The sequence below is a fragment of the Achromobacter deleyi genome (genome assembly GCF_902859705.1).
Lineage (GTDB): Bacteria > Pseudomonadota > Gammaproteobacteria > Burkholderiales > Burkholderiaceae_B > Achromobacter > Achromobacter deleyi.
This window is the reverse complement of record NZ_CADIJO010000010.1, coordinates 112,701-227,086: the sequence shown is the minus strand read 5'-3', so window position 1 is coordinate 227,086 and position 114,386 is coordinate 112,701. Positions and strand designations below refer to the sequence as shown.

The window sequence follows — 114,386 nt, the reverse complement described above, 5'->3', positions numbered from 1 at the left end:
CGCGCGGCACGTTGCGCCGCAACTCGGCGTAGCCCCAGTAGTCGTCCGGCGGCAAGGCTTCTTCAATCCATTTCAGGCCGAAGTCGCGATAGGCGGCGGTGGCCAGGCGCGTGGCGTATTCCACGTCCAGGCTCATCCAGCAGTCGTACATCAACCAGAAGTCGTCGCCGACCCGCCCGCGCATGTCGGCCAGCAGGTCCAGGTTCTTGCGCAGGCCCTCGTCGCGCTCGGCCGGGCCGTGGTGCAGCGGCAGCTTGCCGCCGATGAAGCCCATGTCCTTGGCCAGGTCGGGCCGCGCGCCGGTGGCGTAAAACACCAGTTCGTCGCGCACCGGGCCGCCCAGCAATGCATGCACGGGTTCCTGGCGCACCTTGGCAAGCAGGTCCCATAGCGCCAGGTCGACGCCGGAAATGGTGTTCAGCACCAGTCCCTTGCGGCCATAGAAGAGCGTGGCGTTGTACATCTGGTCCCAGATCTTCTCGATATCCGTGACGCGAGCGCCTTCGATGAAGCGGGCCAGGTGCTTTTCGACGATCCAGCAGGCCGGTTCGCCGCCGGTAGTGACGGCAAAACCGATGGTGCCGTCGCTGGCTTCGATTTCCACCACCAGGGTGCCCAATACGTTCAGGCCGAAGCGCTTGCGGCTTTGCCGGTATTCCGGGTATTTCGCCATGGGGGTGCTGATGTGGTCGTCGATCCAGTGGCCTTCGCCCTGGTCGTGGTAATCGGCACCGCCGCCGCGTACGGTGTAGGCGCGGACGTGTTTGATGGTCGGCATCGGCATGGGAAAGGTTTGCTCCAGTCAGGTCAGGGATCAGGGTGCGCTGACGGACGGCTTGGTCCGTGGCGTGGGGCCGCGCTTGCGCAGCGCGTGGAACAGCAGGGCGCCGACGACGGTGGTGCCGGCCAGCAGATTCAGGCCGGCGCTGGGCGAGGCGAATGCGCGTTCGGCCCAGGTCTTCAGGTTGGGCGCCACAAAGCCGCCCAGGGAACCGAGCGAATTGATCAACGCAATGCCGCTGGCGGCGGCCGCGCCGCTCAGGTAACCGGTGGGAAATGACCAGAACAGGGGCTGCACGGCAATGAAGCCGGCCGCGGCCAGGCACAGCGCCACCATCGCCAGCAGCGGCGATGCGGTATTGACCGACACCGCGATGCCCAGCGCGCAGACCAGCATCGTGATGAGCGCAAGGCCCGCATGGTTGCCGTGACGTTCGGCGTGGCGCGGCAGATAGTAGGTGGCCGCCAAGGCGCACAGCCACGGAATGGCGGTAACCAGCCCGACCTGCAAGCCCACGCTCTTGCCAAGCAACGCCGCGACCTGGGTCGGCAGATAGAACACGACGCCGTAGACGCTGACCTGGATCAGGAAGTAGATCAGCGACAGGAACAGCACCCGGCCGTTGGCCAGCGCACGCAGCGCCGTGCCGGGGCCATGCGCGGCCTTGTGCGCGTCTTCCCGTTCGATGGCCTCGGTCAGCAATCGGCGTTCTTCCGCTGTCAGCCATTTGGCGTCGCGCGGCGTATTGTCCAGGTACCACCAGGCCCAGATGCCCACGGCCGAGGCCATCAGGCCTTCGACCAGGAACAGCCATTCCCAGCCACGCAGCCCGAAGGCGCCGTGCATGTCCAGCAGCAGGCCGGACAAGGGGCTGCCGAAGATGAACGCCAGCGGCGCCCCGAAATAGAACATGCCCAGCACCCGGGTGCGGGCACCGGACGGAAACCACTTGGTCAGGTAGTAGATGACGCCGGGGAAGAACCCTGCTTCGGCCACGCCCAGCAGGAAGCGCAGCGTGTAGAAGGCGGTCTCGGTGGTGGCGAACATCATGCCCGCCGATACCAGGCCCCAGGTCACCATGATGCGGCACATCCAGGCGCGGGCGCCCACCCGATGCATGATCATGTTGCTGGGCACTTCGAACAGCGCGTAGCCGATGAAGAACACGCCTGCGCCGAACGCGAACATGGCGTCCGACAGCCCGGTGTCCAGCTGGAAGGCCTTCTTGGCAAAGCCGATGTTGGCGCGGTCCAGGAAGGCCAGCACATACATCAGCAACAGGAATGGGACCAGCCGGCGGATGGCGCGGGCCGTAGCGCGCGCCAGCGCGGCGTCCTGGGTGGGGATCATGGTGTCGTCTCCTCGTTATGTTTTATGCCGAGGCCCTGTCAGGCAGGGCCTCGGAGACTGCTCGGACGCGCTCAATACGTGGCGCGCCCGCCCGACAGGTCGAACACCGCGCCGGTGCTGAACGCGCAGTCCTCGGAGCTGAGCCAGCCGATCATCGCGGCGGCTTCGTCCACCTGCAGGAAGCGGCCCATCGGAATTTTGGACAGCATGAAATCGATGTGCTCGGGTTTCATCGAATCGAAGATAGGCGTCTTGGCCGCCGCCGGCGTCACCGCGTTGACCAGCACGCCGGTCTGCGCCAGTTCCTTGCCCAGCGATTTGGTCAGCCCGATCAACCCGGCCTTGGAAGCGCTGTAGTGCGAAGCGTTGGGGTTGCCGTCCTTGCCCGCGATGGATGCGATGTTGACGATACGGCCATAGCCGCGCGCAATCATGTGGGGCACGACGGCGCGGCAAGCCAGGTACGATCCCATCAGGTTCACCTCGATGACGCGGCGCCACATGTCCACCGGCAATTCCCACAGCGTGCCATTGCCGCCGGTGATGCCGGCGCTGTTGACCAGGATGTCGATCTGGCCGTGCGTTCGAAGGGTGGCCGCGGTCGCAGCGTCGACGTAGGCGCCGGCCGTCAGTTCGACGTCGACGATGCCGACGTTGCCCAACGGGGCCAGCGCCTCGCGGGCAGTCCCCAGGGCGGCTGCATTGACGTCCCACAGCGCCACCTGGGCGCCGGATCGCAGCATGCGTTCGGCGACGGCGTAGCCGATGCCTTGCGCGCCTCCAGTGATTACCGCGACGCGTCCGTTGAGGTCCAGCTGGTTCATGCGGCGGCTCCGAGGCAGGGGGTGGCGGGCGCTTGGCCGGGGATGAATGGCGTCATGTTGTCTCCGTGTTCCAGGGGTTCGTGTCCGTTGAACTGTAGGAGGGCCGGCTATATCATTCCAATCAATTATTCAGACCAAGACATTCCGTTTTGGAATTGCTCGGAGCAACCTATGGCCCTGGCCCCGCGGCTGGTGAATCGACTCAGGCTCAAGCATTGGGCACTGCTCAGCGCGCTGGACGAAGCGGGCACCCTGAATCAGGCGGCGGCGCAGATCAGCGTCACGCAGCCATCCGCCACCAAGATGCTGGCGGATATCGAACAAGCGTTCGGCTTTGCCTTGTTTGAGCGGCATGCGCGCGGCATGACAGTCACCCCATTGGGTCAGGAGGTGGTGACCTATGCGCGCCAGACACAGGCTGGCCTGGAACGCTTCCTGGAAGACCTGGACGCCAAGCGCCGCGGCGGCCACGGCCACCTGGTGTTCGGCGCCATCATGGGGGCCGCGCCCGACCTGGTGGCGCGCGCGGTGGCCGACATCAAGCGCGAGCGGCCGCGGCTGAACATCCGCATCCTGGGCGAAACCAGCGACCAGATCGGCCTGCTGCTCGACCGTCACGAAATCGAGCTGGCGGTCGGACGCTATACGGGCCCGCTCGACCACAATCGCTTCGATTTCCAGCCGCTGGCCGACGAGCCTTTGCGGGTATTCGTGCGCAATGGCCATCCGCTGGCGCGCAAGCGTCGGCTCACCTGGGACGAGCTGGTGCGCTGGCCCTGGGTGCTGCAAATGCTGTCCAGCCCCGCACGGGTACTGCTGGAAGGCGAATTCGCGCGGGCGGGCGTGGCGGGCCCTGGCGACGCCATCGAGTGCTCATCCATCTTCGCCACATTGCAGCTGGTGCAGTCCAGCGACGCCATCGCGATGCTGCCCGAATCGGTGCTGCGCGACCACGTGGGCGCTGGCCTGTTGACTGCGTTGAACCTATCGGTGGGCAAGGACCTGAAGGCTTTCGGCGTGCTGACGCGCAAAGGCGAGACCTTGTCAGACACCGCGGTGGCATTTGTCAGTCATTTGCGGCGCAACGCGGGGGCCGCGTGAACGCGGATGCACGACGCAGGTCGCGTTGTCTGTACATGTCTAGTGCCCCCCTATAATCCGCTTTCGACCAACGGCACGACACAGGATATTTCCGTGGCTTCTTCCCCGCCCCGCCTGCCCGCCCAGGCCACCGCCCCGCCGGCCCCGCTCTATGCGCATCTCAAGCAGATGATCGCCCAGCAGATCCGCAGCGGCGCCTGGCCCGCGCATTACCGTGTACCGTCCGAAAGCGAACTGGTGCAGGAACTGGGCTACTCGCGCATGACCGTCAACCGTGCGCTGCGCGAACTGACGGCGGAAGGCCTGCTGGTGCGCATGCAAGGCGTGGGCACGTTCGTGGCGCAGCCCAAGACGCGTTCGGCGCTGTTCGCCGTCAACAATATTGCGGATGAAATCACGGCCCGCGGCCACCGGCACCATAGCCGCGTGGTGCGGCTGGTCGAAGAACCCGCGGGCGGCGAGCAGGCCTCGGCGCTGGATATCCGCGAAGGCCAGCCGGTGTTCCATTCCATCATCGTGCACTTCGAGGACGACGTGCCGATCCAGCTGGAAGACCGCTACGTCAATGTGCGGCTGGCGCCAGACTACCTGCAGCAGGATTTCACGCAGCACACGCCCTACGAATACCTGACCCGCGTCGCGCCGCTGACCGAAGGCGAGCACGTGGTCGAGGCCATCGTCGCCAAACCGCGCGAATGTCAGCTGCTGCAGATCGACCGCACCGAACCCTGTCTGCTGATCCGCCGCCGCACCTGGTCGGGCGAGCGCGTGGTGACGCTGGCCCGCCTGATCCACCCCGGATCGCGTCACCGTCTTGAAGGAAAGTTTTCCCAATGAAGCATCCCGATGCGCGCCTGTACCGGGCGCAGGACTATCCCCGCATGCCGTGGCGCAATGGCGGCGGCATCACGCAGGAAGTGGCGTGCAACCCGGGTGGCAGCAGCGCGGCATTCGACTGGCGGCTGTCGATTGCCGAGGTGGCGCAGGACGGCGGCTTTTCATCATTCAGCGGCTTGCAGCGCATCATCACCGTGCTGGAAGGCGCCGGCATAGCACTGACGGTGGACGGCCAGGCGCAGGCGCCGCTGGGGCCGCGCCAGGCCTACGCGTTCTCGGGTGACGCGGCGGTGGACTGCCGGCTGGTGAACGGCCCCATCCGCGATTTCAACCTGATCTATTCGCCGGCCCGCTATCACGCGCGCTTGCAGTGGGTGACTGGCGTCGGAGACTGGGCTTTCCACAGCTCTGCCCGCAGCGTGTTGGTGCTGAATGCGGCCCCGCTTCCGATGTCCGTCAATGTGGGCGACGCATGGCACGACATTCCCTCGTGCTACGACTGCCTGCAGATCGATGCGCGGCCCGGTCTGCACGCCTATCGTTTGCGCACAGAGGGGGCGCTTGACGCCTGCCTGATCGAGCTGACACCGTGCAATCGCTGACCGTGTCAGAAAATTTCCCTGGGGAAATCCCTAGGGAATTTTTTTAAAACCCGTACTTGTATATACAACCATAGACGTCTTATCATTCTTCCACGCTGCTGCGCGTTCTATCCAATGCGTGGAGTGAATGGAAATGGAGATCGAGTCATGCAGAATTCGAACAAATACCGCAACGTGGAAATCCGCGCGCCGCACGGCACCAAGTTGACGGCCAAGAGCTGGCTGACCGAAGCGCCGCTGCGCATGTTGATGAACAATCTGGATCCCGACGTCGCTGAAAACCCCAAAGAACTGGTGGTCTACGGCGGAATTGGCCGGGCCGCTCGGGACTGGGATTGCTATGACAAGATCGTGGAATCGCTGACCCAGCTGAACGATGACGAGACCTTGCTGGTTCAGTCGGGCAAGCCAGTCGGCGTATTCAAGACCCATGCCAACGCACCACGCGTGCTGATCGCCAACTCGAACCTGGTTCCGCATTGGTCGACGTTGGAACACTTCAATGAACTGGACGCCAAGGGCCTGGCCATGTACGGCCAGATGACCGCCGGCAGCTGGATATACATTGGCAGTCAAGGCATTGTGCAAGGCACCTATGAAACCTTTGTCGAGGCTGGGCGCCAGCATTACGGCGGCAGCCTGACCGGCCGTTGGGTGTTGACCTCGGGTCTGGGTGGTATGGGCGGTGCGCAGCCGCTGGCGGCCACCCTGGCGGGCGCTTGCTCGCTGAACATCGAATGCCAGCAGACCAGCATCGACTTTCGCTTGCGCACCCGCTACGTGGACGAGCAGGCTTCCGATCTTGACGACGCACTGGCTCGTATCGCGAAGTACACCAAGGAAGGCCACGCCATCTCGGTGGCGCTGTGCGGCAACGCCGCCGAGATCCTGCCTGAACTGGTGCGGCGTGGCGTGCGGCCGGACCTGGTCACGGACCAGACCAGCGCCCACGATCCGCTCAATGGTTACCTGCCCACTGGCTGGACCTGGGCGGAGTATCGTGAACGCGCCAAGCGAGAGCCCGCCGTGGTCATCAAGGCTGCAAAGCAATCGATGGCGACGCATGTTACGGCCATGCTGGCATTCCAGAAGATGGGTGTTCCCACGTTCGATTACGGCAACAACATCCGGCAAATGGCCAAGGATGAAGGCGTGGCCAACGCGTTCGACTTCCCGGGGTTTGTTCCGGCCTATATCCGGCCCCTGTTCTGCCGTGGTGTGGGTCCGTTCCGCTGGGCCGCGTTGTCCGGCGATCCGCAAGACATCTACAAGACCGACGCCAAGGTCAAGGAACTGATTCCCGATGACGCGCATCTGCACCATTGGTTGAACATGGCGCGTGAGCGGATCAATTTCCAGGGCTTGCCCGCGCGCATCTGCTGGGTGGGTCTGGGTCAGCGCGCCAAACTCGGCCTGGCGTTCAACGAGATGGTGCGTAGCGGAGAACTGTCCGCGCCCGTCGTCATCGGCCGCGACCACCTGGACTCCGGCTCAGTGGCCAGTCCTCACCGTGAAACCGAATCGATGCGCGATGGCTCCGACGCCGTGTCCGACTGGCCGCTGCTCAATGCGCTGTTGAACACCGCTGGTGGCGCAACGTGGGTGTCGCTGCACCACGGCGGCGGCGTCGGGCTGGGTTATTCGCAACACTCGGGCATGGTGATCGTGTGCGATGGAACCGACGCCGCGGCCGAACGCATCGCTCGCGTGTTGACCAACGACCCGGCTACTGGCGTGATGCGCCATGCCGATGCCGGCTACGAAATCGCCATTGATTGCGCCCGCGAGAACGGCCTGAATCTGCCCATGGTCGACGCGCTGCGTTAATCCCGGCCGGTTATCAGGTTCAATAAGAACAAGGGCACCGGGGGCCGGTGCCCGCAAGGAGATTCATGATGGAGCAGGAAGGGCCGGCTTCGAAAGGAGCCCTGTTGGAGCAGAGGTCGATCGACTTCATTCCGGAAACCGAACGGCACGGCAAACTCTACAGTCAGTTCACGCTGTGGATGGGCGCCAACTTGCAGATCACCGCGATCGTCACCGGGGCATTGGCCGTGGTGCTGGGCGGGGATGTCTTTTGGTCGTTGATCGGCCTGCTCATCGGTCAGGTATTCGGTGGTGCGGTCATGGCGCTGCACGCGGCGCAAGGCCCTAAGCTAGGCTTGCCGCAAATGATCTCCAGCCGCGTGCAGTTCGGTGTGTATGGCGCAGCAATCCCGATTGCGTTGGTGTGCCTGATGTACCTGGGCTTCACGGCCACCGGCACGGTGTTGTCGGGACAGGCCATCGGTCGGTTGCTTGGCATGAGCGACAGCGCGGGCATCCTGCTTTTTGCCGCCGTCATCATGGCGGTGACGGTGTTCGGCTACCGCATGATCCACCTTATCGGCCGCGTCGCCAGCGTGCTGGGACTGATCGCGTTCGTGTACCTGTTCAGCCGGGTGATCGCGCTGGGCGACGTCGGGCAGCTGCTGCAGATCCGGCATTTCAGCTGGACTTCGTTCTTGCTGGCCGTGTCGCTGGCGGCATCGTGGCAGATCGCCTATGGGCCGTATGTGGCGGACTACTCACGCTATCTGCCCAGCCGCACGTCGTCGTTCAAGACCTTCCTGGCGGTGGGCCTGGGCTCGGTGCTGGGCGCGCAGATCGCCATGGTGCTGGGCGTGCTGGCAGCCGCGATGGCCGCGGGCCAGTTCGCCGGCCGCGAGGTGGCTTACATCGTCGGCCTGGGCGGCACCGGCACGATGGCGGCGCTGCTGTATTTCAGCATCGCCTTCGGCAAGGTGACGATCTCGACGCTCAATTCCTACGGCAGCTTCATGTGCATCGCCACCATCATCAGCGGCTTTCGCGGCCATGTCGACATCACGCGGCGCCAGCGCCTGTGCTTCGTGCTGGTGATCGTGGGCGCGGCCACCTGTGTGGCGCTGGTCGGACAGCATTCGTTCCTGAATGCGTTCAAGTCGTTCATCCTGTTCCTGCTGGCGTTCTTCACGCCCTGGAGCGCCGTCAACCTGGTGGACTATTACTTCATCAACCACGGGCGCTACGACGTTGCCGCGTTGTCGGACCCTGACGGCCGCTATGGCCGCTGGAACTGGCCCGGTATTCTGGTGTATGTGTTCGGCGTGCTGGTGCAGATGCCCTTCATCTCGACCAAGCTCTACACCGGCCCATTGGTTGCACACCTGGGCGGCGTCGATATTTCCTGGATCATCGGGCTGATCGTGCCCGGCATCCTGTATTACCTGTTTGCCCGTCGTGATCCGCTGCCCGCGCCCATGGTGTTGGCTGCCGGAGGCCGGCACGATATTGCATGACACGGCCCCATCGTCCTGGAGAAAAACAATGGATCTGCACCTGAACCCCGGCCATCTCTCCCTGGCGCAATTGCGCCAGGTGTACCAGCAGCCGGGCCGCGTGACGCTGGACCCGGCGGCCTACGGTCCCATAGACGCCAGCGTCGCCTGCGTCGAACGCATCATCGCCGAAGGCCGCACGGCCTACGGCATCAATACCGGCTTCGGCTTGCTGGCGTCCACCAAGATCGCGCGCGAAGACCTGCAGGCGCTGCAAAGCTCGCTGGTGCTGTCGCATGCGGCCGGCGTGGGCGAGCCGCTGGACGATGCGATGGTGCGGCTCATCATGGTGCTCAAGATCAACAGCCTGGCGCGGGGCCGTTCGGGTATTCGACGCCATGTCATCGACAGCCTGATTGCGCTGGTCAATGCCGGCGTCTATCCGCACATTCCGCTCAAGGGGTCCGTGGGCGCCTCGGGCGACCTGGCGCCGCTGGCCCATATGTCGCTGTTGCTGCTGGGTGAGAGCCGGGCACGCCATCGCGGAGAATGGCTGCCGGCCAGAGAGGCCCTGGCCCGCGCCGGGCTCGAACCCCTGACGCTTGCCGCCAAGGAAGGGCTGGCGCTCTTGAACGGCACCCAGGTATCCACCGCCTACGCGCTGCGCGGCCTGTTCGAGGCCGAAGACCTGCTGGCCGCCGGCCTGGTCTGCGGCAGCCTCAGCGTGGAAGCCATGCTGGGCTCGCGCGTGCCGTTCGATGCCCGCATCCACGAGGCGCGCGGCCAGATCGGCCAGATCGACGTGGCCGCGGTGTTCCGCGACCTGCTGACCGACGATAGCGAGGTCGGCCATTCGCACGTGGATTGCGACAAGGTCCAGGACCCCTATTCGCTGCGCTGCCAGCCGCAAGTCATGGGCGCCTGCCTGACGCAGATCCGCCATGTGGCCGAGGTGCTGCAGATCGAGGCCAACGCGGTGTCCGACAATCCGCTGGTGTTCGCCGAGCAAGGCGACGTGCTGTCGGGCGGCAATTTCCACGCCGAACCGGTGGCGCTGGTGGCCGACAATCTGGCGCTGGCGCTGGCCGAGATCGGCGCCCTGTCCGAACGCCGTATTTCGCTGATGATGGACAAGCACATGTCGCAGCTGCCCCCCTTCCTGGTCAGCAATGGCGGCGTGAATTCGGGCTTCATGATCGCCCAGGTGACTGCGGCGGCGCTGGCCAGCGACAACAAGGCGCTGGCCCATCCCGCCAGCGTCGACAGCCTGCCCACGTCGGCCAACCAGGAAGACCACGTATCGATGGCGCCGAATGCCGGCAAGCGGCTGTGGCCCATGGCCGAGAACGTGCGCGACATCCTGGCGATCGAATGGCTGGGCGCCTGCCAGGGGCTGGATTTTCGCGCCGGCCTGAAGACGTCGCCCAAGCTGGAGCGGGCCCGCGGCCTGCTGCGCGAAAAAGTGGCGCACTACGAGAAAGACCGCTTCTTCGCGCCCGACATCGAGGCGGCCAGCCAATTGATCGGCGCTCGCCACTTGAATGCTTTGGTGCCCCCGGGCCTGTTGCCCAGTCTTTGACGGAGCGCGCGATGAAACAGGTATGGCGCAACTGCCACGCCGCCACGATGGCCGATGGCCGCTATTCGATGATCGAACGCGCGGCGTTGGTGACCGACGGCGCGCGCATCGCCTGGATCGGCCCCGAAGACGCGCTGCCGCACATCGCCACCGAGCACGAGCATGACCTGGGCGGCGCCTGGGTCACGCCCGGCCTGATCGATTGCCACACCCACCTGGTGTTCGGCGGCAACCGCAGCCAGGAATTCGAACAGCGGCTGCAAGGCGTGGATTACGCGGTGATCGCGGCGCAGGGCGGCGGCATTGCCAGCACGGTGCGTGCCACCCGCGAGGCCACCGAGGCGCAGCTGTATGCCAGCGCCCGCCAGCGCGCCCTGCATCTGTTGCGAGACGGCGTGACCACGCTGGAGATCAAGTCGGGCTACGGGCTGGACCTGCCCAACGAACGCAAGATGCTGCGCGTGGCGCGGCGCCTGGGCCAGACGCTGCCGCTTACGGTGCGCGCCACCTGCCTGGCCGCGCACGCGCTGCCCCCGGAATTTGCCGGCCGCGCCGACGACTATATCGATGAAGTGGCGCGCCGCATGCTGCCGGTGCTGGCGGCCGAAGGGCTGGTCGATGCGGTGGATGCCTTCTGCGAGCACCTGGCGTTTTCACCGGCGCAGGTCGAACGCGTCTTCCAGGCTGCCGCGCACCTTGGCCTGCCGGTCAAGCTGCACGCCGAGCAGTTGTCGTCGCTGCACGGCGCCAGCCTGGCCGCGCGCTACGGCGCGCTGTCGGCCGACCACCTGGAATACCTGACCGAATCCGACGTGTTGGCGATGGCCGCGGCGGGCACGGTGGCGGTGCTGCTGCCGGGCGCGTTCTACGCGCTACGCGAAACGCAACTGCCGCCCATTGACCTGCTGCGGCGCCATGGCGTACCCATCGCAATTTCCAGCGATCTGAACCCGGGCACGTCGCCTGCCCTGTCGCTGCGCTTGATGCTGAGCATGGCGTGCACGCTGTTCCGGCTGACACCCGAAGAGGCGCTGGCCGGGGCCACCGTGCACGCGGCTCGTGCGCTGGGCTTGCAGGCCACGCATGGCGTGTTGGCGGCGGACATGACGGCCGACTTTGTCGCTTGGGATATTTCACATCCCGCCGAACTGGCTTACTGGATCGGCGGCGAGCTGCCCAAGCGGGTAGTGCGCCACGGCGAGCCCGTGTGCGCCACCGCGCTGGAATAAGGCGCGGCTTGTCTTGCCGACAGGCGGGCCGTGGCGACGGCCCGCCTGTCGGATTACGCCGATAGCGCCAGGCGTTCCCGTACCGGCAGGACCAAGGTCTCGTGGCCGGCATCCGGGCCAGGCAGCCGGAAGGCGCTGACCGAGCTTTGCAGACGCTGGGCCTGCGATTCCAGCGAGGCGGCTGCGGCGGCAGCCTGTTCGACCAGGGCCGCGTTTTGCTGCGTCACCTGGTCCATCTGCGTGACCGCCGTGTTGACCTGGTCGATGCCCGTGACCTGTTCCCGCGAGGCGGCGGCAATATCGCCCACCAGCAGCGTCAGGCGTTCGATCACCGCCTGGATTTCCTGCATGGTGCGCCCGGCGGTCTCGACCTGCACGGACCCGGCCTGCACCGTGGCGCCGGATGTGCTGAGCAATTGCTTGATTTCCTTGGCGGCGCTGGCGCTGCGCTGCGCCAGCGAACGCACTTCGCCCGCCACCACCGCGAAGCCCTTGCCTTGCTCGCCGGCACGGGCGGCTTCCACCGCCGCGTTCAGGGCCAGGATGTTGGTCTGGAACGCAATGCCGTCGATCACGCCGACAATGTCTTCGATGCGGCCCGAGTCCTGCGTGATTTCACGCATGGTGGCCACGGCGCTTTGCACGGCCTCGCCGCCGCGGCGCGCCACCTGAGATGCCTCGGCCGCCATGGCGTTGGCCTGGCGGGCGTTGTCGGCGTTGCTGGTCACGGTGGACAGCAGCTCTTCCATGCTGGCGGCGGTTTCCTCCAGCGACGCGGCCTGCTGCTCGGTACGGCTGGACAGGTCCTGGTTGCCTGCGGCGATTTCGCTGGACCCGGTGTTGATCTCGGCCACACCGTCGCGCACGGCATGCACCGTGCGGGCCAGGCTGGCCTGCATTTCCTGCAGATAGGGAATCAGCTGCCCGGCGCAGTTGCCGCCGAACGTGGCGATGGGCACGGTGAGGTCGCCGCGGCTGATGTGCTGGAAATGCTGCTTGATGTCGTCCAGCGGGCGCCGCACGAAGGCCACGACGTAGCGGTCACCCAGGAACAGCAGCAAAAGGCTCACGCCCAGCACGATGCCGATGCCCAGGTAGGCGTTGCGGCGTTCGTCGACGGCGCGCTTGCCCAGCGCCTCCTGGCGTTCCTTGGCATAGGCCTCATAGTTTTCGATGCTTTTGCCGTAGGCCCGGCTGGCGGTGATGACCGGGCCGGCGGCGTGGGCGCGGGCCTTTTCAACATCGTCCTGGGCCAGAAAGCCCCGCTGGACGGCGATGCCGCCATTGACCAGCGCATCGAAGTCGCTGCGCAGCGGTTCCAGGATCGCGGCGGGGGTGTCGCGCTGCGCCGATTCCAGGAACAGCGCCTGGTTCTTGCGGGCTTCTTCCACGGCCACGTCGATGGCGCGGCCTTCCTCCGCGGCAGGGGCGGCCAGGCCGTCGCGGGCGTATTCCAGTTGGCGGGACAGACGCAGGCGGGCCCGCATGATCTGATCGTTGATGCGGGCAAGCGAAGAGACTTCGTTCAGGAGTTCGTTGCTGTCGGCGAGCGCTTCGCCGGAGTGGTGCAACCCGTTGATGCTGATGGCCGATTGGCCGGCTAGCAGGACACTGATCATGAGCAGTGTGCACAGGATCATGCGGCGGATGGTGATGTCTTTCAGGAACTGTGTCATACGCGTCTTTCTAGGGTGTAGAGAGGGACTACACCCGGACAACGGCCCCGCCTGAACGATATTTAGCAGGTGTTGCACATCTTACGTATATGTCTGGCCTGTCCTGGAATATATCGAAATTAACCGCAATAAATCGGGGTTTCAGCGGGTTGCCGCCGCTTGCGCGGGCTCCACGGCGCCGAAGCGCAGCCGTGCAAAACTGGCCAGGCTGGCCAGCGCTGCGCACAGGCCGCCCAGCCACAGCGACATCACCGCGCCATGCGTGGTCGACACGTTGAAGCATGCAGCCACCAGGGCGGCGCCGGTGGCCTGGCCCAGCAGGCGCACCGTGCCGATCATGCCGCTGGCGCCGCCCGCGCGCGACGGCGGGGCCGACGTCATGATGGCGCGCAGGTTGGGCGACTGGAAGAAACCGAAGCCGGCGCCGCACAGCGCCATGCGCCAGGAAATGTCCCAGGCCGACGGCGCGGCCGGCAACAGGGCCAGCGAGGCCATGCCCAAGGCCAGCAAGGCCAGGCCCACGCCACCCAGCATGCCTGCCGGATAACGGTCCGACAGGCGCCCGGCGATGGGCGCCATGATGGCTACTACGACCGGCCACGGTGTGATCAGGAAACCGGTGTGCACCTGGGTGTAGCCCAGCACGGTCTGGAACAGGAAAGGCAGCGACACGAAGGCCAGCGCCTGCGCCGCGAAGGCGCAGACGGCCGTGGCGGCCGACAGGGCAAACAGCGGCCGGCGCAGCAGGTCCACCGCCAGGATCGGGGCCGGATGGCCGGCTTGCCGGCGCATCAGCAGCCACAGGCTGGCCGCGGCCAGGCCCCATTCCAGCGTGACGCGCGGCCACGGCGCGCTGTGCGCCAGTTCGTTCGAGCCCAGCACGAACAGGCCCAGCGTCGTTGCGCACAGCGCCGCGGCCACGCCGTCAAAGCCGTGCGTGGACCGCGTGGTTTCGGGCAGGCCGCGCAGGCCCAGCCCCATGGCCAGCAAGCCGATGGGCACGTTGATCAGGAACAGCCAGTGCCACGACCCCAGCAGCAGGATGGTGGACGCCGCGGTGGGGCCGGCGGCAAATGACAGGCCCACCACCATCGCATTGAGCCCCATGCCGCGTCCCAGCACGGGGGCGGGGTAGATGAAGCGCAGCAAGGCGGCGTTGACGCTCATGACGCCGGCCGCGCCCAGCCCTTGCAGGATGCGTGCGGCCACCAGTACCGGCAGCGACGGCGCCAGCCCGCACGCCAGCGACGACAGGGTGAACACCACGATGCCCACCATGTACACCCGCCGATGCCCCAGGATCTCGCCCAGCGCGGCCGCCGGCAGCAGGCCCGCCACCATGGCCAGCTGGTAGCCGCTGATGACCCAGATGGAACCGGCATCGCTGGCTTGCAGGTCGCGCGCGATGGTGGGCAGCGCGGTGTTGGCGATGGCGGTGTCCAGGCTGGCCATGCAGACGGCCAGCATGACGGCCAGCAGCGCGCCCAGGCGTTCGGACGCCGGCAGGCCCTGGCCCGCGGGATAGATGGTATTGCGTGAGAACGAGAACATGAGGAGCCGCGCGGCAAGCCGTCGGGGCCAAGGGGGCGCCGACCGGAAGTGAGGGGTTGGTGCGTTGATTCTAGTGCGACATGGCGATTCAACGCTTCGTCAGCCAGGGGCGGCCGGCGCAGCGCGTGGGAGGGGCCGGGGGCGCTGCGCCAGATAATGCGACCGGGTGGTCACGCTTTGTCGTCGGCCCAATAATCCGCCCGAATAATCGTGCAGTGCCGCAAAGGTCTTGAATTCCGTGGTTTTTGTTACTAATGGAAATTATCTAATTTGCTGATTTACAACAATTTATCCCATACTGCCCGAAGCATGTTTTCATAGAGAAACCGCGTCCGCTCGCCGTGGTTTTTTAATCGAATCGGTTAGAAAGGGTAAATAACCCAATTTGAAAATTAACCGAATCGCGCTTCGCCGCTATATCCGACGTACCATGTTTCGTATGCAAGTCTGATAGTGCAACAGTATTTCGTGGGGGTGATTTCATGAAACGCTTGTCTTTGTGCGCGACGACTCTGGCCTTGGCGACCGCCGGTGCAATGCCGCTGGCGGCCCAGGCACAAACCACCGCCAACATGGTGGTGACGCTGACCATCACGGCAAACTGCACGATCGCCGCGAATAATCTCAATTTCGGCAGTCACGGGGTTCTGAACACCGCGTTCAGCAATACCACCACCGTGAATGTCACCTGCACCAACACTACCCCCTATACGGTCGGCCTGAGCGCCGGCACTGGCACCGGGTCCACCCTGACCAACCGGCTCATGAACGGCACGGCCACGGGCAACACGACGTCCACCGTGGCCTATCAGCTGTATCAGCCCGCGCCGAACCAGACCGTGGTGTGGGGCGACACCGGCGCGTCGGATCGCGTCGGCGGCACCGGCAGCGGGGCATCGCAGGCGTTGACGGTCACCGGTACGGTGCCCGCGCAGGCGACCCCGGCGCCCGATACGTATTCGTCCACCGTCACCGCGACGGTGTATTTCTAGTGGGTCGCCCGATCGGAAATCATTCGGGCGGGAGCGGCGTGATCCGATGGCTGGCAGGCGCGCTGCTGGCCGCCTGCATCGGCGTGGCCAGCCTGCCTGCGCAAGCGGCGACATTGCAGATATCGCCGGTGCTGGTGGACCTGGCGCCGCAGCAGGCCGCCACCGGCATCATGCTGCGCAATCCCGGAACCACGCCCATCTACGGCCAGGTGCGCGTATATGCCTGGGACCAGGCGCAGGGTGACGACGTGCTGACGCCCACGACCGAGATCCAGGCCAGCCCGCCCATCATCCAGGTGCCGGCCAAGGGCGAGCAACTGGTGCGGCTGGTGCGGGCGGGCAATGACCTGGCGCCGCTGCAGAAAAGCTACCGCCTGGTGATCGACGAGATTCCGGACCCCGCCACCCCGCTGGTCAACGGCGTCGTGTTGCGCATGCGTTATTCGGTGCCGGTGTTCGTGGCGGGCGCCACGCCCGAGCCGACGCCCGAACTGGACTGGCGGGTGACGCGCGCGGACAAGGAATGGGTCCTGCGGCTGGCCAACACCGGCACGCGCTATGCCCAGGTGGCGTCGCTGCAGATCGTGACTGGCGCGGATGCGCAGGTGGCGAAAGTGGATGGTTTGCTGGGCTACGCGTTGGCCCAGCGGCAGCGCGAGTGGCGGATACCCGTCAAACACGGCGCGGCCGGCCCGCTGAAAATCAAGGCTCTGGTGAACGGCAGCGCCGTCACCGTGACTCCGCGAGTTGACTGACTGATTGCGCTGCGCGCCAGCCTTGCCGGCGGCCGCGGGGTAAGAGAAGGCAGCCCATGGCAGTACGCGCTATCCGTGCTTGCGGGCGCTGCGCATGCCGTCTCGCGCTCTTCTTGATCGGGGCGTCGGCGGCTGCGGCGGACGCGCCCATCCAACTGGTGTCGTTCGGCGATATCGCCGAGCGCGACGTCTATTTGGAGGTGAGTATCAACGGTGTGAACACCAGCCAGTTGCTGCGCTTTCGAGATGCGCAGGGTCGGCTGTCGGCCAGCCCCGGCGCCCTGGGGTCGGTGGGAGTGGACATCAGCAAGCTGGGTGCATCGCCGGACAGCGAGGTCCGGCTCGATGACGTGGCCGGCCTGCGCTACACGTACAACGCGGCGATGCAGTCGGTGAACCTGGTGGTGCCGGACGCGCTGCGCCAGCCCTACCAGGTGGACACGCGCGGCCTGCCCAAGACGCCGCCGGCCACCTCGGGCCGCGGCCTGATCCTGAATTACGAGGCCTATGCGCAGACCGACGCCTACAACAAGGTGTCGATGTATACCGAGCAGCGTTATTTCGATCCGCACGGCACGTTCAACAATACCGGCACCGCCTACCTGGGCGGACGCGCCGACCGCTATGTGCGCTACGACACCTACTGGACCCAGTCGAACCAGGAAACGCTGCGCACGCTGCGAGTGGGCGACACGATCACGTCGTCGTTGAACTGGTCGCGCTCGGTGCGCGTGGCGGGCATTCAGTGGGGCCGCAACTTTGCGCTGCGGCCCGACCTGGTGACCTTTCCGGTGTCGTCCTTGAGCGCCTCGTCGGTGGTGCCGTCGTCGGTGTCGCTGTACGTGAACGGGGTGCAGCAGTATTCGGGCAACGTGCCGGCCGGGCCGTTCGTGGTGAACCAGATTCCCGGCATCACCGGGTCGGGCCAGGCCACGCTGGTGACGCGCGACGCGCTGGGGCGCAGTGTCAGCACGTCGGTGCCGCTGTATATCGACACCCGCATGCTGGCGGCGGGGCTGTCCAGCTATTCCATCGAAGCGGGCTTTGCGCGGCGCCTGTTCAGCGTGCGGTCGTTCGATTACGACAAGCGGCCCGCATTCACGGCGTCCGGCCGCTATGGGCTGGACGACGCGTTGACGCTGGAAGGCCATAGCGAGATGAGCGCAGGCGTCTACAACGTGGGGGCGGGCGCGTTGGTAAGGCTGGGGCAGGCCGGCGTGATCAACGGGGCGTTGTCGGGCAGCGCCGGCAACCATGCGGGCGGGCAGGTCAGCCTGGGCTATCAGTATGTGCAGCCCGCCTTCAGCGTGGAACTGCAGACCGTGCGTGCGCTGGGCGATTACGGCGACCTGGGTTCACGCGAAGACGTGCCGGTGCCGCGCCAGACCGACCGGGTGACGTTTTCGCTGCCGCTCACGACCTCGCAGAGCATGGCGTTCAGCTACATCGGCTTTCGCATGCCGCAGTCGCCGGCCGCCCGGATCGGGTCGGCGTCCTATACGGCCAATCTGCACAGCCGCGTGTCGATGAACGTAAGCGCGTACAACGATTTCGCCCAGACCGGTTCGCACGGCGTCTACCTGGCCTTTTCGATCCTGCTGGGCGACAACACCCAGATCAACGCGTCGGCCGGCAAGCAGGGCGAGCAGAATATCTACAGCGTGGGCGCACAGCGCAACGTGGATTACGACGGCGGCTGGGGCTGGGGCGTGGAGAACGGCCGCAGCGGCGGCGGCCAGTACAACCAGGGCAAGGTGCAGTTCCTGGGCCGCTACGGCCAGCTGACCGCATTGGGCCAGGACTACGCGGGCAAGAGCCAGGCGGCGGTGCAGGCCTCTGGCGCGGTGGTGCTGATGGATGGGTCCCTGACGCCGTCGCGCCGCATCAACGACGGCTTCGCGCTGGTCAGCACCGATGGCACGCCGGATGTGGCGGTGCTGCATGAAAACCGCAAGCTGGGCCGCACCAACAGCGCCGGGCACCTGCTGGTGCCGGACCTGAATTCCTATCAGATCAACCGCCTGTCCATCGACCCCGATGAGCTGCCGGTGGACATGAAGCTGGAATCCACCAAGGTCGTGGTGGTGCCGCAGGCCGGTTCCGGCGTGCTGGCCAAGTTCCAGCTGCAGCGCTACGCCGCGGCGTCGGTGGTGTTGCAACTGCCGGACGGCAGCGCGGTGCCGGTGGGCGTGCAGGTGGCGCATGTGGAAAGCGGCAAGCAGTCGGTGGTGGGGTACGACGGCATCGCCTTCGTCAAAGACCTGAAGCCGGAGAACCACCTGCGCATCAAGGGCGGCGGCGTGTCCTGCGTGGTGGAGTTTCCGTATCAGCATGACCCCGCGCGGCCATTGCCGACATTGGGGCCGTTCGTGTGCCAACCGTTGAAGGAGCCGGGTCAATGAAGTGCGCGTTGTTCTTGGTGGGAGCCTTGCTGGGCTTGGGGTGGTCGGCGAATGCGCAGGCGACGACTTGCTCGTTGGCGGCCGGCACCGTCAGCTCGGTCAACTTCGGCAACGTCAATCCGTTGCTGCCTGCCGATACGTTTGCCGATAGCAACACGGTCACGGTGACCTGCAATTTCACGGCCTTGGCACTGGGCGCGCGCCTGTGCTTTTCGGCGGGCGTGGGCAACACCAGTCCGTCGGTGGCCGCGCGGGCGCTGGGGGCCGGCGCTTTGCGCATGAACTACAACCTGTACACGGACAGCGGCCATACCCAGGTGTGGGGGGCGGCGACGACCAGCGCGCCGACCTCGGTGCTGCTGGCGGGTCCGGCGCTTGGCGGCAATGCGTCGGCCTCGTTTTCGTTCTATGGCAAGCTGCCGGGCGGGCAATCAAGCGTATCCACCATCGGCAATGCCAATACGCTTTACAGCGAGACCTATACCACGACGGCCCGCGTCGACATTTCCGTCGGCTTGCTGTCCACCCTGCTGATCAATTGCCCGATTGCCGCGCCAACCCAGACGCTGAGCATCCCGCTGAACGTGCAGGCGACGGTGCAGAAGAATTGCACCATCAATGCGACGAACCTGGCGTTTCCCTCGCAGGGCTTGCTGAACCACGTGGTGACGGCCAATGGCACGATCACGGTGCGCTGCACCAACAACAACGCCTTCTCGGTGGCCCTCAATGGCGGCTCGGTCGCCAACAACGTGGCGGCGCGCAAGATGAAGCACCAGACCGCAGCAGATACGGTCAGCTACCAGCTGTACCAGGACAGCAACTACGCGACGATCTGGGGCGATAGCGTCACGGGTGGTACGCCGCTGACCAATACGGGCACGGGGGCTAACCAGCAGTTCACGGTGTATGGCCGCGTGCCGGTGCAGACGACGCCGCGGCCGGGAAACTACAGCGATACGGTCACGGCCACCATTACGTTCTGATGCGGTGGGGCGCCTTCACGCCGCCGCGGCGGCGCGGGCCCGCAGCAGGCTGGCCAGTTCGGTATAGCAGCGCTGCACGGCGGCACGCGCCTGTTGTTCGGGGGCGCGTGCCATCAGGCTGATGCGGCGCGTCAGCCGTGGATGCTGCAGCGGCACGATCGCCAGGCCGTCGGGGCGCTGTCCCTGCGTGTACAGGCGCGAGATCAGGCCGACCCGCAGGCCGGCGCGCACCAGGCTGTAGAGCGTATCGGTGTAGTTCAGCGTGTCGGTGGCGGCCAGGTCGGCGCCCTGCTGGCGCAGCGCCGACACGATCATTTCGTAGGTGCTGCCGCGCGACAGCACAGCCAGGGGTTCGCGCTTCAGGTCCTGCCAGGTGATCTGGCGGCGACGCGACAGGCGGTGGCTGTCGGACAGCACGGCGACCAGGTCGTCTTCGGCCACGAAGGCTGCCGCCAGGCCCGGCGCCAGCCCGAAATCCAGGCCCAGGCCGATGTCGAGTTCGCCATTGGCCAGCGCGGCCATCAGTTCGTCGTTCAGGTGGTCGGACAGGATCAGCACGATCTCGGGGTGGCGCAGCCGCCACTGGGCCACGGCGGGCGCCAGCAGGTGCATGGTGGACGGAATGCAGCCGATGCGCACCGTGGCGGCCTGGGTGTCCAGCAGGCGCCGCAGGTCGTCGGTGCCCTGGGTGTAGCTGTTGAGCAGCCATTCGATCTGCGCGCGCGCGGCCTGGCCGGCCGGCGTCAGGCGCACGTGATGGGTGCCGCGGTCGAACAGGGTTACGCCCATCAGGGTTTCGAGCTCGCGGATGGCGGACGACAGGGCGGGCTGGCTCAGGGCCAGGGCCTCGGCCGCGCGGCTGAAGCTGGCGTGGCGGGCCACTTCCTTGAAGCCGCGCAATTGGCGCAGCGTGGGCTGGCGGGCAGGGCTGGCGGACGCCGGGGCCGGGCCCCGGTCTGGCGGCTTGGTCATAGATTTACCTGATGAATCTATAAAAATAACCCATTTCAGTTATGACGCGATGCTGCGTACGATGGCGCCCTCGCCCTCTGCGCGCGCCGGTCGGCCGACGCGCCTTGCCCGTTGCGGATCCACGTCATCATGTTCAAACGCCTGTTCCTGTCCGTCGCCACGCTGGCGGCCGCGCTGTGTGTCGCCCCGGCCGCCTGTGCCGCCGACGCCTGGCCCGCGGCCAAGCCGCTGACCCTGATCGTGCCCGTCAGCCCGGGCGGCAACGTGGACACCACCGCCCGCCTGGTGGCCCAGAAGCTGTCCGAGCGCCTGAAGCAGTCCATCATCGTGGACAACGTGGCGGGCGCGGGCGGCGTGCTGGGCGTGGCCAAAGCGACCCACGCGGCGCCCGACGGCTACACGCTGGTGATGGGCTTTGATGGCCCGGTCAGCGTAGCGCGGCTGATCAACCCGGCCGTGAAATACGACGCCGAGACGGCGTTGGCGCCCGTGGCGCTGGTGACCACCGCGCCGGTGGTGCTGCTGGCCCGTCCGGGCCTGCCGGCCAACAACATGCAGGAACTGATCGCCTTGGCGCGCAGCAAGCCGGATACGCTGACCTACGCCTCATCGGGCGTGGGCACCGTGCTGCACCTGGCGATGGAAGTGATGCAGGAGCAGGCCAAGGTCAAGCTGGTGCACGTGCCCTACCGCGGCGGCGCGCAGATCACCAACGATGTCATGGGCGGCCAGGTGGACCTGGGCCTGTTGGTCACCACCAGCGCCACGCCGCTGGTGCAGCAGAACAAGCTGCGCGCCCTGGGGCTGACGTCGGCCACGCGCATCGCCACGCTGCCGGACGTGCAGGCGTTTGCCGAAACGCCCGAACTCAAGGGCTTTGAATTGAATACCTGGACCGGCGTATTCGTGCCGGCGGGCACGCCGCCCGAGGTGGTGCAACGCCTGAACCAGGAACTGAACGCGGTGCTGCAGATGAGCGACGTGCAAAAGCGCCTGGCCGAGGGCGGCGCCATCGCCGGCCAGGGCTCGCCCGAGGCCTTCGCCGCGTTCCTGAAGAAAGAGAAAGACGTATACGCGCACATCGTCAAAAGCGCCAACATCCAGCAGGAGTAGACGCCATGAGCTTTGCCGTCACCGGCCCCGTGCTGCCCGAGATTCGCGCGATCCAGGACGACATGGTGGCGTTGCGCCACCGCATCCACGCCAACCCTGAACTGGCCTATGAAGAGGTCGCCACCGGCGACCTGGTGGCCGAGCGCCTGGCGGCCTGGGGTTTCGAGGTGCACCGCGGCCTGGGCGTGACCGGCGTGGTGGGCACCTTGCGGCGCGGCACCGGCACGCGCCGCCTGGGGCTGCGCGCCGATATGGACGCCCTGCCCATCCACGAGACCACCGGCCTGCCCTATGCCAGCGCCCACCCGGGCAAGATGCACGCATGCGGCCACGACGGCCACACGGCCACGCTGCTGGCCGCGGCCCAGGCGCTGGCGCAGCGCGGCCAGTTCGATGGCACGCTGCACCTGATCTTCCAGCCGGCCGAGGAAGGCCACGGCGGCGCACAGAAGATGATCGCCGACGGCCTGTTCGAGCGCTTTCCGTGCGACGCGGTGTACAGCTTTCACAACGAGCCGGGCTATCCGGCCGGGCATTTCGGCTTTCGCGCCGGGGCCATGTACAGCTCGTCGGACACGGTGGTGCTGACGGTCAGCGGCGTTGGCGGCCACGGCGCCATGCCGCACGTGGCGGTGGACCCGGTGGTGGCTGCGGCCCATATCGTGCTGGCCTTGCAGACCATCGTGTCGCGCGAGATCGATCCCAACGACATGGCCGTGGTGACCATCGGCGCCATTCACGGCGGCGATGCGCCGAACGTGATTCCCAAGACCGTCGAGCTGCGCCTGACCGTCAGGGCCCGCAAGCCCACGACGCGCGCCCTGCTGCGCGAGCGCATCACGGCGATCGCGACGGCCCAGGCCGCGGTGCACCGGGCCAGCGTGACGGTGGATTACCGCTGGCGCTATCCGCCCGTGGTGAACGATGCCGGCGCCACCGAATTCGCGGCCGCTGTGGCGCGCGACTGGCTGGGCGAGTCGCTCGTGATTCCCGACCTGGAACCGCTGCAGGCCAGCGACGACTTCGCCTTCATGCTGGAAGCGGTGCCGGGCAGCTATTTCATCGTGGGCAACGGCGAGGGCGAAGGCGGCTGCATGGTGCACAACCCCGACTACGACTTCAACGACGCCATTCTTCCGGTCACCGCCAGCTACTGGGTCAAGCTGGCCGAGGCCTTTCTGGCCGACGGCGCGCGCTGAGCGCTGCCGGCCGCCCTGCTCCTGAACCGCATGACTGCTACTGATGTCCAGGGCGAGCACGCCCCTGAGCCTGACTTCCTACCGTTCGACGCCACCACCGGCTACTGGCAGGAGATCGTCGCCGCCGACGCGCTGACGATTCCTGCCGAGCCGCCCTACTCGGGCGGCTATCCGGCGCGCCTGCCCGACGGCCGTTACCTGGTGCTGCCGCTGCGCGGCGTGCCGGCCGATCCGCGGCGCTGCGTGGCGTCGCTGATCGCCAACCACGCCAGCCTGGACGTGGTGGAGACTTTGGCCGGCTTCATGGCCGAACGGGCGCGCGCCTTCGGCGCCGAGATCGTGGTGGGCCTGCCCACGCTGGGGCTGGCATTCGCGCCGCTGGTGGCGCGCGGGCTGGGCTTTTCGCGTTACGTGCCGTTCGGCTATTCGCGCAAGTACTGGTATGACGAAAGCCTGGCCGTGCCGGTGCGCTCGTTGACCACGCCGGATGCCGGCAAGCTGCTGTACGTGGACCCGAACCTGGCGGATATGCTGCGCGGGCGGCGCGTGCTGGTGGTGGACGATGCGGTCAGCACCGGCCAGACCATGGCATCGGCCCTGACGTTGCTGCAGCGCTGCCAGGCGCAAGTGGCCGGTATCGTGGTAGCCATGTGCCAGGGCGAGCGCTGGCGCACGCGGCTGGTGGATGCCGAGGGCGCGCCGATTCCGCTGGCCTGTGCGTTCGAATCGCCGCGGATGCAGCGCGTGGCGGGCGGTTGGGCGCCGGAAGCGGGCGTGTAGCGCCGCCAGCTGCGGGTTCGCCCTTCGATGCGCGCGGCGCCGCCTGGCGTGCCCGCGCGGCCCCGGTCAGGCTTGCGGCGCCGCCGGCCGCGGCTTGACCGGCCAGAACAGCGTGGCGGGGCGCTGCCAGATGCGTCGGCGCACGCCCAGGGCCAGCGCCTGGCGATCGCCGCGGCGCAGGTTGCGTGAGCGCAGCGCCACGTTGAAGGCCAATGCGAAGCTCACCCCCACGTTCAGGATGCCGGTCAAGGCGGTGCCCGCCACCGCCATCCAGAACGCGTGCGTGTGCACGACTTCCCAGCCCAGCGCGCCGATGGCCGATCCGATCTGGCCGGCGGAAAGCGTCACGTGTCGCACTTCGACGTGCGGCCCGAAGAAGCTGACGATGGCCGGCCCCAGGCCCAGCATCAGCCCCAACGAGACATTGCCGGCGATGCCGGAGATATTGCGTTGCCAGAATCCCGCCCAGCGGGCCGCGCCGCGCGTGCCGAACAGGTGGCGCACGCGCCGGTCGTAGGCCATCACGTCGTGCACGCGGTGCAGGGCGAACCAGTTGTCGGCCCACCCGGCGACCAGGCTGGACAGCCACAGCAGCACGCCGGTGGCGGCGGCGTAGATGGGCGTGGGGCCCCAGGCCGAGAACGAGTCGAGCGTGGTCTGCGCTTTCTGCGCGTCGATCAGGGGCCGGTCCAGCGCGTTCTGCGCTATCCACTGCACCGCCCAGGCCAGCGGAAACACCACCGCCAGGTTGCCCAGGATGGCGGCCGCGTTCGAGCGGATCATGGACAGGGTGTCGTCCAGGAAGGCCTCGCGGCCCTCGGGGGTATTGGCCTCGTCCAGCCGGTGAGCCAGCGCCGGGCCGGTCATGGCGGGCTGCTTGGTGGCCAGCGTGAAGTGGGCGAAGTGGATGGCGAGAAAGCCGCCCGCGTAGTTCAGCGAGGCCAGCAGGCCTTCGATGAACTTGTCCAGGTGCAGCGAGACGATGAAGAACTTCAGGTACACCGTCAGCACCATCACCAGGCCGCCGCCGGCCGAGGCCTTGAGCATCGTCAGGTATTCGGCGGGGTCGCGCGCGATGTAGTGTTCGCCGGTTTCGGCGGTGCGTTCCATGACGCGGCGGGCCAGTTGCGCGAACGACGAGGCGGCCAGGTGACGGATGCTGCTGCGAGCCTGGGTCGAGCGGATCAGTTCGGCAGCCAGGTGCACGTATTTATGGCGCTGAGTGGGGTCAACCCATACGCTGAGCAGCAGTTCGATGCGCGCCAGGCGCAACTTCATGCGTTCGATCTGGAAGACGACTTCGACCGATACGCCGTTCTGTTCCAGTTCGGCATAGACCTGCTGCGAGGCCGCGCGGCAACTGTCGAGCAGCGCGCGGAACACGTTCAGGCGCCGGCCGAAGACCTCGCGCGGGGTGTCGGGCGCGCTGTCGCACAGTTCGGCGGCGGCCGTTGCCAGCGGAAAGAAGGGATTTTCCCGCACGCGGCCGGGCAGGCGCGAGCGGATGTCCTGACTCAGGCCGGTGGCGCGCACCTGGCTGGCCAGCACCTGGATGCTGCTGGTGAGCGCTTCCTCGAGGAAACGGGGCGGCGGTTCGGGGGCGGCGGGATCGGCGCGCGTCACGCCGTCGCCGTGGCGTAGTAGCAGGCGCATGCGCGTCAGCGTGTCGTCGTCCAGCGCTTCGATCCACGAGGCATCGTGGGCCTTGCGGAAGATCAGCGAAAACAGGCCGAACATGTCGCTGCGGTTGGGCGGCGGCGGTAACAGCCGGGCCTGCGCGCGTTCCCAGAATTCCCCCCAGAAACCGGGGTGCGAGGCCACGCCGGTGTCGCACAGCAGCGAGGTGGGGTCGTTGTCGGCGATCAGCGAGCGCAGCGTGGCGGCGACGGGCGTGGCCAGCGCCGGGTTGTGCTCCAGCACCTGCAGTACGTAGCGCAGGCGTGCATGCTGCGGGTGGCGGCCGTCGTCGGCCGGCGCACGGCCTGGCCGGTCGATCCAGCGGCACAGGTCCACCATCCACAGATTGCGCTGTGCCAGCGGCGCATCGGGATCGGCGCCGGCCAGGATCACGTCCAGGGCAGGCCCGCCATGGCCCGACGCACGCCATTTACGCCAGAGAGAGGTCAGCATGGTCGGGCCTTGTGGGTCAGAGGGATTCGGGTTCGCGGCGCAGCGAGAAGCCCTGGGCTTCGTTCATGGCCAGGTAGCTGACGTTGCGCGACACCACCGGCGGTTTGTCGCCCGTGTGCAGCGCCCGCAGCTGGTCCAGCACGATCTTGTCGGCCAGCGTCAGGCGGTCGAGCATGCGCAGGTACTGCATCCAGCTTTCCACCAGGAAGACCTCGCGCCAGACGCCTTCGCGTTCCAGGTCGCGAAACAGCTGCCATTGCTGCGCGCCGTTGCGCAGCCGCAGCTGGCGCAGCGGTCCGGCGGCACGAATGAGTTCGGACAGCTTTTCCTTGGGAATCAGGTATTCCACCGCCACCAGCACCGCGCCGTGCTGAGTGTTGAAGCCCGCGGCCGACAGGGCCGGTTCGGTGCTGTCGGCGCGTGCCAGCGATTGGGTGTCGACCTGTTCGGGCAGGCGCGAGCGGTACAGCAGGGCCACGGTGATGCCCAGCATGATGCCGGCTGCCGACAGGGCGCCGGACACGCCCATGGTGCCGGCGAAGTGGCCCCACATGAACGAGCCGGCCGCCAGCCCGCCGAAGATGGCGGTCTGGTACAGCGCCAGCGAGCGCGCCTTGACCCAGTCGGGCACCAGCATCTGCACCGTGGTGTTGTAGGTGGCCAGTACGCCGATCCAGCAGCCGCCGGACAGCAGCAGCGCGGGAAAGGCCACCCACAAGGTGGTGGTCGTGCCCAGCGCCACCAGGCAGGCGGCGAGCAGCCCCGCGGCGGCGCTGACCAGCCCGCCGGCACCCCAGGCCGCCTGCAGCCGGCGGACCACGGCGCTGCCCAGGATGGCGCCCACGCCCAGCGCGCCCAGCATGTAGCCGTACAGCAGCGCGTTGCCGTCTTCGTGGCCATAGGCCAGCAGCGGCAGCAGCGCCCACAGGGCGCTGGCCGACAGGCCAAAGGCAAAGGCCCGCAGCATCACCAGCCGCGTCACGGTGGAATGCTGGGTGTAGCGCAGCGCGGCGATCACGCCTTCGAAGAGCCGTTCGGGCGGCAGGCGCCGCTCGGGAATGTCGCGGCGCCAGCGCCAGATGGCCCAGATCAGCCCGGCGTAGCAGACGCAGTTCAGCAGGAACACGGTGGGCGCGCCCGTGGCGCCGAGCAGCAGGCCGCCGATGGCCGGGCCGACGGCGCGCGCCACGTTGAAGTTCACGCTGTTCAGCAGCACCGCGCTGCCGACGTGGGCGCGCGGCACCTGTTCGCCCACCGCGGCCTGCCAGGCGGGCGTGACGACCGCGCTGCCGATGGCGATGCAGAACACCGAGATGATCAGGGTGACCGGGTGCAAGAGGCCGGCGAAGGCCAGGATGGTGATGAAGATGCCGCCGGCCAGTTCCAGCAGCATGCCGGTGAGCATGACCTTGCGGCGGTCGTAGTTGTCGGCCAGCACGCCGGTCAGGATGGACAGCGCCACCAGCGGGAAGGCCGCCGCCACCTGAATCATTGCGACCATCAGCGGGCTGCTCTGTTCGGTGGTGATGACCCAGGCGGCGGCGACGGATTGCGCCCAGGTGCCCAGGTTGGCGAACAGGTTGGCGATCCAGATGATGCGGAACGCGGGAAAGGCAAAGGGGGAAAGCGTGCTGACCCGCAGGACGGGTTGGGGGGCGGCTGCGGCCACCTCGGGCGGGGCGGCGGCCAGATCGGTGTTGGCCGAGACGGGCTGGAGCATGTAGGCCTCTGGGAACCCCGGGGAACGGCGGGCGGGGGCCGTCCAATGGTACGCCTAATAGGGGTCCCGGTTAAGTCGAGGCAATGGCCGCAATGTGAGGGATTGCGACGCCGCCCGCAAGGGGCGGCGCGGCGTCGGGGGCAGGCTCAGGGCTTGGCGGACGCCGCCGGGGGCGGCGGGTAGGCCTGGTTCAGGTATTGCACGATCAGCGGCACCTGGTCGGCCGGGATGGGGGCGCCGTAGGTGCCGACCATCTTCTTGACCTCGGCGTCCCAGAAGCCGATCGGCATGGGCGGTTGCGACGACAGGTAGTCGACCGAGTGGCACATCAGGCACAGGGCGGCGCTTTGGGCGCCGGGGCCGGTGCCGGGATGCAGGGTGGCGGTCTCGGTGGGCAGCTGGATGTCCAGGGCAACGGCAGGCGCGGCGGCACAGGCGGCGGCCAGCGTCAGGAGCAGGCCAGCCAGGCGGATGGGGCAAGCGGGGGTGGGGGATCGGGTCATGGCGGGCTCCTTACGCGGCGTCGACGCGCACGGTTTCGACCACGTTGCGCATGTAGCCGGACGGGTTCCAGAGCGGGTCCAGCGGCTGGGTTTCTCCAGCCATGTTGGTGGCGCGCACTTTCAGGGCATAGGCGCCGGCCTTGTCGGGCGTGAACTCGGCGTGCCACTCGCGGAAGGAATAGCGCCCCAGGTCCTGGCCCAGTCTGGCGGCGCGCCAGGTCTTGCCGTCGTCGGCCGAGAACTGCACCTCGCGGATGCCATGGCCGCCGTCAAAGGCAATGCCGCGCACCGATACCGGCCGCCCGCGCGCCACGCGGGCGCCGTCGGCCAGGCTGGTGATGAAGCTGCGCACGTTGTAGCGGCCGATGGGGCGGGTTTTCTCCGGCGCCTTGCCCACGGGAGTACAGGCGCAGTCGTTGTCGGGGATGCGGTAGGCCTTCTGCATCCAGAAGCCGTCGAACTCGGTGTCCAGCACCTTGATGTCGGCCAGATGCTTGACCCAGTAGGTGCCGTAGTGGCCCGGCACCACCAGCCGCACGGGATAGCCGTTGAGCATGGGCAGGTCGGCGCCGTTCATGGCGTAGGCCAGCATGACCTCGCCATCCAGCGCGTGGGCCGCGTCCAGCGCCTTGACGAATTCGGGCGTGCCGGGCAAGACGGGGCGGTCTAGCCCTTCGAAAGTGACCTGGCGGGCGCCGGCCTGGATACCGGCCTTTTCCAGGATGCGCTTGAGCGGAATGCCCAGCCAGCGGGCGTTGCCCATGGCGCCGTTGGCCAATTGTCCGCCGCCTACGCGGGGCTCGAAAAAGCCGCGGCTGTTGCCGGAGCATTGGGTGACGGCCACCAGTTCGACCGGGGCGCCGAACTGCTGCTTCAGGTCGGCCAGCGACAGTTCCAGCGGCGTGCCGACCTTGCCGCTGACGCGCAGCCGGTAGGTGGCCGGGTCGATGGCAGTGGGGATGTTGCCCAGGTGGTAGCGCACGAAGAACGCGTCGTTGGGCGTGATGACGCCGTCGTTGAACACCGCGAATGGGGTTTCCAGTTGCGGCGGCCGCGAGGTCTGGCGGATCAGGGGGCGCTTCTGGGGGTAGGCGATCAGGTCGCGCTCGCCGTTGGCGAACGGCAACGTGACGGTGGCCGGGGCGGCCAGGCTGGTCAGGGCGTGGCCGGCCAGCGTGCCGGCGGCGCCCACGGTACAGGCTTGACGCAGGAAGCGCCGGCGCCCATCCGGATCGAATGTGCTCATGCTTGTCTCCTCGTTGTTTTCTAGTACCCTGCCCCTCGCGGCGCGGTCGGATCAGGCTACGCCTGACGGGCTGACAACGGGGTGAACAGCACCTGAATTGTCACGTTCGCCGTTCCAATAACCGAATTTTTCGCACGATATGCCCCTGCGGGCGCCGGCAAGCCCGCCGCCCGCGCAGGCACCGCCCGTGGCCACATGATGAGACTACTGACCTTCAACCGATCCGCCTTTGTCGCCCTGCTGGCCGTGACCCTGCTGGAGGTGCTGATCGCCACCCTGGGCAGGCCCTACCCGCTGTTGCGCGGTTTCGTGGGGGATGTGGTGGCCGTGGGGTGGGCCTATCTGGTGTATCGCAGCTTCATCCGCGCGGGCGTGCTGCCTCTGGCGGTGGCGGCGCTGCTGACCGGCTATGCGGTGGAATTCGGCCAGTACCTGGCCCGCTACCTGGGCTGGCGGATCGAGCAGCCGGTGCTGCGCATCGTTCTGGGCAGCGTGCCCGACTGGTGGGACATGCTGGCCTACACGCTGGGATTTTTCCTGGTGCTGCTGTTGGCCGGGATCAAGCGGCGCTGGCAGCGGCAAGCGGCATAGCACGCCTGAGAGGGGGGCCGCCTGGCCTGCCTGCTTCGTGCAGGGCGGGCCAACTGTCGCGCTTCATCCCAGGCGCTTTGCGCCAAGCGTTTCACCACACGCATCAGGCGGTTCAGCCCGCCTGCGCCACCGGCGCGTCATTGCGCCCTTTGTTTTTCTGGCCCGTGGACGCGGCCAGGGGCTGCAGCCGTTCGTTGCGCAGCGGCGCGAAGCATTCCGACCAGGACTTGGGCAGCAGGGGCGTGGCGTGGCGCACGGCGTCGCGGCGGGCGTAGTGGGCCAGCAGCTGCTGGCCGATCGGGGCGTCTCCGAGGGGATGGCGGTTCGTCATGGTATTTCCGTATTGCATTGAAAGTGTATTCATTGTACCGCTCTGCGCACGCTTTGATCAACCCGGTAAGAAGGCCGCAAGTCCTTGATAACAGAGGGTCGGTCCCCTTAATCGATTAAGGCGGACGGGAATACCCTAGGCGACTAAAACGGTAGACGGTATACAATGTTCATCATCGGCCAAGAGCAGCAACCGGCCGGCCCCCCTCCCCCATAGGACCTGGAGCGCGTCATGGCAGAACTGATGAACCGAGATGAATTTCGTAGCGCGTTGGAAAACGCGATCAAGGGCAAAAGCGCCAACGCTTCGCCCTTTTCCATTGCCTGGGCCGAAGGCAAGCTCAGCCGCCAGCATCTGCAACGCTGGGCCGAAAACCACTACCACTACGTCGGCCCCTTCGCCGACTACCTGGGCTACCTGTACGCCCGCACGCCGGACACCTACACGGAAGCCAAGGATTTCCTCCTGGCGAACATGTACGAAGAGGAAATCGGCGGTGACCGCCACACCGACCTGCTGATCCGCTTTGCCGAAGCCTGCGGCACCACGCGCGAACGCGTGACCAACCCCGACAACATGTCGCCCACCACGCGGGCGCTGCAAAGCTGGTGCTACGCCGTGGCCATGCGCGAAGACCCCATCGTGGCCGTGGCCGGCCTGGTGGTGGGCCTGGAATCGCAGGTGCCGTCCATCTATCGCAAGCAGACGCCGACCCTGCGCGAGAAGTACGGCTTTACCGACGAAGAGGTCGAGTTCTTCGACCTGCACATCGTGTCCGACGAGATCCACGGCGAACGCGGCTACCAGATCGTGCTGGAGCACGCCAACACGGTAGACCTGCAACAGCGCTGCCTGAAGATCTGCGAAATCGGCGCGCAGATGCGGTTGCTGTACACCACGGCGCTCTACACCGATTACGTGCAGCAGGAAGTGGCGCTGCCCGAGCTGGGCCTGGCCGCCTGATTCCCTGGCCATGGCGGCGCCTGCGCAGCCCGCGCGGGCGCTGCTGCGGCCACTGACACGGAACCCCCGATCCATGCCCACCGTTGTATTCCACAAAGGCGGCCAGACCTACACCGGCGTGGTGCAGGACAACACCAATCTGGTCGTGCGCGCCGGCATCCGGCAGTTTCCCTTTCCGCACCTGCGCTACGAGTGCGGCATGGGCAAGTGCGCCAAATGCGCCTGCCGCGTCCTGTCCGGGGCCGAGCACCTGCCACCTGTGAACTGGAAAGAAAAAAAGCAGCTGGGCGATCGTGTCGACGACGGCTACCGGCTGGTCTGCCAGCTGTGGATCGGCCACGACGTCGAACTGGCGCAGGACACGGAAGGCTAGGGCCTTTTGCCGTGGCCCCAGACCCGACCGACCCCCACCAGGAAGCCCGCATGAATCCAGGCGATGCGCCCTATGTGATCCTGACGACCAAGCCCGGCGTGTTCCGCACCGAAGCGGGCGAGGGCGCCGAGATCATCGAAACCTACGACTACACCTGCGGCGGCCGAACGCGCGCGGTGTTCAGCATTGCGCGGCTGGCCGGACCGACCCGGCTGGTCGTCACCGAAGAGACGCCGCCGTATGTCGTGAACCGCGTGCCGTCCAAATTCCTGGATCACTTCGCCTCGATCGAGGCCGCGCGCCGCGAGCTGGATCACCTGACGCGATTCGGCAGCAGCGACACCACTTTGACGCGACGCGCCCATCCCGTCGCCGCGGAGCATTGAGCAGCATGGTCAATATCACTTTTCTTTCGAACGGCGGCAAGGTCGTCACCGCACCCGAAAACAGCAATCTGCTGCGCGTGTCGCTCAAGGAGCGCGGCGGCATTCCGTTCAAGTGCGGCGGGGGGCTGTGCGGCACCTGCAAATGCCGCATCGAACAGGGGCTGGAAAATACCGACGCCATCAAGCCCAAGGAACGCAAGCATCTGCGGCCCGAGGATTTCGAGGCCGGCTACCGCATGGCGTGCCAGACCTTCGTGCTGGGCGACGTGGCCGTGTCGTGGGTGGTGCAGAACGGCAAGGGCGTGGTGCAGGCCGTGGCCAGTGCGCCTGCTGCCGCAGAGCCCGCCGCGCAGGCGGACTCGTGATCGCGGAATGACGCGCCGGCCGCTCAGGCGGCCGACGAGTGCGCCTGGCGCGTTTCGGTGTAGGCCTTGGCGGCGTTGTGCACGTGCTGGCTGGCCAGCAGGGCGGCCAGGTCGCCGTTGCCGGCGATGACGGCGTTCAGGATCTGCGAGTGTTCGTCCCAGTTCTGCTTGGCGCGGTGCATGTTGCTGGGCGCGAACAGCAGCGCGGTGCGGTCGCGCAAGGATCGCATCAGGTCGGTCAGCACCACGTTGCCGCCGATGGTGGCCAGCATTTCGTGGAACTGCGAATTCAGCGCCAGGAACTTGTCCAGCTGTTCGCTGCGCGCGGCCTCGGTGCCTTCGCGCAGGAAGGCCTGCAGGCGTTCTACGGTCTTGTCGTCGCGGCGCTGCGCCGCCAGCTTGGCGTTCAGGCCTTCGAGCGTGGCACGCACTTCGACCATGTCGTAGGCCACCGCGTCGGACAGCACCGACACGGACGCCCCGCGGCGCGGCTCGATGGTGACCAGCCCTTCGGCGGCCAGCGCCCGCAAAGCTTCGCGCACCGGGATGCGCGACACCCCCATTTCTTCGGACAGGCGGCCTTCGACCAGGCGATCGCCCGGCGTGAATTCGCCGCTGAGAATGCGCTCGCGCAGCTTGTCGCGAATGACCGCGAACAACTGCGGATGCTGCTCGCCGATCTTCAGCGGGGCGGAAGGCTGCGTGTCTACGGCTTGCGGGCTGACGGGCATGGTGGTCATGGCGAGCGGGGTGGGTGGAATGGATACAGTCTTCATTGTATTACCGGGTTGTATCAGCGGGCGGTGTGGCGGTGATGAGGGCCGGCGGCGTCAACCCATCCACAGGGCCTTGGCGATGACGCCGACAGCGCCCAGGGCGCAGGCGCCCAGCAGCACGCCGCGCACGGCGCGCGGGGGCAGAAGTTGGCGCAAGCGGCTGGAAACGGCAAAGCCGGCCAGCAGGAAGGGCGCCAGGCTGAGCGCCAGCCCGGCGTGGTAACCGGTGTAGCGATTGGCCAGCGCCAGCATGGCCAGCGAGAAGATGGACCCTAGAAATAAGACCATGCCCAGCGTGGCGCGCAGCCGCGCGGGCTCGGCATGCTGCAGCACGATGGCGATGGGCGGGGCGCCTACCGAGGTCATGGTGCCCATGATGCCCGAGGCCACGCCGGCGCCCGAGACGCGGCCCGGCGTGGCGGCAAAGCGCAGGCCGGCCAGGCTGAGCGCGACGGCAGCCAGGATCATCACGGCAAAAAGCAGGCCCAGCGCCTGGGCCGAAAAGCGGGCCATGGCGTAGATGGCGATCAACGTGCCGGCGGCGCGGCCCGTCAGGGCATAGCCCACCGCGCGCCAGTCGATGGCGGCGCGTTCGCGCAGGGCGGTCAGAAGGGAAATGAAGCCGCCCAATGTCAGCAATGGGCCGGGCGCCAGCTGAGGAAAGCACAGCGCCGCGACCGGCGCGGCGAACATGGCGAAGCCGATGCCGCCTACCCCCTGGGCCAGCGCGGCCCCGAACACCACGACCGCCATGGCCGCGTAGTGCCAGAAATCCGGGACGAAGGATGCCATGCCTGAGGGCCTATTTATGTATACGGTAGTCTAAGCGTTTTTTCATGATGCACCATAACTGGGCGCGATGCACCAGTTAGTACCCTGATTTTCCTGGGATATTCAAGAAGTTTTCAGAATTATCGGTTTCCCTAGGCCCTGCATATTTCGATGGGTATGGCTTCAAACTAAATATAGTATACCGACGTGGCGACTTAACAGCCACGTCGACAAGGGGAATCACGCATGCAATCGGACGTCGTGCTCAACGCCGCTCACTGGGTGTACCTGGCCAGTGTGGCCGCCATCATCCTGACGATGATCCTGCGGGCCAATGTGGTGGTGCCGTCGGTGATCGGTACTTTTCTGGTGGTGCTGGCCATCACGGGCAACCCGATCAGCGGGCTGATCGGCATTTTTTCGGCCAGCTTCGTGGCGGCCAAAGAGCTATTCAACATCTTTCTGGTCATCACCTTCATGACCGCGCTGCTCAATGCGCTCAAGACGCTGCAGGCGGATGTGCGCATGGTGCAGCCGTTCCGGCGGGTGATGCGGGGCGGGCACTCGTCGTTCATCATCCTGGCGCTCTGTACCTATGTGATCTCGCTGTTCTTCTGGCCCACGCCGGCGGTACCGCTGGTGTCGGCCATCCTGCTGCCCGCGGCCATCGCGGCGGGCCTGCCGCCCCTGGCGGGCGCGATGGCGATCGCCATTGCCGGGCAGGGCATGGCGCTGTCGTCGGACTACGTCATCGGCGTAGCGCCGGGCATCAGCGCCAAGGCGGCGGGCGCGGCGGTCAGCGCGGCGGTCGTGGCAGACCGCGCGCTGGTGCTGTCCTTGATCACCGGCGCGGTGGCGCTGACCGCTGCCTATCTGCTGATCCGCAAGCACATCGTGGCGGCCGACCCGGCGCTGCTGCCGGCCTGGCAGGCCCGCGCGCAGGACGGCAGCCTGGCCGAGATCGAGCACTCCGGCTCGTTCGACAAGGCGGAACTGGCCCGCGGCACCATGGGCGCCAACCCCACGCTGCCGCGTGGCCCGGGGCTGGACGAGGCCGAACGGCGGCGTGTGCGCTGGTCGCGCGTGTTCGCGGTGGTGACGCCGCTGGCGTTCCTGGGCGTGATTGCCGTGATGGTCGTGCCGCGGCTGGTTCCCGGCCTGCCGGCCCTGCGCGGCGGCGACGCGGCGGCGCTGGTGGGCGGCGTGGCCTTCGTGGTGATGATGTTCGTGACGCTGGCCGCCGAAGGCCCGCGCAAGATGCTGGACGTATGCCCCGAGCACGTCACCGACGGCTTCGTGTTCGCTTTCAAAGCCATGGGCTCGGTGCTGCCGATCGCGGGCTTTTTCTTCGTGGGCGCCAATGAGACTGCGGCCCAGATCCTGGGCATGCCCCAGGCGCAGGCGCCGGGCCTGCTGTTCGAGGTGATCTCGGCGGCCCAGCACCTGATTCCCGAAAACCACTTCCTGGTCGCCTTCGGCGTGCTGCTGGTGGGCATGATCACCGGCATCGACGGCTCGGGTTTCGCCGGTCTGCCCCTGACGGGCACCTTGTCCGGCGCGCTGGGCCCGGTGGTGGGGGTGGACCCGGCCACGCTGGCCGCAGTGGGCCAGATGGGCGCGGTCTGGACCGGGGGCGGCACGCTGATCGCCTGGTCGTCGCTGATCGCCGTGGCGGGGTTTGCTCGGGTGCACGTGCTGTCGCTGGTGCGGGCGCTGCTCGTGCCGGTGCTGCTGGCGCTGTTCGTGTCCACCATCTGCGCCGTCCTGATCTGGCAGTGAACGAGGGTGAGCGGCCGTCCGGGTATGGCCACCCGGGGCGGCCGCCTTCGGGTTTACGTGGATCGAACGATTTAGATTAAAGTATACAATGTTCAGAAATTACCTCAGACGGCCGATTTCCGGGCACTCCGGCCAGCCCGGCAAAGGAAGGACACCCGTGGACGATCTTTCGCAGCAGGAATTCCAGAACCATATTGGCGGTGAATGGGTGCCTTGCGCCTCGGGCGCCACGGCCCCCAACTTCAATCCCGCCGACACGACGGACGTGGTGGGGCGGTTTCCGCTGTCGGACGCGACCGACGGCGCCCGGGCGGTGGCCGCCGCGCAGGCGGCGTTTGCCGCGTGGCGCGACACGCCGATCTCCAAGCGCGCGGCCATTCTGTTTCGCGCCGCCCAATACCTGGAAGACCACGCCGACAGCGTGGCGCGGGAACTGACCCGCGAAGAAGGCAAGGGCCTGGCGCTGGCGCGCGACGAAGTGCTGCGGTCGGCCCAGACCATCCGCTTCTACGCGGTGGAAGGGCAGTCGTTCACCGGTGAGACCTTCGTCAACGACGATCCGGACATGGTGGTCTACAGCCAGCGCGAGCCGCTGGGCGTGGTGACGGTCATTTCGCCGTGGAACTTCCCGATCTCGATTCCGGCGCGCAAGATCGCCCCGGCGCTGATCAGCGGCAATACGGTGGTCTTCAAGCCGTCGTCGGACGCGCCGCTGTCGGGTTACCGGCTGGCCGAAGCCTTCGTGCAGGCCGGGCTGCCTGCGGGCGTGCTGAATCTGGTCATCGGGCCGGCGTCCAAAGTGGGGGCATCCATCACCACCGCGCCGGCCGTGCGCGCGATTTCGTTCACCGGGTCGACCGCCGCGGGCGAGCAGATCCACCGCGGCGCGGGCCTGACCACGCGCACGCAGATGGAGCTGGGCGGCAAGAACCCATTGATCGTGCTGGCCGATGCCGACCTGGACCGCGCAGTGGATCTGGCCGTGAAAGGCGGCTTTTCGCTGTCGGGCCAGGCGTGCACCGGCACCAGTCGCCTGCTGGTCGATCGCAAAGTGCTGCCGGCCTTTACCGACAAGCTGCTGGCAAGGATGAAGGCGCTGACCATCGGCAATGGCCTGGACGGCAATTTCGACCTGGGTCCGCTGGCCACGCAGAAGCAGCTGGACACGGTGCTGAGCTACGTGGCGGTGGGCAAGCAGGAAGCCACCCATCTGCTGGGCGGCGATCGCCTGACCGGCGAGGGCTTTGACCGCGGCTACTACGTCACGCCGGCCCTGTTTACCGACGTGACGCAGCAGATGCGGATCGCCCGCGAGGAAATCTTCGGCCCGGTGCTGGCCCTGATTGCGGTGGACGGCTACGACGAGGCTATCGCCTGCGCCAACGACACGGAATACGGCCTGTCGGCCGCCATCGCCACGACCGATGCGCGTTATGCGCATCGCTTCGCCCGCGACATCCAGGCCGGCACGGTGAAGATCAACCGCACCACCACCGGCAATCTCATCAACGCGCCGTTCGGCGGCCTGAAAAGTTCCAGTACGTCGACGTTCCGCGAGTCGGGCCGCGTCGGGCTGGAGTTCTATACGCAGATCAAGACCGTCTACCGCGCCGGCTGACGGCCAACCTGGGAATCACTGACATGAAGCAGATCTATCGCCTGGAACTGGAAGAAGCGCGCGCCATGGTGCGTGCGGCCATCGCTCGATCGGAACAGATCGGCGTGCTGGAATCGGTGTGCATCGTCGACGACGGCGGCTACCCGATAGCGCTGGAGCGCATGAACGGCGCCCGCATCACCGGCCCGCAGATCGCCTGGAACAAGGCCTTTACCGCCGCGGGCCACAAACGCTCGACCCATTTGTTCACCACGCCGCCCAACGGCCCCGCGTTGCCGGGCAACGAGGCCTTCGGCATCCAATGGAGCTTCGAGGGCAAGTTCGCCGCGTTTGTCGGCGGTTTTCCCATCGTGGTCAACGACGAGGTGATAGGCGGAGTGGGCCTGAGCGGCGGCAACGGCGAGCAGGACACCCAGGCCGGCCTGGCGGCGTTGACCGCGCTGGCCGAACTGCTGGAGCCGCACGGCCTGAAAGTGCTGGTGCAGGCCGACATCAAGAAATAATCGACAGCCGGCTGGTGACGTCATGGCATACCGCGTGCATATCCTGGAAACCGAGCAGACCTTTCTGGTGGAAGAAGGCGAATCCGTGCTGGACGCCGCCACCCGCGCCGCGGTGAAGCTGCCGCACGAATGCACCTTCGGCGGCTGCGGCACCTGCCGCGTGAAGCTGGAGGCGGGAACGGTGACCTACGACGAGTTCCCCATGGCGTTGACGCCGGAAGAGGCGGCCCAGGGCTACGCGCTGGCCTGCCAGGCGCGGCCCCAGAGCGACCTGAGCCTGAGCGTGCCCGACCGGCGCGCGTTTGCCGAGCCGCGGCGCCTGCCCGCCCAGGTGCATCGCATCGCGCCGCTGTGCGATGACGTGATACACCTGACGCTGGCGCTGCCGCCGGATACGCCGCTGGACTACGCACCGGGCCAGTACATGAATGTGCTGCTGCCGGACGGCGAAACCCGCAGTTTCTCGATGGCGTCGGCGCCGGCCGGCAACCTGGTCGATTTTCATGTGCGCCGCATCCCCGGCGGCCGCTATACCGACCACTGGCTGGGCCAGGCGCAGGCCGGCGCGCCGCTGGAGATCGAGGCGCCGCTGGGCGTCTTCAGCTACCACGAGGAAGACTGGCGGCCGATGATCATGCTGGCGACGGGCACCGGCATTGCCCCGATCAAGGCCATCCTGGAATCGCTGCTGGACAACGACGACTGCCCGCCGGTGACGCTGTACTGGGGCATGCGCACCGAAGCCGACCTGTACTTGCGCGACGAGATCGAAAGCTGGGCGGGGCGCCTGTACGAGTTCAACTTCGTGCCCGTGCTGTCGCGCGCGGGGGCGGGCTGGCAGGGCCGCCGCGGCCATGTCCAGCAGGCGGTGCTGCAAGACCATGCCGACCTGTCGGAACACGCCATCTACCTGTGCGGCGCCCCGGCCATGGTCAGCGAAGCCACGACGCTGCTGGCCGAGCGCGGCGCCAGCCTGGACCATGTGTATGCCGACAGCTTCACGTTCCAGCATGCCGCGGTGGCGGCCGCCACCCCCTGAGCCCTTGATCCTTCACGCGGCCTTCGGCCGGTCTTGCCGGAACACCAGCACCGGCAGCTTCGTGCGCGCCAGCACCCGCTGGGTTTCGCTGCCCAAGAGAAAGCCCGTCATGCCGTGGCGCCCGTGCGAACCCATCACGATCAGGTCGCAATGATGCTGCAGCGACGCTTCGACGATGGCTTCGTGGGGATGGTCGTTGACGGCGACCGCGGTGCTGCAGGGCACCAGGGCGTGGCGCGCTTCCATTTCCAGGCCATCGAGATACGCGGCGGCGTTCTTGCGGGCCTGGTCGGTGGGCGGGGCCTGGTGCGCGCCCAGCATTTCGGCCTGGTAGACCAGCAGGTGGTCTTCCGGAATGGCGCGCAGGATCGTGATCGAAGCCCCCATTTCCTTGGCGAAAACGAGTGCTTGCTTGAAGGCCGATTCGGACGTGAGAGAGCCGTCCACGGCGACGAGCAGATGCCTGTACATGTTGCGTCTCCTTTGAAAAAAGGAAGGTCCAGCAACGGGTGAATTCAGTATAGGCCTGCGTCTGGCTGCAATCCAGTAGTGCGTTGGGAGGAGGTGGGGGGGGGGGCGCCGAGCTGGGCGCCTAGCCGGGCGCGCCCAGCCGGGCGCCTGGCCGGGCCCCGCCAGCGCCCGCTATGCGATGCGGCGCAGCGTCTCGCCGTCCCCGGCCAGCCCGCGCGGCAGGGCCTCGATCAGGCTGCGCGTGTACGGGTGGCGGGCGTCGCGCCACAGGGTGGCGTTGGGCCCTTCTTCGACGATCCGGCCCGCATTCATGACCAGCACCCGGTCGGCCAGGTAGTGCACCACCGACAGGTCGTGCGAGATGAACAGGTACGACAGGCCGAATTCCGCCTTCAGGTCCACCAGCAGGTTCAGGATCTGCGCCTGCACCGACACGTCCAGCGCCGATACGGGTTCGTCGCAGATCACCAGCGCCGGCCGCAGCACCAGTGCGCGGGCGATGCCGATGCGCTGGCGCTGGCCGCCCGAGAATTCGCTGGGGTAGCGGGCCAGGGCGGCCTGCGGCAGGCCCACGGCATCGAGCATGTGGGTGATGCGGCGGCGGCGCTCATGGCGGTCGGTGACGTGATGGATGCGCAGCGCGGCTTCCAGGATGTCGGCCACGGTGTGCCGCGGGTTGAGCGAGGCGTAGGGGTCCTGGAAGATCATCTGCACGCTCTGGCGGTAGGCGGCCAGGTCGCGTTTTCCCAGATGGGTGGTGTCCTGCCCACGCAGCAGGATGTGGCCGCCCGCGGGGGCCAGCAGGCGCACCAGGGTGCGAGAAAGCGTCGATTTTCCGCAACCGGATTCGCCCACCAGGCCCAGCGTTTCGCCCCGCTCGATCTGGAACGACACGCCGTCCACGGCCGTCTTGGCACCCTGGCGGGTCGGGTAGTCCACCCGCAGGTCGCGCACCTGCAACAGCGGCACGGCGTCGGGCACGGCGGCGTCGTTGGCGGCCGCGACGCGGGGCGGGGTGACCAGCCCGAAGACGGGCCGTCCGGATGCCGGGTCCAGCCGCGTGCGGATTTCCGGCAGGCGGCGCTGGCGATAGTGGGTGGCGTCGTCCAGCCGCAGCGAGGCGCCGAGCAGGCCGCGGGTGTACGGATGGCGCGGTTGCGACAGCAGCGTCGACGCCAGGCCTTCCTCGACCTTCTCGCCGGCCACCATCACGGCGACGCGGTCGGCCCAGTCGCCCACCACGGCCAGGTCATGCGTGATCAGCAGCAAGCCCATGCCCAGGTCGGCGCGCAGGTCGTCCAGCAGCCGCAGGATCTGCGCCTGCACGGTGACGTCCAGCGCCGTGGTGGGCTCGTCGGCCACCAGCAGCGCCGGCTCGCAGGCGATGGCGGCGGCGATCATGGCGCGCTGACGCTGGCCGCCCGACAACAGGTGCGGGTAGTCGTCGACCCGGCGCTGCGGCTCCGGCACCCGCACCAGGTCCAGCAACTCAATGGCGCGCTGGCGCGCGGCGCGGGCCGTGGCGCCGCGATGCAGGCGCAGGGCTTCGCCGATCTGTTCGCCCAGCGTCAGCACCGGGTTCAGGCTGGTCATGGGTTCCTGGAAGATCATCGCGATGCGGTCGCCGCGCAGCGCGCAGCGCTGGCGCGGCGGCAGGGTCAGCAGGTCGCGGCCTTCGAACAGGATGCGGCCGCTGGCACGGGCGTGGCGCGGCAACAGGCCCAGCAATGCCAGCGCGGTGGTGGACTTGCCGCAGCCGGACTCGCCCACCAGCGCCAGCGTTTCACCGGCGCGGATCTGCAGGTCCAGGTTGTCGACGGCCTGGTGGCCGGGAAAGGCCACGTTCAGCCCTTGGATGTCGATCAGTGTGCTCATGGCATTCGTGTTGGCAAGGCCCGGACGGGTCAGCGCGCGGGCGCGGGCGCCGTGGCTGTGCGGCGCCGCAGCTTGGGGTTGAGCGCGTCGTTGATGGCATCGCTGAGCAGGTTCAGCGCCAGCACGGCGGCCATGATGGTCAGGCCGGGCAGGGCGGTCATGTACCAGGCGGTGCGCAGGGCCTCGCGGCCGGCGCCCACCATGCTGCCCCAGCTGACCACGTTGGGGTCGCCCAGGCCCAGGAACGACAGTCCGGCTTCCGACAGGATGGCGTTGGCCACCAGCACGGCGGTGGTGACGATGATGGGCGGCAGGGCGTTGGGAAGAATTTCGCGGAAGATGATGCGGGCGTGTCCCGCGCCCAGCGCCTGGGCGGCGCGCACGAATTCGCGTTCGCGCAGCGCGATGAATTCGCCGCGCGTCAGGCGCGCGATGCCGGTCCAGGACGTGACGCCCAGCGCGAAGATGATGGTGGACAGCGACGGCCCCAGGATCGCCACCAGCACGATCGCCAGCAGAAACGACGGCACGGTCTGGAACAGTTCGGTCACGCGCATCAACACCGCGTCGGTGCGCGGGCCGGCGTACCCGGCAAAGGCGCCCACCAGCAGACCGATACCCAAGGCGATGGCGGCGGAGGCGCCGCCCACCAGCAACGACACGCGCGCGCCGTGGAACAGGCCGGCCAGGATGTCGCGGCCCATCAGGTCGGTGCCGGCGGGAAACTCGGCGTCGCTGCCGGGCCAGGTGAAGGGTGCACCCACCATCTCCAGCGGGTCGCCGGGGTACAGCCAGCCGGCGGTGGCGGCAGCGCCCAGCAGCAGCGCCAGGATGGCCGCGCCGATGGCGGCGGACGGCGCGCGCAACAGGCGCAGCGTGGCAAGCAAGCCGATACGCAGCGTCATGCTTTTCTCACACGGGGATCCAGCCACCCGTAGGTAGCGTCGACGGCAATGTTCATCACCGCCACCAGTGCCGCGCTCATCAGCAGGATGCCCAGCAGCAGGTTGACGTCGCGGCTGGCGATGGCCTCGAACGACAGCTGGCCCAGGCCGGGCCAGGCGAACACGGTTTCCACCACGATGCTGCCGCCCAGCAGCGCGCTGCTTTGGAGGCCCAGCATGGTGACGACGGGCAGGATCGCGTTGCGCAGCGCATGGCGCCAGATCACCCGGGCCTCGCCATTGCCGCGAGCGCGCGCGGTGCGGATGTAGTCTTCCTGCAGCGTTTCGATCATGGACGCGCGCGACAGCCGCGCGTAGATGGCCACGTAGTAGATCGCCACCGTGGCCACCGGCAGCGCCAGGTGCCGCGCATGGTCCAGCCACAGCGCCCAGCCCTGGTAGGCCGCGCCCACGTCGCGAATGCCGCCGACCGGCAGCCAGTCCAGGTGCACGCCGAACCCCACGATGAGCATCAGCGCGGTCCAGAACATGGGCGCCGAATAGCCGGCCGTGGCCAGGGCCGACAGCAGTGTGTCCAACAGACCATGCGGCCGCCGTGCCGCCAGCACGCCCAGCAGCACCCCCAACACCACTGACAGCGCCAGCCCGGTGCCAATGAGCGCCAGCGTCGCCGGCAGCCTGCCAAAGATCAGCGTTGCCACCGGCTCGCCATAGCGGAACGAATAGCCCAGGTCCAGCGACGCCAGGCTTTTCAGGTAATAGCCCAGTTGCGCCAGCACGCTCTGGTCCAGCCCGTAGGCCAGCCGCAACTCAGCCACGTGGGCCGGGGTGATGCCGCTGTTTTCCGCGGCGATCACGTCCACCAGGTCGCCGGGAACCAGCTTGAGCAGGAAGAAATTCGCCACCGCCGTGGCGCCCACCACGAACAGGATCTGCAGCAGGTAGCGGACGGGGCGGGGCAGGCGCGCGAACATGGCTGGTGGGTCCCGCGGCGCTCAGGCCTTGCCGAGCCAGACGTTGGCGAAGTTGTTGCGCGAGTGGGACGACGCGTCGGTCACGTTGCGCAGCTGCTTGTCCCAGACGCCGAACCAGCGGAATTCGAACAGGCCGATCAGCGGCAGATCGCGCTGCGCCAGCCGCTGCACCTCGTTGTACTGTTCGATGCGTTTTTTGGGGTCGGTCTCGACCTGGGCGGCCTCGATGGCGCGGTCCATGTCGGGGTTGTTGTAGCCGGACGCGTTGTACCAGGGCGTACCGCGGGCTTCAGCCTTGCTCCAGTAGCGGGTTTCGACCCCCAGTTGCGGATCGATCAGCACCGTGCCCCACGAGCTGATCAGCTGGAAGTTGTAGTCGGTGAAGACATTGCGGGTCCAGGTGGCCAGGTCCAGCCCGCGCAGGGTGACGTCGATGCCGATCTTGCGCAGCGCCTGGCGCACGAATTCGCCGGTGCGGCGGTAATCGTCGCCGAACGGAATGTAGTCGTGGGTCAGCGCAAAGCGCCAGCCGCCGGCGCCGCGCGGGTAGCCGGCTTCGTCCAGCAGCTTCTCGGCCAGTGCGGGGTCGTAGGCATACTGCTGCACGTTGGGGTTGTGGTACGGCTTGACCAGCGAAGGCACCGGGCTGACGAAGGGTTCGGCATAGCCGTTCCAGACGGTCTTGACCAGCGCCTGCTTGTTGACCGCGTGGGCGATGGCCTGGCGCACCTTCAGGTTCGACAGGATAGGGTCGCGCAAGTTGGCTTCTAGCCACAGCCACGCGGCAAAGCCGTTGTAGCCGGACGTGTCCACCGCCAGCTTGGGCAGCTTGGACAGGCGGGTGGCGTCAGTGAAGGCTACCGGATTGCGCTCGCCATACGAGACCGCGCCAGTTTCCAGCGCGGTGGCGCGGCCGGACACGTCAGGCACGATTTTCCACACGATGCGGTCCAGGAAGGGCCGTTCGGGCTGCCAGTAGTGCGCGTTTCGTTCGAGCACGATGTAGTTGCCGCGATTCCATTCTTTGAAGACGAACGGCCCCGTGCCCACCGGCTTGTTGTTGTACGGGTTGTTCTGGATGTCGGTGCCTTCGAACAGGTGGCGCGGCAGAATCGGTGCACCCAGCGAGTCGATGGCGTTCAGCGCCACCGGCGTGGGCTGCGACAGGTGCAGCACCACGGTGTGGTCGTCAGGCGTTTCCACCTGCTTCAGGTACTGGAACACGCGGCGCGCGCTGGGCGCGTGCTTCAGCCAGACCTCTTCGGCGGACCACTTCACGTCGGCCGCGGTGAACGGCTTGCCGTCGTGCCACAGCACGCCCTGGCGCAATTTGAAGGTGATGGTCTTGCCGTCTTCCGACACGGTCCAGCTTTCGGCCAGCACCGGCCGCGGTTTCAGGTCGGGGCCGTATTCCACCAGGCCGTCGAAGATCTTGCTGGCCACGGCGCCCGTGGGCGTAGACGAATTGAGGTAGAAGGCCAGCGTGGGCGGCTCGGGGTGCACCACGGCGTTCAGCACGCCACCCGGGGTGGCGCCTTGCAGCGTGTTCGGCAGGCTCTGCGTGTCGGCATGGGCCGGCGCGAAGATCACGTTGGGAAACAGCGCGCCGGTGCCCATCAGCGCACCGGCGCTGAGCAGCCAGCGGCGCAGGGGGTTGACGGTGTCCTGCGGCGCGTCGGTGTCGAACGCCGGGGGCAAGGGCTGGGTCATGCGGGTTCCTTCGGTCGTGATGGGCGTCGCCGGGTTAGGCGGCCAGGCTGGTCAAGGGGGGCAGGTCGTCGGGGGCCACGCGCAGCAGCGTGGCCAGCAGCTCGCGCCGCCAGGCGTCGTACAGCGCGACGTGGCCGCGGGTATCCAGGCCGGTGGCGCGCAGGTTCAGTTGCCAGGAATCGCGCAGGTAAGGCCCAAGAATGCGTTGCACGTCTTCATCGGCCTGGATCAGGCTTTCGGTCCAGTCATGGCGCTGGGCCTCGCTGGCGTTCGCCAGCTTGCGCAGCCACCATTGCGTGATGCGGATGCGGTGCGCTTCTTCGTCGGGCAGGATGCGGTTTTCGCCAAATTCGCGATGGCCGAAGTCCAGCACGCGGGCGGTGCGGCGGTTCACGAACAGGCGTGCCAGGATGTAATGTTCGTAATGGAATTGCCAGGCCAGGAAGTTCTGCCAATTGCGCAGCGCAAAGCCGCCGACCAGGTCCCAGGCATCGCGCACGCCTTGCTCGACTTCGGGCAAGGGGTCGCGGCCCAGCAGCGCGGCAGCGCGGCCGCGCGAGAATTCCGCATGGGCCGCGTCGTCGCCCAACTGGCGCGCCAGGGCGAACTGGAACTCGGAGTCGTCGCGGAACAGGCCGGCAATGGCATGCGCCGCCACCTGCGTGATGAACAGGTCGTGCACGGTGTTCCAGATGGCGTATTCGCCGGCTGCCTGGCGCTCGTCGGCATTGGCCAGGTCGCGTGGCGGCTCGATGCGTGCGGCCGGAATATTGGGCGCCACGACAACGCGGATGTCGTCGAACAGCCGGGCTTCCAGCGCGCCGTCGTAGTCCAGGGCAATAGGCAGATCCAGTTCGGGCATGAAGGCGGGCGGCAGGGCGCAGGGCTCGGAAAAGCTCGACTCTAAGCAAGCGCGAAAGCCGCCCGCAAACACTCTTTGGTGATTTCGTTATGCCGCCGCGACGCCTGCTAACAGGTAGCGCGGGGCACGGCGCGGCATATACCGATTTCAAATAACCGCATGAGAAATCCGTCCTTCCGCGCGCCGGGCCGCGCCGATAGGCTGCATGTTTTCACCCCTGGCGCCCCGTCTCATGCCGCAAGCCGCAGCTTCCCCCTTTCCGCAGGACAACGACGAGGCGCCTCGCGTGGTGCCGGCCGCCCGGCTGCACAGCGATGCCGAAGCCCTCGACGCCGCGCATGCGTTGGCCGCCGACTTCGCACAGGGCGCGGCGCAGCGCGATCGGGACCGCAGCCTGCCGTGGCGCGAGATCGAACGCTATTCCGCCAGCGGCCTGGGCGGCATCACGGTGCCGCGCGAATACGGTGGCGCCCAGGTGTCGCACGTGACGCTGGCCGAGGTGTTTCGCATCATCAGCGCGGCCGACCCGTCGCTGGGCCAGATTCCCCAGAATCATTTCGGCTCGCTCAACCTGCTGCGCCAGGTGGGCACACCGCAGCAGAAGCGGCACTACTACGAGGGCGTGCTGGCCGGCCGTCGCCTGGGCAACGCCGGCCCCGAACGCCACACCCGCCATGCGCGCGACGTGCAGGCGCGGCTGGTGGCCGAGGGCAATGGCTACCGGCTGTCGGGGCGAAAATACTATTCCACCGGTGCGCTGTACGCGCACTGGATACCCACCAAGGCGCTGGACACCGAAGGCCGCCTGGTGACGGTGCTGCTGGATCGCGGCGCGCCGGGCCTGACGGTGGTGGACGATTGGTCCAGCTTCGGCCAGCGCACCACCGCCAGCGGCACGGTGCTGCTGGACAACGTGCGGGTCGAACCTGACGCCGTGCTGCCGGCCTGGGCGGTGCAGGAAAAGCCCGCGCTGCAAGGCCCGTTCGCCCAGCTGATGCAGGCCGCCATCGACGCCGGGATTGCGGAGGCCGCGCTGAACGACACCGTCAAATTCCTGCGCGAACGCGCCCGCCCGTGGGCCGAGGCCGGCGTCGAACGCGCCACGCAAGACCCCTATGTGATCGGCGACGTGGGCCGCCTGTTCATCGACCTGCACGCCGCGCAGGCCGTGCTGCTGGAAGCCGCCGCACACCTGGACGACGCCACCCCGCGCACGCTGGATGCCGACGACGTGGCCGCCGCATCCATTGCGGTGGCGCGCGCCAAGGCGCTGACCACCGAGATCGCGCTGGCCGCCAGCGAAACGCTGTTCGAGCTGTCCGGCTCGCGTTCATCGCTGGCGGAATTCAACCTGGATCGCCATTGGCGCAATGCCCGCACCCACACGCTGCACGACCCGGTGCGCTGGAAGTACCACGCCGTGGGCAATTACCTGCTGAACGGCCGCCGCCCCAACCGCCATTCCTGGATCTGAGCCATGAGCGACACGCCCATTTCGACCCTGGCGCCGCAGCGCGCCGCCATCATCGCCAGCGATGCCCAGGCGCTGGACGTTGCGCGCGTGCTGGCCGCGGACTTCGCCCTGGAGGCCGCCCAGCGCGACCGCGAACGGCGTCTGCCCCTGCCGGAACTGGAACGCTATTCGCAATCGGGTCTGTGGGGCATCACCGTGCCGCGAGAATACGGCGGCGCGGGGGTGTCGAGGGTGACGCTGGCCGAGGTGACGGCGATCATCTCGGGCGCCGACGGCTCGCTGGGCCAGATTCCACAAAACCACTATTACGCGCTGGAAGTGCTGCGCGTGAACGGCAGCGCCGACCAGAAGCGCCGCTTCTACGCCCGCGCCCTGGCGGGGGAACGCTTCGGCAACGCCCTGGCCGAGATCGGCACCCGCACCGCCGCCGAACGCCGCACCCGCCTGTCGCCGGACGGCGAGGGCGGCTGGCGTATCAACGGCAGCAAGTTCTATTGCACGGGTGCCCTCTACGCGCAGTGGATTCCCACTGCGACGGTGGGCGATGACGCGATCCAGCGCCTGGCCTTCGTGCGCCGCGACAGCCCCGGGGTGGAGGTGATCGACGACTGGTCGGGTTTCGGCCAGCGCGTGACGGGCAGCGGCACGGTGCTGTTCAAGGACGTGGCGGTGCCGGCGGAGAACGTGATGGTGCTGGTCGACTCCACTGCGCCACCCAACACGATCAAGCCGCTGGCGCAGATCATCCACGCCGCGATCGACCTGGGCATCGGCCAGGCGGCGCTGGCGGACGCGCTGGAGTTCGTGCGCAACCGCTCGCGCCCGTGGATCGATGCCGGCGTGGAACGCGCGGCCGACGACCCGCTGACGCTCAGCGAATTCGGCCGCCTGTCGATCCGCCTGGATGCCGCAAGAGCGCTGGTGGCCCGCGCCGGCCGCATCCTGGACGTGGCGACTGCAGACCCGCAGCCGCACCTGGTGGCCGCCGCCGCCATCGCGGTGGCCGAGGCCCGCGCGCTGACGACGGAATCGGCGCTGGCGGCGGGCACGAAGCTGTTCGAACTGGCCGGCACGCAGGCCACGCTGGACCACCTGAACCTGGACCGCCACTGGCGCAACGCGCGCACCCACACGCTGCACGACCCGGTACGCTGGAAGCGCCACGCGGTGGGCAATTACTACCTGAACGACGCGGTCCCCGGCCGGGTCGGCACCACCTGACACTTAGGAAAGCGGCACGCCATGGCGAAGAAGCAAATCCTCCTGAACGCATTCAACATGAATTGCGTGGGCCACATCAACCACGGCCTGTGGACGCATCCACGAGATACGTCGACGCAATACAAGACGCTGGACTACTGGACGGACCTGGCGCGGCTGCTGGAACGCGGCCTGTTCGACGGCCTGTTCCTGGCCGATATCGTGGGGGTATACGACGTGTACCAGGACTCGGCGGACCTGACGCTGCGCGAGTCGATTCAGCTGCCGGTGAACGACCCGCTGCTGACGGTGTCGGCAATGGCGGCCGCGACGCGCCACCTGGGTTTCGGGGTGACGGTGAACCTGACGTACGAGGCCCCCTACCTGCTGGCCCGCCGCTTTTCGACGCTGGACCACCTGACGAACGGCCGCATCGGCTGGAATATCGTGACAGGCTATCTGGAAAGCGCGGCGCGGGCGATGGGCCTGTCGGAGCAGATCGCGCACGACGAACGCTATGACCGCGCGGACGAGTTCCTGGAAGTGGCCTACAAGCTGTGGGAAGGCAGCTGGGACGACAAGGCGGTGCGCGCGGATCGCGCGGCCCGGGTCTATGCGGACCCGGAGGCGGTGCGCCGGATAGACCACGAGGGCAAGTACTACAAGGTGCAGGGCTACCACCTGTCGGAGCCGTCACGCCAGCGCACGCCGGTGCTGTACCAGGCCGGCTCGTCGGGCCGCGGCCAGGCGTTCGCGGCGCGCCACGCGGAATGTGTGTTCGTGTCGAGCCAAACCAAGGAAGGCCTGCGCAAGCTGGTGGCCAGCGTGCGCGAGTCGGTCGCCAAGGAAGGCCGTGACCCGCGCGACATCAAGTTCTTCATGGGCGTGACAGCAGTGGTGGGCAAGACGGAGGCCGAGGCCAGGGAAAAGCACGCGGAGTATCTGCGCTACGCCAGCCCGGAGGCCGGCCTGGCACACTATGCGAGCTCAACGGGGATAGACTTTTCGCAATACAGGAACGACGAGCCGATACGCTATGTGAAGAACAACGCGATCGAGTCCGCAGTGAAGAATCTGACGGTGGCCAGGACGGACCGCACGGTGAATGACCTGCTGGCGGACATGGCACTGGGCGGCCGTTATCCGGCGCTGGTGGGCAGCGGAGCGCAGGTGGCAGAGGAACTGGCATCCTGGGTAGAAGAAACAGATATCGATGGCTTCAATCTGGCGCGTACGGTGACGCCTGAGTGCTATTCGGACTTTATCGATCTGGTGGTGCCTGAGTTGCAGGAACGTGGGGTTTTTAAGAGTTCTTATGTCGAGGGGACGCTTCGGGAGAAGCTTTTTGGGGTGGGGCGGAGTCGGTTGCCTTTGGAGCATGTGACGGGGGACTTCCGGGGGGTGATTGTTTGATGCTTCGGGTTTTCTGAGGTCGTCTGTGGATTTTTTTGTCTTGCGTTGGGCTTTGCTTCGTAGGTCGCCCGTCGCGGGGGTGGCTTGCGGAGTGGGCGCCCACGATTGCGGTCCGGAGCGTTCGCTCCGGACTTCCCCCTCGTCATCTTCGTCCGCCTTCGGCTCCCTTCAGATTCCCTCGGGCGCATCGAGGTTGCCCACTCCGCAAGCCACCCCCGCGACGAGCTACGGTTTTCGAGGTTTGTCGCGCTGCTAGACCTGTGTACAGGGAATGAGATCTGCAGGGTCGCCAAGCCGCGGCCGCGCGGGCGGCCACGTTTGGCATTTGTGTTGCTGACAGTGTTGCGGTTGCGCTTCGCGCTGTTGGGGATTGGTTTTCTATTGGGTCGCACATCGTGGGGGTGGGGCGGTGATGGGCGGCGCGGCAGGCGCTTGATTGCGCATGCTGACCGTCTCGCGCGCCGCCCATCAGGCGCTGCACACTGATGTGGAACGCCACGGCATCCGCGCCGCTAGAAAACAACATCCTCACCTACGCGCGAGAGCGGCATCGGCGCCCGCAAGACGCCGCGTAAGCTTCGTAAGGCCGCCCGCGCGGCCGGCACGAAGCGGGCACCGTCCCACCCCGCCCACCCCCCACTGACCGTGAAAAAAACGCCAAGCACACCGTCCGCCCCAACGTCCGTGACTGATCCTAATCGTGAGCGCTTGGCGGGGTCGGGGTGTGGAGGGCGGGGCGTGTAGATGCGCCCGAGGGAATCCGAAGGGAGCCGAAGGCGGACGAGGATGACGAAGGGGCAGTCCGGAGCGAAGGCTCCGGACCGCAATCGTAGCCCCGCCCTCCACACCCCGACCCCGCCAAGCGCGACTTAAGAACTCAAACCCACGCACAACCCATCCCCCTAAAACCCCACGAAATATCGTCATATTTCCAAAACAAAGCCATTCCCCTCCAGATCAATCTTCAACACATAACTTCATACCGACTAAGTATTTTTCCGCCCCGCCCCACGATGCCAGAATCAACCATCGATTCTCTGCATATTCGGAAAAAACAAGATGTCGTTCGCTAAAAACCTGCTGGCCATCACCGCAATCGCCTTTGCGATCGCGCCTGCCGCTCACGCGGATACCCAAGATAAAAAGACCATCACCGTCGGCATCTCCGTCGGCACGACCGAGAAGATCTTTGATGTCGTCAAGCAAGTCGCTGCCCGCCAAGGCCTTGAGATAAAGCTCGTCAAATTCAATGATTACCAGCTGCCCAATGCGGCGCTCAATGCGGGTGATCTGGATGCCAATGCGTTTCAGCACAAGCCCTTCCTGGACAACCAGATCAAGGCGCGCGGCTTTGACATCGTGCCCGTGGGGCTGACCGTTACTGCGCCGCTGGGGTTCTATTCGCGCAAGATCAAGTCGCTCAATGATTTGCCCGAAGGTGCGTCTGTCGGCATTCAGAACGATCCCTCCAACGGCAACCGGGCGTTGCGTCTGCTCGCCGCTTATAAGCTCATTACTCTCAAGCCCGAGGCCGAGCAGAAGAACAATGCCACGCCGCTTGATGTCGTCTCCAATCCGCGCAAGCTCAAGCTGGTGGCGCTGGATGCGGCCCAGTTGCCGCGTTCGCTGGATGACCTGACTGCCGCTTCCATCAACAACGACTACGCCACGCAGGCGGGCCTCGAGCCGGCGCGTGATGCCATTGGGCGTGAAGCGGCGGATGGGCCTTATGCAAATGTCATTGCCGTGCGCACCAAAGACCGGGACCAGCCCTGGGTCAAGAAGCTGGTGTCGGCCTATCAGTCGCCCGAAGTACGGGCCTTCATCGAAAGTGAATTCAAGGGTTCGCTGATTCCCGCCTTCTGAAACGGCCTGGCGCCGCGCAGGATTCTTCAACGCTACACCGGCCATCTGACATGAGCATTCTTACCTTGGCGGGCAGCCCGTCGCAGCGCTCCCGTTCTTCCGCCTTGCTGCGCCATGCCGCGCAGCTGTTGCGGGCGCGGGGGTTGGGCATCATCGAATTGGGGTTGCGCGACATTCCTGCCGAAGACCTGGTTGAAGGGCACTACACCGGGGCTGCCGCCAATGCCTTGCGGGCTCGGGTGGCCACGGCCGATGCCGTGCTGATTTCCACGCCCGTCTACAAGGCCTCGTTTTCGGGCGGGTTGAAGGCGGTGCTGGATCTGCTGGACGAAAAGGCGTTGGCGGGCAAGGTGGTGCTGCCGATTGCCACCGGCGGCAGTCCGGCGCATCTGCTGGCGCTGGAGTATGGCTTGAAGCCCGTGCTGTCCGCGCTGGGCGCACGGCACATTCTGGCCGGGGTCTATGCCACCGACAAGCAGGTGAGCATCGATGATGCCGGCGTCAGCCAGATCGATGTGGACGTGCTGGCGCGGCTGGAGGATTCGGTCGAGCGGCTGGCCGAACAGGTGGCGCCGCGGGGTGCGGTTGTCAACGAAGCATTTGACCTGGGTCGGCTCGCGCTTGCGGGCGGCTTCAGCGTCTGAAACGGAGGTTTTCCATGCGCAGCGTGATCTGGGTGTCCCGTCTTTCCGTGTTCCGCTGGTTGGCGGCGTTGCTGTGCGCATCGCTGCTGTGGCCCGCGGCGCAGGCGCAGGATGCCAAGACGCTGCGCATCGGCTTTCAGAAGTACGGCACCCTGACCATCGTGCGGGCGCTGGGGGACCTGGACAAGCGCCTGGCCGCGCAGGGCATCACGGTGAAGTGGACCGAGTTTCCCGCCGGTCCGCAGCTGCTGGAAGGCTTGAACGTCGGTTCCATCGACTTCGGCACCGTGGGTGAAGCGCCGCCCGTGTTCGCGCAGGCCGCGGGTGCTGCGTTGGTGTACGTGGGTAACGAACCGCCATCGCCCACCAGCGAAGCCATCCTGGTGCCCAAGGACTCTGCGATCAAGAGCGTGGCCGACCTGAAGGGCAAGAAAGTTGCGCTGAACAAAGGGTCCAACGTGCACTACCTGCTGGTCAAGCAGCTGGAGCGCGCCGGGGTCGCCTATGGCGACGTCAACGTGGCCTACCTGACGCCGGCCGATGCGCGTGCCGCGTTCGAGCGTGGGTCGGTCGATGCGTGGGTCATCTGGGACCCGTTCCAGGCGGCCGCCGAAAAGCAGTTGGGCGCGCGCGTGCTGGCGGACGGCACCGGCGTGGTCAAGAACTATCAATTCTTCCTGGCCGCGCGGGCCTACGAAAAAGCGCATCCGGACGTGATCCGGACGGTGCTGGACGAAGTGCGCAAGGGCGACCTGTGGGCGCGCGACCATCGCGCAGAAGCCGTGGCGCTGCTGCAGCCGGTGCTGGGGCTGGACAAGGCCGTGGTCGAACTGGCGGCCGACCGGCTGGCTTACGGCGTGCAGCCGATCACGCGGGAAGTGCTGCAGGAGCAGCAGCAGGTGGCGGACGCGTTCCACGCGCTCAAGCTCATTCCCAAACCCCTCAACGTGTTCGACGCCGCGCCGTCGGACCTGAAATAGACAAGGGCAGGCCTACCCATGGACGTCTTCTGGTTCATCCCCACCCACGGCGATTCGCGCTATCTCGGCACCAGCCAGGGCGCGCGCGCCGCCAGCTACGACTACTTCCGCCAGGTCGCGGTGGCGGCCGATACGCTGGGTTATGACGGCGTGCTGCTGCCCACCGGCCGGTCGTGCGAAGACGCCTGGGTGGTGGCCTCCAGCCTTATCGGCGCCACGCGCCGCCTGAAGTTCCTGGTGGCCATCCGGCCGGGTGTCAGCTCGCCGCAGTTCTCGGCGCGCATGGCCGCCACGTTCGATCGCCTGTCCGAAGGGCGGCTGCTGGTCAATGTGGTGACCGGCGGCGATCCCGGCGAACTGGAAGGCGACGGCGTGTTCGTCAGCCACGACCAGCGCTACGCCATCACGGCCGATTACCTGCGCATCTGGCGCGGCATCCTGGAAAACAGCCACGACGCCGAGGGCTACACCTTCGAAGGCGAACAACTGGTGTCCAAGGGCGGCAAGGTGATCTACCCGCCGGTGCAGAAGCCCTATCCGCCGCTGTACTTCGGCGGCTCGTCCGAGGCCGCGCATGAACTGGCGGCCGAGCAGCTGGACGTGTACCTGACCTGGGGCGAAGCGCCCGACGCCGTGGCGGCCAAGATCGCCGACGTGCGTGCCCGCGCGGCCAAGCATGGCCGTACGGTGCGCTTCGGCATCCGCCTGCACGTCATCGTGCGCGAGACGGAAGACGCGGCCTGGGCCGCGGCCGACGAACTGATCAGCCATCTCAGCGAAGACTCGGTGCGCGCGGCACAGGCCGCGTTCTCGAAAATGGATTCGGAAGGCCAGCGCCGCATGGCGGCGCTGCACGGCGGCAAGCTGAACGACGAACAGGGCGGCCGCAAGCACCTGGAAATCTCGCCCAACCTGTGGGCCGGCGTCGGGTTGGTGCGCGGCGGCGCCGGCACCGCCCTGGTGGGCGACCCCAAGACCGTGGCCGCGCGCATCCAGGAATACGCCGACCTGGGCATCGAGACCTTCATTTTCTCGGGCTATCCGCACCTGGAAGAGTCGTACCGCTTTGCCGAACTGGTGTTCCCGCTGCTGCCCGGCAAGGGCGGCAACAAGGTCGGAAACACCGTGCTGACCGGCCCGTTCGGCGAAGTCATGGCCACCGAACTGGTGCCCAAGGAATCGGCCAGCTGATGAGCGCCGCCCAGAAGCCCGGCGGCTGGCGCGCGGCCCTGGCGCCGTGGCTGGTCCCCGCCCTGATCCTGCTCGTGTGGCAGTTGGCCGCGCAGGCCGGCTGGCTGTCGTCGCGGATTCTGCCGGCGCCTTCAAAGGTGGCTGCGGCCGCCTGGTCGCTGGCGGTATCGGGAGAGCTCTGGCAGCACGTGCGCATCAGCGCCTTGCGGGCGCTGTGGGGCTTGCTGCTGGGAGGTGGGCTGGGCCTGGCGCTGGGCTTGCTGAACGGTTCGTCCCGCACGGCCGAGACCTTGCTGGACACCACCTTGCAGATGATCCGCAACATCCCGGTGCTGGCGCTGATTCCGCTGATCATCCTGTGGTTCGGCATCGAGGAAACCGCCAAGCTGGTGCTGCTGTCGCTGGGGGTGTTCTTTCCCGTCTACCTGAATACCTTTCACGGCATCCGCTCGGTGGACCCGGCGTTGATCGAAATGGGGCGCTCGTACGGCCTGACCGGCTGGCGCCTGTATCGCGACGTGATCCTGCCGGGCGCGTTGCCGTCGATCCTGGTCGGCCTGCGCTTCGCGCTGGGGCTGGTGTGGGTGATCCTGATCGTCACCGAGACCATCTCGGCGCAATCCGGCATCGGCTACATGACCATGAACGCGCGCGAATTCCTGCAGACCGACGTGGTGCTGCTCGGCATCCTGCTCTACGCCTTGCTGGGCAAGGTGGCCGACACGCTGGCGCGGGCGCTGGAACGGCGCCTGCTGCGCTGGAATCCAGCCTATCGGCCGGCCTGAGCGCCCATTCTTTGCAACGAGATTCCATGGCCAAGACTTCCACAGACCAAGATGCGAACCGGGCGCCCCATGGTGGCGCCGCGCCGGCCCGCGGCGCCGATGTGGCTCGCGCCGTCCAGGCCTTGGCAGCGCAACTGGCAGCCACCGCCGTCGAACGCGACCGCGCGGGCGGCCATGCCGGCGCCGAGCGCGAACTGATCCGCGCCAGCGGCCTGCTGCGCCTGTCGGTGCCCACGCAGTACGGCGGCGCGGGCGCCAAGTGGTCGACGGTGCTGGGCGCCGTGCGCACGTTGGCCGAGGCCGACAGCGCGCTGGCGCATGTGTTCGGCTTTCACCATCTGCAAGTGGCGGGCGTGCTGCTGTACGGCACGACCGAGCAGCATGAGTACTTCCTGCGGCCCACGGTCGAACGCCATCTGTTCTGGGGCAATGCTCTCAATCCGCTGGACCGGCGGGTGGTGGCGCGCGCCGAGCTGGACGGCTATCGCATCGATGGCGTCAAGAATTTCAGTTCCGGTTCGGTGGGGTCCGACCTGCTGACGTTTTCGGCCTGGCACAAGACCTCCAGCACGGCGCTGATCGCCGCGCTGCCGACGCGCACGGACGGCATCACCGTCAACCCCGACTGGGACGCCTTCGGCCAGCGCCAGACCGACAGCGGCACCGTGCGCTTCGATCATGTGCGGCTGGAACCGATCCAGGTGTTGCAGGCGCCAGGTGTGGCGCCCACGCCGCGCGCCACGCTGCGTTCGCAGGTGGCGCAACTGATCATGACCAATCTGTACCTGGGCATCGCGCGCGGCGCCTTCCAGGAAGCGCGCCGCTATGTGCGCGACCACGCACGGCCCTGGTTCGCGTCGGACGTGCAGCGCCATGCCGACGACCCCTATGTGCAGGAACGCTTCGGCGAATTCTGGCTGCGGGTGCAGGCCGCGCAGGCGCTGGCCGACCTGGCGGGGCAGCAGCTGGACACCGCGCTGGCGCGCGGGCCGTCGCTGACCGCCGACGAGCGCGGCGAAGTGGCGGTCGCCGGCGCCCAGGCCAAGGTGCTGGCGCATCGCGCGGCGCTGGATGTCGGCAATGACCTGTTCGATGTCACCGGCGCCTCGTCCACCGCCGCGCGTTACGGCTACGACCGTTTCTGGCGCAATGCCCGCGTGCACACGCTGCACGATCCCGTGGCCTACAAGATCCGCGACCTGGGCCGCTATGCGCTGCTGGACCAGATTCCCGAACCCACCGCGTATTCCTGACACGCATGACTTCCCCTTTCCTGATCCGATGACCGATATTGCCTCCCTTTCCGCCGTTGCCGCCGCGACGCAGCCGCTGATCCGCCTGGACGGCGTGAGCAAGGCCTTCGCCACGCGCGCCGGGCGCTTTGATGCCGTGCGCGACGTGTCGCTGTCGATCCGCGCGGGCGACACCTTCGGCATCATCGGCAAGAGCGGCGCGGGCAAGTCCACGCTGCTGCGCTTGATCAATCTGCTGGAGCGCCCCGATGAGGGGGCGGTGCGCGTCGGCGGCACCGAACTGACGGCGCTGGCCAAGCGCGACCTGCGCGCCGCGCGCCAGAACATCGGCATGATCTTCCAGCAGTTCAACCTGCTGCAGAACGAGACCGTGTTCGAGAACGTGGCCTTCCCCTTGCGCGTGCACGGCGGACGCAGCCGCGAACAGATTTCGGCGCGCGTGCGCGACTGCCTGGAGATCGTCGGCCTGACCGACAAGACGACCAGCTATCCAGCGCAATTGTCGGGCGGCCAGAAGCAGCGCGTGGCCATCGCCCGCGCCCTGGCCAGCGAGCCGGCCGTGCTGCTGTGCGACGAGCCGACCTCGGCGCTGGACCCCGAAACCACCCGCTCCGTGCTGAGCGTGCTGCGAGACATCAACAAGCGCCTGGGCGTGACCATCGTGATCGTCACGCACGAACTGGCGGTGGTGCGCGCGCTGTGCCGCCACGTCGCCGTGATGGAAAACGGCCAGGTGCTGGAGCAGGCCGAGATCTCGGGCGCCGGGGTGCACCTGTCGTCGGCGCTGGGCCGCGAACTCATCCGCGAAGCCACCCACCCCTATGAAGAGGTCGCGTAATGCTGGATACCTTTGTGCAATTGCTGCCCGAGCTGGGCGTAGCCGTCGGCCAGACCTTCCTGATGCTGGGCATCGCGCTGGCGGCGTCGATCCTGCTGGGCGGGCCGCTGGGCGTGCTGGTGTTCCTGACGGGGCCGGGGCAGTCGCTGGACCGCCCGGTGGCGCACCGGCTGCTGAGCTGGACGGTCAATACGGTGCGCTCGTTCCCTTTCATCATCTTGCTGGTGGCGCTGGTGCCGTTCACGCGGGTCATCGCCGGCACGTCCATCGGGCCGGTCGCCGCCGCGGTGCCGTTGTCGTTCGCCGCCATTCCGTATTTCGCCCGCCTGGTGGAACAGTGCCTGCGCGAGGTGCCGCGTGGCGTCATCGAAGCCGCGCATGCGGCCGGCGCGTCGGAATTGCAGATCGTGCGCCGCGTGCTGCTGGTGGAAGCGCGTTCGGGCCTGGTGCTGGCGCTGACCGTGCTGGCCGTCAGCTTCCTGTCCTATTCCGCCGTGGCGGGCGTGGTGGGCGGCGGCGGCATCGGCGACCTGGCCATCCGCTATGGCTACTACCGCTTCCAGACCGACGTGATGGTGCTCACCGTGGCGCTGCTCGTCGTGCTGGTGCAGATCATCCAGTTCGCCGGCAATACCGTCGCGCGACGTATCGACAAACGCTGATTCCAGAGGCAAGACCATGTCCATGACCCGCAATCTCCTGACCCTGGCGCTGACCGCCGCCGCGCTGTCGCTGTCCGCCGGCGCGCAGGCCGCCGACCCCGCCAAGAAGGAAATCGTGTTCGGCGCCACCGCTGGCCCCTACAGCGACCAGATCAAGCTGGGCATCAAGCCCATCCTGGAAAAACAGGGCTACACCGTGCGCATCGTCGAGTTCAACGACTACGTGCAGCCCAATTTTGCGCTGGCCCAGGGCGCGCTGGACGCCAACGCGTTCCAGCACATCGTGTACCTGAAGAACTTCGCGTCCAAGAACAAGCTGGAATTGTCCGAGCTGGTCAAGGTGCCCACCGCGCCCATCGCCATCTATAGCCGCAAATACAAGAGCGTGGACGCGGCCCCTGAAGGCGTGAGCGTGGCCGTGCCCAACGACCCCACCAACCAGGCGCGGGCGCTGGTGGTGCTGCAGGAACTGGGCTGGATCAAGCTGCGCGAAGGCTACGACCCCTTGCAGGTGTCCGAGAAGGACGTGGCCGTGAACAGCAAGAAGATCAAACTGATTCCGCTGGAAGCCGCGCAACTGCCGCGTTCGCTGGAAGACACCGACTATTCCTTCGTGAACGGCAATTTTGCGCTGGCCTCGGGCCTGAAGCTGACCGAAGCGCTGGCGCTGGAAAAGACCACGCCCACTTACCAGAACCTGGTGGCCGTGCGCACGGCCGACCTGGACAAGCCGTATGTCAAAGACATCGCCGCGGCCTATGCCTCGCCCGAGTTCCTGGCCGTGACCGAAAAGTCCTTCGCCGGCTTCGTCAAGACCGACTACCAACAGAAGCTCGCCGCGACCCGCTAGGGCGCAGCGCACGCCACAGGAGGCTGCGGCCATGTTCATCAACCCCAACGAGTTCGAGCTGCTGCAGCACCTGGACGTGCCGGGGCGGATCGAACCGGATGCCATGCAGGACGACGAGCCCGCCACCCGTCCCGCGCTGCGCGTGACCCTGCGCAAGCTGGCCAAGCGCTATGGCGAACGCGTGGTGCTCAACGGCCTGGACCTGGAATTCGCGCCGGGTGAGTTCGTCGCGGTGGTCGGACAGAGCGGCTGCGGCAAGAGCACGCTGCTGCGCCTGTTGGCGGGGCTGGAAACCGCCAGCGGCGAGCAGGGCGGCTTGCCCACCCGGTCGCCCGTGCTGTTCGACAACTTTCCGCAGTGGTCGGCCGATAGCCGGGTGCGCATGATGTTCCAGGACGCGCGCCTGCTGCCCTGGAAGAGCGTGCTGCAGAACGTGGCGCTGGGCCTGCCCGGCCAGGCCCGGGCGCAGGCCGCCGCCGTGCTGCGCCAGGTGGGCCTGGGCGACCGCGGCGGCGACTGGCCGGCGCAGCTGTCGGGCGGCCAGCGCCAACGCGTGGCATTGGCCCGCGCGCTGGTGCATCGGCCCGGCCTGTTGCTGCTGGACGAGCCGTTGGGCGCGCTGGACGCGTTGACGCGCATCGGCATGCAGCAGCTGATCGAAGACATCTGGCGGCGCGACGGCTTTACCGCGGTGCTGGTGACGCACGACGTTGGCGAGGCCGTGGCGCTGGCCGACCGCATCCTGGTGATCGAGGACGGCCGCGTGGCGCTGGACGAACGCGTGACGCTGGCGCGGCCCCGCGCGCGCGGTTCGGCCGCGTTCGCGGCGCTGGAAGCGCGGGTGCTGCGCGTGGTGATGAAACAGGGAATAGAGCAGAACGCAGAGCAGGAAACGGCGGCGCAAGGGGACAGGCCCCTCGCGCCAGTCATACAGATCCGGCACCTGCGGCTGGCGGTATAGCACCGTCACGCCCGGGCCGCCACCGCGGTTCCATGTGCCGGCGCCGATAACGCGCAGGCGCCTGTCACCGGCATTTTTCCATTACTTAGGAGCAGGACCATGAGCATTCAATCCATCAACGCCCGCAACCAGTTCCGCGGCAAGATCAAGGAAATCATCCTGGGCCCGGTGGTCTCGGAAGTCGACGTGGACACGCCCGCCGGCATCGTCACGTCGGTCATCACCACCCGCTCGGTCAAGGAACTGGATCTGCAGGTGGGCACCGAGGTGCTGGCCTTCGTCAAGGCCACCGAAGTGTCGGTCGCCAAGCTGTAACGCCGGGCCTGTCGTGCCCGGGCGTTGATGCCTGACCCCGAAATTGGCGCTTGCCCGGCGCCGGTTTCGGGATATATTGTCTTCGCGGTATCCGGCGGTTCCACCCTGTTTGTAGCAGTTGCGTTGCGATCATGGAGAACGGGAAATGCGTCGACTGCAAGCGTGGTTCATCGGCTGCCTGTGCCTGGGTTTCGCCGTCTGCCTGCCCGCCATGGCGCAGGCCAAGCTCGACAAGGGACAGCTTGACCAGCTACTGGCGCCGGTGGCGCTGTATCCCGATGCCCTTTTATCGCAAGTGCTGATGGGGGCCACCTACCCCGACGACATCGCCGCGGCCGCGCAATGGTCCGCCGCGCACACCAATCTGTCGGGCGACGCCGCCGCCAAGGCCGTCGAACCCGAATCCTGGGACCCCAGCGTCAAGTCGCTGGTCGCCTTTCCATCGGTGATGGACCTGATGGGCCGCCAGCCCGCCTGGGTGAAATCGGTGGGCGATGCCTTCCTGGCGCAGCCCGACGACGTCATGGATTCCGTGCAGCGGCTGCGGGCCCAGGCCCGCCAGGCCGGCAACCTCAAGAGCACGCCGCAGCAGAAGGTCACCTCCAGCGATACGGGCGGCAAGACCGTGGTGGTGATCGAGCCGGCCGATCCGCAGGTGGTCTACGTGCCCAGTTACAACCCAACCGTGGTCTACGGCACCTGGCCTTACCCCGCCTATCCCCCCGCCTACTACCCGCCACCGCCAGGGTCCGTGTTCGCTACGTCGCTGGTGGCCGGCATCGGTTTCGGGCTGGGCGTGGCGGCGGTGGATTCGATGTGGGGCGGCTTCAATTGGGGCCATAACGACGTCGACATCAATGTCAACCGGTACAACAACATCAACGTCAACCAGCGCATCAATGCGGCCAATGGCAACCGTGCGAACTGGCAGCACAATCCGGACCATCGCGGCAATGTGCCCTACGCCGATGCGGGCAGCCGCCAGCGCTTTGACAGCCAGCGCCAGGCGGGTTTGCAGAATCGGGGGCAGGGACGCCCGGCGCCCGCCCCGGGTTCGCGCGAAGCCGCCCGCGACCGCGCCGCGCAATCCTTCCAGGGCCGTACCGGCCAATCCATTCCCGGCCACGCCGAACCGCGCGGCGGCGATCGCCTGGGGCAGGGGGGCGCCGGCACGCGGACGCCGGGCGCGGGCCGCGAACCATCGGCCGACCGCCATGCTCCCGGTGCCGACCGCAGGGCGACGCCTTCGGCAGACCGCAATGCGGCCGCCCAGCGCCAGCGCGCGGATGCGGCGGCGGCGCGTGATCGCTCACGCGCCAACAACGGCAACAACGCCCTGCGCGATGCCGGCAACGGCGACCGCATGCGCCAACAGGCGCAGCGCAGCCAACGGGCGGCGCCCGCGCCGCGAGGCGGCGATGGCGCGCGTGCAGGGGGCGGACGAGCCGGCGGCGGGGGCGGGCATCTTGGCGGTGGCGGGGGTGGCGGCCATTTCGGCGGCCGGAGGTAGGCACCATGAACAGCGGAGTCTCCATGATGAATGTGCTTGCCCAACATTCGCGCCGCGGCATTCGCCTGGCCGGCGCGGCCGCGCTGCTGGCGCTGGCGGCCCTGGCTGCGCCCGTTGCAGCACAGCAGGTGTATCCCACGCCGCAGGCGGCGGCCGACGCGTTCGGCGAGGCGCTGGCAACCAGCGACCGTGAAGCCCTTGCCAAAGTGCTGGGGCCGAACTACCGCCAGATCGTGCCCGGTGGCGTGGCGCAAGACGACATCTACCGTTTCCTGGCCGCCTGGGCCAGGAAACACGAAGTGGTGCCGGACGGCGACCGGCGCGCCTGGCTGGGCGTGGGCGATTCGGGCTGGACCATGGCGGTGCCGATCGTACGCGTGGCGCAGGGCTGGCGCTTCGACCCCGTGGCCGGCAAGGCCGAAATCCAGCGCCGCACCATCGGCCGCAATGAACTGAGCACCATCGACACCCTGCACGCGTTGCAAGCCGCCCAGGCCCGCTATCGCGACGGCGTGGGCCAGGGCCGCTACGCCGACCGGCTGGTCAGCCGGCCCGGCACCACCGACGGCCTGTACTGGCCGGAACTGCCCGGCTACCCGCCCCAGGCCTTCGGCCCGGACGCGCTGGCGATGGGCCCGGACGTGCCGGCGGCCGACGCCTACGACGGCTATCGCTACAAGGTGCTGCCCGCGCGCGGCGGCGACGGCTACTGGATCATCGCCTGGCCCGCCCGCTACGGCCAGACCGGCATCGGCAGCTTCGTCATCGGCGCCCAGGGCGGGGTGCGCGAGGCCGACCTGGGGGCCAACACCGCGAGCCGCGCGCCGCGGCTCCAGGGCAGCGATGTGTCGTTCGGAAACTGGATTGACGCCAGCCCGCAACCCGTTGGCGCCAAATGATTTTTCCGATTGTTGCAGGCTGGGCGGGGTCGCCGTTGTTGCGGGGTCGCAACACGGCTCGGCCTTTGCCCGGAGCGCGCCGGATTGCGTTTTGGCTTACGGTTTTTTGACAGGCGGCTATGCCAAAATGGCGGGCATTGGGATCGGCTCCCGATCCCCTCTTGTCGGACCTGGAAATTGAATCCCTTGCATTTTGTCCGCTGCGCCATTTTCGGCGCAGGGATGGCGCTCAGCGCCGCGGCGGTGTCTGCCCCCATCTTTGTCCTGAACTCCCTGGACGCCAACGTCAGCATCGTCGATCCCGCCACCTACACGGAAGTGCGGCGCGTGCCCACGGGCAAGGAACCGCATCACCTGTATCTCACGCCTGACAAGAAGTCGCTGATGGTGGCCAACGCCACCGGCGACTCGATCACGCTGATGGACCCGAACACCGGCGAGGTGCAGCGCACCCTGACCGGCATCGTCGACCCCTACCAGTTGCAGTTCTCGCCGGACATGAAGTGGTTCGTCACGGCCGCCAACCGCCTGGACCACATCGACATCTACGCCTGGAAGCCGCTGGAAAAAGGCTTTGACCTGAAGCTGGTCAAGCGCATCCCCGCGGGCAAGACGCCCAGCCACATCATGATCGACGCCAAGAGCACCACGGCGTACGTCACGCTGCAGGACAGCGACCAGCTCATCGCCATCGACCTGGCCACGCAAACGCCCAAATGGACCGTCTCCACCGGCAAGACGCCGGCCGACGTGTTCCTCACGCCCGACCAGAAGACGCTGCTGGTGGCGCTGACCGGCGACTCCTACGTCGAGGCCTACGACGTCAGCAACGGCCCGGCCAAGCTGATTTCCCGCATCAAGACCGCCGCCGGCGCGCACGCTTTCCGCGCGCAGGGCGACAAGCGCCACCTGTTCGTCAGCAACCGCACCGCCAACTCCATCAGCCGCATCGACCTGCAGACGCTGGCCGTGGTCGACACCTTCCCGGTGCCGGGCGGCCCGGACTGCATGGACGTGCTGGCCGACGGCAAGACGCTGCTGGTCACCTCGCGCTGGGCGCGCAAGCTCACCGTCGTCGACCTGGACCAGAAAAAGGTCGTCAAGCAGGTCAACGTGGGCAAGTCGCCGCACGGGGTCTGGACGCTGAACCATGCGCCGACCCGCTAAACGCCTCGCCGCCGCCGTCTGCCTGGCCATGACGGCCTCGGCCGCCACGGCGGCCCCGGCGGTGTGCGAAAAGCCCGTCTACCTGACCTTCGACACCGGCCACATGGGCGTGGCCCCGCTGATCGCCGACGTGCTGGCGCGCCACCACGTCAAGGTCACGTTCTTCCTGGCCAACGAGCGCACACTGACCGACGGCAGCAGCCTGGACGACCAGTGGGCGCCCTGGTGGAAGGCGCGCGCCGCCGAAGGCCATGTGTTCGGCTCGCACACCTACGACCACGTCTACTGGCAGGGCGACCTGCCGGACGGCAAGTTCCGCGTCAAACCCAGCGCCGGCCCCGACACGGGCAAGCGCCAGACCTGGACGGCCGAGCAATACTGCGCCGAAATCACCCGGTCGGCCACCCGTTTCAAGCAGATGACGGGCAAGACCATGCTGCCGCTGTACCGCGCCCCGGGCGGCAAGACCTCGCCGGCCCTGCTGCGCGCCGCCAAGGCCTGCGGCTACGAGCACGTGGGCTGGGCCCCGGCGGGCTTCCTGGGCGACGAACTGCCCAGCGACAAATACCCCAACGCCAAGCTGCTGGACCAGGCGCTGCGCACCATCAAGCCCGGCGACATCCTGCTGGCGCACCTGGGCATCTGGTCGCGCCAGGCCCCCTGGGCCCCCGCCGTGCTCGAGCCGCTGATTGAAGGCTTGCAGCGCAAGGGCTATTGTTTTGCTACTTTGGATACGCATCCCGCTTACCGCGATTGGATCGCCACGCATCACTGATCATGGATACGCTTAGTCAATGGTTCGGGAACTGCCAGCAATGGCTGTTTGAAACCCTGGTGCAGCCCGCGCTGTTCCACCTGGGCCTGAGCAATTTCATCGAAGACGGCTACGACGCCACCATGTGGCTGCTGGTCGGCCTGGTGCAGGTGGCCGTGCTGCTGCTGATCTTCGGCCCGCTGCAACGCCTGCGCCCGGTCGAAGCCGTCACCGACCGCCAGCAGATCGGCATCGACGTGCTCTACACGTTGATCCATCGCCTGGGCGTGTTCCGCCTGGCGCTGTTCTTCACCATCGACCCGTTTTGGGACAGCGTCTTCGGGCAGCTGCACATCTGGGGCTTTGCGCCGTTCCAGCTGGATCAGTATTGGCCCGGCGTCACCGATAACGCCTGGGTCAGCCTGGTCATCTACCTGCTGCTGTTCGACCTGGTCGATTACCTGTATCACCGCGCGCAACACCGCTACAGCTGGCTCTGGGCGCTGCACGCCGTGCACCACAGCCAACGCCAGATGACCATCTGGAGCGACGACCGCAACCACCTGCTCGACGACATGCTGCGCGACGTGCTGGTGGTGTTCGTGTCGCAACTGGTGGGCGTGCCGCCCGCGCAGTTCGTGGCGATCGTGGCCATCACCCAGCTGGCGCAGAGCTTCTCGCACGCCAATCTGCGCATGCACTTCGGCGCCATCGGCGAGCGCCTGCTGGTCAGCCCGCGCTTTCACCGCCACCATCATTCCATCGCCTACGACGCGTCCACGCCGGGGCCGGCGGGCGGCTACAACTTTGCCGCGCTGTTTCCCATCTGGGACGTGCTGTTCCGCTCGGCGCGCTTTGGCGTGGGCTACGGCCCCACGGGCATCCACGACCAGCAGCCCGAACTGGGCGGCCGCGACTACGGCCGCGGCTTCTGGGCGCAGCAGTGGCTGGGGTTGAAACGCATGGTGGGCCGCGACCGCGAGCCGGCTGTCACCGCCCCGCCGCGCCCGCCGGGGGCAACCGAGGGCGCTTAAGCCGCTGTCCGTCTCCATCGGATCGCGGCAGATGCCGCGCCATGAAAAAACCGGGCCTTTGCCCGGTTTTTTCATGGGTGCGCCTTATGGCGCCTTATGGCGCTTCATGCGTGGTTTCCCGCTTGATCTCGTCGTGGCGCCGTTCCATCTCCTGGCGCAGTTCGCGGCGCAGGCGGGCGGCCTCGAAGCGCTGCTTTTCTTCCAGGTTGCGCGGCGCCAGCGGCGGCACCGCCGTCGGCGCGCCCGCATCGTCCACCGCCACCATCGTGAAGTAGCAGCTGTTGGTGTGGCGCACCAGCTTCTTGCGGATGTCTTCAGTGACCACCTTGATGCCGATTTCCATCGAGGTGCGGCCGGTGTAGTTCACCGCTGCCAGAAAGGTCACCAGCTCGCCGACGTGGATCGGCTCGCGGAACACGACCTGGTCGACCGACAGCGTCACGACGTACTGGCCGGCGTAGCGGCTGGCACAGGCGTAGGCCACCTGGTCCAGGTACTTGAGAATGGTGCCGCCGTGCACATTGCCTGAGAAATTCGCCATGTCAGGCGTCATCAGGATGGTCATCGACAGTTGGTGGCTAAAGGCGTCGTCCATGGCGGGCGTTCTACTCGGCGATAAAACGCCTATGGTAGTGGCGAAAGCCTGTCATATCGCCGTCTTCACGGCATTTGCTAGGGTTTCTTCACGGCGGCCGGCGTCTTACCGGAGGCGGGGGGCGCCGCAGGTGCCGCCGAGGCCGCGGGTGCCGGCGCGGCGGCGGGCGTCGCCGGAGCCGGTTCTGCGTCCACCAGGGGTTCCGGCGCGGGTTCGTCGCGTACGGCCGCGGGCGGCGCCCACAGGCCGTCCAGCAGCGCCGGGCCGGGGGCATAGGCCCGCAGCAGCACGGTCACCGGCCCCGTGGCCGCCACCGGCAGCCAGTTGGCCTGCACGCCCGGCTCGGGCGCGGCGTGGCTGATGACCACATCCAGCGAGCCATCGGCGTTGTACTGCAGCGGATCGCGGTCGCCCAGCGCGTAGCGGTCCAGCGGGTTGGCGACCGGCATGCCCTGGCTGTCGTACGCCGCCAGCGACCACAGCGCACCGGCCGGGGGCAACTGTCCGCTGGCGAAATGCAGGGTGTAGCGGTGCGCGCCTTCCAGCGGCCGGCCCTGGCTGTCGGCGGCCAGCAGCAGCACGGCCAGGTCTTCGGGCAGGCCTGCGCCCGGCTGCGCCTGGGCCGACAGGGCACGCCGCAGATAGGCGTTGCCGTAGACGCCCGCGCTGGCGGTTTCGCGCTGCCAGCCGTTGACGCCGCCCAGCGTGACGCCCGCGGCTGCCTGCATGCGGTCGCGCGCGGTGCGCAGGCCGCGGCGCAGGCCCTGCTTGACCGGGTGGTCCTGCTTGTCGAAATCGAACGGCCGGCCGGGTATCAAGCCGACCCGGCGCAGCTTGGCCAGCACCGGCTGGTCGGTGGCGTGCGGCGGGTTCTTGCGCAGCAGCTCGGCGGCGTAAGTGAAGAAGGCATCGGTCGGCATCGACTCGACCTGCTCGCGCACCGGAATCTTCAGATCCAGGGACGGGTCCGCCTTGACTCGCTGCGACTGCGGCGGCAGGTTCCACTGGGCCAGCGGGGTCACGGTAAAGGCGTCCTGCAAGGCGTTGACGGCCGGATAGTCGGCGGGGCCATCGGCCTGGATCAGGTTCTTGGCCCACACATAGGCGGTGGGGGCGTCGATGCGCGGCATGCCGGACGGCAACGTGCCGGTCCAGCCCGGCGGCACGAGAGCGGTGTTGCCGCGTGCCGTGCCGGTGCTGCGCTTGCCCAGCGTGGCAAAGGCCTCGTTCCACATGTCCAGCAGGGTCAGGGTGTAGAGCCGGCCATGTGTGTCGGGGGCGGACAGCACCACGGGGCCGGCCGTCAGGTCCAGCCAGGCGGTGCTGCGCAGCATGTCCGGGTTGGCCCACGGCGTCGCGGCGCCCGGCCGGGGCAGGGCGCGCTGGTGCAGGAAGGCGTTGGCGGGGGCGCCCAGGGCGCCCTGCGACGGATGGGTGAACTGGCGCCGCGTCAGGTCCATGGTGACCAGCGGATAGAAGTACAGATAGCCTTCCATCGCCGCGTCATGGGCGGCCTCGGTGGCGGCAGCGGCCGGCGACAGCGTGGGCGCGGCCAGGACGGGGGCGGCGCCCAGGCCCAGGGTCGTCAGGGAAAGGGCGGCGTGGAGCAGGGCCGTCCGGGGCAAAGCCATGCGCGACAGCGCCGACAGCGACAGGGTCAAGGGGGCAAAGCGGCGCATCGGCGCTCCAACAGGCGTGCGGGAATCAGGCGGAAAAGGCGGGCCGGAACCCGCCGCCGGCAATGGTAGCAGCCCCGCGATCATCCAAAATCTGCGAAAACCCCCGGTTTGGCCGCCAAATCCACCGGGAAAGCCCGTCCCCGTGACCGATGGCGTCCGGCGCGCGCTGCGCCTATACTTGCTTGCATATCCTTGGAACTTGTAGGGCTTTTCTTCGGATCGGTCCGAGAGTTCCCCCTTTCACCCGGAGAGGAGTGTTTCATGGTCAACATGAACCGCCGCCAGTTCTTCAAGGTGACCGGTACGACGCTGGCGGGCTCGAGCCTGGCCTTGCTGGGGGTAGCCCCCGGCACGGCAATGGCTGAAGTCCGCCAGTACAAGCTTGCGCGCATGACGGAAACGCGCAACACCTGTCCCTACTGTTCGGTCGCCTGTGGTCTCTTGATGTATGGCCTTGGCGATGGCGCCAAGAATGCCCGCGCCAGCATCATGCATATCGAAGGCGACCCCGACCACCCCGTGAACCGCGGGACGCTCTGTCCCAAGGGCGCGGCCCTGATCGACTTCATCCACAGCCCCAACCGCCTGAAATTCCCGGAATACCGGGCGCCCGGTTCGGACAAGTGGGTGCGGATGTCGTGGGACGACGCCCTGACGCGCATCACCAAGCTCATGAAGGCCGACCGCGACGCGAACTTCGTCGAGAAGACCGCGGACGGCAAGACAGTCAACCGGTGGCTGACCACCGGCATGCTGGCCGCCTCGGCAAGCAGCAACGAGGTGGGCTACATCACGCACAAGACCGTGCGCAGCATGGGGATGTTGGCGTTCGACAATCAAGCCCGTGTCTGACATGGCCCGACGGTGGCAGGTCTTGCCCCGACGTTTGGCCGTGGAGCGATGACGAACCATTGGGTCGACATCAAGAACGCGGACGTAGTACTGATCATGGGCGGCAATGCCGCCGAGGCCCACCCGTGCGGGTTCAAATGGGTCACGGAAGCGAAAGCCCATAACAAGGCGAAGCTGATCGTCGTGGATCCGCGCTTCACGCGCTCGGCATCCGTGGCGGACTTCTACGCGCCCATACGCACCGGCACCGACATCATCTTCCTGGGCGGTGTCATCAAGTACCTGTTGGATCACGACAAGATCCAGCACGAGTACGTGCGCAACTACACCGACTTTTCGTACATCGTGCGCGAGGACTTCACGTTCGACGCGGGCCTGTACTCGGGCTACAACGCCGACAAGCGCAGCTACGACAAGGCCAGCTGGGACTACGAGCGCGGCGACGACGGCTTCGTCAAGACGGACCCGTCGCTGCAGCATCCGCGCACGGTCTACCAGCTCTTGAAGAAGCACTATTCGCGCTACACCGAAGAGATGGTCGAACGCGTCTGCGGCACGCCCAAGGACAAGTTCCTGAAGGTGTGCGACATGCTGGCGTCCACCGCCACCACCGACCGCGCCGCCACCATCCTGTACGCGCTGGGCTGGACGCAGCACTCGATCGGTTCGCAGATCATCCGCACCGGCGCCATGGTGCAGCTGCTGTTGGGCAACATCGGTATTGCCGGCGGCGGCATGAACGCGCTGCGCGGGCACTCGAACATCCAGGGCCTGACCGACCTGGGCCTGATGTCGAACCTGCTGCCCGGCTACATGACCCTGCCCAACGAGCCTGAACAGGACTACGGCAAGTACATCGAGTCGCGCGCGCTCAAGCCCCTGCGGCCCAACCAGCTCAGCTACTGGCAGAACTACAGCAAGTTCCACGTGAGCCTGATGAAGGCCTGGTGGGGCAAGGCCGCGACCGCCGAGAACAACTGGGCGTTCGACTACCTGCCCAAGCTGGACAAGCTCTACGACATGCTGCAAGTCTATGAGCTGATGGTGCAGGGCAAGATGAATGGCTACCTGGCGCAGGGCTTCAACCCGCTGGCGGCCGCGCCCAACAAGGCCAAGCTGAACGCGGGTTTCGCCAAGCTGAAGTTCCTGGTCATCATGGACCCGCTGGTCACCGAGACCTCGGAATTCTGGCGCAACGCGGGCGAGGCCAACGACGTCGATCCCTCGCAGATCCAGACCGAAGTGTTCCGCCTGCCCACCACCTGTTTCGCCGAAGAAGACGGCGCGCTGGTCAATTCCGGGCGCTGGCTGCAATGGCACTGGAAGGGCGCCGAGCCTCCGGGCGAGGCCAAGAGCGACATCGAGATCATGTCGCTCATCTTCACGCGCCTGCGCAAGATGTACCAGGACGAAGGCGGCAAGTATCCCGACCCCATCGTCAACCTGTCGTGGCCGTATTCCAACCCGCAAAGCCCCACCGCGGAAGAGCTGGCCAAGGAATACTCGGGCAAGGCGCTGGTGGATCTGGCCGACCCCAAGGACGCGACCAAGATCACCCGCAAGGGCGGCGAGCAGCTGGCCGGTTTCGCCGAGCTGCGCGACGATGGGTCGACGGCCAGCGGCTGTTGGATCTTTGCCGGCGCCTGGGGCCCCGGCGGCAACCTGATGGCGCGCCGCGACAACAGCGACCCCACCGGCATCGGCCAGACCCTGAACTGGGCCTGGGCGTGGCCGGCCAACCGCCGCATCCTGTACAACCGGGCCTCGTGCGACGTGTCCGGCAAGCCGTTCAACCCGCGCCGCAACCTGATTTCCTGGAATGGCAAGGCGTGGGTCGGGGCCGACATCCCTGACTTCAAGGGAGATGAAAACCCCGACGGCGGCATGGGGCCGTTCATCATGAACCCCGAGGGTGTGGCGCGCTTCTTCGCACGGGCGGGCATGGCCGAAGGGCCGTTCCCCGAACATTACGAGCCGTTCGAGAACCCGCTGGGCTACAACCCGCTGTACCCGAAGGCCAAGGGCGTCACCAGCAATCCGGCGGCGCGCGTGTTCAAGGACGACCTGGCGGCAATGGGCACGGTGGACAAGTTCCCGTACGTGGCCACCACCTATCGCCTGACCGAGCACTTCCACTACTGGACCAAGAACGTCCGCATCAACGCGATCCTGCAGCCCGAGCAGTTCGTCGAGATCGGCGAAGTCATGGCCAAGGAGCTGGGCATCGCCAACGGGTCGCGCGTCAAGGTGTCGTCCAACCGCGGCTATATCAAGGCGGTGGCGCTGGTCACCAAGCGCCTGCGGCCGCTGACCATCGAAGGCAAAACCGTGCACCACGTGGGCATCCCGATCCATTGGGGCTTCGTGGGCCTGGCCAAGCCGGGCTTCCTCACCAACACCCTGACGCCATTCGTGGGCGACGGCAATTCCCAGACTCCGGAATTCAAGTCGTTCCTGGTGCAGGTCGAGAAGGCTTAGGAGACCGACATGTCCATGCAATCCCTAGACATCAAGCGGCGCTCCGCCACCACCACGCCGCCGCCGGGCATCCGCGAGCCCATCACGGGCTCGGTGGCCAAGCTGATCGACGTGTCCAAGTGCATCGGCTGCAAGGCGTGCCAAAGCGCCTGCATGGAATGGAACGACCTGCGCGACGAGATCGGCACCAACGTCGGCGTGTACGACAATCCGGCCGACCTGACCGAGCATTCCTGGACCGTCATGCGCTTCTCGGAATACGAGAATCCGCAGGGCGACCTGGAATGGCTGATCCGCAAGGACGGCTGCATGCACTGCGAGGACCCGGGCTGCCTGAAGGCCTGTCCGTCGCCGGGCGCCATCATCCAGTACAACAACGGCATCGTCGATTTCCACGAAGAGAACTGCATCGGTTGCGGCTACTGCATCACCGGCTGCCCGTTCAACGTGCCGCGCATCTCCAAGAAGGACCACAAGGCGTACAAGTGCACCCTGTGCTCCGACCGCGTGGCCGTCGGCCAGGAACCGGCCTGCGTCAAGGCCTGTCCCACCGGCGCCATCGTGTTCGGCACCAAGGACGACATGAAGCAGCACGCGGCCGAACGCATCGAAGACCTGAAGTCGCGGGGTTTTGACCAGGCCGGCCTGTACGACCCGCAAGGGGTGGGCGGCACCCACGTCATGTACGTGCTGCATCACGCCGACCAGCCCGGGCTGTACCACGGGCTGCCGAAGGACCCGCACATCAGCCCGATGGTGTCGCTGTGGAAGGGCATCACCAAGCCGCTCGGCGTGGCCGTCATGGCGCTGACGGCGCTGGCGGGCTTCTTCCACTACGCCCGCGTTGGCCGCAACGAGGTCAGCGAGGAAGACGAACGCCGCGCCGAAGAGGAGGTGCGCCATGAGTGAAGACCACCGTCACCGCCGCATCCGGCGCTATTCGCCGGGCGAGCGCACCAACCACTGGATCATCGCGCTGACGTTCATCCTGCTGGCGTTGTCCGGCCTGGCGCTGTTTCACCCGTCGATGTTCTGGCTGACCAACCTGTTCGGCGGCGGCCCCTGGACGCGCATCCTGCATCCGTTCATCGGTCTGGTGATGTTCGTCTGCTTCGTCGTGTTCGCCGGCCACATGTGGCGCTACAACCTCATGACGAAGGCCGACCGCCAGTGGCTGCGGCAGCTGGACGACGTGCTGGACAACCGCGAAGAAAAGCTGCCCGAAGTCGGCAAGTACAACGCCGGCCAGAAGCTGCTGTTCTACGTGCTGATCCTGTGCATGCTGGGGCTGTTCGTCAGCGGCATCGTCATCTGGCGCGAATTCTTCGCCTTCTATTTCCCGATCTGGGTCGTCCGCGCCGCTTCGGTGCTGCATGCCGTTTGTGCATTGGTGCTGATTTGCGCGATCATTGTGCATATTTATGCGGCGATCTGGGTCAAGGGTTCCCTGACGGCAATGCTGCGGGGCTATGTGACCGCAGGCTGGGCGTGGAAGCACCATCGCGCCTGGTTCCGGGAACAAGTGGGCAAGAGCAAGTAATCCGCCCGGCCGATTTCACGGGTCTGACCGCACGGCTGCCTCCCCTATGTCGGGGCGGCAGCCGTGTTTGTTTATCTGGAGACGCGAATTGCAGCGAATTCTTCCGCGCGGCGAGATCGAAGCGCTAGACCACAACACCATTCCCCGCGTCCAGTTGCCGGCGCGCGAGTCGGTTTTCGCGACCCGCGCGGCCCGCTTGCGGCAACTGGCCGCGGACAGTCCGGTGGCCGACTATCTGCTGTTGATGGCCCGGTTGGTCGACGCCCAGCATCGTGCGCTGAAGGGCTGCGCCGCGCCGCCCGCCTCGCAAGAGCGCATCGAACTGGCCCAGACCCACGGCATGCCGCCGCTGCAAGCCGTGGGCTGGCCGCGCGACCCGCTGTGGCGGGACATCCTGCGCCAGCTGGTCGACGATGTCGCCGCCGGCCCCGACGTGCCGGCCGAGGCCGTCGAGGTCTGTGCGTCGCTGCGCCGTGCGCTGGACGAAGACACCGAATCGCTCGAAGACCTGGCCGAGGCCGTGCTGTCTGAACAGCACCACGGCGTGGACGGCGCTGCCGCCCCGTTCGTGATGGCCGCGCTGCAGGTCTACTGGACCGATCTGGCCAGCCGCTTCGACGAAAAGCAGCTGCCGGTGGCGTCGCCCTTCGGCGTGTGTCCGGTGTGCGCCAGCCTGCCGGTGGCCAGCGTGGTGCGGGTCGGCGGCCAGTTCGAGGGCTACCGTTACCTGTGCTGCAGCCTCTGCGCGACCCAATGGCACATGGTGCGCGTCAAGTGCACGCACTGCGAAGACGTGGAATCCGTGGCCTATCAGGCCATCGACGGCCGTTCACCCGCCATCAAGGCCGAAACCTGCGACCGTTGCCACGCCTATCGCAAGATCTTCTATCAAGACAAGGACCTGCACGTCGAACCGGTGGCCGACGACCTGGCCAGCCTGATGCTGGACGTGCTGGTGGGCGAGGCCGGCTATTCACGGGCCAGCGGCAATCCGCTGCTGTGGCACGGCGCCGACGAGGAATAGCCATGGCCGATCTTGCCGCCGCCGCCGACATTCCGGCGCTGGACCGCCTGCTGAACGCGCCCGGCCTGGCCGTCGCGTTGGAAACCCATGGCCGCACGCAGGTCGTGGCGGCGTTGCGCCGCCACCTGGACGCGCTGCGCCAGCGGGCGCTGGCAGGCGAGCTGCCGCGCGCGGACCTGGCCGAGGTCACGGTTGCGGCAGCGGTGTCGGCCGCGCTGGCGGCTGCCGCGGCGCCGCGCCTGCGGGCCGTGTACAACCTGACGGGCACGGTGCTGCACACCAACCTGGGGCGGGCGCTGCTGCCCGACGCGGCCGTCGATTCGGTGCTGCGCGCGCTGCGTTCGCCGGCCAACCTGGAATTCGACCTGGACACGGGCGGGCGCGGCGACCGCGATGACCTGATCGACGAGCTGCTGTGCGAACTGACCGGGGCCGAAGCCGCCACGGTGGTCAACAACAACGCGGCCGCGGTGTTGCTGATGTTGAACGCGCTGGCCGACCGCCGCGAGGTCGTCGTGTCGCGCGGCGAACTGGTCGAGATCGGCGGCGCCTTCCGCATTCCGGACATCATGAAGCGGGCCGGCGCCAAGCTGGTCGAGGTAGGCACCACCAACCGCACTCATGCGGCGGACTACGAGACCGCCATCGGCCCGCGCACCGCGATGTTGATGAAGGTGCATTGCAGCAACTACGCGGTCACTGGTTTCACCAAGAGCGTCAGCGTGGCCGAGGTGGCGGCGCTGGCGCATGCCCGCGGGCTGCCCGCCACGGTGGACCTGGGCAGCGGCACGCTGGTAGACCTGACGCAATTCGGCCTGCCGCGCGAGGACACGGTGCGCGAGACCATTGCCGCGGGGGCCGACCTGGTGACGTTCAGCGGCGACAAGCTCCTGGGCGGACCGCAGGCGGGCCTGCTGGTGGGCCGTGCCGACCTGATCCGCAAGATCAAGAAGAATCCGCTCAAGCGCGCGCTGCGCGTGGGCAAGCTGACGCTGGCCGCGCTGGAACCGGTGCTGGCCCTGTATCGCGCGCCGGAATTCCTGGCGCAGCGCCTGACCACGTTGCGGCTGCTCACGCGCCCGCAGCGCGATATCCAGCCGCAGGCCGAGCGGCTGCGCGGCACGCTGGCCCATGCCGTGGGCGCGGGCTACGAGGTGCAGGCGGTGCCGATGTTCAGCCAGATCGGCAGCGGCGCCTTGCCGGTGGACCAACTGCCCAGCTTCGGGCTGGCGGTGCGCTACACCGGCAGCGGACGTCCCGGGCGCCATCTGGACCGACTGGAAGCGCGGCTGCGAGGCCTGCCGGTGCCCGTGATCGGACGCATCGCGGACGACGCGCTGTGGCTCGATCTGCGCTGTCTGGAGGCCCGCGACGAAGCCGACTTCGCCGCGCAGCTGGCGGAGCCCATGGCATGATCGTCGGCACGGCCGGCCATATCGACCATGGCAAGACCACGTTGGTGCGAGCGCTGACGGGGGTGGACACCGACCGTCTGAAGGAAGAGAAGGCGCGCGGCATTTCCATTGAACTGGGCTACGCCTATACGCCGCTGGCCAATGGCGACGTGCTGGGCTTCATCGACGTGCCGGGCCACGAAAAGCTGGTGCACACGATGGCCGCGGGCGCCAGCGGCATCGACTTCGGCCTGCTGGTGGTGGCGGCCGACGACGGCGTCATGCCGCAGACGCGCGAGCACCTGGCGATTCTGACGCTGCTGGGCGTGGCGCGCGGTGCGGTGGCGCTGACCAAGGCGGATCGCGCCGATGCGGCTCGGCTGGCGGCGGTGCGCGCCGAGATCGCGGCCCTGGTGGCGGATACCTTTTTGCAGGGCGCGCCGGTGTTCGAGGTTTGCGCAGCACAGCCGGATGACGGCGGCACGGCCGACCTGAAGCGCCACCTGGACGAGACCGCGCAGGCGCTGGGCGCACGCGGCCACCAGGGCCTGTTCCGATTGGCGGTGGACCGGGTGTTCACGTTGGCGGGCCACGGCACGGTGGTGACGGGCACGGCGCACGGCGGCCAGGCGCGGGCGGGCGATGACGACGCCGATCTGCGGCTGATGCCGGCGGGCACGCGGGTGCGGGTGCGCAGCATCCACGCGCAGAACCAGTCCAGCGCAACGGGCTCGGCCGGGCAACGCTGCGCCTTGAACCTGGCGGGCATCGACAAGCAGGCAATCGGACGCGGCGACTGGATCGCGGATGCGCGCTGTTTCCTGCCGTCGCGCCACGTGGATGTGGCGCTGACGTTGCTGGATTCTGCCGATGCGGCGCTGCGGGCCTGGACGCCGCTGCATGTGCATATCGGCGCCGCGCGCCACATGGCGCATGCGGTGCCGCTGTCGGCGGAATCGCTGGCGCCGGGGCAGTCCGGCTGGGTGCAGCTGGTGTTCGACGAGCCGGTGTGCGCGATGCCCGGCGACCGCTACATCGTGCGCAATTCGCAGGCGACGCGCACGGTGGGCGGGGGCCGGGTGCTGGACCCGAACGCGCCGGATCGCAAACGCCGCGCAGCATCGCGGCTGCAATGGCTGGGCGCGGTGGCCGAGATGCTGGATGGCGGCGGGCTGCACCCGTTGCTGGAACAGGCGACGCTGGGCCTGGACGAAGCGGCGTTGCAGCGCCTGACGGGCCAGCCGGTGAGCGAACTGGCCGCGCCGCACGGGGCCAGCTGGATTGCGCCGCGCACGCCGCAAGGGGCGCGCACGCTGATCCTGTCGTCGCACTGGGAGGCATTGCGCGATCGGGTGGAGGCGGCGCTGGCGGCCTTTCACCAGGGGGCGCCGGATGAGCCGGGGCCGGACAGTTCACGGCTGCGCCGGATGGCATTGCCAACAGCGCCTGAACCGCTGTGGCAGGGGTTGCTGGATCATCTGCAACAGCATGGCCGCGTGGTGCGCAATGGGCCGTGGCTGCATCTGCCGAATCATGTGGCGGTGCTGGCCGAGGGCGAAGCCCAGTTGGCGCAGCGGCTGCTGCCGCTGCTGGCAGCGGGGGCCTACGATCCGCCATGGGTGCGGGATATGGCGCGGCTGCTTGCCGAGCCGGAAGACCGGGTGCGGCAGGTGCTGCGCAAGCTGCTCAGGCGCGGTGAGGTGGCGCAGGTGGTGAAGGATCTTTTCTATGACCGCGAGCAGGTGGCGCAATTGGTGGCGCTGGCGGTCGATCTGGCGGGCAAGCCTGCTGGGCTGAATGCGGCGGCGTTCCGGGATGCGACGGGGTTGGGGCGCAAGCGGGCGATTCAGATTCTGGAGTTTTTTGACCGGACGGGGGTGACGCGGCGGGTGCGGGATGCGCATGTGCTGCGGGTATCATAGGCGGGTCACTGCGGAAGGCATCCGTGTCCGGTGGCACGGCCGGGCTTCAAACCCGGTTGGGGGCGTCAGACGTTCCCAGGTAGGTTCGACTCCTGCTGCCTTCCGCCAATTCTTTTGCTGACGTTGTGTTGTTGCTGGCGATGGGGTGAGTTCTTCTGCCGCCGTGGCGTTGCGGGGCGTGTGACAGTGGGCCTCCGATTGCGGTCCGGAGCCTTCGCTCCGGACTGCCCCGTTGTCATCCTCGTCCTCGCCTTCGGCGACTCCTTCGGATTCCCTCGGGCGCAATCTAAACGGCCCACTGTCACACGCCCCGCAACGCCACGGCTCACGTTGGATTGGGTTGTCGCGGTGCTGAATCTTGATCGAACGGTTTGCTTGTTGTGGGGATTGGCGGAAGGGGTTTTGTTTTGGCGGGGGCGGCGCTTTGCGCCGCCTTTTGTTTGGGTGGGCGGTTTGGAATGACGGGGGGTCATTCGCTACGCGCGCAGCATCTTGGTGACGACGCTCGTGACGTTGTCGGCTTTCCAGTCCAGGGCGCCCAGGTGCCAGTAGCGGGCGGTGCCGCCGCGGTCGATCAGGTAGTTGGCGGGGAGGCCGGCGGCGTCCCATTTTTTTGAGGCGGTGCTGTTGCGGTCGTGCAGGACGGTGCCGGCGACGGGCCATTTGGCCAGGAAGGTGGTGATCTTGCCCAGGGCTTCGCCTACGTTGACGGCGACCAGGCGCAGGCCTTCTTCGCGGTGGCGGCGGGCCATGGCGGACATGAGGGGGATTTCGTCGCGGCAGGGGTCGCACCAGGTGGCCCAGAAGCTGACGATGACGACGTTGCCGCGCCAGGCGGAGAGTTTCTGTTCGCGGCCGGAGAGGTCGGGCAGGATCAATGGGGGAGTGGGGGTGGTCCAGGGGGCCCAGTCGGGGCCGGTGGCGGCCTTCAGGGCGCTGTCGCTGGCGGCGCGGGCCCAGGGGGGCAGGGCGGCTAGCGACAGGCCGGATTGCAGGAGCTGGCGGCGGCTGATCATGGCGCGCGGGGTCAGGTGGACAGGGGCTTGGCGGTGAGCTTGTAGCTGAAGCTGTCGGGGTCCAGGCTGTCCAGGCGGCCGTCGGCGGTTTCGCCGTTGGGGTACATGAGGAACGGGACGGGGCCGTGGGCGGTGCCGGGCAGCGCGACGTCGTGGCCGTGGTTGTAGGCGACCCAGTTCATTTCCCAGGCGCCGAACAGCATGACGCGCGCGGCGCGCACTTTGGCGTCGGTCAGGGGCAGGTCGCCGGGGGGCTCTTCGAGCATGACTTTGCGCACGTCGGCGGGGTCGACGGGGATCCAGCCGTAGCCGTCGGCGTAGAACTCGGCGCGGCAGTGCTGCGCCTTGGTGACGTCGCCGGCCTTGCCCAGGCTTTTGTAGCCGAGCTGCGAGTCGGCCACGCGCAGGCCGTAGGCGTCGCGGGCCGGAATGCCGGACGCGCGGGCCAGGGCGACAAAGAGCGCGTTGATGTCGGCGCATTTGCCGTTCAGGTCGTTGGCGGTGAGCATGTAGCGCACGTCGCCGACGCCGCAGCCGCGGGTTGCTGCGGTGCGGCAGGTGTTTTCGACGACCCAGTCGTAAATGGCGCGGGCGCGGGCCAGGGTGCCCTGGTGGCCGCGGGTGATCTGGTCGGCGGTGGTCTTGACGATGCCGTCGGTGGGCAAGAGCGCGGTGGGCTTGAGGAATTCGCGCAGGGTGGCGGCGCTTTCGCGCGGGGTACCGGCCGGCGGGGGCTGGGTCAGGTCGACGCGGCGGTTGCGGGTCTGGAAGCGGCTGGTGACGGTGACTTGCCGTGGTGCCTGGGCGTCGGGCCATTGCACGGCCAGCATCTGCACGTCGTAGCCGGGGGCCTGGACCAATTGCGCAGTGCCGCCGCCGCTGACCTGCCAGGTGCTTTGTGCGCCGCGCTGGTAGGCGGTGTCGGTGGCGTAGGGCACCGGAATCCAGAGGCGGGTCTGGGCGCCGGGGTCTTTCACGGTGATGCTGCTGGTCAGTTCGTAGGCGCGCCAGCCGGCGGTGACGGGGGCCTGCTGCGCGCGGGCCGTCAACGGCAGGGCGGCCTGGGTGGCGCACACGGCGCCCGAGAAACGGAGGAAGTGTCGGCGATCCATAAAGCCCTCACGCACGGTGAAGTTTGGCTGTCGGTGCGCCCGGTGGCGGGCGGGCCGTCCGTTGCTGCGTGCTGCAGCAATGATGATAGGGCCATTCCGGGGGGCGATGCTATCCTTTTCCGAGACCCCTTACGGAGAGATTGACATGACCCAGGATGCTGCATCGGCGGCGGTGCCGCGCTTGACTTCGCTGTCCCATGGCGGCGGCTGTGGCTGCAAGATCGCGCCCGGCGTGCTGTCGGAATTGCTGGCGCGTTTCGGTCCCGCGGCCAGCTATCCGGACCTGCTGGTGGGCACCGAGACGGCCGATGATGCGGCGGTGTATCGGCTCAACGACGAGCAGGCGCTGATCGCCACGACCGACTTCTTCATGCCGATCGTGGACGACCCGTTCGATTTCGGCCGCATCGCGGCGACCAATGCGCTGTCGGATGTGTACGCCATGGGCGGCACGCCGATCATGGCGCTGGCGATCGTGGGCATGCCGATCAATGTGCTGCCGCACAGCGTCATCGCAGACATCCTGCGCGGCGGCGAATCGGTCTGCGCGGACGCCGGCATTCCTGTCGCGGGCGGCCACAGCATCGATTCGGTGGAACCCATCTACGGCCTGGCGGCGATGGGCCTGGTGCATCCGGGCCGCATCAAGCGCAATGCCGATGCGCGCGCGGGCGACGTGCTGATCCTGGGCAAGGGCCTGGGCGTGGGCATCCTGTCGGCGGCGCTGAAGAAGAACCGCCTGGATGCGGCCGGTTATCGCGTGATGATCGATACGACGACCCGGCTGAACCGGCCCGGTGCGGCGCTGGCCGCGCTGGACGGCGTGCATGCCATCACCGACGTGACCGGCTTCGGGCTGTTGGGGCATGCGTTGGAAATGGCGCGTGGCGCCAAGCTGACGGCGCAGTTGCGCCGCGATGCCTTGCCGTGGTTGCCTGGCGTGCAGGCCTTCGCCGCCGATGGCGTGGTGACGGGCGCGTCGGGGCGCAATTGGGCCTCGTATGGCGAGTCCGTGCGCCTGGGGGCCGAGGTGACCGACGTCGAGCGGGCCCTGTTGACCGATCCGCAGACTTCGGGCGGCCTGCTGGTGGCCTGCACGCCGCAGACGGCGCAGGCGGTGCTGGATCTGTTCCATCACCAGGGCTTCGAGGACGCCGCGGTGGTCGGTGAAATGGTGCCGGGCGACGCGCTGGTGCGGGTGGTCTGAAGCGCGTGCGGCCGGCCCGAGCGGCGCGGCCGCGCCCTGGCCTAGGGCCGGTCCCGCCGTGGCGGCGCCTGGTTCTGCACCTGGTAGTTGATCTGCCATTTCAGCAGCGGCCCGTAGGCTTGCAGCCGGGCTTCTTCGGTGCGCTGGGCGGGCGAGGCGTCCTGTTCGGGCGCCAGCGCCACGCCGGCATCGCCGGCCCAGGGCATGATGCGTCCCGGGCGGTCCTTGCGGTAGGCGCCGTCGCGGGTGATGAGCAGGCGCGGGTTGTTGTAGCCGAAGCACCATTGCGGGTCGGGCCGGGCGGCCAGCAGGTCGCAGCCGCTGCGGAAGTACGGCGTGTCGGGCAGGCTCAGGTGGTACAGCGTGGGCAGGATGTCCTTGTGGCTGCCGGGGCGTGACGGGTCGTAGGTCGACTGCCCGCGGTAGGCCTGCGGCACGTACAGGTAGAAAGGCACGGCGCGTGCCAGCACGGCGTCGGTGTCGGCCTGGTAGTCCACGCCCAGGATGTTGTGGTCGCCGGTGACGGCAACGATGGTGTTGGCGCCGTTGGCCGAGGCCTTCAGGCCGCTGAGGAAACGGCCCAGCTGGTCGTTGGCGTAGCGCAGCGTATCGAAGGCGTCGTCCAGGCCAGTCCACGAATCGTAGTACGGCAGGTTTTCCACATCGTCCAGATTGATGCCGCCCCGCTTGCCGCCTGCGGGCACCAGGAAGGGCGGATGGTGGGTGGTGGACAGGGCCACGATGAACAGGGGCTGGCCGTCACGGTCGGCCTGCGCCAGCCGTTCGGCAATGTAGCGGAACATGTATTCATCGGGCACGCCCCAGGCGCCGGCCTCGGCCTCGGGATAACGCTGTTTCAGTGCCAGTTGGTCGATGAATTCGCGCGCGCCCAGGTGGCTGGCGAAGCTGCCCAGGTTGCGCCAGGTGGCTGCGCCCGACGTCACGAACAGCACCTTGTAGCCGCGCGCCAGGAAGGGCGTGAAGGCGTTGCTGTCGAAGACGCCGCTGGCCGCCGACGACTGGCTGATGGCGGGCACGGGGCTGCGCACCATCAAGCGGCTGAGCGAATCGATGGTGCCATTGCCTTCGGACAGGAACCGGTCAAAGCGCCAATCCGCGTTCCAATGCGGCCGCAGGGCGCCCAGCAGATCGCGCCCGGGGCGGTCGTACTGGTTCATGTGGTGGCCCATGCTTTCCATGACCTGCAGCACCACGTGGGGCGGATGGGCCTGGGCCGCCGGATTGGCGCCGGTGCTGGCCATGAAGGGTGCCAGCCCTTGGCCGGGCCGGCCCAGGAAGCGCTGGTACAGCTCGGCGCCATCCTGGTCCGAGACGGGCGTGAAGCGCTTGTCGTTGCCGCGGTCGTCCAGCGCCCAGAAAAATGCCGAGATGCCGTTGGGCGCGATGTCGTTCAGAAGCCGCAGCGACGAAATGCTGGTGTCGTCCTTGTTGAGCGGAAAGGTGCCCAGCGACCCGCGGCACGCCAGCACGGTGATGCCGATGATCAGCAGCAGGCGCAATGCGCTGGGCAAGAGGGGGCGCTGCGCCAGCCGTGCGCGCAGCACGCTGGCGCCCCAGCGGCGCGCCAGCCAGAAGGTGATGCCCAGCACGGCCGCCAGCAGCGCCAGCGCCCGCAGCACCGGATAGCCCTGCCACAGCGTCAGCAGGATGGCGTGGGTGTCGTCGTCCATCAGGCCGAACACGAAGATGTCGATCGACCGCGAAAAGGTGGCGAAGTAGCAGACGCTGATCACGGTGCTGGCGGCGAACAGCATGGCCATCGTCGCCCCGACATAGGGCAGGCTGCGCAGCCAGCGGCCCTGCCAGGTGGGGCGGGCGGGCAGCAGCAGGGCAATCAGCAGCAGCACCGAAAATGCGATGGCCGACACCTTGATGTCGAACAGCAGGCCGATGCCAAGGGTGCGGCTGATGTCCTGCGGCAGCGCCGTATAGGCGTTGGGCGGCGCATAGGCATACAGCAGGTAGCCGCGTCCGGCGCCTTGGGCCAGTACCGACACCAGCCACGGCGCCAGCAGGATCAGGAAAGAGCGCTGGAAATTCAGGAACCAGTCCTGCCATGCCCGGGAAGAGCGAAAGAGCGTCGTCATCAGCGCCTTGAGAGGATTGCGGGGGAGGCGCGCCGGAAGTGGCGGCGACAGGCCTGCGGGCCGATGGCCAGGGCAGAACGCCGTCGCGAATAGGCAGAGCTCGGACCCGTGCTTGTTGCGCAGGCCGCAATCTACAGGAGCGGGGACGGGAATGTATGAAAGTTTGTATAGATCTTGTACGGCGCCCGTCAGGCCGCCGCGCCGGCCGGCGTCACGGCGGCGTCAGCGCCTGGGCGGTGGCCGCGCCCTGCTGCACCAGCCAGCGGGTCACGATGTCGGCATCGGGCGTGCTGCGGCGGGCGTTGCGCACCAGCCAATAGGCGTGTTCGGTGGCATCGGCCGCGGCGCCGCCCACGGTGGCCAGGCGCTGGTCCGCCAGCATCGGCGCGATCAGGGCCAGCCGGCCCAGGGCGATGCCATGGCCGGCCAGCGCGGCGTGCACGATCTGGTCGTATTGGTTGAACCGCAGCATGCCCTTGGGCCGCACCCGGCCCAGGCCGCGCGCGTTGAGCCATTCGGACCATTGCAGCCAGGGCCGGGTGGGGTCGTCGAACTCCAGCAGCACGTGGCGCTGCAATTCGCGCGCATCCAGGGCGCGGGCCTTCAGGGACGGATGGGCCACCGGCACCACCGATTCGCCAAACAGCCAGACGGCGCCGTCCGGCACGGTGTCGCGCAGGCTGTAGCGGATGGCGATGTCCACACTTTCGCGGTCGATGTCGATGACCCGGTTGTCGGCCGCCACGCGCACATCGATATTCGGATAGGCGGCCTGGAAGTCGCCCAGCCTGGGCAGCAGCCACAGCGAGGCGACGCCGATGGTGGTGGTGACGGTGACCGGCGTGCGGCGTTCCGGTGCGCGCAGCTGTTCGGTCAGGTCGCCCAGCTGGCTCAGCCAGGCGTCGGCCATGCGGAACAGTTGCGCGCCTTCCGACGTGAACGACACGCTGCGAAAACCGCGCAGCAGCAGCGGCACGCCCAGATGGGCTTCCAGCGCGCGGATCTGCCGGCTGACGGCCGATTGCGTCACGTGCAGGTCCTGCGCCGCCAGCGTGATGCTCATGCGGCGCCCCACGGCGACGAAGCCGCGGACGAGGTCAAGCGGAGGCAGTCTGGCCAGCGGATATGACATTCGTAAAACTCATGCGTAGGGGGCGGAAAAGTTGCTTGTGCAATATAACGCCTGCGGCGTCCAATGGAACCTGATCCTTGGGTAGGGCGGCCGCAAACCGCCCCTGCCGCCGAGGAATCTCCAGGATTCACTGATGTTGCACCGCGGGAATGCGATTCCCGCAGATGGGCGGCCTGCACTATGCTGTTCCCACGTCCCGCCGCCGGAGCTTTTGCGATGAATGCGCCCTTGTCCGCCACCCCCCGCATCGAAATGTGGTTCGATTTCGCCAGCCCCTACAGCTATCTGGCGATCGAGCGCATCGACGCCCTGGCCAGGCAGGCGGACGTGCAGGTGGACCTGCGTCCCTTCCTGCTGGGTCCGATCTTCCAGGCCCAGGGCTGGAACGACACGCCTTTTCGCCTGTTCCCGGGCAAGGGCGCCTACATGATGCGCGACATCGCCCGCCTGGCCGAAAAGTACGGCGTGCCCTACAACCGCCCTCGGTTGTTTCCGCGCATGAGCGTGCTGCCGGCGCGCATTGCCCTGCTGGGCCAGGACGAGCCCTGGGGCCGCGATTTCTGCGTGGCCGTGTTCCGCGCCAATTTCCAGCGCGACCAGGACATCCAGGCCGAGGACGTCGTGCACGAGCTGCTGACCGAACTGTCGCTGGACGCCGATGCGCTGATCGCGCGCGGCAAGTCCGAAGCGGCCAAGGAAGCGCTGCGCCGCCAGGTCGACCAGGCGCGTCACCTTGGTCTGTTCGGTGCGCCGACCTTCTTCGTCGATGGCGAGATGTTCTGGGGCAACGACCGTCTGGAAGACGCCCTGGAATGGACCCGCCGGGCCCCCGTCAGCGCCTGGGCGGCCAGCGCGGGCTGATCCGCGCCCCGCCCGAAATTTTTTCCCGTCAATGCTCGATCCGCAATGAAAAACGCCAGCAGTCCCCTACGCGGCGCACCGATGCCCGGTGGCCGTTCGTTCACGCAATTTCGCGCCGCGCGCATCCGCCGCGTGTCGTTTCAATGGAAGCAGGTTGCCGGCGAAGCTACCGCTGACAAGGGCGGAACGCCGCAAGGCGCGTGAGGCGTTGCGGCGGCCGGCCCTGCGGCGCGTCAGCCCTTGGTGACCGCCGCCACGTTGGCCCATTCTTCATCGGAGTACAGCCGCGAGCGCAGCAGAAAGCGCTTGCCCTCGGCGCTGTCCAGTGAAAACGCGCCGCCGCGTCCGGGCACCGCGTCGATGATGAGCTGGGTGTGTTCCCAGTAGGCGAACTGGTCTTCGCCCATGTAGAACGGGCAGCCCTCCAGGTCGCCCAGCAGCACGTCCGAGCCGCCCACCATGAATTCGCCCTGGGCGTAGCACATGGGCGAACTGCCATCGCAACAGCCGCCGGACTGGTGGAACATCAGCGGGCCATGCTTGGCGCGCAGGGTGTCGATGAGTTCGCGTGCCGCGTCGGTGGCGACAACGCGCGGGGTGGGGTCTGCCATGATGCGGCTCCGCAGGGTGCTGTTCGGGTGAATCGCGCCGGGCCGCCAGGCCCGGCGCCGCCTTGCGTCGCGGTCAGAAGAAACCCAGCTTCTTGGGCGAATAGCTCACCAGCAGGTTCTTGGTCTGCTGGTAGTGGTTGAGCATCATCTTGTGGTTCTCGCGGCCGATGCCCGACTGCTTGTAGCCACCAAACGCCGCATGCGCCGGGTAGGCGTGATAGCAGTTGGTCCAGACCCGGCCGGCCTTGATGGCGCGGCCCATCCGATAGCACGTGTTGGCATCGCGCGACCACACGCCCGCGCCCAGGCCGTACAGCGTGTCGTTGGCCAGCGCCAGCGCGTCGTCGGCATCCTTGAAGGTGGTCACCGCCACCACCGGCCCGAAGATTTCCTCCTGGAACACGCGCATCTTGTTGTGGCCCTTGAACACCGTGGGCTGCACGTAATAGCCGCCTTCCAGCGCGCCCTGCAGCTGCGCACGGCTGCCGCCGGCCAGCACCTGGGCGCCTTCCTGCTTGCCGATGTCCAGGTACGACAGGATCTTCTCCAGCTGCTCGGTCGAGGCCTGCGCGCCCAGCATGGTGTCGGCATCGAGCGGGTTGCCCTGCTTGATCTCGCCCACGCGCTTGAGCGCGCGTTCCATGAACTTGTCGTAGAGCGATTCCTGGATCAGCGCACGGCTGGGGCAGGTGCAGACTTCGCCCTGGTTCAGCGCGAACATCACGAAGCCTTCGACCGCCTTGTCCAGGAAGTCGTCGTCTTGCGTGGCCACGTCGGCAAAGAAGATGTTGGGCGACTTGCCGCCCAGTTCCAGTGTCACGGGAATGATGTTCTGCGACGCGTACTGCATGATCAGGCGGCCGGTGGTGGTCTCGCCGGTGAAGGCGATCTTGGCGATGCGCTTGCTGGAGGCCAGCGGTTTGCCCGCTTCCAGCCCGAAGCCGGTCACCACGTTGACCACGCCCGGGGGCAGGATGTCGCCGATCAGTTCCATCAGCAGCAGGATGCCCAGCGGCGTCTGCTCGGCGGGCTTGAGCACCACGCAGTTGCCGGCCGCCAGGGCAGGCGCCAGCTTCCAGGCAGCCATCAGGATGGGGAAGTTCCACGGAATGATCTGGCCCACCACGCCCAGCGGTTCGTTGAAGTGATACGCCACGGTGTCGCTGTCGATTTCGGACAGGCCGCCTTCCTGGCTGCGGATGCACGAGGCAAAGTAGCGGAAGTGGTCGATTGCCAGCGGGATGTCGGCGGCGCGGGCTTCGCGGATGGGCTTGCCGTTGTCCCAGGTTTCGGCGGTGGCCAGCCGTTCCAGGTTGGCCTCCATGACGTCCGCGATCTGCATCAGCATCTGCGCGCGCTGGGCGGCCGGGGTCGCACCCCATTTGGGGGCGGCGCGGTGCGCGGCGTCCAGCGCCAGTTCGATGTCGCGCTCTTTCGAGCGGGCGTTGCGGGTCAGCACCTGGCCGGTGACCGGCGTGACGTTGTCGAAGTACTCGCCGTCGGCGGGCTTTTGCCATTTGCCGTCGATGAAGTTGTCGTACTGGGTCTTCAGGTCCAGGCGGGTGCCATAGGATTCGGGGGTGACGCGGGTCGCGATGTCCATGCTTGTCTCCGTATTGTCGGGATGGCGGCAGTCGGGTGCCTGTCCTGTATCAAGCAAACCGCGTGCCATCCCGGGGGTTCCCCGCTGGACAAGCGCGCCTGCCGCGTGCGAAAGTAGATTTCCACGCACCGGCAAAGGGCGTGGGCGGCGGTCAGCCGCCCCAGGGTGTCGCGTTTTGCGACACTGTCGCGGAACAGGTGTCGCAGAACGCCGTCCAAGGAGACATGCATGGCCACTCATTCCCGTCGGCAATCGCTGACGCAAGCGCGCCAGCTGTTCAACCAGCAGGGCGCCGTCCCGGCCGGGCTGGTGGCCGAACCTATCCTGCGGTCCTGGCGCCGCTGCGCCGACCTGGGCTTCGACATGCGCGGCGCGCGCCGCGCCGAACTCATGACCGCCGGCGAATTGCGCGAAGCGCGCCAGCGCAACGACGCGCTGCGCCGCCTGTCCGAACCCGCCATGTCGCTCTTGCGCCGCGAAGGCGGCCGCGATGGCCTGGTGATCCTGTCCGATGCCCAGGGCCTGGTGCTCGACAGCGACGGTGACCTGGATTTCGCCCAGCGCGCGTCGCGCGTGGCATTGATGCCGGGCGCGCCCTGGGACGAGGCCGCCGCGGGCACCAACGCCATCGGCACCGCGCTGGTCGAGGGCCGGCCCATCGTGGTGCACGGCGCCGAACATTATTTCGAACCGAACCGCATCCTGACCTGCGCCGCCGTGCCCATCACCGACAGCGAAGGCCGCATGCTGGGCGTGCTGGACCTGTCCAGCCCGGCGCACGACACGCGCCCCGACGTGCTGGCGCTGGTGCGCGCGGCAGTCGACCTGATCGAACATCAGCTCTTTGACGCGGCGCACGAGCCCTGCGCCGTGCTGCGCCTGCATAGCGACCGTTCGGGCCTGGGCACGCCGGGCGAGGCCCTGCTGGCCTTCCAGGGCGACCTGCTGGTAGGCGCCAACCGCCGCGCGATGCTGGCGCTGGGCCTGGCCGCCACCGCCCTGGGCGTATACCGGTACGCAGACCTGTTCGAGGGCGACCTGGAACACAGCCCCGATGCCGCGGGACGCGTGCACGCGCGGTCCGGCGCGATCTATCACGCGCGGCTGCGCCTGCCGCGCAGCCGTGTGCCGGCAACCCCGGCGCCGTCTCTGCGCCTGCCGACGCCCGTTGTGACACCCGCGTGCGATGCGCGCGCCGGCATCGCCAGCTTCGACGCGGCCACGCTGGGCGCGCTGGCCCGCGCGGTGCATCTGTCCGATGCGGGTGTGTCGATCCTGCTGCAAGGTGAAACCGGCGTGGGCAAGGAAGTGTTCGCGCGCCAGCTGCACGCGCGCAGCCAACGCGCGGCGGGCCCGTTCGTGGCCGTCAATTGCGCGGCGCTGCCCGAAAGCCTGATCGAATCCGAACTGTTCGGCTACGAAGACGGCGCCTTTACCGGCGCGCGCCGTCAGGGCAGCAAGGGGCTGCTGCGGCAGGCCCACGGCGGCGTGCTGTTCCTGGATGAAATCGGCGATATGCCGCTGACGTTGCAATCGCGCCTGTTGCGCGTGCTGCAATCACGCGAAGTCTCGCCGCTGGGCGCGGCGCGGCCGGTGGCTGTGGACTTCACGCTGGTGTGCGCCACCCATCGCGCCCTGGCGCACGACGGCCCGCAAGCGCCGGTGCGCCCCGACCTGTATTTCCGTATTGCCGAATACACCGTGACGCTTGCGCCGCTGCGCACGCGCGCCGACCTGCGCGAGCTCTTGCGCGGGCTATGGGCCGCGCAGGGCGCGGGCCCGGTGCTGCCCACCGATATCGAAGACACGCTGGCGCAGTACGCCTGGCCAGGCAATTACCGCCAGCTGGCCGCCGTGCTGCGCACCTTGCATGTGCTGGCGGGTGCGTCGGGCGTGGTGGATCGCGAGATGCTGCCGGCCGAGGTCCGCGGCGAAACCGTCGCCGCTGCGCCCACGGCGGCCGCGGCCGCCAGCCTGCAGGCGATTGCCGACGATGCCATCCGCGCGGCGCTCGCCGCGCACGCAGGCAACGTCAGCGCCGCGGCGCGCGCGCTGGGCGTGCACCGCAGCACCTTGTACCGGCGGGTGGCGGCGTTGGGTCGGGCTTAGGCGACCAGGCGGGCCAGCTCGGCGCCCGGGTCCTTGGCGCGCATGAAGGCTTCGCCCACCAGGAAGGCGTCGACCTTGTGCTGGCGCATCAGCTTGACGTCTTCGGCCTTGAGAATGCCGCTTTCGGTCACGACGCGCTTGCCGGCGGGAATGCGCGGCAAGAGGTCCAGCGTGTTCTGCAGGCTGGTCTCGAACGTGCGCAGATTGCGGTTGTTGATGCCCAGCAGCGGCGTCTTCAGCGTCAGTGCTACGTCCAGCTCCTGGGCGTCATGCACTTCCACCAGCACGTCCATGCCCAGTTCCATGGCCAGCGTTTCGTAGTCGCGCAGCTGCGTGGGCGTCAGTGCGGCCACGATCAGCAGCACGCAGTCCGCGCCCATCGCGCGGGCCACGATGATCTGATAGGGATCGATCACGAAGTCCTTGCGCAGCACCGGAAGCGAGCAGGCCGCGCGGGCCTGGCGCAGGTGGTCGTGCGAGCCCTGGAAGAACTGCACGTCGGTCAGCACCGACAGGCAGGCGGCGCCGTGCACGGCGTACGAGGCCGCGATTTCAGCGGGCTGAAAGGTTTCGCGCAGGATGCCCTTGGACGGCGAGGCTTTCTTGATTTCGGCGATGACGCCGGCCTTGCCCTGCGAGATCTTGTCTTCGATGGCCTGGGCAAAGCCGCGCACATCCTGGCGGGCCTGCGCTTCGCGCAGGACTTCGGCTTCGCTGCGCATCTGGCGAGCGGCGGCGACTTCCTCGACCTTGACGGCGAGGATCTTCGCGAGAATATCGTTCATTTCTGGAATTTCCGGGTATATGCGCAGAAATCTTCCAGCTTGGCTCGTGCCGCGCCGGTGGATATCAGTTCGAATGCTAGCGCTAAGGCTGCGGGAATGGAATCGGCTTTATTGCCTGCGTAGATGGCGAGACCCGCATTCAGCGCGACGATGTCACGGGCGGTGCCCTCGACATTGTCCAGCGCCTCTATGACAAGTTCGCGCGACTGTTCGCGATTGGACACCTTGATGCTGCGATTGGACATCATGGATAGCCCGTAGTCTTCGGGGTGGATTTCGTACTCGCTGACCTTGCCGTCCTTGAGCTCGCCCACCATGGTGGCGCCGCCCAGCGAGGCTTCGTCCATGCCGTCCTTGCCGTGCACCACCAGCACGTGGCGCGAGCCCAGGCGTTCCAGCACGCGCACCTGGATGCCCACCAGGTCGGGGTGGAACACGCCCATCAGCTGATTGGCGGCGCCGGCCGGGTTGGTCAGCGGGCCCAGGATGTTGAAGATGGTGCGCACGGCCAGTTCCTTGCGGACGGCCGCCACGTTCTTCATGGCGCCGTGGTGCGCGGGGGCGAACATGAAGCCGATGCCGGTGGCCTGGATGCACTCGGCCACCTGTTCGGGCGTCAGCACCAGGTTGGCGCCCAAGGCTTCGAGCACGTCGGCGCTGCCGCTGGACGACGAGGCGCTGCGGTTGCCGTGCTTGGCGATCGGCACGCCGGCCGCCGCCGCCACGAACATGGCGGTGGTGGAAATGTTGAAGGTATGGCTGCCGTCGCCGCCGGTGCCGCACATGTCCAGCAGGTCTTCGGGGTTGGGCGTGACCACGGGCGTGGCGAATTCACGCATGACCTGCGCGGCCGCCGTGATTTCACCGACGGTTTCCTTTTTCACGCGCAGGCCCATCAGCAGTGCGCTGGCGATCTGCGGCGACATTTCGCCGCGCATCAGCAAGCGCATCAGGTGCAGCATTTCGTCGTGGAAAATTTCGCGGTGTTCGATGCAGCGCGTCAGCGCTTCTGCGGGGGAGATCGTCACGGTGCGTCCTTCTTAGGCGAGGTTCAGGAAATTGCGCAGCAGGGCGTGGCCGTGTTCGCTGAGCACGGATTCGGGGTGGAACTGTACTCCGTACAGGGGCAGCGTCTTGTGGCGCACGCCCATGATGTCGCCGTCCGGCGCCGTGGCGGTCACGGCCAGGCAGTCGGGTAGCGTCGCCGGGTCGATGGTCAGCGAGTTGTAGCGAATGACAGTGTACGGCGTCGGCAGGCCGGTGAAGAGGTCGGTGCCGGTGTGCGAGATCTGCACCGTCTTGCCGTGCATGATCTGCTGCGCGCGGACGATGTCGCCGCCATAGGCCGCGCCGATGGCCTGGTGGCCCAGGCACACGCCCAGGATCGGCTTCTTGCCGGCAAAGGCCTGGATCACGGGCACCGAGATGCCGGCTTCGGCCGGCGAGCAGGGGCCGGGCGACACGCAGATGCGGTCCGGATTCAGCGCGGTGATCTCTTCCAGCGTGATCTGGTCGTTGCGCGCCACGCGCACGTCTTCGCCCAGTTCGCCGAAGTACTGCACCAGGTTGTAGGTAAACGAATCGTAGTTATCAATCATCAACAGCATTTTTTCTCTCCAGGCGGGCCGTCGCGCGGCTCGGGGCGGGTAGGGGGCGGGGCCTCAGATGGGTTCGTCCAGGCCGTGCTGCACCTGCTCGGCGGCGCGCAGCACGGCGCGGGCCTTGGCTTCGGTCTCGGCCCATTCGGCTTCGGGGTTGGAGTCGGCGACGATGCCGGCGGCGGCCTGCACGTACAGCGTGCCGTCCTTGATGACGCCGGTGCGGATGGCGATGGCCACATCCATTTCGCCGCCGTACGACAGGTAACCGGCCGCGCCGCCGTAGATGCCGCGGCGCACGGGTTCCAGTTCGTCGATGATCTTCATGGCCTCGACCTTGGGCGCGCCCGTCAGCGTGCCGGCCGGGAACGAGGCGCGCAGCACGTCCATGCTGCTCATGCCGGGATTCAGGTTGCCGGTGACGTTGGACACCAGGTGCATCACGTGCGAATAGCGTTCGATGACCATGGTGTCGCTGACCTTCACCGAGCCCACCTCGGCCACGCGGCCGACGTCGTTGCGGGCCAGGTCGATCAGCATCACGTGCTCGGCCACTTCCTTGGGGTCGGCGCGCAGCTCGGCGGCCAGCGCGGCATCTTCCTCGGGCGTGGCGCCGCGCTTGCGGGTGCCGGCCAGCGGGCGGATGGTGATCTGCGACTTCGGCGTGCCGTCGACCACGGCGCGTTCCTGGCGCACCAGGATCTCGGGCGACGCGCCCACCACCTGGAAGTCGCCGAAGTTCCAGAAGTACATGTAGGGGGAGGGATTGAGCGACCGCAGGGCGCGGTAGAGGGAGAGCGGCGAATCGCGGAAGGGCTTGGCGATGACCTGGCCGATCTGCACCTGCATCAGGTCACCGGCGGCGATGTGTTCCTTGGCGCGGTGCACGGCCGCCAGGTAGTCTTCTTTCTTGAAGTCACGCCGTTCTTCGGTCTGCATGCTGGCGTGGCTGTACGGGATTTCCACCGGACGTCGCAGGCGGGCGCGCAGGTCGTGCAGGCGCTGCTGGGCGCGGCTGTAGCTTTCGGGCTGGGCCGGGTCGGCGTAGACCATCAGGTAGATGCGGCCGGCCAGGTTGTCGACGATGACCAGTTCGTCCACGTGCATCAGCATCAGGTCGGGCGTGCCGCCTTCCATGCCGGCCGGGAAGGGCTTGACGGCCGGGCCCAGGCACGGCTCGATGTGGCGCACGGTGTCGTAGCCGAAATAGCCGGCCAGGCCGCCGCAGAAGCGCGGCATGCCGGGGCGCAGGGCGACCTTGAAGCGGCTCTGGTACTGCTCGATGAAGGCCAGGGGATCGCCGTCGTGGGTTTCAGCGACCTTGCCGTCCTGCAGCACCTCGGTGCGGGTGCCGCTGGCGCGGATTACCGTGCGGGCCGGCAGGCCGATGAACGAATAGCGGCCGAAGCGCTCGCCGCCCACCACCGATTCCATCAGGCAGGTCATGCGGCCGGCCTGGGGGCCGGCGTGGGCCAGCTTCAGGTAGATGCCCAGCGGGGTGTCCAGGTCGGCGTAGGTCTCGGCCACCAGGGGGATGCGGTTGTAGCCTTGCGCGGCGAGGGCTTTGAATTCGATTTCGGTCATGTCGGGTCTCGTGGGCAATGGGTGTCTGCTTGGGGACCGGGCGCGCAACAAAAAGCCCGGTCCAGGTATCTGGTTCCGGGCTTGGCTCTGTGTTCTGCACAGTATCGGCGCTAGGCGGTGGTGTACGCGTCTAGGGCCGGGAAGGGAATCATCGCCACCCGGAAGACAAACGCCACCAGCGCCACGAGGCGCTGAGCATTTGGTTCTGGATGGAAACGTTCATCAGGTCAGGTCGATATTCGGTATTCGGGGTGACTTCGAGGCACGCTTTCGAGTGCATTCCGAGTGCAGTCAGACCGCGGTTTTCGCGGCGTTCTGGTTTTGATTCCAGAGCGCCACCCACTGGGCGGCGTTGACAAGCGTGTCAACTATACCATCGACATCCAGCTCGCGCACGTCACGGCCTTCGTTGTAACCATAAGGCACCACCAGCACCTGGGTGCCGGCGCTGCGGCCCGCCTGCGCATCGTTGATGGAATCGCCGATGGTGACGGCTTCGTCCACCGAGACGCCCAGCAGGTCGCACGCGTGCAGCACCTGGTCGGGATCCGGCTTGCGGCGCGGGCAGGTGTCGCCGCACACCACGGCGTCGAAAAAGCCCGCGAGGCCCGTGCGTTGCAGCAGCGGCAGCGTGAATTCGGTGGGCTTGTTGGTGACGACCGCCAGCTTCAGGCCCTGGTCGCGCATGTGCTTGAGGCCCTCGATGACGCCCGGGTAGACCCGCGCGCGCTCGCCGTTGACCAGGTGGTAATGGCGGTAGAAGGCCTCGCGGGCGCGTTCGAAATCTTCCGGAGAGGGGTCGGCGGCGTCCAGGCTGCCCGCCAGGCTGCGGCGCACCAGGTTGTCCACGCCCTTGCCCACGAAGGTGGCCACGACGTCCTCGCGCAGCGAGATCATGCCCAGTTCCACGCGCATGGCGTTGGCCGCGAAGGCCAGGTCGGGGATGGAGTCGAGCAGGGTGCCGTCAAGATCCAGCAGCGCGGCGCGAAAGGCGGTCATGGCGTTCCTCAGATGGCGGTGGTTTCGCCGATGGCGATCTGTTCGCGCATGGCCGTGATGATGCCGGCGTAGTCGGGCTTGCCGAAAATGGCCGAGCCGGCCACGAAGGTGTCGGCGCCGGCACGGCGGATTTCAGCGATGTTGTCGATTTTCACGCCGCCGTCCACTTGCAGCATGATTTCCTGGCCGCCGGCCTGCATCCAGGCGTCGATCCTGGCGCGGGCCTCGCGCAGCTTGGTCAGCGTGGCGGGAATGAAGCTCTGGCCGCCAAAGCCGGGGTTGACCGACATGATCAGCACCAGGTCGATCTTGTCCATCACGTAGTCCATATAGGACAGCGGCGTGGCCGGGTTGAACACCAGGCCGGCCTTGCAGCCGCTTTCGCGGATCAGGGACAGCGTGCGGTCGACGTGGCGGCTGGCGTCCGGGTGAAAGCTGATGTAGTTGGCGCCGGCGCTGGCAAACATGGGCACCAGGGCGTCCACCGGCTCGACCATCAGGTGCACGTCGATCGGCACCGACACATGGGGACGGATCGCCGCACAGACCATCGGGCCGATGGTCAGGTTGGGCACATAGTGGTTGTCCATCACGTCGACGTGGATCCAGTCGGCGCCGGCGGCCACGACGTTGCGGACTTCCTCGCCCAGGCGGGCGAAGTCGGCGGACAGGATGCTGGGGGTAATGCGGGTAGAGGACGTAGACATGATGTTCGGGGTTGGGGAAGGCATAATGTGCCATTATTGCAGTTTGAGCGTGCCACACAGGGAAGGGCTGTGAAACCTTACGACCTTAGCGTCTCCGTCTCTCCGCGCTTCGTGCCAGAACAGTCCGATCCTGGCGAGCAGCAGTTCGTGTTCGCCTATACCGTTCGCATCACCAATACCGGTGAGCATCCGGCCCAGGTGATCAGCCGCCACTGGATTATCACCGATGGCAACCAGCGTGTGCAGGAAGTGCGCGGGCTGGGCGTCGTGGGCCAGCAGCCGTTGCTGGCGCCCGGCGAGACCTTCGAATACACCAGCGGCTGTCCCCTGCCCACCCCGGTCGGCACGATGCGCGGCACCTACCATTGCGTCGGCGAGAACGGCATTCCGTTCGAAGTGCCGATCTCCGAATTCGTCCTGGCCATGCCGCGTACCCTGCATTGACCGGGGCGCGGCCACACGTTGTACGGTTTTCCATCTGCTCATGAAGCGCATTCTTAGCCTGTCCGTGCTGTCAGTCCTGCTGGCGGCATGCAGCACGACCTCAGAGGTCCCCCCCGATTCCGGCCAGCCGGCCACGTCCGGTTCGCGTACCCCGTCCGTCGACGGTCCCCTGGTGGTGCCGGCGCTGTCGGCCCTGCCCGATACCCCGCCGCGCGCCCTGGCGGGCAAGTTCAAGGCGGCCTCGTGGGCCGAGATGCCGGGCTGGTCCAACGACGACCTGGCGCAGTTCTGGCCTTTGTTCCTGCGCAACTGCAAGGGGCTGATGCGCCCGACCAGCGGCAACCTGGCCGCGCCGGCGCGCGCCGCGCCGCGCGCCTGGCAGCCGGTCTGCGCCGCCGCGGCCGATCCGGCCCGCGCGCCCGCCGCCACCGACATCGAGGGCGTGCGCCGCTTCCTGCAGACCTACCTGCAACCCTGGCGCCTGAACGCCCCTGACGGCAAGCCGGCGGCCAACACCGTCACCGGCTACTACGAACCCCTGGTGCGCGGCTCGCGCCGCCAGGGCGGCAACTATCAATGGCCGCTGTACGCGGTGCCGGCCGACCTGCTGACCATCGACCTGGGTTCGGTCTACCCGGACCTGGCCGGCAAGCGCGTGCGCGGCAAGCTCGAAGGCAAGCGCGTGGTGCCCTACGACACCCGCGCCGCGATCGAATCGTCGGGCCGCCGCCCGCCGGTGGTGGTCTGGGTCGACGATCCCGTCGACAACTTCTTCCTGCAGGTGCAGGGCTCGGGCCGGGTGCAGCTGACCGACGGCCCTGATACCGGCAAGACCATCCGCGTGGCCTATGCCGACCACAACGGCCAACCGTATGTGTCCATCGGTCGCTGGCTGGCGGACCGCGGCGAGCTGTCGGCCGATCAGGCGTCCATGCAGAACATCCGCGCCTGGGCGCAGCGCAACCCCAAGCGCGTGCCCGAGATGCTCAACGCCAATCCGGCCGTGGTGTTCTTCCGCGAAGAACCGGTGATCGACCCCGAACTCGGCCCCAAGGGCGCTTACGGCGTCAACCTGGCCCCGCGCCGCGCCATTGCGGTGGACGCCGGCTTCGTGCCGCTGGGCACGCCTGTGTTCCTGGCCACCACCTACCCGGCCTCTGACCGGCCGTTGCAGCGCCTGGTGTTCGCGCAAGATACCGGCACCGCCATCCGCGGCGCAGCCCGCGCCGACTTCTACTGGGGCTACGGCGAAGAGGCCGGCCAACAGGCAGGCCGCATGAAGCAGCGCGGCCAGATGTGGCTGCTGTGGCCCAAGCAAGCCGGGGAGCCCAGCGCAAGATGACCCACCAGATCGTCGTTTGCGGGGCCGGCATCGTCGGCCTGTCGTCCGCGCTGGCCCTGGCCCGCCGCGGCCAGCGCGTGGCGCTGCTGGCGCCGCGCACCACCGTGCCGCCGGCCGATCCCAACCACTACCATGCGCGCGTCTATGCCATTTCGCCCGCCAGCCAGCGTTTCCTGGCCGAGCTGGGCGTCTGGGACGCCATGCCGTCCGCCCGTCTGACGCCGGTGCAGGCCATGGAAATCCATGGCGATGCCGACGGACTGGTGCACTTGAACGCCTGGCAGGCCGCCTTGCCGCAACTGGCCTGGATCGTCGAGTCCGGCGAAATCGAACGGGTGCTGATCCAGGCTGTGCGCATGTTCGGCATTCCCTGGATCGAAGACCGCTGCACCGGCTACCAGGCCGGCACGGTCGACACCGAAAGCGGCGCCCGCCTGCAGGCGGAACTGTTCGTGGGCGCCGACGGCGCTGCCTCGCCGCTGCGCACTGCCGCCGGCCTGAAGCACGACGCGGTGTCGTACAACGACACCGGCCTGGTCGTGAACCTGGACGCCGAGCACGCCCACCAGGGCACGGCCTTCCAATGGTTCCGCGACGACGGCGTGCTGGCGCTCTTGCCGCTGCCCGATACCGCCGACGGCCCGCAAGTGTCCATGGTCTGGTCGATGCGCAGCGAGCGCGCCGCCGAACTGCTGGCCCTGCCGGCCGACGAGCAGGCCGCCCGGCTGGAATCCCTGCTGGAACACGCCGCGCAAGGCCGGCTGGGCCGCCTGAAAGTGCGCAGCAAGCTGCACGGCTTTCCGCTGACGCTGGAACGCGCCCAGATGGTCGCACCCGGCATCGCGCTGGCCGGAGACGCCGCGCATCGCCTGCACCCGCTGGCCGGCCAGGGCCTGAACCTGGGCCTGGGCGACGTCGAGGCCCTGGCCCGCACCGTGGCCGGGCGCGAGCCCTACCGCCAGGCGGGCGACCTGCGGGTGCTGCATCGCTACCAGCGTGCGCGCGCCGAGCCGGTGCTGGCCTTGCGGCTGGCCACCGATGGCCTGCACAAGCTGTTCGGGTCGCATGCCACGCCCCTGGTCTGGCTGCGCAACGCGGGCATGCACTGGGTCGAGCGGGCCCCGCTGATCAAGCGGCGTCTGATCGCGGGCGCCTCCACGAATTGAAGGGGGGCCCAGGCCCCGTTTTTCGTATTGCCTGCGGGCGGCCGCCGGAATCGGCGCGTTGAGGAACCCGTACGGGTCCCGACCGGTCTGATTCCCATGGTCCTGGCGCCAGGCCCCGGCATTGCCCGGCGCCGCGTCACACCGGATCGGTTACGCTTTCCGCCTACGTACGCGATACGTCACGATAATTACAGGAGTCCCCATGAATTTCCGTTTTCCCGCCGCGCTGGCCGCCTGCTTCATGGCCGCGGGCCTGGGTCTGTCCGCAGGCGCGCAGGCCCAGGGCGACAAGTCCGTTTCCACCAGCACGGTGGGGCAGCCGGCCAAAGGCGACAAGAGCTATTCCACCACCCAGGTGGCGCCGGCGGATCCCGTGGCGGACGCCGTCAAGGACCGCTTCAAGCAGCGCTTCACCGGCATGGACGTGACCGCGGTGCGCCGTACGCCCTATGGCCTGTTCGAAGTGCAGCTGGGCATGGACCTGATCTACACGGACGAAAAGGTCACCTGGGTCATGGAAGGTCCGTTGATCGACGCCATGACCCGCCGCGACGTGACGCGCGAAGCGCAGGAAAAGCTGGGCACCATTCCGTTCGACCAGCTGCCGCTGGACCTGGCCATCAAGCAGGTCAAGGGCGACGGCTCGCGCAAGGTCGCGATTTTCGAAGACCCCAACTGCGGCTATTGCAAGCAGCTGCGCAAGACCATGGAAGATGTGGACAACATCACCGTCTACACCTTCCTGTATCCCATCCTGTCGCCCGACTCCAATGTGAAGGTGCGCGACGTCTGGTGCTCGAAAGACCCGGGCAAGGCCTGGGACGACTGGATGTTGCGCGGCCAGAAGCCGGCCACCGCCAATTGCAGCGTGCCTGAAGACAAGCTGCTGGCGCTGGGCAAGCAGCTGATGGTGCGCGGCACCCCGACCCTGTTCTTCCCCGACGGCTCGCGCATCAGCGGCGCGCTGCCGCTGGACCAGCTCAAGGCACGACTGAACTGACCGGCGCGCAACGCGCTGGCCGGGCGGCTGGCGCGATGCGCGCCACGCCACCCGGAGACGAGACTTGAAAATCGCAATCCTCGACGATTACCACGATGTCGCCAAACGCTACGCCGACTGGGGTTCCCTGGGCGGCGATGCCGAGGTGCAGATCTTCAACAACTTCATTCCCGACGAACAGGTCGAGGCTACCCTCGAACCCTTCGACGTGATCATCGCCATGCGGGAACGCACGCCGTTCCCGGCCGAGCGCATCCGCGCATTGCCGCGCCTGCGCCTCTTGGTCACCACCGGCATGCGCAACAACGCCATCGACATGCCGGCCTGCACCGCGCAGGGCATCGTCGTCAGCGGCGCACCCGGCAGCGCCGACGCCAATACCGCCACCGCCGAACTGGCCTGGGCGCACATCCTGGGCCTGTTCAAGCACCTGACCGCCGAAGACGCGGCCATGCGCCGCGGCATGTGGCAGACGGGCATGCCCGAGCCGCTGGCCGGCAAGCGGCTGGGCGTGCTGGGCCTGGGCAAGCTGGGCGCGGCCGTGGCCAAGGTGGGCCTGGCCTTCGGCATGGACGTGGTGGCCTGGAGTCCCAACCTGACCGATGAGCGCGCGGCCGAGGCCGGCGTCAAGCGGGTGGACAAGCACGAGCTGTTCTCGACGTCCGACGTCGTCAGCCTGCACCTGATCCTGTCCGACCGCAGCCGCCATATCGTCGATGCGGCCGCGCTGGCCGCCATGAAGCCGTCTGCCTATCTGGTGAATACGTCGCGGGCCGGGCTGGTGGACCAGGACGCCCTGATGGATGCGCTGGTGAAGTTCCGCATCGCGGGCGCCGGGCTGGACGTGTATGACGAAGAGCCGCTGTCGCCCACCGACAATCTGCGCGACCTGGACAACGTCATCCTGACGCCGCACCTGGGCTATGTCAGCCGCGAGAATTTCGAGGCGTTCTATCGCAATGCGCTGGAAGCCGTGAAGGCCTGGCAGGCCGGGGCGCCGGTGCGGGTGTTGAACGCCTGACCGGCGTTCGATGCCGGCTCGTCTGATCGAGCCGGCAAAAGATCATGTCATTCCGATGCGGCCCGGGGCCCTTGTGGCTCCGGGACGCATTCGCGGCATTCAGCCGCGCGTGAACATCACTTTCTTTTCAACGATGCCGTCGGGCGTCTGCGCTTGCGTGGCCGCGGTGTCGCCGCAGGCTTCGTCGCTGTCGCCTTCGGTCGGGTCCACGGTGTCGAACGCCGTGTCGCCGTTGGCGTCCGGCACACCCGTCGGCTTGAGGCCGACGAAATCGAACAGGTCGCGGTCCATCAGGTGCGACGGCACCACGCGCGACAGCGCGTTGAACACGTTCCACGAGCGGCCCGGGTGCTGCTTGTCCCATTCCTTGATCATGCGGCCGACTTCCTTGCGCTTCAGGTTTTCCTGCGAGCCGCACAGGTTGCAAGGAATGATCGGGAACTGCTTGAGTTCGGCGTAGGCGATCAGGTCGGTCTCGGGCACATAGGCCAGCGGGCGGATCACCGTGTGGCGGCCGTCGTCGGACACCAGCTTGGGCGGCATGCCCTTGGCCTTGCCGCCGTAGAACAGGTTCAGGAAGAACGTGCCCAGGATGTCGTCGCGGTGGTGGCCCAGCGCGATCTTGGTCGCGCCCAGCTCGGAGGCCACGCGGTACAGGATGCCCCGGCGCAAGCGCGAACAGAGCGAGCACATGGTCTTGCCCTCTTCGAGCACGCGCGTGACGATCGAGTAGGTGTCCTGCGTTTCGATGTGAAACGGCACGCCCAGTTCGGTCAGGTAGCGCGGCAGGATGTCGGCGGGAAAGCCGGGCTGCTTCTGGTCCAGGTTGACGGCGATCAGCTCGAACGGAAACGGGGCGCGCTTTTGCAGCTGGAGCAGGATGTCCAGCATGGCGTAGGAATCCTTGCCGCCGGACAGACAGACCATCACGCGGTCGCCCGCCTCGATCATGTTGTAGTCGGACAGCGCGCGCGTGGTTTCACGCGCCAGGCGCTTGGTCAGTTTGTTGCCTTCGTGGCGGGCTTTTTCTTCGGCCTCGGTGCGAAAGCGGATGCCGGGGGGAGCGATATCGTTCATGGTCAACGCGAGAGCTGGATTTCCACGCCTACCGCCGCACAGTCGGAAAAGGCCATGGGTTTGCTGATGCGCAGGCGCAGCGAGCGGATTTCCTGGAAGTCGGCCAACAGGCGTGCGGCGACTTGTTCGGACAGGGTTTCGATCAGGTTCACATGCGCCTGGGTGCACTCTTCGACGATGGCTTCGCGCAGGCGGCGGTAGTCCAGCACGCTGTGGATATCGTGGTCGTCGACCGTGCGCTGGATGTCCACGTCGAATTCGGCGTCGACATGCAGGGGCTGGGTGGCACGGCGCTCGTGTTCGAGAATGCCGATGCGGGCGTCGAGCGCGAGCCCGGAAAGGATGATGCGGCGTGTGGGCATGATGAAAACCTGGGTGGAATAGGCGGAATTGTAAGGCGATGCCGGGCCGGGGCTGGCGCGCTGGCTACAATTCGGCCATGTCCGGGCGCCCGCGAGGGGCCGGCAATGGCAAACAAGGGGTGAAATGCAACAGATGCACGATTCGGTCATTGTAGGGGGCGGCCCGGCCGGCGCCTCCTGCGCCCTGTGGCTGGCCAGGCTGGGCCTGGCGCCGCTGCTGGTCGAGGCGGGCGACCGCCTGGGCGGGCTGAGCAGCGACAACCCCTTCACGGACGACTGGATCGCCGTGCTGCCCGGGGTGACCGGCCAGCAGGTGGCCGCCAATATCGACACGAGCGTGCGCGCGGCCGGCGTGCCGTTGCGGCTGGGCGCGCGGGTGACGGCGGTGCGGCCCTGCAAGGGCGGCATCGAGGCCAGCTTGTCCGATGAAAATGGGGGCGTATCGCAGGTGCGGGGCCGCACCCTGGTGATCGCCTCCGGCGTGCGCGCCAAGGGCTTTCCGGAACATCCCCCCGGATCGCGCTGGCCCGGGGTGCTGATCGGCCCGGGCTCGCCCATCGTGGCGCAGGATTACTCCGGCCTGTCCGTCGCCGTGCTGGGCGGCGGCGACAACGCCTTCGAAAACTATGTCTATGTGCGCAACCGGGGCGCCGCCACGGTGCACCTGTATGCGCGCAGCGTGCGGGCCCAGCAGCAATGGGTGCAGCGCGCCGGCAAGGAAGGCGTGCGCATCGGCCCGTACCAGGTCGACCCGGCCAACCGCAGCGTGGACGGCCGGCGCTACGACCTGATCCTGGTGTTCTATGGCTGGGAACCGCAGGCGTCGTTTGCCGATGGCCTGCAACTGGCGCGCGACGAACGCGGCTACATCCGCACCGATGTCGCTACGGCCGAAACCAGCGTGCCCGACATCTATGCCATCGGCGAGGTGGCGCACCGCATGCACCCCTGCGTGGTCACGTCGATGGCGGACGGCGTGGTGGCCGCCAAGGCGATCCAGCGCCGCTGGGAGCGGGCAGGCGAATAAGGCCGAGGGTCAGCGGAGCGGGGCGGCCTGATTGAGCCGGCATGGAACTTGGGTAATAATAATTATTCTCAAATAAGCCCCCTGACCGGTGCATCCGGTCCGATCCCATGCCTTTCCTGCGCGCCCGCGCCGCGGCCCCCGCTGCCGAACACCACCGCGTCGACGCGGCGCTTGACCTGGCCCATGGCTGCTCGCTGCGCGCCGGCGTGTTCCGCCGCAGCGTCACCGAGTGGCGCGAAGAATCCCTGTATCCCGGCCTGAAGGTCATTCTGCTCGACGGGCAGGTGCGCAGCCGCGTCGAAGACCGCGCGTCGCTCGCGTTGCGCGGGCCGGCGCTGTGCCTGGCCTGGAACCCCGGCCAGGCACAGGGCGCCGATGCTTTCGAGGCAGGTGTGGACCAGCGCTACACCGTGGTCACGCTTCCGGCGGCGTCGCTGTGGCAGGAACTGGGCGTGGATCCCGATTTCCTGCCCAGCGATGGCGGTCCCGTCATCTGGCACGGTACGGCGGGCCGCGAAGCGCGCCGCATTGCCGATCAGGTGCGCGTCTGCCGCTACGAGGGGCCGGCGCGCGGCCTGTACCTGGCTGCCAAGGGCCTGGAACTGGCGGCGATTGCCCTGGCCCAGGCCGGGCAGGCGCCGCTGCCGGATGAACGCGCGGCGGCGCCGTCGGCCGCCGTGCGCGACCTGGACGCCGCCCACGAGGCGCGCCGCCGCCTGGCCGCGGACCTGCGCGGCGCGCCGTCGTCTTCGATGCTGGCGCGTGCCTTGGGCCTGCACACCCGCAAGCTGGAAGCGGCCTTCAAGCGCGCCTTCGGCGTCAGCATGGCCCGCTATCTGCAAGAGGCGCGCCTGACCCATGGACGCGAATTGATCCTGAGCGGCGGCCTGAGCGTGTCCGAGGCCGCCTGGCACGTGGGTTACGCGCCCGCGCATTTCTCGGTGGCGTTTCGCCGTCGCTTCGGCGTGCGCCCCAGCGAGCTGCGTTAGCCGCGCAGGAAGTCCAGCACCGCTTCGCGGAAAGCCTCTGGCTGTTCGATATTGGACAGGTGCACCGCCGGCAACATCAGCAGCTTCGCGCCCGGCACCGTCTGCGCGATCTGCTCGCCATGGCTGGCCGCGGTCACCGTGTCGTCGCGTCCGGCGATGACCAGCGTGGGGCGCGGAATCAACGCGATGGTGCGGCGCAGGTCCGTGTCCCGCACGGCCGCGAAGGCGCCTGCCAGGCCGTGCCTGTCGGTTGCCAGCAGCATGCCGCGGAACGTGTCGATGACCGGGCCGCCGGCTTGCAGCATCGCAGCGGGAAACCAGTTCGCCAGAAAGGTCTCGGCGGTTTCCGCCATGTCGGGCGCCCGCAGCGTGGCGGCGATGCGCTCGTCCCACTGCGGCGCGGGGCCGAGATAGGGCGAGGTATTGGCGAGGATCAGCCGGTCGATGCGGTCCGGGGCATGCACGCCCAGCCATTGGCCGATGATGCCGCCCAGCGACAGTCCCAGGAAGTGCGCGCGCGGCACGCCCAGGGCATCGAACAATTCCAGTACGTCGCGGCCCAGCCGGTCCAGCGAATAGGGGCCCGGCGGCACGCTGGAAGCGCCATGGCCGCGGGTGTCGAACCGCAGCACGCGGAAATGCCGCGCCAGCGCCGGGACCAGGTCGTCCCACATGTGCAGCGTGGTGCCGATGGAGTTGGACAGCGCCAGCACGGGCAGGGCGGCGTCGCCATCCCAGCGGTAGGCGATGCGGGCGCCGTCGCCCGTGGTGATGAAGGATTCGGTCTGCATGATGGGCCTCATGAAAGAAGAGTCGATGAGGCAGATCGTAGTTGCGGGCCGTTTTGGAAGATATTACAAAGATCGCACAGAGATTGTCGGAAAAACAGACATGAGCGAATTCACGCTGCACGACCTGCAATGCTTCGACGCGGTGGTGCGGGCAGGCGGCTTCCAGGCCGCCGCCGCGTTGCTGCACCGGTCCCATCCGGCCGTGTTCGCCGCGGTGGCCAAGCTGGAGCGCCAGCTGGGCCTGGTACTGCTGGATCGCGCCGGCTACCGCGTCAAGCCCACGCCAGCCGGACAGTCGTTTCACCTGCGCGCGCAGGCCCTGTTGCGCGAACTGGCCGGCCTGCGGGCCCATGCCGAGCAGTTGGCGATGGGCCAGGAAACCGAATTGAACGTGGTGATCGGCGATTTCTGCCCGCGGCCCTTGCTGCTGGGCATGCTGGGCCAGTTCTTCGCGGCGTGGCCGGCCACGCGGCTGAACCTGCATTTCGAGGCGGTCACCGGCCCCTGGGAACGGCTGATGGATGGCGATGCCGACCTGATCCTGCATCGCGTCGAACCCGGCGAGTCGCAGGTCGAATGGCTGGACCTGGGCAGCGTGCCGTTCGTGCCGGTGGCCGCGCCCGGCTACCTGGGCGAGCCCGCGCCGCGCGCCACCAAGCCCGAACAGCTGCGCGACTACACCCAGTGCGTCATGCGCGACACCGCCCGCCATACCCCTGCACGGAACTACTTCATGGTCGAGGGCGCGCGCCAGTGCACGGTTGCCGACCAGCTGATGAAGAAAGAGATCCTGCTGCAAGGCCTGGGTTGGGGCCACATGCCACGTTTTCTGATCGAAGACGAACTGCGGGATGGCCGTCTCGTGTCGTTGGCCAACCGCCACCTGCCCGGCGGCACCGAGACGCTGGCGGCCGCGCGGCGCCGCGATCGGCCGCAGGGGCCGGTGATGACGCACTTGTGGCAGGCCTTGCGTGAACAGGCGCCCGCCATCCGCCTGGCCGTGTCGCCGGTGAAAAAGCGAAAGCCTTAATCCGGAATTCGAAAGCCTTTCCGATTGCCCGCCTTCCGCCCATTGAAGATGATTATCAATCTTATTGAAACGGGCAGGAAGCGGAGGAAATCGTGGGTATCAAGACACGTGGGGCGCGTCGGTTGGCGCGGCGCAAACATTCATCCCACGCGGGTGCGGCAGCCGCCGCGCAGTGGTTGCGGCGCGGCGCCGTGGCGGTCGGGCTGGCCGCGGGGGCGGGCAGCGCGGGGGCGCAGTCGGCCGAGCCGGGCACCGCCATCCTGGCGCCGGTCACGGTGCAGGGCGAGCAGGCCGGCGTCACCGAAGGCAGTGCCTCGTACACCGCGCCCAGCGTCACCATCGGTGGCAAGCTGCCGCTGTCGTTGCGTGAAATACCGCAGTCGGTGTCCGTCATCACGCGTCAACGCATCGAAGACCAGAACCTGGCGTCGCTGGAAGACGCCATGGCGCAGACCCCCGGCATCACCATCGACCTGGCCGCCACCGCCGCGATTCCGCAGTTCTATTCACGCGGTTTCCAGATCGAATACTTCCAGTACGACGGCGTGCCGATGCAGACGGGGGGCGCATCGTGGGCGCAGCCCGATCTGTTCATGTTTGACCACGTGGAACTGCTGCGCGGCGCGGCCGGCCTGTTCAACGGCGCGGGCCAGCCCGGCGGCGTTATCAACCTGGTGCGAAAGCGCCCCACGCGTGAATTGCAGTTTTCCGGCTCGGCCAGCGCCGGGTCGTGGGACAACTACCGCGGCGAACTGGACCTGTCCACGCCGCTGAACGCCTCGGGTTCGGTGCGCGGCCGCATCGCCACGGCGCAGGAAGACCGCAAGTATTTCTATGACGTGGCCAACTCGCAGAAGCAGGCCTACTACGGCATCGTCGAGGCCGACCTGGGCGAACGCACGCTGCTGACCCTGGGCGGCAGCTACCAGAAGCGCGATTGGCTGCCCTACATGATGCAGCTGCCTCGCTACAAGGATGGCGGCGATCTTGGCCTGACGCGCGGCACCTACCTGGGCGCCGACTGGAACCGCTGGGATTTCGAGAACACGCAGGTGTTCGCCGAACTGGCGCACCAGTTCTCGTCCGACTGGACGGTCAAGCTCAACGTCAACCAGGCCGACGAAACCAGCAAGCTCAAATACGCCTATGTGCGCGGCGCCGTCGATCGCCAGACCGGTCTGGGGCCCCGTCTGTATGGCGGCGGCAACCAATACCGCAACGAACAGCTGGGCATGGACCTGATGGTGACCGGCGCATTCGAAGCCCTGGGCCGCCGCCACGAACTGGTGTTCGGCGGCAATTGGTACGACCGCAGCGCGCGGGCCTACAACGCGTATTCCTTGCCGGGCTTTTCGGCGCGGCCAGTGGATGTCTTTCACTACGACGTCAACGACTATCCCGAGCCGGCCGACCCGCAATGGGGCAGCAAGAGCGACGTCAAGACCCGCCAGTCCGGCGTGTATGCGATGGCGCGGCTGAAGCTGGCGGATCCGTTGACGCTGGTGCTGGGATCGCGCATGAGCTGGTGGCGCACGCAGAGCAAGAATCTCATCACCGGCCGCAGCGATCCGGCGGTCAGCGAGCATGGCCGCATGACGCCGTACGCGGGCCTGGTCTTCGACATCGACAGCCACTGGACCGCGTACGCCAGCTATGCCGACATCTTCCGCGTGCAAAGCGACCTGCGCACGGCCGACGGCGGCTCGCTGCCGCCGGTGGTGGGGTCCAACTACGAAGCCGGCCTGAAAAGCGAGTGGCTCGATGGCAAGCTGAACACGTCTTTCGCGCTGTTTCGCATCACCGAACGCAACCGCGCCCAACGCGACCCGGCCTATCCCGACGTAGGCGACTGCTGCTATGACGCCAGCGGCCAGGTGCGCAGCCAGGGCCTGGAAGCCGAGGTCTCGGGCCGCATCGCGCCGGGCTGGGAAGTCGCGGGCGGCTATACCTTCAACACCACCCGCTACCTGAAAGACAACACCAATGGCGGCGCGGCCTTCAGGACCTTTACGCCCAGGCACATCTTCCAGCTGTGGACGACCTATCAGCTGCCGGGTGAATGGAACCGCTGGAGCGTGGGCGGCGGCGTCAACATCAAGAGCGGCATCTATACCGAAAGCGCCGTGCAGGGCCCGGTCAGCGGCAGTTCGGTGCGCGTGTCGCAAGCCGGCTATGCCCTCTGGAATGCCCGCATCGGCTACCGCGTCAGCGACCACGTGTCGCTGGGCCTGAACGTGAACAACCTGTTCGACAAGGTCTATTACCAGCGGCTGGGCAACGCGGACATGGGCAACGCCTATGGCGAGCCGCGCAGCGCCATGCTGAACCTGCGGGTCAAGTATTGAAGCGGGCGCGGCCCAGCCATCCTGGACACGCTTCCCGTACCCCCCTGAACGCAACACCAAGGAGAACACCATGCAAGCCTTCCTGACGCGATCGCTGCGCGCCGCCCTGCTGGGCGCTGCGCTCTGCGCCGGCACTGCCGCCCAAGCCGTCACGCCTGCGGCGCCAGCCGCCAGCGCCATGGCCGCGCCGTCATCCTTATGGGCGGCCGGCGAATACCGCTGGACGGTCGATGACCGCAACGGCGAGCCGCCCTATACCCTGCGTCTGTACGTGCAGCCGCTGCCGTCGGGCGACTATGCGCTGACCGGCAGCCTGCTGCTGGACGATGCCGAACTGGGCGCGTATGGATCGGCGCGCTTGCGCGACGGCAAGCTCGTGCTGGACCTGACGGCCAGCGGCGGCGTGCTGCAGGCGCCTATCGACGAGGGCAAGCGGCGCCTGTATCCCAAGGGCCGTGCGCCCGAACGCGTGGACTCGGCCGGCTTTGCCACGATGCGGGCGTTGCTCGACCCTGCATCGCTCGATGGCGTGGTGCAGCGCTACCAGACCAACGTCATGACGGGCCACCATGTGCAGGGCCCGATGTACGCCAACAGCGTGATCCGCCGTTTGCCGTAGCCACCCCGCCAGGCCGCGCCTGGTAAGGGAAAATACGCATGGCACGACACCGTGCGCTTCTTCAGAATGCCTTCCAGACGCTAGATCGTCTTCCAATTTTCGCCGACTGCCAGTGTTGCCAGTCAGGCGTGGGGCAAAAAGGCCCGAGCCGGATTTTCCGGCTCGGGCCTTTTCGTTTTCCGTTTGCAAATCGTCTTCTTCCGGATGGCGCCATGACGCGCCGTGGGCGCAGCTTTGCCCGAAGAAACGCATGCAGGGCGGATGGATGGTTGTCGTCGTGATGTGGCTGCCTGGGGCGGCCGCCCAATCCCGGGCGGCCTGGCTACAGGCTTGCCTTCGGAAACGCACAGGAGCGTATCGATGAGCGCATACAACCGCCGCCGCTTTCTGCAGCACAGTGGCTCCATGGTCCTGTTGGGTGCCGCGTCGGGGGTGGCCGCCTTGCCCCGCCGCGCGTTCGCGCAGGAAACCGTGAAGCTGGGCTTGCTGCATTCCCTGTCTGGCACCATCGCCATCGCCGAGGCGTCGCTGGTGGACGCCGAGAAACTGGCCATCGAAGAGATCAACGCCGCGGGCGGCGTGATGGGCCGCATGATCGATCCGATCGTCGAGGACGGCGCCAGCGAGAACGCCGTGTTTGCCGAAAAGGCGCGAAAGCTGCTGGATCGCGACAAGGTCGCGGCCATCATCGGCTGCTACACCTCGGCCTCGCGAAAAGCGCTGCTGCCCGTGCTGGCGCGCAGCAAGGGCCTGCTGTATTACCCCACCTATTACGAAGGACAGGAGCAGGATGCGCGCGTGTTCTATCCGTCGCAGGAAGCGACGCAGTCGGTGATTGCCGCGGTGGAATGGATGGCGCGTGAAAAGGGCAAGACCTTCTTCCTGGTTGGCTCGGACTACATCTATCCGCGGACCTGCAACAAGATCGCCAAGCCGGCGATTGCCCATATGGGCGCCAAGGTGGTGGGCGAGGAATACGCACCGCTCGGGCACACCGAATTCTCGTCCATCATCAACAAGATCAAGGCCGCCAAGCCGGAGTGCATCTACAGCACGGTGGTGGGTGGCTCGAACGTGGCGTTCTACAAGCAGTTGCGCGCCGCCGGGCTGGACGGCACGCGGGTGGTGCTGCTGTCGACCGTGGTGTCCGAAAACGAGATCGAGGGCATCGGCAAGGACAACGCGGCGGGCTACTACGCCTGCATGGGCTACTTCCAGAGCCTGCGCAATCCGGCCAACGAGAAGTTCGTCAAGGCATTCAAGGCCAAGTATGGACAGGATCGCGTCATCGGTGACCCGATGGAAGTGGCCTACAACAGCGTCTATCTGTGGAAGCTGGGCGCCGAGAAGGCCGGCTCGTTCGACCCCGACCAGGTCATCGCGGCCTCGGCCGGCCTGACGCTGGAGGCGCCGGAAGGCACGGTGCGGGTGCACGAGAAGAACCATCACGTGTGGAAGAAAGTGCGCGTGGGCCGTGCTCGGCCCGACGGCCAGTTCGACGTGGTCTGGGAATCGGCCGACCTGATCGAACCCAATCCCTTCCCCAAGCTGTAAACGGGCCTGCCAACCGCCGAGGGCGCCGCCGTCGGCGCATGGAACGCGATCATGAACATCGACATCGCCGCGATGCAGTTTTTCAACGGGATCAGCCTTTTCAGCATTCTGCTGCTGATGGCGATCGGCCTGGCCGTGGTGTTCGGCCTGATGGGCGTCATCAACATGGCCCATGGCGAGCTGATGGCCATGGGCGCCTACACCACCTATCTGGTGTCGGTGGCATTCCAGCGCTGGGCGCCCGGGTGGATGGACATCTATCTGTTCGTGGCGATCCCCCTGGCGTTCCTGGCGACGTCGGCGTTTGGCTACTTGCTTGAGCGCGGCTTCATCCGCTGGTTCTACAACCGGCCGCTGGACACGCTACTGGCGACCTGGGGCCTGAGCCTGATCCTGCAGCAGACCTATCGCTCTATCTTCGGCGCACAGGAAGTCAGCGTGCCGCTGGCCTCATGGTTGAGCGGCGCCTGGGAGCCGACGCCCGATCTGCAATTTCCGCTGAACCGCATCTTCATCCTGGGGCTGACGCTGCTGGTGGCGCTGGGCGTCTACCTGCTGCTGTACCGCAGCGCATGGGGGCTGCGGGTGAGGGCGGTGACCCAGAACCGCGCCATGGCGGGCGCCGTGGGCATCAACACGCGGCGAGTCGATGCCCTGACGTTCGCGCTGGGCTCTGGCCTGGCGGGCATCGCCGGCTGCGTATTCACCATGATCGGCTCCACCAATCCGGGAACCGGCCAGCTGTATATCGTCGACTCGTTCATCGTGGTGGTGTTCGGCGGCGTGCAAAGCCTGCTGGGCACCGCCTTCTCGGGGCTGGCGATCGCGCAATCACAGACCACGCTGGAATACCTGATGAGCGGCTCGATGGCCAAGGTCACGATCCTGGTCCTGGTGATCGTGGTGCTGTACTTCCGCCCCAACGGGCTGTTCGCGCCCAAGACGCGAGGATGACACGATGAAGACCTTGCACCGCAGAACCGAGGAAATCGCGCTGGCGTTGGTGGCGCTGCTGATCCTGGCCGTGATGCCGCTGTCGCTGGACCCGTTCCGGCTCAACCTGCTCGGCAAATACATGGCGTTTGCCTTCGTGGCGATCGGCATCGTGCTGACCTGGGGTTACTGCGGCGTGCTGAGCCTGGGGCAGGGCATCTTCTTCGGATTGGGCGGCTACATGATGGCCATGTTCCTGAAGCTGGAGGCGTCCACTCCCGAGCTGCCCGACTTCATGGTGTGGAGCAGCGTCGACAGCCTGCCCGTGTGGTGGCTGCCGTTCCATTCCCTGGGATGGACGCTGTTGCTGATCGTGGCGTTACCGGGCGCGGCGGCGTATCTGTTTTCGCTGGCGATCTTTCGCAAGCGGGTGGGCGGCGTGTATTTCGCCATCGTGACCCTGGCGCTGGCGATGACGCTGACCGTCCTGATCATCGGCCAGCAAGGCGACACCGGCGGCGCCAACGGCATCACCGATTTCCGCACGCTGCTGGGCTGGGACATCGTCGGCGACGATGGCAAGCAGGTGCTGTATCTGGTCGAGGCGGCCGTGCTGACGCTGGCCATGGTGGCGGCGTTGTTCATCGTGCGCAGCCGGCTCGGCAAGATCCTCATTGCCATCCGCGATCGCGAAGACCGCGTGCGCTTCTCGGGCTATGACACCGCGCATGTGAAGGCGTGCGTGTTCTGCGTCGCGGCCGTCCTGTCGTCCATCGGCGGGGCGTTCTTCACTCTGCAGGTGGGGTTGATCTCGCCGGGGGCGATCGGTGTCGTGGCGTCGATCGAGATGGTGATCTATGCCGCGGTCGGCGGCCGGCTGTCGATTCCCGGCGCGGTGGTGGGCGCGTTGCTGATCGGCTTTCTCAAATCGTATCTGTCCGAGACCTTTCCCGAGATCTGGCTGTATTTCCTGGGCGCGATCTTCATCGTGGTGGTGGTGGCGATGCCCAACGGCCTGGCCGGCGTGGTCAGCCAGTGGCAGGCACGCCGCACCGTCGGGAGCGCGCGATGACCACTGCACTGGACCTGTCTGAGTCACCCGTCATGGACATGCATGTTGACCGCCCCAGCGCTGGCGTCATCCTGAGCGTCGAAGACCTGACCGTGTCGTTCGACGGCTTTCGCGCGGTCGACGGCCTGAGCCTGAGCGTGGCGCAGGACGAACTGCGCGTCATCATCGGGCCCAACGGGGCGGGCAAGACCACCTTGCTGGACATCATCTGCGGCAAGACCCGACCGTCAGCGGGGCGCGTGATGTTCGAGGGCCGCGACCTGGTTCGGCTGGCGGAGTTCGACATCGTACGGGCCGGAGTCGGCCGCAAGTTCCAGACGCCGTCGGTGTACGAAGACCTGACGGTGCTGGAGAACTTCGAGATATCGCTGCCGAATGTGCACGGCGTGATCCGTTCGCTGCGCTTTCGGCGCACGGCCGAGGTGCGCGAGCGCATCGAGGCGATGGCGGCGCAGGTTTTCCTGGCCGACCGGCTGGCCGAAAAGGCCGGGCGTCTCAGCCACGGCCAGAAGCAATGGCTGGAGATCGGCATGTTGCTGATGCAGGAGCCGCGCCTGTTGCTGCTGGATGAACCGGTGGCGGGCATGAGTCCGCGTGAACGGGAACAGACCGCGGAACTGTTGGTGCGCATTGCGCGCGGCAAGTCGGTGGTGGTGATCGAGCACGACATGGACTTCGTCAAACGCATCGCCCACAAGGTCACGGTGCTGCACCAGGGGCGGCTGCTGAGCGAGGGCAGCGTGGCCGAGGTACAAGCCGACCCGCGCGTGCTCGACGTGTACCTGGGTCATTGAAAGGGAGACATCCGTGTTTCGCATCGACGGGTTGAATGTGAGCTATGGCGAATCGCACGTCATTCGTGACGTGAGTTTCGAGGTGGGTCCGGGCGAATCGGTGGCCATCATGGGCCGCAACGGCATGGGCAAGACCACCTTGCTCAAGGCGCTGATCGGCATGCTGCGTTCGGGGTCCGGCAGCATCCGGCTGGGCGACACCGAGCTGTCCGGGCTGGCCAGCTACCAGCGGGTGCGCAACGGGCTGGCCTTCGTGCCGCAGGGGCGCATGATCTTCCCGTTCCTGACGGTCGAACAGAACATCCTGACCGGCGCCGAGCACAGCCGGATCAAAGCGGTGCCGGACTACCTGTACCGCTTCTTTCCCGTGCTGCAAGAGATGCGTCGACGCAAGGGCGGCAATCTGTCGGGCGGACAGCAGCAGCAACTGGCGATCGCCCGCGCGCTGATTTCCAACCCGCGGGTACTGATCCTGGACGAACCGACCGAGGGCATCCAGCCATCGATCATCAAGGACATCGCGCGGGCGCTGAATGCGTTGCGCGAGGAACAGGGCTTCGCCATCGTCGTGTCCGAACAGATGCTGAGCTTTGCGCTCGACCTTGCCGACCGCTTCCTGGTGATCGATCGCGGCCGCATCGTGCACGAGGCGGGCCGGGCCGGCCTGGACCAGGACAAGATCAGGTCTTTCCTGACGGTATGACCGTCAACCTTTGAGGAGCATTGTCATGAGACATGGAGATATCTCCAGCAGCAACGATTGCGTGGGCGTGGCCGTCGTGAACTACAAGATGCCGCGCCTGCACACCAAGGCCGAGGTGATGGACAACGCCCGCAAGATCGCCGACATGGTGGTGGGCATGAAGCGCGGCCTGCCCGGCATGGACCTGGTCATCTTCCCCGAGTACTCGACCCACGGCATCATGTACGACGCCAAGGAGATGTACGACACCGCCGCGGCGATTCCGGGCGAGGAGACCGCGGTGTTCGCCGAGGCCTGCCGCAAGGCCAACGTCTGGGGCGTGTTCTCGCTGACCGGCGAGCGCCACGAAGAACATCCCAACAAGGCGCCCTACAACACGCTGATCCTGATGAACAACCAGGGCGAGATCGTGCAGAAGTACCGCAAGATCATGCCTTGGGTGCCGATCGAGGGCTGGTATCCGGGCGATTGCACCTACGTGTCGGAAGGCCCGAAGGGCTTGAAGATCAGCCTGATCATCTGCGACGATGGCAACTACCCCGAGATCTGGCGCGACTGCGCCATGCGGGGCGCCGAGCTGATCGTGCGATGCCAGGGCTACATGTACCCGGCCAAGGACCAGCAGGTGATGGTATCGAAGGCCATGGCCTGGATGAACAACGTCTATGTGGCGGTGGCCAACGCGGCAGGTTTCGACGGTGTCTATTCCTATTTCGGCCATTCCGCCATCATCGGCTTCGACGGGCGCACCCTGGGCGAATGCGGCGAAGAAGAAATGGGCATCCAGTACGCCGAACTGTCGACCAGCCTGATCCGCGACGCGCGCAAGAACATGCAGTCGCAGAACCACCTGTTCAAGCTGGTGCATCGCGGCTACACCGGCAAGATCAATTCGGGCGAGGACGCCAGCGGCGTCGCGGCGTGCCCCTATAACTTCTACGCGAACTGGATCAACGATCCGGAAGGCACCCGCAAACAGGTCGAATCGTTCACGCGGTCAACCGTGGGCACGCCGGAATGCCCCATCGAAGGCATTCCCAACGAGGCGCCGCAACACCGCTAGTACTTTCCCGTTCGCCAGGTCCGGCCAGGTGCTGGCCGGACCGTTGCAAAGGATCTGCATCGTGGCCGCTCTGCTCGACGCCTACCGGATTGCGCAAGAACCGTATTACCGTCCCAGCGGCCGTGAGGCCGAGCTGTACGCGCATGCCTATGCGCACCGGCTGCCGCTCATCCTGAAAGGCCCTACAGGCTGCGGCAAGACGCGCTTCGTGGAATACATGGCGTGGAAGCTTGGCCGGCCGCTGGTGACCCTGGCCTGCAACGAAGACATGACCGCGTCCGACCTGGTCGGCCGCTATCTGCTGGACGCCGACGGGACGGCCTGGCACGACGGTCCGCTGACGCTGGCGGTGCGCCACGGCGGCATCTGCTACCTGGATGAGGTGGTCGAGGCGCGCCAGGACACCACCGTGGTGATCCACCC

Annotated in this window: 104 protein-coding genes and 1 tRNA gene (2 of these 105 cut by a window edge); 69 read left to right on the top strand and 36 right to left on the bottom strand. The window is 67.3% G+C overall.

What is annotated here, in order from left to right:
• From rhmD to HV798_RS16585, 3 genes are all read right to left on the bottom strand, one after another.
• Positions 1–784 carry the 5' portion of an L-rhamnonate dehydratase gene (gene rhmD, locus HV798_RS16595; RefSeq protein WP_175193258.1) on the bottom strand. The gene continues 404 nt to the left of window position 1, outside the view, so only the first 784 of its 1,188 coding nucleotides appear in the window; the start codon lies at positions 782–784; its stop codon lies beyond the left edge, outside the window.
• Positions 785–814: 30 nt separating this feature from the next.
• Complete coding sequence (locus tag HV798_RS16590) at positions 815–2,131, bottom strand: MFS transporter (protein ID WP_175193257.1); 1,317 nt, start codon at positions 2,129–2,131, stop codon at positions 815–817.
• Between the two features lie 71 nt (positions 2,132–2,202).
• Entirely contained in the window at positions 2,203–2,955 is a 753-nt protein-coding gene (locus tag HV798_RS16585; protein ID WP_175193256.1) for an SDR family NAD(P)-dependent oxidoreductase, read from the bottom strand.
• Positions 2,956–3,126: 171 nt separating this feature from the next.
• On the opposite strand from HV798_RS16585, the gene HV798_RS16580 reads away from it, so the two are divergent.
• The 7 genes from HV798_RS16580 (at position 3,127) to hutI (ending at position 11,602) form a co-directional block, all read left to right on the top strand.
• Positions 3,127–4,056, top strand: coding sequence for a LysR family transcriptional regulator (locus HV798_RS16580; RefSeq protein ID WP_175193255.1), 930 nt, complete (start codon positions 3,127–3,129; stop codon positions 4,054–4,056).
• A gap of 93 nt (positions 4,057–4,149) precedes the next feature.
• A complete protein-coding gene (gene hutC, locus HV798_RS16575; protein WP_175193254.1) occupies positions 4,150–4,893 on the top strand; it encodes a histidine utilization transcriptional repressor HutC in 744 nt (247 codons plus the stop codon).
• Positions 4,890–5,495 (top strand): HutD/Ves family protein, encoded by a 606-nt coding sequence (locus tag HV798_RS16570; protein ID WP_175193253.1) that lies wholly within the window; start codon positions 4,890–4,892, stop codon positions 5,493–5,495. Before hutC ends, HV798_RS16570 begins: the two co-directional genes overlap by 4 nt.
• Positions 5,496–5,642: 147 nt before the next feature.
• Positions 5,643–7,322 carry a urocanate hydratase gene (gene hutU / locus HV798_RS16565; protein ID WP_175193252.1) on the top strand — a complete coding sequence of 560 codons (1,680 nt, stop codon included), beginning with the start codon at positions 5,643–5,645 and terminating at the stop codon, positions 7,320–7,322.
• A 68-nt stretch (positions 7,323–7,390) separates the two neighbouring features.
• The gene (locus HV798_RS16560; protein WP_175193340.1) at positions 7,391–8,815 is read left to right on the top strand and encodes a purine-cytosine permease family protein; all 1,425 of its coding nucleotides are present in this window, start codon (positions 7,391–7,393) and stop codon (positions 8,813–8,815) included.
• Positions 8,816–8,843: 28 nt separating this feature from the next.
• Positions 8,844–10,373, top strand: a complete 1,530-nt coding sequence (hutH, locus tag HV798_RS16555; protein WP_175193251.1) for a histidine ammonia-lyase — start codon at positions 8,844–8,846, stop codon at positions 10,371–10,373.
• Positions 10,374–10,384: 11 nt separating this feature from the next.
• Positions 10,385–11,602 (top strand): imidazolonepropionase, encoded by a 1,218-nt coding sequence (hutI, locus tag HV798_RS16550; protein ID WP_175193250.1) that lies wholly within the window; start codon positions 10,385–10,387, stop codon positions 11,600–11,602.
• A 53-nt stretch (positions 11,603–11,655) separates the two neighbouring features.
• On the opposite strand, the gene HV798_RS16545 is transcribed toward hutI, so the two are convergent.
• Together HV798_RS16545 and HV798_RS16540 are read right to left on the bottom strand one after the other, a co-directional pair.
• Positions 11,656–13,278, bottom strand: coding sequence for a methyl-accepting chemotaxis protein (locus HV798_RS16545; protein ID WP_175193249.1), 1,623 nt, complete (start codon positions 13,276–13,278; stop codon positions 11,656–11,658).
• A 141-nt stretch (positions 13,279–13,419) separates the two neighbouring features.
• Positions 13,420–14,829, bottom strand: a complete 1,410-nt coding sequence (locus HV798_RS16540) for an MFS transporter (RefSeq protein ID WP_175193248.1) — start codon at positions 14,827–14,829, stop codon at positions 13,420–13,422.
• 482 nt (positions 14,830–15,311) lie between these two features.
• Here HV798_RS16540 and HV798_RS16535 point away from each other — a divergent pair, with 482 nt between their 5' ends.
• Genes HV798_RS16535 through HV798_RS16520 form a run of 4 tightly spaced genes read left to right on the top strand, consistent with a single transcriptional unit; the run spans position 15,312 to position 19,964 of the window.
• A complete protein-coding gene (locus HV798_RS16535; protein ID WP_175193247.1) occupies positions 15,312–15,821 on the top strand; it encodes a Csu type fimbrial protein in 510 nt (169 codons plus the stop codon).
• Between the two features lie 38 nt (positions 15,822–15,859).
• Positions 15,860–16,576, top strand: coding sequence for a fimbrial biogenesis chaperone (locus HV798_RS16530; RefSeq protein WP_025139849.1), 717 nt, complete (start codon positions 15,860–15,862; stop codon positions 16,574–16,576).
• 56 nt (positions 16,577–16,632) lie between these two features.
• The gene (locus HV798_RS16525) at positions 16,633–18,978 is read left to right on the top strand and encodes a fimbria/pilus outer membrane usher protein (protein WP_175216474.1); all 2,346 of its coding nucleotides are present in this window, start codon (positions 16,633–16,635) and stop codon (positions 18,976–18,978) included.
• Positions 18,975–19,964, top strand: coding sequence for a Csu type fimbrial protein (locus HV798_RS16520; RefSeq protein ID WP_175193245.1), 990 nt, complete (start codon positions 18,975–18,977; stop codon positions 19,962–19,964). Before HV798_RS16525 ends, HV798_RS16520 begins: the two co-directional genes overlap by 4 nt.
• A gap of 15 nt (positions 19,965–19,979) precedes the next feature.
• On the opposite strand, the gene HV798_RS16515 is transcribed toward HV798_RS16520, so the two are convergent.
• The gene (locus HV798_RS16515; protein WP_175193244.1) at positions 19,980–20,936 is read right to left on the bottom strand and encodes a LysR family transcriptional regulator; all 957 of its coding nucleotides are present in this window, start codon (positions 20,934–20,936) and stop codon (positions 19,980–19,982) included.
• 129 nt (positions 20,937–21,065) lie between these two features.
• On the opposite strand from HV798_RS16515, the gene HV798_RS16510 reads away from it, so the two are divergent.
• Genes HV798_RS16510 through HV798_RS16500 form a run of 3 tightly spaced genes read left to right on the top strand, consistent with a single transcriptional unit; the run spans position 21,066 to position 24,028 of the window.
• Positions 21,066–22,049 (top strand): Bug family tripartite tricarboxylate transporter substrate binding protein, encoded by a 984-nt coding sequence (locus HV798_RS16510; protein WP_175193243.1) that lies wholly within the window; start codon positions 21,066–21,068, stop codon positions 22,047–22,049.
• A gap of 5 nt (positions 22,050–22,054) precedes the next feature.
• Positions 22,055–23,248, top strand: a complete 1,194-nt coding sequence (locus HV798_RS16505; RefSeq protein ID WP_175193242.1) for a M20 aminoacylase family protein — start codon at positions 22,055–22,057, stop codon at positions 23,246–23,248.
• 30 nt (positions 23,249–23,278) lie between these two features.
• Positions 23,279–24,028 carry a phosphoribosyltransferase gene (locus HV798_RS16500; RefSeq protein ID WP_175193241.1) on the top strand — a complete coding sequence of 250 codons (750 nt, stop codon included), beginning with the start codon at positions 23,279–23,281 and terminating at the stop codon, positions 24,026–24,028.
• A 66-nt stretch (positions 24,029–24,094) separates the two neighbouring features.
• Here the strand turns inward: HV798_RS16500 and HV798_RS16495 are convergent, their stop codons facing one another.
• The 4 genes from HV798_RS16495 to sorA all read right to left on the bottom strand — a co-directional run bounded on the left by HV798_RS16495 (position 24,095) and on the right by sorA (position 29,627).
• Positions 24,095–26,158: a site-specific recombinase gene (locus HV798_RS16495; protein WP_175193240.1), complete on the bottom strand. Its 2,064-nt coding sequence runs from the start codon at positions 26,156–26,158 to the stop codon at positions 24,095–24,097.
• A gap of 16 nt (positions 26,159–26,174) precedes the next feature.
• Positions 26,175–27,878: an MFS transporter gene (locus HV798_RS16490; protein ID WP_175193239.1), complete on the bottom strand. Its 1,704-nt coding sequence runs from the start codon at positions 27,876–27,878 to the stop codon at positions 26,175–26,177.
• A gap of 146 nt (positions 27,879–28,024) precedes the next feature.
• Entirely contained in the window at positions 28,025–28,381 is a 357-nt protein-coding gene (sorB, locus tag HV798_RS16485) for a SorB family sulfite dehydrogenase c-type cytochrome subunit (protein ID WP_025139840.1), read from the bottom strand.
• 10 nt (positions 28,382–28,391) lie between these two features.
• Entirely contained in the window at positions 28,392–29,627 is a 1,236-nt protein-coding gene (sorA, locus tag HV798_RS16480) for a SorA family sulfite dehydrogenase catalytic subunit (RefSeq protein ID WP_175193238.1), read from the bottom strand.
• Positions 29,628–29,822: 195 nt separating this feature from the next.
• On the opposite strand from sorA, the gene HV798_RS16475 reads away from it, so the two are divergent.
• The gene (locus HV798_RS16475; RefSeq protein WP_369797721.1) at positions 29,823–30,218 is read left to right on the top strand and encodes a DUF2809 domain-containing protein; all 396 of its coding nucleotides are present in this window, start codon (positions 29,823–29,825) and stop codon (positions 30,216–30,218) included.
• A gap of 112 nt (positions 30,219–30,330) precedes the next feature.
• Here HV798_RS16475 and HV798_RS16470 read toward each other — a convergent pair whose 3' ends face one another.
• Complete coding sequence (locus tag HV798_RS16470; protein ID WP_175193237.1) at positions 30,331–30,549, bottom strand: hypothetical protein; 219 nt, start codon at positions 30,547–30,549, stop codon at positions 30,331–30,333.
• 231 nt (positions 30,550–30,780) lie between these two features.
• Between HV798_RS16470 and HV798_RS16465 the strand changes: the two genes are divergently transcribed.
• The 4 genes from HV798_RS16465 (at position 30,781) to HV798_RS16450 (ending at position 32,636) form a co-directional block, all read left to right on the top strand.
• Positions 30,781–31,512 carry an iron-containing redox enzyme family protein gene (locus HV798_RS16465; RefSeq protein ID WP_025139836.1) on the top strand — a complete coding sequence of 244 codons (732 nt, stop codon included), beginning with the start codon at positions 30,781–30,783 and terminating at the stop codon, positions 31,510–31,512.
• Positions 31,513–31,585: 73 nt separating this feature from the next.
• Positions 31,586–31,885, top strand: coding sequence for a 2Fe-2S iron-sulfur cluster-binding protein (locus tag HV798_RS16460; RefSeq protein ID WP_025139835.1), 300 nt, complete (start codon positions 31,586–31,588; stop codon positions 31,883–31,885).
• Between the two features lie 50 nt (positions 31,886–31,935).
• Positions 31,936–32,271, top strand: coding sequence for a hypothetical protein (locus HV798_RS16455; protein WP_025139834.1), 336 nt, complete (start codon positions 31,936–31,938; stop codon positions 32,269–32,271).
• Positions 32,268–32,636 (top strand): 2Fe-2S iron-sulfur cluster-binding protein, encoded by a 369-nt coding sequence (locus tag HV798_RS16450; protein WP_175193236.1) that lies wholly within the window; start codon positions 32,268–32,270, stop codon positions 32,634–32,636. Before HV798_RS16455 ends, HV798_RS16450 begins: the two co-directional genes overlap by 4 nt.
• A gap of 23 nt (positions 32,637–32,659) precedes the next feature.
• On the opposite strand, the gene HV798_RS16445 is transcribed toward HV798_RS16450, so the two are convergent.
• Positions 32,660–33,376, bottom strand: coding sequence for a GntR family transcriptional regulator (locus tag HV798_RS16445; protein WP_175193339.1), 717 nt, complete (start codon positions 33,374–33,376; stop codon positions 32,660–32,662).
• A gap of 90 nt (positions 33,377–33,466) precedes the next feature.
• Positions 33,467–34,204, bottom strand: a complete 738-nt coding sequence (locus HV798_RS16440; protein ID WP_175193235.1) for a sulfite exporter TauE/SafE family protein — start codon at positions 34,202–34,204, stop codon at positions 33,467–33,469.
• Between the two features lie 225 nt (positions 34,205–34,429).
• Between HV798_RS16440 and HV798_RS16435 the strand changes: the two genes are divergently transcribed.
• The 4 genes from HV798_RS16435 (at position 34,430) to HV798_RS16420 (ending at position 39,122) form a co-directional block, all read left to right on the top strand.
• A complete protein-coding gene (locus HV798_RS16435) occupies positions 34,430–35,962 on the top strand; it encodes a hypothetical protein (protein WP_175193234.1) in 1,533 nt (510 codons plus the stop codon).
• A gap of 157 nt (positions 35,963–36,119) precedes the next feature.
• Positions 36,120–37,580 (top strand): aldehyde dehydrogenase family protein, encoded by a 1,461-nt coding sequence (locus HV798_RS16430; protein WP_175193233.1) that lies wholly within the window; start codon positions 36,120–36,122, stop codon positions 37,578–37,580.
• 23 nt (positions 37,581–37,603) lie between these two features.
• Positions 37,604–38,083, top strand: coding sequence for a GlcG/HbpS family heme-binding protein (locus HV798_RS16425; RefSeq protein WP_025139828.1), 480 nt, complete (start codon positions 37,604–37,606; stop codon positions 38,081–38,083).
• A gap of 22 nt (positions 38,084–38,105) precedes the next feature.
• Positions 38,106–39,122, top strand: a complete 1,017-nt coding sequence (locus HV798_RS16420; RefSeq protein WP_175193232.1) for a 2Fe-2S iron-sulfur cluster-binding protein — start codon at positions 38,106–38,108, stop codon at positions 39,120–39,122.
• A gap of 12 nt (positions 39,123–39,134) precedes the next feature.
• Here the strand turns inward: HV798_RS16420 and HV798_RS16415 are convergent, their stop codons facing one another.
• The 6 genes from HV798_RS16415 to HV798_RS16390 form a co-directional block, all read right to left on the bottom strand.
• On the bottom strand, positions 39,135–39,593 hold the full coding sequence (locus tag HV798_RS16415; RefSeq protein ID WP_025139826.1) for a universal stress protein: 459 nt from the start codon (positions 39,591–39,593) through the stop codon (positions 39,135–39,137).
• 171 nt (positions 39,594–39,764) lie between these two features.
• Positions 39,765–41,468 (bottom strand): ABC transporter ATP-binding protein, encoded by a 1,704-nt coding sequence (locus HV798_RS16410; protein WP_175193231.1) that lies wholly within the window; start codon positions 41,466–41,468, stop codon positions 39,765–39,767.
• A 29-nt stretch (positions 41,469–41,497) separates the two neighbouring features.
• Complete coding sequence (locus HV798_RS16405; protein ID WP_051593680.1) at positions 41,498–42,373, bottom strand: ABC transporter permease; 876 nt, start codon at positions 42,371–42,373, stop codon at positions 41,498–41,500.
• On the bottom strand, positions 42,370–43,347 hold the full coding sequence (locus tag HV798_RS16400; protein ID WP_175193230.1) for an ABC transporter permease: 978 nt from the start codon (positions 43,345–43,347) through the stop codon (positions 42,370–42,372). Before HV798_RS16400 ends, HV798_RS16405 begins: the two co-directional genes overlap by 4 nt.
• A 21-nt stretch (positions 43,348–43,368) precedes the next feature.
• Entirely contained in the window at positions 43,369–45,057 is a 1,689-nt protein-coding gene (locus HV798_RS16395) for an ABC transporter substrate-binding protein (protein WP_175193229.1), read from the bottom strand.
• Positions 45,058–45,091: 34 nt separating this feature from the next.
• The gene (locus HV798_RS16390; protein ID WP_175193228.1) at positions 45,092–45,919 is read right to left on the bottom strand and encodes a hypothetical protein; all 828 of its coding nucleotides are present in this window, start codon (positions 45,917–45,919) and stop codon (positions 45,092–45,094) included.
• Positions 45,920–46,151: 232 nt separating this feature from the next.
• Between HV798_RS16390 and HV798_RS16385 the strand changes: the two genes are divergently transcribed.
• The 19 genes from HV798_RS16385 to HV798_RS16295 all read left to right on the top strand — a co-directional run bounded on the left by HV798_RS16385 (position 46,152) and on the right by HV798_RS16295 (position 65,715).
• Entirely contained in the window at positions 46,152–47,393 is a 1,242-nt protein-coding gene (locus tag HV798_RS16385) for an SfnB family sulfur acquisition oxidoreductase (protein WP_175193227.1), read from the top strand.
• A 3-nt stretch (positions 47,394–47,396) separates the two neighbouring features.
• On the top strand, positions 47,397–48,614 hold the full coding sequence (locus HV798_RS16380; protein ID WP_175193226.1) for an SfnB family sulfur acquisition oxidoreductase: 1,218 nt from the start codon (positions 47,397–47,399) through the stop codon (positions 48,612–48,614).
• 21 nt (positions 48,615–48,635) lie between these two features.
• Positions 48,636–50,006, top strand: coding sequence for an LLM class flavin-dependent oxidoreductase (locus HV798_RS16375; RefSeq protein ID WP_175193225.1), 1,371 nt, complete (start codon positions 48,636–48,638; stop codon positions 50,004–50,006).
• Positions 50,007–51,065: 1,059 nt separating this feature from the next.
• Complete coding sequence (locus tag HV798_RS16370; protein WP_175193224.1) at positions 51,066–51,872, top strand: MetQ/NlpA family ABC transporter substrate-binding protein; 807 nt, start codon at positions 51,066–51,068, stop codon at positions 51,870–51,872.
• Between the two features lie 50 nt (positions 51,873–51,922).
• On the top strand, positions 51,923–52,516 hold the full coding sequence (ssuE, locus tag HV798_RS16365; protein ID WP_175193223.1) for an NADPH-dependent FMN reductase: 594 nt from the start codon (positions 51,923–51,925) through the stop codon (positions 52,514–52,516).
• A 14-nt stretch (positions 52,517–52,530) separates the two neighbouring features.
• Positions 52,531–53,496, top strand: coding sequence for a sulfonate ABC transporter substrate-binding protein (locus HV798_RS16360; protein ID WP_042885520.1), 966 nt, complete (start codon positions 52,531–52,533; stop codon positions 53,494–53,496).
• Between the two features lie 18 nt (positions 53,497–53,514).
• Positions 53,515–54,687, top strand: a complete 1,173-nt coding sequence (gene ssuD / locus HV798_RS16355; RefSeq protein WP_175193222.1) for an FMNH2-dependent alkanesulfonate monooxygenase — start codon at positions 53,515–53,517, stop codon at positions 54,685–54,687.
• A complete protein-coding gene (gene ssuC, locus HV798_RS16350; protein ID WP_175193221.1) occupies positions 54,687–55,472 on the top strand; it encodes an aliphatic sulfonate ABC transporter permease SsuC in 786 nt (261 codons plus the stop codon). The genes ssuD and ssuC overlap by 1 nt, the downstream gene beginning before the upstream one ends.
• 26 nt (positions 55,473–55,498) lie before the next feature.
• Entirely contained in the window at positions 55,499–56,725 is a 1,227-nt protein-coding gene (locus HV798_RS16345; protein WP_175193220.1) for an acyl-CoA dehydrogenase family protein, read from the top strand.
• 28 nt (positions 56,726–56,753) lie between these two features.
• Positions 56,754–57,563 (top strand): methionine ABC transporter ATP-binding protein, encoded by an 810-nt coding sequence (locus HV798_RS16340; RefSeq protein ID WP_175193219.1) that lies wholly within the window; start codon positions 56,754–56,756, stop codon positions 57,561–57,563.
• On the top strand, positions 57,563–58,225 hold the full coding sequence (locus HV798_RS16335) for a methionine ABC transporter permease (RefSeq protein ID WP_175193218.1): 663 nt from the start codon (positions 57,563–57,565) through the stop codon (positions 58,223–58,225). Before HV798_RS16340 ends, HV798_RS16335 begins: the two co-directional genes overlap by 1 nt.
• Before the next feature lie 16 nt (positions 58,226–58,241).
• Complete coding sequence (locus HV798_RS16330; RefSeq protein WP_175193217.1) at positions 58,242–59,075, top strand: MetQ/NlpA family ABC transporter substrate-binding protein; 834 nt, start codon at positions 58,242–58,244, stop codon at positions 59,073–59,075.
• A 31-nt stretch (positions 59,076–59,106) separates the two neighbouring features.
• Complete coding sequence (locus HV798_RS16325; RefSeq protein ID WP_175193216.1) at positions 59,107–60,036, top strand: ATP-binding cassette domain-containing protein; 930 nt, start codon at positions 59,107–59,109, stop codon at positions 60,034–60,036.
• 99 nt (positions 60,037–60,135) lie between these two features.
• Entirely contained in the window at positions 60,136–60,351 is a 216-nt protein-coding gene (locus HV798_RS16320) for a TOBE domain-containing protein (protein WP_006227327.1), read from the top strand.
• 145 nt (positions 60,352–60,496) lie between these two features.
• Positions 60,497–61,861 (top strand): DUF3300 domain-containing protein, encoded by a 1,365-nt coding sequence (locus HV798_RS16315; RefSeq protein WP_175216473.1) that lies wholly within the window; start codon positions 60,497–60,499, stop codon positions 61,859–61,861.
• Positions 61,862–61,887: 26 nt separating this feature from the next.
• Positions 61,888–62,760: a DUF2950 family protein gene (locus HV798_RS16310; protein ID WP_425486150.1), complete on the top strand. Its 873-nt coding sequence runs from the start codon at positions 61,888–61,890 to the stop codon at positions 62,758–62,760.
• 222 nt (positions 62,761–62,982) lie between these two features.
• Positions 62,983–63,927: a YVTN family beta-propeller repeat protein gene (locus HV798_RS16305; protein WP_051593687.1), complete on the top strand. Its 945-nt coding sequence runs from the start codon at positions 62,983–62,985 to the stop codon at positions 63,925–63,927.
• Positions 63,911–64,702, top strand: coding sequence for a polysaccharide deacetylase family protein (locus HV798_RS16300; RefSeq protein ID WP_175193685.1), 792 nt, complete (start codon positions 63,911–63,913; stop codon positions 64,700–64,702). Before HV798_RS16305 ends, HV798_RS16300 begins: the two co-directional genes overlap by 17 nt.
• Before the next feature lie 2 nt (positions 64,703–64,704).
• The gene (locus tag HV798_RS16295; protein WP_175193684.1) at positions 64,705–65,715 is read left to right on the top strand and encodes a sterol desaturase family protein; all 1,011 of its coding nucleotides are present in this window, start codon (positions 64,705–64,707) and stop codon (positions 65,713–65,715) included.
• Between the two features lie 94 nt (positions 65,716–65,809).
• Here HV798_RS16295 and HV798_RS16290 read toward each other — a convergent pair whose 3' ends face one another.
• Positions 65,810–66,310 (bottom strand): acyl-CoA thioesterase, encoded by a 501-nt coding sequence (locus HV798_RS16290; protein WP_175193683.1) that lies wholly within the window; start codon positions 66,308–66,310, stop codon positions 65,810–65,812.
• Between the two features lie 77 nt (positions 66,311–66,387).
• Positions 66,388–67,989: a DUF1254 domain-containing protein gene (locus HV798_RS16285; RefSeq protein WP_175193682.1), complete on the bottom strand. Its 1,602-nt coding sequence runs from the start codon at positions 67,987–67,989 to the stop codon at positions 66,388–66,390.
• Positions 67,990–68,250: 261 nt separating this feature from the next.
• Between HV798_RS16285 and fdnG the strand changes: the two genes are divergently transcribed.
• The 7 genes from fdnG (at position 68,251) to HV798_RS16250 (ending at position 77,307) form a co-directional block, all read left to right on the top strand.
• The gene (fdnG, locus tag HV798_RS16280; protein ID WP_175193681.1) at positions 68,251–71,319 is read left to right on the top strand and encodes a formate dehydrogenase-N subunit alpha; all 3,069 of its coding nucleotides are present in this window, start codon (positions 68,251–68,253) and stop codon (positions 71,317–71,319) included.
• Positions 71,320–71,328: 9 nt separating this feature from the next.
• Positions 71,329–72,228, top strand: a complete 900-nt coding sequence (fdxH, locus tag HV798_RS16275) for a formate dehydrogenase subunit beta (RefSeq protein ID WP_025139798.1) — start codon at positions 71,329–71,331, stop codon at positions 72,226–72,228.
• On the top strand, positions 72,221–72,859 hold the full coding sequence (locus HV798_RS16270) for a formate dehydrogenase subunit gamma (protein ID WP_175193680.1): 639 nt from the start codon (positions 72,221–72,223) through the stop codon (positions 72,857–72,859). Before fdxH ends, HV798_RS16270 begins: the two co-directional genes overlap by 8 nt.
• 88 nt (positions 72,860–72,947) lie before the next feature.
• On the top strand, positions 72,948–73,883 hold the full coding sequence (gene fdhE / locus HV798_RS16265; RefSeq protein ID WP_175193679.1) for a formate dehydrogenase accessory protein FdhE: 936 nt from the start codon (positions 72,948–72,950) through the stop codon (positions 73,881–73,883).
• 2 nt (positions 73,884–73,885) lie between these two features.
• Positions 73,886–75,298, top strand: a complete 1,413-nt coding sequence (gene selA / locus HV798_RS16260; RefSeq protein ID WP_175193678.1) for an L-seryl-tRNA(Sec) selenium transferase — start codon at positions 73,886–73,888, stop codon at positions 75,296–75,298.
• Positions 75,295–77,199 (top strand): selenocysteine-specific translation elongation factor, encoded by a 1,905-nt coding sequence (selB, locus tag HV798_RS16255; protein ID WP_175193677.1) that lies wholly within the window; start codon positions 75,295–75,297, stop codon positions 77,197–77,199. The genes selA and selB overlap by 4 nt, the downstream gene beginning before the upstream one ends.
• Before the next feature lie 12 nt (positions 77,200–77,211).
• Positions 77,212–77,307, top strand: a tRNA-Sec gene (locus HV798_RS16250).
• Positions 77,308–77,675: 368 nt separating this feature from the next.
• Here the strand turns inward: HV798_RS16250 and HV798_RS16245 are convergent.
• Together HV798_RS16245 and HV798_RS16240 are read right to left on the bottom strand one after the other, a co-directional pair.
• Positions 77,676–78,215 carry a TlpA disulfide reductase family protein gene (locus tag HV798_RS16245; protein ID WP_175193676.1) on the bottom strand — a complete coding sequence of 180 codons (540 nt, stop codon included), beginning with the start codon at positions 78,213–78,215 and terminating at the stop codon, positions 77,676–77,678.
• A gap of 11 nt (positions 78,216–78,226) precedes the next feature.
• The gene (locus HV798_RS16240; protein WP_175193675.1) at positions 78,227–79,327 is read right to left on the bottom strand and encodes a transglutaminase-like domain-containing protein; all 1,101 of its coding nucleotides are present in this window, start codon (positions 79,325–79,327) and stop codon (positions 78,227–78,229) included.
• Positions 79,328–79,472: 145 nt separating this feature from the next.
• On the opposite strand from HV798_RS16240, the gene selD reads away from it, so the two are divergent.
• Entirely contained in the window at positions 79,473–80,534 is a 1,062-nt protein-coding gene (gene selD, locus HV798_RS16235; RefSeq protein WP_175193674.1) for a selenide, water dikinase SelD, read from the top strand.
• A 41-nt stretch (positions 80,535–80,575) separates the two neighbouring features.
• Here the strand turns inward: selD and HV798_RS16230 are convergent, their stop codons facing one another.
• Positions 80,576–82,642 (bottom strand): LTA synthase family protein, encoded by a 2,067-nt coding sequence (locus HV798_RS16230; RefSeq protein ID WP_175193673.1) that lies wholly within the window; start codon positions 82,640–82,642, stop codon positions 80,576–80,578.
• Between the two features lie 211 nt (positions 82,643–82,853).
• Positions 82,854–83,774 (bottom strand): LysR substrate-binding domain-containing protein, encoded by a 921-nt coding sequence (locus HV798_RS16225; protein ID WP_175193672.1) that lies wholly within the window; start codon positions 83,772–83,774, stop codon positions 82,854–82,856.
• Positions 83,775–83,990: 216 nt separating this feature from the next.
• On the opposite strand from HV798_RS16225, the gene HV798_RS16220 reads away from it, so the two are divergent.
• On the top strand, positions 83,991–84,635 hold the full coding sequence (locus HV798_RS16220; RefSeq protein WP_175193671.1) for a 2-hydroxychromene-2-carboxylate isomerase: 645 nt from the start codon (positions 83,991–83,993) through the stop codon (positions 84,633–84,635).
• 233 nt (positions 84,636–84,868) lie between these two features.
• Here the strand turns inward: HV798_RS16220 and HV798_RS16215 are convergent, their stop codons facing one another.
• Both HV798_RS16215 and adh read right to left on the bottom strand, forming a co-directional pair.
• On the bottom strand, positions 84,869–85,246 hold the full coding sequence (locus HV798_RS16215; RefSeq protein ID WP_025139787.1) for a DUF779 domain-containing protein: 378 nt from the start codon (positions 85,244–85,246) through the stop codon (positions 84,869–84,871).
• 73 nt (positions 85,247–85,319) lie between these two features.
• The gene (adh, locus tag HV798_RS16210; protein ID WP_175193670.1) at positions 85,320–86,849 is read right to left on the bottom strand and encodes an aldehyde dehydrogenase; all 1,530 of its coding nucleotides are present in this window, start codon (positions 86,847–86,849) and stop codon (positions 85,320–85,322) included.
• Between the two features lie 228 nt (positions 86,850–87,077).
• On the opposite strand from adh, the gene HV798_RS16205 reads away from it, so the two are divergent.
• On the top strand, positions 87,078–88,958 hold the full coding sequence (locus HV798_RS16205) for a sigma-54-dependent Fis family transcriptional regulator (protein ID WP_175193669.1): 1,881 nt from the start codon (positions 87,078–87,080) through the stop codon (positions 88,956–88,958).
• Here HV798_RS16205 and trpC read toward each other — a convergent pair.
• The 6 genes from trpC to rpe form a co-directional block, all read right to left on the bottom strand.
• Positions 88,955–89,743, bottom strand: coding sequence for an indole-3-glycerol phosphate synthase TrpC (trpC, locus tag HV798_RS16200; RefSeq protein WP_175193668.1), 789 nt, complete (start codon positions 89,741–89,743; stop codon positions 88,955–88,957). The genes HV798_RS16205 and trpC overlap by 4 nt on opposite strands.
• Positions 89,740–90,771 carry an anthranilate phosphoribosyltransferase gene (trpD, locus tag HV798_RS16195; protein WP_025139783.1) on the bottom strand — a complete coding sequence of 344 codons (1,032 nt, stop codon included), beginning with the start codon at positions 90,769–90,771 and terminating at the stop codon, positions 89,740–89,742. Before trpD ends, trpC begins: the two co-directional genes overlap by 4 nt.
• A 12-nt stretch (positions 90,772–90,783) precedes the next feature.
• The gene (locus tag HV798_RS16190) at positions 90,784–91,350 is read right to left on the bottom strand and encodes an aminodeoxychorismate/anthranilate synthase component II (RefSeq protein WP_025139782.1); all 567 of its coding nucleotides are present in this window, start codon (positions 91,348–91,350) and stop codon (positions 90,784–90,786) included.
• Between the two features lie 54 nt (positions 91,351–91,404).
• Positions 91,405–92,925 carry an anthranilate synthase component I gene (gene trpE, locus HV798_RS16185; protein ID WP_025139781.1) on the bottom strand — a complete coding sequence of 507 codons (1,521 nt, stop codon included), beginning with the start codon at positions 92,923–92,925 and terminating at the stop codon, positions 91,405–91,407.
• Between the two features lie 291 nt (positions 92,926–93,216).
• Positions 93,217–93,924 (bottom strand): phosphoglycolate phosphatase, encoded by a 708-nt coding sequence (locus HV798_RS16180; RefSeq protein WP_175193667.1) that lies wholly within the window; start codon positions 93,922–93,924, stop codon positions 93,217–93,219.
• Between the two features lie 8 nt (positions 93,925–93,932).
• Positions 93,933–94,655 carry a ribulose-phosphate 3-epimerase gene (gene rpe / locus HV798_RS16175; RefSeq protein ID WP_025139779.1) on the bottom strand — a complete coding sequence of 241 codons (723 nt, stop codon included), beginning with the start codon at positions 94,653–94,655 and terminating at the stop codon, positions 93,933–93,935.
• A 45-nt stretch (positions 94,656–94,700) separates the two neighbouring features.
• Here rpe and apaG point away from each other — a divergent pair, with 45 nt between their 5' ends.
• From apaG to HV798_RS16150, 5 genes are all read left to right on the top strand, one after another.
• Positions 94,701–95,075: a Co2+/Mg2+ efflux protein ApaG gene (apaG, locus tag HV798_RS16170; protein ID WP_006392509.1), complete on the top strand. Its 375-nt coding sequence runs from the start codon at positions 94,701–94,703 to the stop codon at positions 95,073–95,075.
• A 40-nt stretch (positions 95,076–95,115) separates the two neighbouring features.
• Positions 95,116–96,417: a murein transglycosylase A gene (mltA, locus tag HV798_RS16165; protein WP_175193666.1), complete on the top strand. Its 1,302-nt coding sequence runs from the start codon at positions 95,116–95,118 to the stop codon at positions 96,415–96,417.
• Entirely contained in the window at positions 96,414–97,583 is a 1,170-nt protein-coding gene (locus tag HV798_RS16160; protein WP_175193665.1) for a UbiH/UbiF family hydroxylase, read from the top strand. The genes mltA and HV798_RS16160 overlap by 4 nt, the downstream gene beginning before the upstream one ends.
• A 202-nt stretch (positions 97,584–97,785) precedes the next feature.
• Positions 97,786–98,583, top strand: coding sequence for a DsbC family protein (locus HV798_RS16155; protein ID WP_175193664.1), 798 nt, complete (start codon positions 97,786–97,788; stop codon positions 98,581–98,583).
• Positions 98,584–98,647: 64 nt separating this feature from the next.
• The gene (locus tag HV798_RS16150) at positions 98,648–99,604 is read left to right on the top strand and encodes a D-2-hydroxyacid dehydrogenase family protein (protein WP_025139775.1); all 957 of its coding nucleotides are present in this window, start codon (positions 98,648–98,650) and stop codon (positions 99,602–99,604) included.
• A 99-nt stretch (positions 99,605–99,703) separates the two neighbouring features.
• Here the strand turns inward: HV798_RS16150 and ttcA are convergent, their stop codons facing one another.
• A complete protein-coding gene (gene ttcA, locus HV798_RS16145; protein ID WP_175193663.1) occupies positions 99,704–100,681 on the bottom strand; it encodes a tRNA 2-thiocytidine(32) synthetase TtcA in 978 nt (325 codons plus the stop codon).
• 2 nt (positions 100,682–100,683) lie between these two features.
• Positions 100,684–101,043, bottom strand: coding sequence for a dihydroneopterin aldolase (gene folB / locus HV798_RS16140; protein WP_025139773.1), 360 nt, complete (start codon positions 101,041–101,043; stop codon positions 100,684–100,686).
• A 124-nt stretch (positions 101,044–101,167) separates the two neighbouring features.
• Here folB and HV798_RS16135 point away from each other — a divergent pair, with 124 nt between their 5' ends.
• Complete coding sequence (locus tag HV798_RS16135; RefSeq protein ID WP_175193662.1) at positions 101,168–102,070, top strand: NAD(P)/FAD-dependent oxidoreductase; 903 nt, start codon at positions 101,168–101,170, stop codon at positions 102,068–102,070.
• A gap of 107 nt (positions 102,071–102,177) precedes the next feature.
• Positions 102,178–103,059, top strand: a complete 882-nt coding sequence (locus HV798_RS16130) for a helix-turn-helix transcriptional regulator (RefSeq protein WP_175193661.1) — start codon at positions 102,178–102,180, stop codon at positions 103,057–103,059.
• Here the strand turns inward: HV798_RS16130 and pcaD are convergent.
• Positions 103,056–103,850, bottom strand: coding sequence for a 3-oxoadipate enol-lactonase (gene pcaD, locus HV798_RS16125; RefSeq protein ID WP_175193660.1), 795 nt, complete (start codon positions 103,848–103,850; stop codon positions 103,056–103,058). The two genes, HV798_RS16130 and pcaD, sit on opposite strands and share 4 nt — an antisense overlap.
• A 100-nt stretch (positions 103,851–103,950) precedes the next feature.
• Between pcaD and HV798_RS16120 the strand changes: the two genes are divergently transcribed.
• The 10 genes from HV798_RS16120 to HV798_RS16075 form a co-directional block, all read left to right on the top strand.
• Positions 103,951–104,880, top strand: a complete 930-nt coding sequence (locus tag HV798_RS16120) for a LysR family transcriptional regulator (RefSeq protein WP_175193659.1) — start codon at positions 103,951–103,953, stop codon at positions 104,878–104,880.
• 92 nt (positions 104,881–104,972) lie between these two features.
• On the top strand, positions 104,973–107,225 hold the full coding sequence (locus tag HV798_RS16115; RefSeq protein ID WP_246288857.1) for a TonB-dependent siderophore receptor: 2,253 nt from the start codon (positions 104,973–104,975) through the stop codon (positions 107,223–107,225).
• A 70-nt stretch (positions 107,226–107,295) separates the two neighbouring features.
• Positions 107,296–107,844, top strand: a complete 549-nt coding sequence (locus tag HV798_RS16110; protein ID WP_175193658.1) for a hypothetical protein — start codon at positions 107,296–107,298, stop codon at positions 107,842–107,844.
• A 360-nt stretch (positions 107,845–108,204) separates the two neighbouring features.
• Positions 108,205–109,398: an urea ABC transporter substrate-binding protein gene (gene urtA, locus HV798_RS16105; protein ID WP_175193657.1), complete on the top strand. Its 1,194-nt coding sequence runs from the start codon at positions 108,205–108,207 to the stop codon at positions 109,396–109,398.
• Positions 109,399–109,449: 51 nt separating this feature from the next.
• Positions 109,450–110,352 (top strand): urea ABC transporter permease subunit UrtB, encoded by a 903-nt coding sequence (urtB, locus tag HV798_RS16100; protein ID WP_217481182.1) that lies wholly within the window; start codon positions 109,450–109,452, stop codon positions 110,350–110,352.
• A gap of 4 nt (positions 110,353–110,356) precedes the next feature.
• A complete protein-coding gene (urtC, locus tag HV798_RS16095; protein ID WP_175193656.1) occupies positions 110,357–111,403 on the top strand; it encodes an urea ABC transporter permease subunit UrtC in 1,047 nt (348 codons plus the stop codon).
• Between the two features lie 32 nt (positions 111,404–111,435).
• Complete coding sequence (gene urtD / locus HV798_RS16090) at positions 111,436–112,197, top strand: urea ABC transporter ATP-binding protein UrtD (RefSeq protein ID WP_175193694.1); 762 nt, start codon at positions 111,436–111,438, stop codon at positions 112,195–112,197.
• A 13-nt stretch (positions 112,198–112,210) separates the two neighbouring features.
• Positions 112,211–112,900 carry an urea ABC transporter ATP-binding subunit UrtE gene (gene urtE, locus HV798_RS16085; RefSeq protein ID WP_025139762.1) on the top strand — a complete coding sequence of 230 codons (690 nt, stop codon included), beginning with the start codon at positions 112,211–112,213 and terminating at the stop codon, positions 112,898–112,900.
• Positions 112,901–112,925: 25 nt separating this feature from the next.
• Positions 112,926–113,963, top strand: a complete 1,038-nt coding sequence (locus HV798_RS16080) for an aliphatic amidase (protein WP_025139761.1) — start codon at positions 112,926–112,928, stop codon at positions 113,961–113,963.
• A gap of 61 nt (positions 113,964–114,024) precedes the next feature.
• Positions 114,025–114,386: the 5' end (the start) of a CbbQ/NirQ/NorQ/GpvN family protein gene (locus HV798_RS16075; RefSeq protein ID WP_175193655.1), read on the top strand. Its footprint extends 445 nt past the window's final position; only the first 362 of its 807 coding nucleotides appear in the window; it begins with the start codon at positions 114,025–114,027; the stop codon falls past the right edge of the window.

Coding starts and splice junctions, on each gene's coding strand:
- HV798_RS16590 (WP_175193257.1), bottom strand. CDS start 2,131: ATGATCCCCACCCAGGACGCCGCGCTGGCGCGCGCTACGGCCCGCGCC.
- HV798_RS16585 (WP_175193256.1), bottom strand. CDS start 2,955: ATGAACCAGCTGGACCTCAACGGACGCGTCGCGGTAATCACTGGAGGC.
- HV798_RS16580 (WP_175193255.1), top strand. CDS start 3,127: ATGGCCCTGGCCCCGCGGCTGGTGAATCGACTCAGGCTCAAGCATTGG.
- HV798_RS16570 (WP_175193253.1), top strand. CDS start 4,890: ATGAAGCATCCCGATGCGCGCCTGTACCGGGCGCAGGACTATCCCCGC.
- hutU (WP_175193252.1), top strand. CDS start 5,643: ATGCAGAATTCGAACAAATACCGCAACGTGGAAATCCGCGCGCCGCAC.
- HV798_RS16560 (WP_175193340.1), top strand. CDS start 7,391: ATGGAGCAGGAAGGGCCGGCTTCGAAAGGAGCCCTGTTGGAGCAGAGG.
- hutH (WP_175193251.1), top strand. CDS start 8,844: ATGGATCTGCACCTGAACCCCGGCCATCTCTCCCTGGCGCAATTGCGC.
- hutI (WP_175193250.1), top strand. CDS start 10,385: ATGAAACAGGTATGGCGCAACTGCCACGCCGCCACGATGGCCGATGGC.
- HV798_RS16545 (WP_175193249.1), bottom strand. CDS start 13,278: ATGACACAGTTCCTGAAAGACATCACCATCCGCCGCATGATCCTGTGC.
- HV798_RS16540 (WP_175193248.1), bottom strand. CDS start 14,829: ATGTTCTCGTTCTCACGCAATACCATCTATCCCGCGGGCCAGGGCCTG.
- HV798_RS16535 (WP_175193247.1), top strand. CDS start 15,312: ATGAAACGCTTGTCTTTGTGCGCGACGACTCTGGCCTTGGCGACCGCC.
- HV798_RS16525 (WP_175216474.1), top strand. CDS start 16,633: ATGGCAGTACGCGCTATCCGTGCTTGCGGGCGCTGCGCATGCCGTCTC.
- HV798_RS16520 (WP_175193245.1), top strand. CDS start 18,975: ATGAAGTGCGCGTTGTTCTTGGTGGGAGCCTTGCTGGGCTTGGGGTGG.
- HV798_RS16515 (WP_175193244.1), bottom strand. CDS start 20,936: ATGACCAAGCCGCCAGACCGGGGCCCGGCCCCGGCGTCCGCCAGCCCT.
- HV798_RS16510 (WP_175193243.1), top strand. CDS start 21,066: ATGTTCAAACGCCTGTTCCTGTCCGTCGCCACGCTGGCGGCCGCGCTG.
- HV798_RS16505 (WP_175193242.1), top strand. CDS start 22,055: ATGAGCTTTGCCGTCACCGGCCCCGTGCTGCCCGAGATTCGCGCGATC.
- HV798_RS16500 (WP_175193241.1), top strand. CDS start 23,279: ATGACTGCTACTGATGTCCAGGGCGAGCACGCCCCTGAGCCTGACTTC.
- HV798_RS16495 (WP_175193240.1), bottom strand. CDS start 26,158: ATGCTGACCTCTCTCTGGCGTAAATGGCGTGCGTCGGGCCATGGCGGG.
- HV798_RS16490 (WP_175193239.1), bottom strand. CDS start 27,878: ATGCTCCAGCCCGTCTCGGCCAACACCGATCTGGCCGCCGCCCCGCCC.
- sorB (WP_025139840.1), bottom strand. CDS start 28,381: ATGACCCGATCCCCCACCCCCGCTTGCCCCATCCGCCTGGCTGGCCTG.
- sorA (WP_175193238.1), bottom strand. CDS start 29,627: ATGAGCACATTCGATCCGGATGGGCGCCGGCGCTTCCTGCGTCAAGCC.
- HV798_RS16475 (WP_369797721.1), top strand. CDS start 29,823: ATGATGAGACTACTGACCTTCAACCGATCCGCCTTTGTCGCCCTGCTG.
- HV798_RS16470 (WP_175193237.1), bottom strand. CDS start 30,549: ATGACGAACCGCCATCCCCTCGGAGACGCCCCGATCGGCCAGCAGCTG.
- HV798_RS16465 (WP_025139836.1), top strand. CDS start 30,781: ATGGCAGAACTGATGAACCGAGATGAATTTCGTAGCGCGTTGGAAAAC.
- HV798_RS16460 (WP_025139835.1), top strand. CDS start 31,586: ATGCCCACCGTTGTATTCCACAAAGGCGGCCAGACCTACACCGGCGTG.
- HV798_RS16455 (WP_025139834.1), top strand. CDS start 31,936: ATGAATCCAGGCGATGCGCCCTATGTGATCCTGACGACCAAGCCCGGC.
- HV798_RS16445 (WP_175193339.1), bottom strand. CDS start 33,376: ATGACCACCATGCCCGTCAGCCCGCAAGCCGTAGACACGCAGCCTTCC.
- HV798_RS16440 (WP_175193235.1), bottom strand. CDS start 34,204: ATGGCATCCTTCGTCCCGGATTTCTGGCACTACGCGGCCATGGCGGTC.
- HV798_RS16435 (WP_175193234.1), top strand. CDS start 34,430: ATGCAATCGGACGTCGTGCTCAACGCCGCTCACTGGGTGTACCTGGCC.
- HV798_RS16425 (WP_025139828.1), top strand. CDS start 37,604: ATGAAGCAGATCTATCGCCTGGAACTGGAAGAAGCGCGCGCCATGGTG.
- HV798_RS16420 (WP_175193232.1), top strand. CDS start 38,106: ATGGCATACCGCGTGCATATCCTGGAAACCGAGCAGACCTTTCTGGTG.
- HV798_RS16415 (WP_025139826.1), bottom strand. CDS start 39,593: ATGTACAGGCATCTGCTCGTCGCCGTGGACGGCTCTCTCACGTCCGAA.
- HV798_RS16410 (WP_175193231.1), bottom strand. CDS start 41,468: ATGAGCACACTGATCGACATCCAAGGGCTGAACGTGGCCTTTCCCGGC.
- HV798_RS16405 (WP_051593680.1), bottom strand. CDS start 42,373: ATGACGCTGCGTATCGGCTTGCTTGCCACGCTGCGCCTGTTGCGCGCG.
- HV798_RS16400 (WP_175193230.1), bottom strand. CDS start 43,347: ATGTTCGCGCGCCTGCCCCGCCCCGTCCGCTACCTGCTGCAGATCCTG.
- HV798_RS16395 (WP_175193229.1), bottom strand. CDS start 45,057: ATGACCCAGCCCTTGCCCCCGGCGTTCGACACCGACGCGCCGCAGGAC.
- HV798_RS16390 (WP_175193228.1), bottom strand. CDS start 45,919: ATGCCCGAACTGGATCTGCCTATTGCCCTGGACTACGACGGCGCGCTG.
- HV798_RS16385 (WP_175193227.1), top strand. CDS start 46,152: ATGCCGCAAGCCGCAGCTTCCCCCTTTCCGCAGGACAACGACGAGGCG.
- HV798_RS16380 (WP_175193226.1), top strand. CDS start 47,397: ATGAGCGACACGCCCATTTCGACCCTGGCGCCGCAGCGCGCCGCCATC.
- HV798_RS16375 (WP_175193225.1), top strand. CDS start 48,636: ATGGCGAAGAAGCAAATCCTCCTGAACGCATTCAACATGAATTGCGTG.
- HV798_RS16370 (WP_175193224.1), top strand. CDS start 51,066: ATGTCGTTCGCTAAAAACCTGCTGGCCATCACCGCAATCGCCTTTGCG.
- ssuE (WP_175193223.1), top strand. CDS start 51,923: ATGAGCATTCTTACCTTGGCGGGCAGCCCGTCGCAGCGCTCCCGTTCT.
- HV798_RS16360 (WP_042885520.1), top strand. CDS start 52,531: ATGCGCAGCGTGATCTGGGTGTCCCGTCTTTCCGTGTTCCGCTGGTTG.
- ssuD (WP_175193222.1), top strand. CDS start 53,515: ATGGACGTCTTCTGGTTCATCCCCACCCACGGCGATTCGCGCTATCTC.
- ssuC (WP_175193221.1), top strand. CDS start 54,687: ATGAGCGCCGCCCAGAAGCCCGGCGGCTGGCGCGCGGCCCTGGCGCCG.
- HV798_RS16345 (WP_175193220.1), top strand. CDS start 55,499: ATGGCCAAGACTTCCACAGACCAAGATGCGAACCGGGCGCCCCATGGT.
- HV798_RS16340 (WP_175193219.1), top strand. CDS start 56,754: ATGACCGATATTGCCTCCCTTTCCGCCGTTGCCGCCGCGACGCAGCCG.
- HV798_RS16335 (WP_175193218.1), top strand. CDS start 57,563: ATGCTGGATACCTTTGTGCAATTGCTGCCCGAGCTGGGCGTAGCCGTC.
- HV798_RS16330 (WP_175193217.1), top strand. CDS start 58,242: ATGTCCATGACCCGCAATCTCCTGACCCTGGCGCTGACCGCCGCCGCG.
- HV798_RS16325 (WP_175193216.1), top strand. CDS start 59,107: ATGTTCATCAACCCCAACGAGTTCGAGCTGCTGCAGCACCTGGACGTG.
- HV798_RS16320 (WP_006227327.1), top strand. CDS start 60,136: ATGAGCATTCAATCCATCAACGCCCGCAACCAGTTCCGCGGCAAGATC.
- HV798_RS16315 (WP_175216473.1), top strand. CDS start 60,497: ATGCGTCGACTGCAAGCGTGGTTCATCGGCTGCCTGTGCCTGGGTTTC.
- HV798_RS16310 (WP_425486150.1), top strand. CDS start 61,888: ATGAATGTGCTTGCCCAACATTCGCGCCGCGGCATTCGCCTGGCCGGC.
- HV798_RS16305 (WP_051593687.1), top strand. CDS start 62,983: ATGGCGCTCAGCGCCGCGGCGGTGTCTGCCCCCATCTTTGTCCTGAAC.
- HV798_RS16300 (WP_175193685.1), top strand. CDS start 63,911: ATGCGCCGACCCGCTAAACGCCTCGCCGCCGCCGTCTGCCTGGCCATG.
- HV798_RS16295 (WP_175193684.1), top strand. CDS start 64,705: ATGGATACGCTTAGTCAATGGTTCGGGAACTGCCAGCAATGGCTGTTT.
- HV798_RS16290 (WP_175193683.1), bottom strand. CDS start 66,310: ATGGACGACGCCTTTAGCCACCAACTGTCGATGACCATCCTGATGACG.
- HV798_RS16285 (WP_175193682.1), bottom strand. CDS start 67,989: ATGCGCCGCTTTGCCCCCTTGACCCTGTCGCTGTCGGCGCTGTCGCGC.
- fdxH (WP_025139798.1), top strand. CDS start 71,329: ATGTCCATGCAATCCCTAGACATCAAGCGGCGCTCCGCCACCACCACG.
- HV798_RS16270 (WP_175193680.1), top strand. CDS start 72,221: ATGAGTGAAGACCACCGTCACCGCCGCATCCGGCGCTATTCGCCGGGC.
- selA (WP_175193678.1), top strand. CDS start 73,886: ATGGCCGATCTTGCCGCCGCCGCCGACATTCCGGCGCTGGACCGCCTG.
- selB (WP_175193677.1), top strand. CDS start 75,295: ATGATCGTCGGCACGGCCGGCCATATCGACCATGGCAAGACCACGTTG.
- HV798_RS16245 (WP_175193676.1), bottom strand. CDS start 78,215: ATGATCAGCCGCCGCCAGCTCCTGCAATCCGGCCTGTCGCTAGCCGCC.
- HV798_RS16240 (WP_175193675.1), bottom strand. CDS start 79,327: ATGGATCGCCGACACTTCCTCCGTTTCTCGGGCGCCGTGTGCGCCACC.
- selD (WP_175193674.1), top strand. CDS start 79,473: ATGACCCAGGATGCTGCATCGGCGGCGGTGCCGCGCTTGACTTCGCTG.
- HV798_RS16230 (WP_175193673.1), bottom strand. CDS start 82,642: ATGACGACGCTCTTTCGCTCTTCCCGGGCATGGCAGGACTGGTTCCTG.
- HV798_RS16225 (WP_175193672.1), bottom strand. CDS start 83,774: ATGTCATATCCGCTGGCCAGACTGCCTCCGCTTGACCTCGTCCGCGGC.
- HV798_RS16220 (WP_175193671.1), top strand. CDS start 83,991: ATGAATGCGCCCTTGTCCGCCACCCCCCGCATCGAAATGTGGTTCGAT.
- HV798_RS16215 (WP_025139787.1), bottom strand. CDS start 85,246: ATGGCAGACCCCACCCCGCGCGTTGTCGCCACCGACGCGGCACGCGAA.
- adh (WP_175193670.1), bottom strand. CDS start 86,849: ATGGACATCGCGACCCGCGTCACCCCCGAATCCTATGGCACCCGCCTG.
- HV798_RS16205 (WP_175193669.1), top strand. CDS start 87,078: ATGGCCACTCATTCCCGTCGGCAATCGCTGACGCAAGCGCGCCAGCTG.
- trpC (WP_175193668.1), bottom strand. CDS start 89,743: ATGAACGATATTCTCGCGAAGATCCTCGCCGTCAAGGTCGAGGAAGTC.
- HV798_RS16190 (WP_025139782.1), bottom strand. CDS start 91,350: ATGCTGTTGATGATTGATAACTACGATTCGTTTACCTACAACCTGGTG.
- trpE (WP_025139781.1), bottom strand. CDS start 92,925: ATGACCGAAATCGAATTCAAAGCCCTCGCCGCGCAAGGCTACAACCGC.
- HV798_RS16180 (WP_175193667.1), bottom strand. CDS start 93,924: ATGACCGCCTTTCGCGCCGCGCTGCTGGATCTTGACGGCACCCTGCTC.
- rpe (WP_025139779.1), bottom strand. CDS start 94,655: ATGCCTTCCCCAACCCCGAACATCATGTCTACGTCCTCTACCCGCATT.
- mltA (WP_175193666.1), top strand. CDS start 95,116: ATGAAGCGCATTCTTAGCCTGTCCGTGCTGTCAGTCCTGCTGGCGGCA.
- HV798_RS16160 (WP_175193665.1), top strand. CDS start 96,414: ATGACCCACCAGATCGTCGTTTGCGGGGCCGGCATCGTCGGCCTGTCG.
- HV798_RS16155 (WP_175193664.1), top strand. CDS start 97,786: ATGAATTTCCGTTTTCCCGCCGCGCTGGCCGCCTGCTTCATGGCCGCG.
- ttcA (WP_175193663.1), bottom strand. CDS start 100,681: ATGAACGATATCGCTCCCCCCGGCATCCGCTTTCGCACCGAGGCCGAA.
- folB (WP_025139773.1), bottom strand. CDS start 101,043: ATGCCCACACGCCGCATCATCCTTTCCGGGCTCGCGCTCGACGCCCGC.
- HV798_RS16135 (WP_175193662.1), top strand. CDS start 101,168: ATGCAACAGATGCACGATTCGGTCATTGTAGGGGGCGGCCCGGCCGGC.
- HV798_RS16130 (WP_175193661.1), top strand. CDS start 102,178: ATGCCTTTCCTGCGCGCCCGCGCCGCGGCCCCCGCTGCCGAACACCAC.
- pcaD (WP_175193660.1), bottom strand. CDS start 103,850: ATGCAGACCGAATCCTTCATCACCACGGGCGACGGCGCCCGCATCGCC.
- HV798_RS16120 (WP_175193659.1), top strand. CDS start 103,951: ATGAGCGAATTCACGCTGCACGACCTGCAATGCTTCGACGCGGTGGTG.
- HV798_RS16110 (WP_175193658.1), top strand. CDS start 107,296: ATGCAAGCCTTCCTGACGCGATCGCTGCGCGCCGCCCTGCTGGGCGCT.
- urtA (WP_175193657.1), top strand. CDS start 108,205: ATGAGCGCATACAACCGCCGCCGCTTTCTGCAGCACAGTGGCTCCATG.
- urtB (WP_217481182.1), top strand. CDS start 109,450: ATGAACATCGACATCGCCGCGATGCAGTTTTTCAACGGGATCAGCCTT.
- urtC (WP_175193656.1), top strand. CDS start 110,357: ATGAAGACCTTGCACCGCAGAACCGAGGAAATCGCGCTGGCGTTGGTG.
- urtD (WP_175193694.1), top strand. CDS start 111,436: ATGGACATGCATGTTGACCGCCCCAGCGCTGGCGTCATCCTGAGCGTC.
- HV798_RS16080 (WP_025139761.1), top strand. CDS start 112,926: ATGAGACATGGAGATATCTCCAGCAGCAACGATTGCGTGGGCGTGGCC.